Here is a 115,343-nt window from a genome sequence, read left to right as displayed (position 1 = left end):
TACTGGCTCGTTATTTGCTCGCGGATTTCGGCTATGGGTTGCTGCAGACGAAAGAAGAAGCAGCTACCAAGCCGGCGCTTCTCTTCATCGGGCGCAAGGACAACGCGTTCCTCTTCACGGGTTGCCGACAGGATACATCGGTCGCGCTTCGGATGGGCTTCCCGGAAGGGTCGCCGATCATCATCGGACAGACGACGAAAGTCGGCCCGGACGTCTCGACTTATTCGCTGGATCGTACTTTCCATGACGAATGCCGCGTATTCGCTAGGCAACGTCATTCCAGTTCGGTCGCTTGCCGGGAGATGTCGCCTATGCCGACGCCGAACAGGGGCACGCAACGCGTCATTGCCGTTACAGGTTTTCACGAAGCGGACGTGACGATCTACCCGCCGCTCGATTCTTTGCTAGCGGGAGAAGTCGAAGTGAAGCTGGGCAACGCGTACCTGGACCTCGACGGCTGCGTATACGACAACGATCGCATTCGGCTTGGGAATATTAGCGGTTCTCTAGAGATTTCCTGGTAAAAGGGGGCCTTGAAATGAAGCATAAATTCGCCATCCAGCTCTTTACGCTGCGCCAACAATGCGAGAAGGACATGCCGGGCACGCTCCGGGAATTGAAGCGGATGGGCTGGGCGGGAGTAGAGACCGCCGGGCTGCATGGCTATTCGGCGGAAGAGATTGCCGAGACGCTGCGGGAGACGGGGCTGAAGACCGCAGGAATGCACGTGTCGCTGGAGCGGTTGCGGGACGAGACGGACAGCGTCATGAAGGAAGCCAAGCTGCTGAATACGAACTACTTGATCTGTCCGTCGGTTCCGCACGAGTGGCGCAACGAGTGGGGTTACGAACGGCTGCGTGCGGAACTGAACGCGATTGCCGCCAAAGTACAGCCCGAAGGTTTCGCGGTCGGCTTCCATAATCATGCCTTCGAATTCGATACGCGAGTGTCTGATACGGACGCGTTAACGTATGTGCTCGAGCCATCGCCGGACAACGCAGTGCTTGCGGAAATTGATGTATACTGGATTACGAAAGCCGGCAAGGATCCGACAACGTTTTTACATCCCTACTCCGGTCGGGCGCCGACGCTGCATCTGAAGGATATGACGCGCGACGAGAGAAGAACGTATGCCGAGATCGGTACGGGTGCTATTGATTTCGTCCCGATCTTGCGCTGGGGAGAGAGCAACGGCGTCGAGTGGTACGTCGTGGAACAAGATCAATGCGAAGGCGACGCGCTGGATAGCGCGAGAATCAGCCTGGCGAATTTATATGAATTGGCCGACCGCGAACGCGACCTGAGCGATTAAGGGGGCGCGAGTTCGGCGAGGGGCCGGCGGATGCCGGTCCCTTAAGCTTTTTGTTGCAAGCCAGTCAGCCAGCGAAGGTACTCTCTCTCGGATCTGACTCGGAAGAGGAGGACAACTGCTTGAACATACGCCCGTTTTTCGGCGCCAAATCCTATTTCGTCCGAACGGTTCTATGGATCAGCGTGGCGATTCTATTCATCATCGGCGTTCTGTCCACCGTGGTTTTTCTAAAGACGCAAAGTCTATTCGTGAAAAATCAATACGCGTCCAATCAGAAGATTCTGTATCAGGTGAAATACAATATGGGATTCATGGACCAGACGATCGGCAATCTATGCAAAACCCTTTACCTAAACAACGATGTAAGCGCTATTATGTATGCGAAGCAAGAGGATATGGTCGACGTGGCGAATCGGCTTAACAAAGTCGTCAGCTCGATCACCTCGGCCAATCCGTATATACACTCCATCAGTATTTATAACCGCAATCTAGATCAAGCTTACAACGCGGGCAGTCCGCTTTTTTTCGAAGACAAGCTGCTTCTCGATATTTATAACAACGATCAATCGGTTCCGAAAATGAAGCCAATCTTCCGGGATATCAAGAAGCTGGTCAACGGCAAAGAAGAGCCCGATCCCGTATTCTCCTATGTCATCTACGAGACTTCGGCGGGCGATCTGAAGCCGGACGGCGTCGTCATTATCAACGTCAGATCCAAGTGGTTGATCGACAACATTCAACAGATCAATATGGTCGATAAGCGTAATGGGGATAATGTATTTATGATGGACCAGTCCGGACAATATCTGGATGACGGAACAGGCGATCAAGCGATCATGAAGTGGTTGAGGGCGGATTGGGTCTCCTATCGGAATGATCATCCGGAAGCCGAGCCCGATGGCTTCTTCCAAAGCAAGCACGACGGAACTTCCTATTTGATCACCTATTCGAATGTCGATAGCGCAGGGATGACGCTTCTGAAGACGCAGCCCGTCTTCGAGGTGTATAAGTACATCAAGAGTTTGAAGACAAGCATCGCACTCATTACGCTGGTCGTCGTTCTTCTGGCGCTTGCTCTATCCATCGCGATCTCGCGGCGCATTTACCGGCCGGTAGGGAAGCTTGTCAGCTCGGTGAAGTCGGATCGCGTGCGCAGATCGGATCATGATGTGGTCATCGATGAATTTTCTTACTTGAACACCGTTTATCGGCAATCTATGGAACAGCTCGATCTGTTCGATAAGGAGAAGTATCAATACAAGGACGTCATGAAGCATTATTGGCTGAGCCGCTTGCTGACGGAAGGCCCGTCGATTCCTCAGCCCGAGCTGCGAACGATTTTCAAAGAAATGAAGTTCGCGTTGCCTGTGGAGGGCGAGTACGCCGTTTGTATATTGAAGCTCGATAACTACAAGGAGCTTCAGCATACGTTTACCTCGAAGGATAGGGAGACGATCCGCTTCGCAATGATCAATATCGCTTCGGAGATCGTCGCCCGCAAATATCCGAATGAGGGCCTGGATATGAAGGACGACCACGTGCTACTCCTCGTCAACGTTCCGGAAGGGGACGATATGTTCCCGAGCGATATGATCGCCCTGCTGAAGGACGCCCAGGAAACGGTTTCACGTTATTTTAAGGTTTCTTTTACGGCATCGATAAGCGACAGCGTGAATCGATTAGGCGGGTTGCACGACTCGTACAACCATGCATTGGACCAGTCGATGTACCGATTGCTTCTTGGGCATAGTTCCGTCATCACGTCCGAGACGGTCAAGAAAAAAGCGGAAAGCAAAAAGACGGGTTATTCCAAGGAACTTGAGGAATGGCTCGTAGAGACGATTAAGTCCGGGAACGTACCCGCTATGAAGAAAGTGCTGGCGACCCTATTCGAAGAGACATCGACGCTTAACTATCACAACGCTCTTGTAACGATTATCCGCTTGGCGGACGCGGTTTTCGGAGCTATGGAGCACGCGAAGGGATCATCCTCGATTGCTTTGCCTCTCTCCTCGATCACCCGTAGTCTTCTGGAGAAGGAAACGATCGGCGAGATTCATCGTACTTTATGGGGCGTCCTGCAAGATTCGTTCAGTAACGAGCAGTTGGAGGCGCCGAATACGATGAACCATTTCGTCGTCGACGCGGTTACCGAATACATTCATAAAAATTATCAGGATGCTTCCTTAAGTTTGTCGTCCGTCGCCGCGATGATGAAGCTCTCCACGAGAAACTTGAGCAAAATCTACAAGGAAGCTACGCAAATCTCGATTCCCGATTATATTAACGAGTTTCGATTGGCTAAGGCGGCGGAACTGCTCATCCATCACGACCTGAGCGTAATCGAAGTCTCGAAGCGGGTCGGCATTCTTAACGAAACGTACTTCTTCAGCTTATTTAAGAAGAAATATAAGGTTACGCCCAAGGAATACGCCCTTCAGCGCAACGTCAATCGAGTCATTGCGGAGTAAGTGTAAGCAACAATGAATTCCCTATACGATCCCCTGGCACTTGGGTCATTCATGACCCTCGATTGCCGGGGGATTTTTCGTTAGGAAAGCGAATTTCGGGCCTTTCGAAGCCTGTTCCGGGAGAGAAAACGAGATGTGGAACATATGCCCTAATTTGAAGCCGTTCAGCCGCAGAAATACAGCATTCAGAGCCTTTGATTAGAGGAAAATACCGAATTTGAAATATACAATCGTGGGGCGTGTCGCCTAAAGTTGGGGTATCGAAGCGGGCAAACAAAAAAAGGAAGTGTGGACCGGATGCTAAAGGTTTTCAAACGTAACATGGGATTGTCGGCGCTGGCGCTGCCGGGCTTCCTTCTGATCGTTCTTTTTAATTACGTGCCGCTCTACGGATTGTTGCTCCCGTTCAAGAGCTACAGATACAACCTGGGCATATGGAACAGCCCTTGGGTCGGATGGTCCAACTTCGGCTTCCTGTTCCACGGGAACGTGCTCTATCGGGTGCTGCGCAATACGATTGTGTATAACATGACCTTTATCGTGCTCGGGACGCTGCTCTCCGTCACGATCGCGCTGCTGCTATACGAGCTTAGCCGGAAATTCGTGAGAGCTTATCAGACGATGCTGTTCATTCCTTACTTTATTTCCTGGGTCGTTGCGGGATTCGCGTTTCGATCGCTGTTCGATATGGATTACGGCGTCATTAACCGCTTACTGGTCTGGCTGGGCGAAGAGCCGATTCTGTGGTACAGCGAACCGAAGTATTGGCCTTACATCTTGGTAGCGGCAGCAGTGTGGAAAGGCATCGGCTATGGCTCCGTCATCTATTACGCAGCGCTAATGGGGATTGATGCGGAGTATTACGATGCGGCCAGAATCGACGGAGCCAGCAAAATAAGGCAAGCGCTCTCCATCTCCGTGCCGATGATCAAATCCATCATCATTATGATCGTCATCCTTCAGATCGGAAGCATCTGCTACAGCGATTTCGGGTTGTTCTACAATGTGACCTTAAATTCCTCGTTGCTCTATCCGACGACGGACGTCATCGATACTTTCGTCTATCGCTCGCTGATTGATATGGGCGATATCGGCATGGCATCCGCCGCAGGTTTCTTCCAATCGATCGTCGGCTTCCTGCTCGTGCTCATCACGAATACGATCGTCCGCAAAATCAATCCGGAAAATTCTCTCTTCTAAGGAGCGGGACCATGAACGCATTCAAGATGACCCCATCGCGGCGGCCTGCGTCCTGGGGCAAGTCGATCATCCATCTCGTATTTATCGCACTGTGCATCGCGTGTCTTTTTCCTTTCCTGGTCATCATAGGGACTTCCTTTCAAAGCGAGAACGACATCGTCAAATTCGGTTATTCCGTCATCCCGAAGAACTTTACTTTCGATGCCTATCGGGTGATCCTGCACGACCCCGGGGTGCTTCTGCAATCCTATCTCGTCACGATCGTTACGACGGTCGGAGGCTCCCTGATCGGCATGTGGGTCACGACCACGTACGCCTACGCGATCTCGCGCAAAGATTATCGCTACCGTTCCTTTCTTGCCTTCTTTATTTTCTTCACGATGCTTTTCCACGGGGGAATGGTTCCTTCTTATATTCTGATGGTCAAATGGCTGGGGCTCAAAGATAACATTCTGGCTCTCATCCTTCCCTACCTGATCAGCGGCTGGTTCGTGCTGCTGATGAAAGGTTTCCTGCAGACGATACCGGATGCGATCATCGAATCGGCCAAAATCGACGGGGCGGGCGAGCTGCGGATTTTCGCCCGAATCGTGCTGCCGATCTCGAAGCCGGCGCTCGCGACATTAGGTTTGTTCTTCGCGTTGCAGTATTGGAACGATTGGTGGCTCACCTTGCTGTACGTGGAGAACGATCACCTGATGAAGCTGCAATATTTGCTCATTCGCGTCTTGAAGAACATGGAGCATTTGAATTCCGCGGAGGCGTTGCAATACGGGCTCGTCAAACCCGGCATGCTCGTGCCTTCGTTAAGCGCGCGCATGGCGATGTGCATACTGGCCGCAGGGCCGATGCTTCTTGTCTTCCCGCTGTTCCAGAAATATTTCGTCCAAGGGTTGACGGTAGGCTCGGTCAAAGGCTGATAATTACAGCATCGGGACGAGAGTCCCGCGGCTGCCAATTATAAATGAAGGACCAATATAAGGGAGGCAATCCAAGTGAGATCTGCGCAGACAAAAGGTTCGAAGCAGTTTGGAAAGGGAACGGCGGTTTTGCTCGCGGCGATGCTAATCGCCAGCGGGTGCGGCAACGGCAATAATGGCGGCAAAAATGAGAGCGCTTCAAGCGGAAGTCCGACGGCGAGCCCAAGCGGCAGCGCCGGAGCGTCGCCAGCCGCGTCGCAGCAACCGGATGGGGGCAGCGAGACGAAGGACTTCGTCAAACTCAGCTGGTACATGCCGAAACCGATCGACAACATGAAGGATCAGGATGCGGTCGAGGCGGAAGCGAACAAAATGATCAAGGAGAAATTGAATGCGGAGCTTCATTTCAACTTGATCGACACTGCGGGCTGGGAAGATAAGATGAAGCTGATCTCGGCCGCCGGCGAGCCTTACGACCTCGTATTTACGACCTATTCGATGAACCGGATTAACGATAACGTGCAGAAGGGGGCTTTCCTGCCGCTTGACGACCTTCTTCAGAAGTACGGGCAGGACATCTTGAAGAAGGTAGACCCTCGCGCTTGGAAAGCGGTGACCTACAAAGGCAAGATTATGGCGATTCCGGCTCAGACGCCTTATTCGCCCGGCAGCGCTCACGTCTTCAAAAAGGACTTGGTCGAGAAATACAACTTCGACTACAAGAACGTCAAGAGCATTAAAGACCTTGAGCCTTACTTGGCGATGATCAAGAAGAACGAACCGAATATGATTCCGCTCCTCGCCACCGCGAACGGAACGGCGTCCGGCATTACTTTGTACGATTATACGACGCTCTCGCCCGGTATCTCGTACAGCGAGAAGGACGGCAAAATCGTGAAAATTCTGGATGTGGAGCAGAACAAAGAAAACTACAGGACGATTAACGACTTTTACAAGAAAGGCTACATTGCCAAGGACGCGGCGATCAAGACCGATTACTTGGCGGAAGCGAAGTCCGGCAAGTATGCGGTCATGCGCGATTCGGGCGGCTACACGGAAGACGGTTCGAAGTCGACGGCGACTTACGGTTTCCCGACAGTGGAGACGCTCACCGGCTATCCGACGATCTCGACCAATTCGATGACGGCTGCCGCGACGGCGATTAGCGCAACCTCGAAAAACCCCGAGAGAGCGATGATGCTGTTGAACGAGATCTGGAAAGATAAGTACCTGCTTAACACGCTGGCATACGGCGTCGAAGGCAAGAACTACACGGTCAAGGCCGGCAAGGTGACAGACGATAACCCGACGATCGAAGCGAAGAGCGGCGCCGAACAGACGTGGGCAATCTGGCACAACTGGCTTGGGCCGTTGTGGGATCAGTGGGATTCGAACTGGAACTCGACAGCCGCGCTCGAAGCAATGCGGAAAAATAACGAGAACGGCAAGGCGTCCGGCGCGCTCGGCTTCATCTTTAACCCCGAGCCGGTCAAGACGGAGATTGCGCAAGTGAGCGCCATTCAGAAGGAATCGAATCCGATTCTGACGACGGGGTCGATGACCGACTTCGACAAGTATTATACCGATCTGCAAAAGAAACTGGTCGATGCCGGAATCGACAAAATTTTGGCCGAGGTCCAGAAACAGTTCGACGCTTGGAAAGCGGAAAACCAATAAATAGCGTTCCCTGACAACGGCGTCCCTGCTTCAATGGAAGTGGGGGCGTCTTTTTTAATAAAAGTCGAAGAAATGACAATCAGCGCGGGAGATCGAATGGCTCTCGACACCGGCAAACGTATAGATCATCGTGAAAATTTTACCGAACGTCGTGTGGGGGGGGGGGTGAGATCCGGCGTCCCGACGGTCGTCAGCGTCATCACGCAGAAGTAGAGCGAGATCATGGGGTTCCTCCTTGGCGTTGGCAGGGATGAGCGTACGTTTATTGTGGGCAATTCCCTTGGAAATAGTCGGGAGCGATAAAGGGATTACGATTGGCGGGTTGGCCTTCCGATAAGGTAGAATAAGGTATAAGACCTTCAGAGGAGAGTTCAGATGGCCAACAGGAAAAAAATGCTGTACAAGCTCGGGCTCGGCTTCATTATCGCATCGTTTATGTTGTGGGTCGCACCCTTCGTCGTGCCGTTCATGCCGCTCAGCGCCGGAGCGAAGGCGGGTATCATTACAGTGGCGCTCATTGTTGCGGAAGCGTTGTTCTGGGTCGGCGTACTATTCGTCGGGAAAGAAGTCGCGAAGAAGATCAGAGGTTATGTTAACCCGAGTAACTGGCGCAAGAAACCAAAGCCGGGGCCGGATAAGGACGGGCAAGGGAACTGAAACAGTTCCGGGCTCACAATAAATAGAAACCAATTCGTCTCTCCCTCCGTAGTTAGAAAGAGAGCATAGATGACGCCAAAGGAGAGAATTGCATTGTTCTTGCATTTTCTAGTGGAACCCGCACATAAGATAGCATTTCTAGAGCTTGCCAGCCGAGTGGCGGCTTGCGACGGCTACGTCAATCTTAACGAGCACAATTATATTCTCGGCTGGAAGCAGGAACTCGGACTCGGCGATTGGGAGCCTGACCCGGCGTTGTCGACGACTCCGCTTGCCGAATTGCTTCGCGATGTGAAGGACGAAGCGGTGAAAAACGTATTCCTCGCGGAAATCGTGCTGCTGTCTTACGCAGACGGCAACTTTGACGAAGATGAGCAGCGAATCGTCGGCGAGATGAAACAAATATTCGGTTATTCCGACGAAGCATTCAAATGCTTCAAAGATTGGGCGATTCGCTACGACCAACTTAAAATTGAAGGCATGCAATTGATTTTGCAGACGTCCGCCGCATCACATCGGACAAAAACATGAAATCGATTGGCGGTATCATTCTCGTCTTATTTTTCCTGTTGGAATTAGGCGCAATTGTTGCGTTCGGCTACTGGGGATATCATGTCGAAGGTGGAACGGCGATTAAAGTGCTGTTGGCGATCGTTGCCCCATTGGCGGTCGCTATTGCATGGGGGATGTTCCTGTCCCCGAAGGCTTCTGTTCCCATTTTCTCTTTCCCTGCGCGAACGGCTCTTAAGCTGGTCGTATTCATTGGGGCTTCGGAAGCGTTATATGCAGTTGGGCAAAGCTCGCTTGGAGCGGCTTTCCTGGCAGTATCCATCGTGATCGTGGCGACGGTGTTCCTGTTGAAGCTACATGAAGTGAAGATGTGAGGGCCGCGTAGGGGCGGACAACGAGGATAATTCAACGACAGGATAATTCAATGCCCGTTGACCAACCGCCGAACGATCACTATAATAACTCTCAAGGCAATGACCGGAGACATGGTTTCCTTCAAGGCCCGCTCAGAGAATGGGGTGAAAGGTGCGAGCCCCTGCGGAGACCGGATGGGAATTACCCCTTCGCAGCCGCGACGATGAACTCTCGCCAGGCCGTATGCGCGAGACAGTAACCGCTGCCGACCGATCCCCGTTAACGGATTCCGAAATGAGGATTTGCCATGGCGTCGCTCCAAGCGCAGGGCAGATCGAATGAGGGTGGAACCACGAGCTGAACGCACTCGTCCCTTCGCGGGATAGAGGCGTTTTTTTGCGTTCACCATTCATTGTCCCAGGCGCGGAAAGCGTCGGGGAACACATTTCGAGGAGGTTGTTGTCGTGGCGATTCAAGTGGGATTGGCGGACGGAAGCGTAAGGGAGTTCGAGCAAGGGACGACAGTCGGAGAAGTGGCGGCGGCGATCAGCACAGGGCTTAAGAAAAATGCGGTCGCAGGGAAAATCGACGGCAAACCGGTCGATCTCGGCTATCCGCTCGAGAGGGACTGCGCGGTCGAGATTGTGACGCTCGACGGCAAAGACGGGCTCGGCGTATATCGGCACAGTACGGCGCACTTGATGGCGCAGGCGATCAAAAGAATTTACGGCGACAAAGCGGTGAAGCTCGGCATCGGTCCGGTCATCGAGGATGGATTCTACTACGATATCGATATCGAGAAGCCGCTGTCGGTTGATGACTTGTCCGCGATCGAGGAAGAGATGCGCCGAATCGCGCGCGAAGATTTGCCGATCGTCCGGCGGGCGGTCAGTCGCGCCGAAGCGGAGAAGATTTTCGCGGAGCTGGAAGATCCGTATAAGCTGGAGTTGATCCGGGATTTGCCGGCATCGGCGGAGATTACGGTGTACGAGCAAGGCGAGTTCATCGACTTGTGCCGGGGGCCCCACTTGCCATCGACGGGGCGGATCAAGGCGTTTAAGCTGACGAGCGTTGCGGGCGCATACTGGCGCGGGGATGCCAAGAACAAAGTGCTTCAGCGGATTTACGGAACGGCTTTTCCGAAGGAAGCGCAGCTTGAAGAGCATCTTCGCCTGCTAGAGGAAGCAAAGCTGCGGGATCACCGGAAGCTGGGCAAGGAGCTCGGGCTGTTCATGTTCTCGGAAGAAGCGCCGGGCATGCCGTTCTACTTACCGAAGGGGATGACGATCCGCACGGAATTGGAAAATTTCTCGCGGGAGACGCAGATCGGCCAAGGGTATGAAGAGGTACGCACGCCGCTGATGATGAACAATCGTATTTGGGAGCAGTCGGGCCACTGGGACCATTACAAGGACAATATGTATTTTACGGAAGTGGACGAGACGAAGTTCGCGCTGAAGCCGATGAACTGTCCGGGCCATATGATTATTTACAAAAACGAGCTGCATTCTTACCGGGACTTGCCGATCCGTTTGTCAGAGTTCGGTCAGGTGCACCGTCATGAATATTCCGGGGCGCTGAGCGGGATGATGCGGGTGCGGACGTTCTGCCAGGATGACGCGCATATTTTCGCCCGGCCGGATCAGATCGAAGCTGAAGTCGGACGCGCGATCGACCTCATCGACAAGATGTACAAGGAATTTGGGTTTGCGTACAAAATCGAACTGTCGACAAGGCCGGAAGATTACATGGGAGCAGAGGAACTGTGGGACGTCGCGGAAGCTTCGTTGCAAAGCGTGCTCGACAAACGGGGAGTCGCGTATCAGATCAATGAAGGGGACGGGGCGTTCTACGGACCGAAAATCGATTTCCACATTCTAGACGCGCTCAAGCGAAGCTGGCAATGCGGCACGGTACAGCTCGATTTCCAGATGCCGGAGAAATTCGAGCTGTCGTATGTCGCGGAAGACGGGCAGAAGCGGCGACCGGTCGTGCTTCACCGCGCTATCTTTGGCTCCATCGACCGTTTCATGGGCATTCTGACGGAACATTATGCCGGAGCATTTCCGCTTTGGTTGTCTCCGGTACAGGTAAAGTTGATTCCGGTATCGGATCGGTACGCGGACTTTGCATACGAAGTCAAGCGTGCGCTGGCGGACGCGGGCATTCGTGCCGAAGTGGACGGCCGCAATGAGAAGCTGGGCTACAAAATTCGCGAAGCCCAGCTTGAGAAGGTTCCTTATATGGCTGTGTTAGGCGAGAAAGAGAAGGAATCCGGCACGGTGTCCGTACGCAAGCGCGGCGAAGGCGAACTCGGAGCGATGGAGGTCGGCGCGTTCGCTTCGCATCTGCGCGAAGAGATTCGGGCGAAAGCGTAAGAGCGCGTTCGGGTTAGGGGCTATGGGAGGCTACTTCAGTTCCCGGGCACGGATGGCATTCACACATTCCCGGACCGCTTGGACGACGATCTCAGGCTCGGAAAATTGCGGGAAATGGCCGCTGTTCGCAGCGACGATGTGCTTACTTTGGGGGCTGAGGCGAACGTAAGCGAGTTGATTGCTGCGGCGGAGATCGAGCGCTGCTCTCGACGTCAGCCAGGAGGGAGGTTGCTTGCCTCCGGTGACGACAACGAGCGGGACGTCGGGGAAAGCGCCGGCCAGTTCGATCTGGTCGGCAGTTCGTCGTACGAACTTCGTCTCCTTGAACTCGTTGGGGCGAGAAAGCGCGCCGAGTAGACGATTAACTCCCCGTACGAGTCGGCTTTGAAGCTGCTCGATGTCGAGATCGCCGGGATGGCTTGCTTCAAGAAGAACGACGCCGGCGACTTCACCCGGGTGCAGCCTGGCGAACAGGTTTGCATACAACCCTCCGAATGAATGACCGACGAGTAAGTAAGGGGGAACGGCGCCTGCGGCGACAAGTAGTTCGCGGAGATCGGCGACTACCGTTTCCCCGTCCTGCGGGCGGCGGGGCCTGTCGCTTCCGCCGATACCGAAGCGGTTGTAAGCGAACACGGCACTTTCGGCGGATAAGCCTTCGAGCACTTTGTACCAGCCCTCAAGCGGGCCATCGCTCCCGTTAATGAGTACGATCTTCGGCGTACCCTCTCCGATGACGATGTATTTCATTGTCCCTTGCGAGATCGATGAGATACGGCGAGGCGGAAGCTTCATATGCAATCGACTCCTCTTCGCGATAGTAGTAAAGTATACGGCAAGGTTAGATCACCGTTTCGCCGGGAAGAACCGAATAGGCGTTCCTTTCATAATATAGGCGCATACATGCGTGTATACGAGAAAGGAACGTGCAGTATGCATTATTATGACCACTACGCTGCCGAAGCGGGAATTCCCGTGCGCGGTTACTTCGCCGGCTACTATGTTTCCGGTCATCCGCTCGCGCCTGTAGGGTACCGGCCTTGGACAGACCATTTGTCGGCTAGCTCTCTTTATCCGTCGACACAGACGCAACCTCTGACTTTCGTGCTCGTCCATGGCTCTTGGGCGGACGCGAGCTTCTGGAACGGAGTCGCGGGCGAGTTGCGGAAGATGGGTCACAAGGTGTTCGTTCCGGAATATCCCGGGCATGGGGCCGATACGAATACAAACGTCACGCACGGAATGATCTCGAAAGCGGTCGCGGATTACATCATCGCGAACGACCTGCGCGATGTAATTCTTGTCGGGCATAGCTTCGGCGGCTCGGTTATCCAGAAGGTGGCCGAGCTTGTCCCGGACCGGCTGAAAAGAATCGTGTTCATCGATGGCTTCGTCATTCCCGACGGACAATCGGTGGCGGATCAATTTCCCGATTCGATGCGCCAAGGGTTCGAGCAGCTTCGCCGGATGTCGAAGGACGACACGATTATGCTTCCGTTCGACGTGTTCAGGGATACATTCGTGAACACGGCCGATCTGGCGACCGCACGCAAGCTGTATTCGGAGATCAGGCCGGAACCCGCGAAACCGCTGTTCGAGAAGCTGGATACGAAGAAGTTTTTCAGCTTGAACGTCCCGAAGAGTTATGTGTTTTTAATGGAGGATGCCGCGGTGCCGCAGGCCGAAGGCTTCGGCTGGCATCCGCACATGTCCAGCCGGCTCGGCCAATTTCGGCTGATCAAGTCGCATGGAGACCATATGACGCAGTTCCGGACGGAACCGGCGTTGCTGGCACGCAAGCTTTACGAGGCTTCGAGGGATTAAAGGAGCAAAGAGTTCGCATGACAGGCGAACGTCTCTATTCACACGTGAAAGGACCTCAATTTCCACCACTTCAATGTGGGGGCTGAGGTCCTTTCTACGACGGTACAATCGACGATAGCTTCGAATAAGCGTTGAACGATTAACAACCGGACGAGCGTATGTGTATGAAAATTCGTATAAAATCGGGTAGGTTGGCAACCGGACTAGAGTGTGTGTATGAAAATTCACACAAAATCGGGTAGGTCGGCAACCGGACTAGAGTGTGTGTATGAAAATTCACACAAAATCGGGAGGATCCGCAACTGGACGAGCGTATGTGTATGAAAATTCGTACAAATTCGGGCAGAACGGCAACAAAACGGGGTATGTGGACGAGAAACACGCGGGGCACAAAAGATCGCAAAATGGCTTTTGGGACAGTCCCTGCTCGCGAAAGCGGCCAGCGTGACTGAGTAGCCAGTAGCCCGGTATTTATTTGCGGGCTCAATTCATTTTCTTGCGTTTACCCCGCTTGCGCTGCAGACGCTTCTTTCTTAACGACAGCCGCCGATTTGCGGTTCGTCAGGAACAGCGTCGCCACAAGCGCCAGAGCGGCCAGACCGACGACGAACAAGTAGGCGTCGCTCGTGCCTTGAATGGAAGCTTCGACGACAAGCTGCTGTTTCGACAGCGAAGCTCCGGACGCCATAAGATCTTCTGCATGGCCCTTCGTACGGGTGGAGAGAATCGTGACGAGCAGCGCCGTACCGATCGCGCCGGCCACTTGCCTTGTCGTATTGCTCGCGGCGGTGCCGTGGGCGTTCAAGTTCCCGGGCAATGCGTTTAAGCCAGCCGTCGTGACCGGCATCATCAGGAACGACATGCCGAGACGGACGAGAACGTTCATCATCATAATGTAGCCGTACGACGTGTCATCACCTAGAGAAGACATGCCCACGATGCCCCCGATCGTGATCAACAGACCGAACACGGCAAGCAATTTGGCGCCGAATCTGTCGTAGAGCTTGCCGGCTACTGGAGACATCAGTCCCATTAACAATGCGCCGGGCAGCATCAGTTCGCCGGATTCAAGCACCGTGTATCCTCGGGAAGTCTGCAAATAGAGCGGAAGCAGAATCATGTCCGCGTACATCACCATCGTGACCATCACGTTAACGATCGCTGTAACGGAGAAAGCCCGGTAACGGAAGACGCGCAAATCCAACAGAGGCTCTTTCGAAGAGAGCTGTCTAAGACAGAAGACAACAAGAAGGACGAGGCCGATCGCGATGCTGCCGAGCACTTCCGCATCGTCCCAGCCTTTGCCGCCAGCGCTGCTTAAGCCGTAGAGCAGACCGCCGAAGCCCAGCGTCGAGAGCAGGACGGAGAAGAGATCGACTCGCGGTCTCGACGTCTCCGAGATGTTGACCAAATACTTGAACGACAAGACGATGACGAGGGCGACCAACGGCAACATACCGTAGAACATCCAGCGCCAAGAGAAATGCTCGATGACGAGTCCGGCCAGCGTCGGTCCGATAGCGGGCGCGAATATCATCGCGAGTCCGATCAAACCCATGGCGCCCCCTCGATTTTCCGGAGGGAATACTTCGAGAATGACGTTCATCAGCAGCGGCATAATGATGCCGGCCCCGGCAGCTTGAATCAAACGGCCGGTCAGCAGCACTTCGAAGCCGGGAGCGACGGAGCAGATGACCGTTCCGACCAACAAGAGCACCATGGAACTGATGAACAATTGCCGCGTCGTGAATCTTTTCATCAGATAGGCGGTAATCGGAATCAGAATACCGTTGACGAGCATGAAACCCGTCGTCAGCCATTGGGCCGAAGAGGCGGCGATATGGAACTGTTTCATCATTTCCGGCAAGGCGACACCCATGACCGTCTGGTTGAGCAACGACAGAAAAGCTCCGACGATAAGGACGAACAGCAACGGTCCTTTCTGGATGCGCCTTTCGGCGGTCGGAGCGGAGTGAGCGGATAATGCGGCTTTCATGGCGATTCAACTTCCCCTTTCCGGAGTGCGAGTCCGTTCGACTTTAAGTCGCATAGTTGACACGATGTCTATAAAAATCTAGCATGAATGACAGTAAGAAATCCATTTACACATTAAGCCGACTTATCGATTACTCGACGCGAATCCGTTTACATGTTGAGAAAAGCTCGAAAGTTAGTCACGGAGGCGAGTAAATGCCTAATGGAACGAAGAAAGTAGATCCTCGCGTCAAACGTACGAAACAGATGTTTAAGGATGCTCTCGTTTCCTTGCTCCGGGAAGGGGATAGCAGCAAAATTACCGTTCAAAGCGTCGCGGATCGGGCCGAACTGAATCGTGCGACGTTTTATTTGCATTACCGCGACCTCGAGGACTTGACGGAGCGGATGCTGGACGACATTCTCGCGGAACTGTTTGAATCGATGATGGGGCAGACCAACGCCACTCCGTTGCCGGCAAAATTGGACGAGCCCCCGCAACAGTTGCTCTCGTTGCTGGAGCATGTGTACCGGAACGCCGCTTTGTACAATGTGATGCTGGAGAACAGCGTCGTTTTTCGCAAACGTATGCACGGCGTTTTTATGAATATCACAGCGCTCGGGGAGAAACGCCGCCAGGAGGAAGGCCGGGAACTGGCAGTGTCGAAGGAGATCATTGCATCGTCGCTGCTGGGCATCGTGACGTGGTGGCTGCAGGAGGGTCTTCCTTATAGTCCGGCTTACTTGGCGAAACAAATGATGCTGATGGGAAAAATGAAAAAATAACGACCTGACGGGAGGGGATAGAGAATGGAACTGGGAAACGTGGACAAAGAGGTCGGGGAGCGAGCGCTTTGCTGGGTGGCGGAAGCCGTTCATCCGGGAGCAGAAGTGATAAAAGCGGACAGGCTGCTGGGAGGCATATCCACGCCGATCTATCGATTAAAGCTGAGAGCTGAAGGCAATGAGCGCGATGTCGTCCTGCGTTTATTCAAGGACGAAGATTGGCTTAAGCAGGAGCCGGATCTTGTCAGTCGGGAAGCCGTAAGCCTGCGCCGCGCCGCGCTGAACGGCGAAGTGCCGACACCGCAGGTGATCGCAGTGGACGAAACCGGCGCAACATGCGGTGTGCCGGCTACGCTCATGTCTCGGCTGAAAGGGAGCGTTGTGCTGGAGCCGGCAGACAGGGGAGGCTGGTTGGATGGTTTGGCACGGGCGCTCGTCGCCGTGCATCGCGTGGAGCCAGGCGACTTGCCGTGGGGTTATCGTCCCTATTCCAACATAGCCGATCTGGATGCGCCTTCCTGGTCGAGCATCCCGGAACAATGGAAGCGGGCGGTTGCCATCATAGAGGCGACGCGTCCTGCATTCGTCCCGCAATTTATCCATCGGGATTACCATCCGGCGAACGTGCTGTGGTCAACGGATGGCGAGGTGAGCGGAATCGTCGATTGGGTGAACGGCTGTATTGGCCCGGCTGGCGTCGACGTCGGCCACTGCCGCGTTAATCTAGCTCAACTGCATGGCGTAGATGCGGCAGACGAGTTTCTGGAACGCTACCGCGAGCTTGCGGGAGATCGATTCGATTACGACCCCTACTGGGACTTCGTCACGTTGTTCGATTTCGGCGACGAGGAGCCGGACGTGTACCAGGGATGGACAGCACTTGGCATGACCGGACTGACCAAGGAACTGATCATCGAGCGTCTGGATACGTATTTGCTGAGTTTGCTGGAACGAATCTCGAATGCAGGAAAAAACGGCCATTAAATTCCGATTGACACGCTTGGTATTATATCTTACGATCTATACATATTTAGATCGGATCGACATTCATCTGTCTCGTCCGATAACCCGTCGAGGAGGATTCCCATGAGCATCGTCTCCGCTAGCAACACGAACCCGCTTTCAATCCGCAATACGGTCGCCATCGGTATCGGTTCCGCATTATTCGCCATTCTGGGCAGATTCGGCTCCATCCCGTCCGGCCTTCCGGATACGAACATCGAGACGACTTACGCCCTGTTGGCGCTATTCGCCATTTTGTATGGGCCGCTTGTCGGGCTGCTCGTCGGATTTATCGGACATACGCTGAAAGACGCTATTTTCTATGGATCGCCCTGGTTTAGCTGGATTATCGCTTCGGCGGTTGTCGGCCTGATCATCGGATTTGCGGCAAGCCGCATCCGAGCGCGGGACGGAGAGTTCGGCCGCAAGGAGATCATTACCTTCAACATCATGCAGGTTGCGGCGAACGCGTTCGCATGGTTCGTGGTCGCCCCGACGCTGGATATTCTCATCTACGCGGAGCCGTCCGGCAAATCGTATACGCAAGGCTTGGTAGCCGGCGCTTCCAACATCGTGACGGTAGCTATTCTCGGCACGTTGCTGTTGTCCGCCTATGCAAAGACGCGAACGAAGCAAGGAAGCTTGACGAAAGAAGCTTAATGAAGGAAGCTTAAAGCAAGCGAACCCCGACTCCGAAAGCCGGCAGCGAATGCCGGCTTTTTACTTGATATTTAAGAATGTAGAGAATCCGCGGAGAACTCGTTCGGCCGGTTGGATGTTTGATGGAAAAATAACAACGATAAGCAGTTAAAATGCGACACAGAGCGGCGAGCGGCTTAAATAACGACGATTGCCAGTTATTTTCGCAGAAATGCTGCAATTGGGGCGTAGAAGAGACAATTAGTTGGAGTATCGCAGTTATTTGTGCAATCGAATGACTTTTCAAAAGAATGAAGTGGAGTTTAGTTATTATTTTGCAGCCAGAGGAAGTGCAACGTTATGGACAACCGGCTCCGCGAGCCGATTATCGAGTTCGACGGGTTCAGCTACCAATACAGGGTGCAAACAAGCCCTTCCCTCGTCGATATCGATTTGAAAATATACGAGGGAGAAAAAGTGCTTATCCTCGGGCCGTCCGGCTCGGGCAAAAGCACGCTGGCGCACTGCCTTAACGGCATGGCGCCGTATTTCTACCCCGGCACCGCGACCGGCTCGCTGAAGATCGGCGGCGCGGAGACGAAGGGACTCGACTTGTTCCGTTTATCAGACCGGGTCGGCACCGTCTTGCAGGACCCGGACGGCCAGTTCGTCGGCTTGTCAGTTGCCGAGGATATTGCTTTCCGGATGGAGAACGACGCAGTTCCGCAGTCGGAGATGATTGCACGCGTCAAGGAAGCCGCAGCCGAAGCAGGCATGCTCGAGCATCTGGAAGCTTCCCCTCATTCGCTCTCCGGCGGGCAGAAACAACGCGTAACGGTAGCCGGCGTCATCTCCAGCGGCGCCCCCGTTCTTCTTTTCGACGAACCGCTTGCCAATCTTGATCCCGACGCGGGACGAAGGGCGATCGAACGGATCGACCGTATTCATAAAGAGACGGGCAAAACGATTCTGATCATCGAGCATCGCCTCGAGGAAGTGCTTCACCGTGACGTCGATCGGATTATCGTCATTTCGGACGGAAGGATCGTCGCGGATCTGAACCCTGACGAACTGCTGACTTCGTCGCTGCTCGGCGAGACGGGCATCCGCGAGCCGCTTTATTTGACTGCGTTGCGCTACGCGGGCGGCGAGTTCGAGGCGTGCCATCGACCGAGTCGTTTGGATGCGATGGAGCTTGAGCCGTTCGCCGATAAGCTTCGGCAATGGAACGAAGTGCGGCCGGCGCTTGCGCCGGAATCGGAAGTCGGCGCTGCCGCCGAGCGATCAACGGAATCGCTCCCGCCGCTGCTGGAACTGGAGGGCATCGGCTTCGGCTACGAGCCGGGTAAGCCGATTTTGCGCGACGTCTCCCTCCGCATCCGCAAAGGCGAGAGAGTCGGCATCGTCGGCAAGAACGGCGCTGGAAAGTCGACGCTGTCTAAGCTGATCTGCGGCTTTCATAAGCCGACCGCTGGCCGCATTCGGTACGAAGGCCGGGACATCGGCGCCGATACGATCAAGGAACGGGCGCAGCGGGTCGGCTTCGTCCTGCAGAATCCGAACCATATGATCTCGAAGACGCTCGTTCACGAAGAAGTAGCGCTCGGGCTGATGACTCGAGGGTTCGACGGGGAGGAGACGGCGAAGCGCGTACAAGAAGCGCTTCGCGTGTGCGGGTTGGCCCCGTACCGCAACTGGCCGATCTCTGCGCTCAGCTTCGGCCAGCGAAAGCGGGTCACGATCGCCTCCGTGCTCGTGCTGCAACCTGAAGTGCTTATCCTCGACGAGCCGACGGCAGGGCAGGACTACCGGCATTACAACGAGATGATGGAGTTTATTTTGCGGCTGAGCGAAGAGGGACTTACCGTCCTGTTTATTACGCATGACATGCACTTGCTGCTTGAATATACCGATCGGGCCGTCGTGCTCGCAGACGGGGTGCTTCTGGCTGATGAACGTCCGGAAGAGGTGCTGACCGATCCGGCGCTTGTCCAGGCGGCGTCGCTGAAAGAGACGTCGTTGATGGGGCTGGCACGCAGGGCAGGCTTGCCCGATCCGAGCGGGTTCGTGAGGACGTTTATTGCCGAAGATAGAGGAAAGCGGGTGCGTTCCAGATGAAAATGCTCGCATACACCAAGCTGGACTCACCGGTACATCGGCTGACCGGGGCGACGAAGCTGCTGTTTTTCGCCTTATGGTCGGCGGCTGCGATGATGACGTTCGACACTCGTTTTTTGATCGGTTTTGCCGTATTCGGACTTATTATGCTTCGCATCTCCCGGGTTCGGCTGCGCGAATATTCGTTCCTGCTCTATGTCATCGGCGTCTTTTTCCTGCTGAACCACGTGGCGATCTACCTGTTTTCTCCACAGGAGGGGGTGGGCATCTACGGAACGAAGCACGTGCTGCTGGAGCTTCCGGGGCGCTACAACGTGACATTGGAGCAGTTGTTCTATCAGCTTAACATCGCGCTGAAATACGGTGCGGTTATTCCAGTCGCGTTCTTATTCGTCCTTACGACGGACCCCGGCGAGTTCGCCGCGTCGATGAACCGGTTGAAGATCAGCTACAAAGTGTCCTACGCCGTGTCGATCGCGCTGCGCTACATCCCCGACATTCAGAGGGACTTCCAGAACATCTCGTTCTCTGCCCAGGCGAGAGGGATCGACATTTCGGCGAAAGAGAAGTTGGGCAAAAGGCTGCGCAATGTCATCGGCATTCTCATGCCTCTTATTCTATCGAGCATCGAGAGAATCGAGACGATCAGCGCGGCGATGGAACTAAGAGGGTTCGGACGGCACAAGCGCCGGACCTGGTACAAAGATCGGCCGTTCGTCGCCGGGGACTACCTGACGATTGCATTTATGGCGGTCGTGCTGGCTGCGCTTGTCTGGATGACAATTGCACGCGGCTCGCGGTTCTACAATGTATTTGTTTAGCTCCTGCGGTGGCGGGGACTTAGATACAAATTCTCACCGCCGTGTCTTTCGAATTTAACTATTAAAAGTCTGGTGGGAACATCCATATGTTCACCAGACTTTTAACGAAACTTTTGTAGTTTATTGAATTCAGTTTGTGCGAAAATCCACAAAATAACGGAGAAAATAAACCATTTTCCCAGATGGTTTATTTGTTCGTTTAAAGGAATTAACGAATGATTGAACCAATAAACATTGATCACGGAAAACAATTCGCCGCCGGTTAAGATTTGAGTGCTTGCATATATCGCCACTAGCACCAATGCCCAACCTGTATTACGACACAGAACCATAGTTAAAAAACCAAGGGAGGAAAAAAATAGTGATTCCAGCCCTATTTGAGTAAAAAGAGAAATAAATAACGATTCATCATAAAATGGATCTATCGCGATCAAAAGGAGGCATATCAATATGAGATAAAGTAAAGAATAGACAGATATACGATATGTTCCCCACATATATTTGGAGACGGAATAACTGAACAGAGTTTCTCCTCCCGGCTCTTCAATGATGTCTTTAAGCAGAAATATCGGCCACCAGGCGCCAAATATAGGAATGCAAGTTTCTATCCCTGGAATAAATGATGCAACAGAATGGTTTTTGAATAGCCCGTAAACAAAAAGCAGCATGATAACCCCCAAAGGTATATATGCATTGCCGCCCATTGCTTTCCAATCAAATAAAACAGTCATTTTTCCCTTCATGATTTTTCCCTCTTCATTAAGTATAGATAACCATCCTCAAGCGAAGGGGATAGCATTTTCCCATTCTCAGGTTGGATTTCTGAAAGTGTTTTTACACGGTAACTATCCTCTTCGCGATAACTCGATATGACATTCCAGTCGTACGGAATGTTGTGAAATTGCTCAGGAGTTACTGTTGTTTCCCAGACCTTCCCTGCTGCAGCTTGTGAAATATCTCGTATATTACCCTGGATCAGTACATTCCCGTTAAACATGATAGCTGCCTGGTCGCAAGTTGTCTCGATATCCTCGACGATATGGGTAGATATTATAACAATCGATTGATTTCCAACTTGTCTCAATATTTTCCGAAATCGTATCCTTTCCTCCGGATCGAGACCTGACGTGGGTTCATCTACGATCAGAATCTGCGGTTCGCCCAGCAATGCCTGAGCAATGCCTACTCTGCGAATCATTCCCCCCGATAGCTGGGCGATCTTTTTATGTTGATGCTCCAATAAATTTACTTGCTCCAACACCTCATTAACTTTTTGTCTGATGTTGTGCTTCAACCCTTTTAAGACTGCAATATGCTGCAAAGCTTCGTCTACTTTTATTTGCTTGTATATAGAGAAACTTTGGGGCAAATACCCTACAATCGACTTGAATTCATTTTCTTGTTTGATTGAATAACGCCCGAATGTGATTTCACCTTTATTGGCAGGTATAATAGTTGTCAATATTCGCATCAAGGTTGTTTTTCCAGCACCATTTGGGCCGAGCAATCCAAACATACCTCGTTGAATATTCAAATGAATATTATTCAGCGCGGGATTTTTACCATAGGTTTTAGAAACCCCTTTAATCTGTAACGATTCCACGTGATTAGTCCGCCTCCTTTGATCCTACTAGAGAAAAAATGTACTCCCAGTCCAACTGTTCGGGTTGCTTAAGATGGCTATACCATTCTCTGAAAAATGATTTCATCTTATCGTTTTCTTCCCAATTTTCATCTGTGTACTGAAGGATTTGCTGGACTGCTTTTTTCTGTCGAGACATATTGTTGTATTCATAATAGTTTAAATCGAGCTTTAATAACGGAGTTCTGTCGATATCGTATTTCTGTGTAGAGGGGAATCGCTTGGAATACCAGTAACTGTAGGCCTCGACAAACATCGTATTCATTTCTTCTCTTTGATTGATCGTGTTAATATCACGAGTTAAAGCTGATATTACTGCAGGTACTAAAGCTGTCTCGGAAACCAATAACTCTCCGTCGTTATATTGCTGATTTATTCCGATAATAGCATGGTCTTTCATTATCCAAATATTTGCTGGATACTGTCTTGATTCGGGTGGAATTGTTGCAAAAAACAATTTTTGAGGAAGTTCGTGAGCGCTTAACCCCAAATCTTCTTGGATTTGGTTCGTAATGTTCCGTAATTCGCTCAAAAATGTTTTAAATGTATTTGTCATTTTATACAACGAGATTGGAGAGTAGATGGATGCTCCACCTACTGAATGGGAAGAAATCGGGCCGGCAAAAATCGAAATTCCCGCCGAAGAACTTCCCTTCCAGACACTATCGCCAGCTGCTTGCAAGTTAGTATAAATTGATTTAAATCCGTCAATTGTTAATGTGTACTGCACATCATAACGCGGAAAAGAGGGGTATCGAACAATTTGAATTTCTTTCGCCTTCATGGCCGGATAAGTGCTTGGTACAGGGTACCAAGCAAAGTAACTAGGGAGCATAACGGCTTGACTATTTGCAAAAAAATAAGGCGAACTTAATCCTTCGTACACCATGTTCAATACTAACGTGTGGTTTGCTTTATAACGGTTTGGGAATTCGAGTTCTAAACGATCTTGATCTTGTGAGAATTTGATAAAGCGACCTTCGCCATCGATTATTTTCTTCACTTTTAAGTCATGGTAAAGAGTAAATATAATTTTGTTGCCGTCTTGTGAGGGGATTAACTTCATTTGAACATCGGCAGAGATTTGACTTTTTAATTTAAGATGGATGTCATACGAATCAACCTTAAAGGCTGTTGTTTGCTCGGAGTTCTTCGCGGGCCTATAGTTGCTGTAATATGTATAATCATACTTCATAACAGAATTAATCTCGTGTGCGGTCGCTCGTACTACATCAAATTTGCTTGTTAGCCCAAAAGCCGAACTAGCCAAAAACATGATTGCCAAGGAATAATACACAGCTTTTTTTAATTTACTCAATTGTAAATAACGTGTACTCATCACAAAGATGGCTACAACAACCCACCAACCTTTTTGGATCCATCTCAATCCTTCTAAAGGCAATCCATAGGATGAATCGTAAAGAGCATGAGGATCTGTTTGCCCCAGGTTTAACCACTCTGAAACTTTCATGAGATCTACTTGAGTAAGAAGCGAAATGCTTTCAAATATCCCGATATTAAGAGGACCAAGAGCGATCCAAACGAAGCCAAGAAAAACATAAATGCCCCGGAAATTTAAAAAGGATCCTAAATATGCGCCAAATGAGGCTGCAATAAAAAACGGGATAGACCAGTATAAAATGATGTATTTTACTGAAACACCACGAAAATATGCAGGAACCTGATAAACTGAATAAAATACAAACAAAATAATGAAAGAAAGCACTGTAAACACAATAATTCCGAGGGTGATGGAAATCAGTTTTCCCCATAGCTTGGCCGATTTAGCACCCGGCATCGCTGTAATAACTTCATCACAATTTGAGTTTTTTTCCCTTCGTACCAGCTCAAATCCCAACATCAAGAATAAAAAAATACCCGCTTGAACAATGTAGGCTGAAGAAATTAACGCTCCTCCGGGATCAAACATATTGAGTTTATCATTTAAGATCAAACCAAATATAAGGCAGGGGACAATCATTGCGGCCCAGAACCAGATTCTTCTAATAATCAGGATGATTTCAATCTTCATTGAGTTGAGAATCTTCAACAAAATCTTCCCCCTCGATATCTAAAATGGGGAGCGAAGGAAACTTCACTCCCCACTGGAAATTAATTTACTGCAGAACCATTGCCACTGCAACCTGTATGATTAGGGCCATCAGGATCTAACCAGACATAGTAATTATAAGATGAAACTGAAGATTTGTAGGACGCCGTAGAATTAACTGGCAACAAAGCCCCGTCAATTCTAGTGTCGTAACTCCAAAATGTCGAATCGTCCTTATACAGTTCAACCCAGAGACGCTCGGTGGATACCGCATTGTTTTTACCGGATACAGCTATAGTGCCATTCATTTGGACAATACTTCCCGTTGCATAGGTGTCATTAACACCGATCGTCGCACTACTGGTTGCAGCGAAAGCGGTGTTAGTAAGCATTAGGGCGGCAAATACGCCCAGCAATATTAGTTTCTTCTTCACGAAGGATTCCTCCTAAATTTTTTTGGATGCTGGCCAGCATTTCCAAGAAAACCATAACATATAATTGATGTCGAATTGTTGCTAAAAATAGCAACTCATTCGACATAAAGGCTATTAAATCTCCTTGTCGGGGAGAAATACGTACCCCACACCTCTTACTGACAGTAAGTATGTTGTATTTATTTCGCCAATCTTTTTTCTAAGTCTGCTTATAAATATTTGTAGTTCCCGCTGGCTAAATGTTGAATCGTACTGGTCGGATAAATAATCCGTGAGTTCCTTGTATGTTGCAATAGACCCTGCCTTTGCATTCATTCGCTTAAGAAGTCGAATTTCTTGTTGGGTTAATGCACAAGGTAAATTCTTGTTCACAAAAACGGATCTTTCAAAGTCAATATAGCAATCGTCTTGAAGATATACTCGATTTTCTTCGTTTAAGGCCACTATTCGCCCCCCTCCACCTGTAGAGTAATCAGATTTCATTGATGGTTTTGCAAAACTAGAGCTGTCCAGTGAGTCCTTAAATCTCACTTTTTCTGGAAGAAATATAACAAACATAGCATAAAATGCGATAAAACATCAAGGGAATTTCCCTCAATTTCCCTTAATTGAATGAATGGTGGTGAATCGTCGATAAAAATAGATACTCCTGTCGTCGCAAAATACGATATGCTGTTTCTAAGTAGAACATCCATTGTTGACCAGATATATACAATCGATTTTCTTTTAGGGAGGCGACCATGTCCGCGATAGTGATCACGAAGCAACAGGCGAGAAAATATTTGCTGAAGTACCACGGGTTAAGCGGCGATTTCCAATTCCGGGGCAAAGAGGGGGTTATGGCGTACATTCGCCGCGTCGGATGTATCCAGTACGACCCGCTCGACGTCGTCGGGATGAATCCGGAGCTTGTGCTGCAGTCCAAGGTGGAAGATTTCGACCGCAACATGCTGCCCGAACTGCTGTACTCCGATAGACGGCTCGTCGATTACTGGGACAAGTGCATGTCGATTTTTCCGGTGGAGGATTGGCCGCATTTTGCTCGGCTACGACATTATTATGGGGCGTGGTCTCGTGCCAACAAAGAGACCGTCACGCGGGTACGGGGCGAAGTCGAGAGCCGGGGCGTGCTTTGCTCGAGCGATCTGGAAGACGATGAGAAAGTCAATTGGGCTTGGGGGCCGACGAGATTATCCCGGGCTGCGCTCGAAGCTATGTATCATGCCGGGCAACTCCTCATTCATCATAGAGCGCACACGCGCAAATATTACGATCTGGCAGAGCGGCTGCTGCCGACAGAACTGCACGCCGCCGAAGATCCTTTCGAATCCGAGAGCGATCATTACGCCTGGTTTGTGCTTCGCCGGATCGGCAGCATCGGGCTGCTGTGGAATCGTCCGAGCGACGCGTGGCTCGGCATTCGCGGGATGAAAAGCAAGGAAAGAAACGAGGCGTTCGCGCGACTTGCGGCGGAAGGGCTGATCGCGGAAGTTCGCGTCGAAGACGTGAAGCACCCGCTCTATATTCGAAGTGCTGACATTCCGCTGTTGGAGATGACATTGTCGGACGATCTCCCCAACGAACGGGCAAGCGTGTTGGCGCCGCTCGACAATCTGATGTGGGACAGGCCGCTCGTGAAAGAATTGTTCGGGTTCGAATACCGCTGGGAAGTGTACAAGCCGGCCGCCGAGCGAAAGTACGGCTATTACGTGCTGCCGGTCGTATACGGCGATCGGATCGTCGGTCGATTCGATCCGGTGAAGCAGCGCAAGAAGTTGCCGCTGGAGATTCGCGCCTGGTGGTGGGAGGACGGCGTCGATGCCGGGGACGAGCGAATGCGGGAGAGCGTGACCGCTTGTCTGGAACGTTTTGCCGCGAAGCGGGGCACGGTATTCCAAATGGCGGACCACGAGGAAGTGTTGCGGTAACATCGCGTTGGCGTAGATTGACGGGGAGGATTCCATGAGCGAAGAGACGTCCTACACGGCCGAAGAAGTCGCGGCGCTGCTCAAAATATCAAAGTTAAAAGTGTATGATCTATTGAACAAAGGCGAGCTGCCGTCGTACCGCGTCGGCAAACAAAAACGCATCGACTCGTCGGACCTCGAGGCCTACAAGCAGCGCTCCAAGGGCGCTAGCTTTGCGCCGGCCAAGCAACCTCTGAGTGCCCCTGACGCACAGCCGATCATGTATACGTCGCCTGATGCGGGCGCGGTCAGGGACCGAACGCTAATCATCACCGGGCAGGACGTCAGCCTCGATATTCTCGCCCGTCATCTGGAAAGGCGCGTGCCGGACAGACGGCCGCTGCGCTCGTACGCGAGCAGCATGGACAGCCTCGTGTCGATGTACCGGGGCGAAGCGGATATCGTCAGCGTGCATCTGCTCGACGGGGATAGCGGTACTTACAATACGCCGTACGTGCGCAAGCTGTTCGTCGGTCAGTCTTATGTCGTCGTACACCTGCTGAAGCGATCTGCCGGACTGTACGTGAAGAAAGGCAATCCCCGCAAGCTGACGTCGTGGGCGGACTTGGCGCAAGCCGACCTTCGGTTCGCCAACCGGGAGAAAGGGTCTGGCGCGCGCGTTCTGCTCGACGAGCAATTGAGGCTCCACGGCGTGAAAACCGCCGGCTTGCCGGGTTACGAGGAAGAGATGAGCAACCATCTGGCCGTGGCGAGCAAAGTCGCATCGGGAGAAGCGGACATAGGCGTCGGCAGCGAGAAAGCGGCGCGTCTTGTCGGGGGGGTCGACTTCGTTCCGCTCATTCAGGAGCAGGTCGACTTGGTCATGCTGAAGAAAGCGGACAATCGGCCATGGATCGACGGCGTCATCGGCATCCTGCGTTCGGAAACGTTTCGCAACGAATTGCTCCATATGGAAGGTTACGACTTGAGCCGGACCGGCGACATCTTATACGAATCGTAAAAGCGATACGCCCCTTCCGCCGCGATCGTTCGTTGGCGGGAGGGGCGTATTTGTGCTCCGCGTGCGGCGGTATGATCTTATTCTTTCGTAAACCGATTGGCGACCATCAGCATGAGGAACGACAGGGCGATCATCGCGCCCGCCCATGCCCACGCCATCTTCATGCTGCCTCCGTCCGTCGCCACATAGATGGCGGTCGGAATCGTCTGGGTGCGGCCGGGAATATTGCCGGCGATCATAAGCGTCGCCCCGAACTCGCCGAGCCCGCGGCAGAAGCCGAGAATGTAGCCGGCCGTCAGCGAACGGGCGGCTAGCGGCACGGAAATGTAGCGGAACACTTGCCATTCGCTCGCGCCAAGCGCCCGCGCCGAAGCTTCGAGCTCGGTGTCGACGCCCTCGAAGCCGGCTCTCATCGTCCGGTAAGCGAGCGGGAAAGCGACGACCGCCGCCGCGATGACCGCAGCTTCCCACGTAAAGACAATGGGCTGGCCGAATAACGACTCGTACCATTTGCCGAGCGTGCTTCTGCGGCCGAGGCCGACGAGCAGAACGAAACCGATGACCGACGGCGGCAACACGAGAGGCAGCAGAATTATCGTCTCAACGATGCTTTTGCCGATGAAACGCGCTCTTGCCATTTTCCAGGCGAGCAGTACAGAGAAGACAAGCACGATTACGCTGGCAATCAGCGAAATACGCGCCGAAAGCCCGATCGGCTGCCAGAAATCCGAAGCGTTTATCGTGATCACCAACCGTCGTTTCGTTTATTTGATTTGTTTATTTGGAGAGGTTAAACCCGTACTTCTGGAACACGGCCCCCGCATCCGCGGTTTGCAAGTAGGCGTAGAAAGCTTGCGCTTCTTGGAGATGTTTGGACTCGCTGACGACACCGGCCGGATAGACGATCGGCGCGTGCACTGTCGGCGAGATTTTCAAAGCGACTTTCGCTTTTTTCGAGATGAGCGCATCGGTCTTGTACACAAAACCGGCTTCGACATTGCCCGTCTCGACGTAGGTCAGCACTTGCCGCACGTCTTTGGCATAGACGAGTTTGTCTTTAAGAGGGTCCCACACTTTGCGAGCTTCGAGTGTTTCCTTGGCGTATTGTCCCGCCGGCACCGACTCGGGCTGCCCGATCGCGATTTTCTTGATGTCTTTGCCTGTTAATTCCTTAACCGTCGAGAACCTCAGCTTGGAATTCGCGGGGACGACCATAACGAGATCGTTCTCGAGCAACGTCTTCTGTTCTTTAATCAAATCTTGATCGACGAGGGCTTCCATCTGTTTCTTGCCAGCGGAGAAAAATAAGTCGGCCGGAGCGCCTTGCTCGATCTGCTTCTGCAACGTACCGGAAGAACCATAGTTAAAAGTGAGATCGATATCGGGGTGGGTTTTCTCATACTGTTTCTCGATAGCGTCCAGACTGTCTTTCAGACTTGCCGCCGCGGAGACGAGCAATTCCGTCTTCTTCGGTGCAGCGACGGCCGGCTGAAGCGGTGCAGATGATACGGCAAATAGTGATAGCGCAACGAATAGAGAACCAAGCCGGAAACGCCTTGATTTTTGCATAAAAAATCCTCCATCTGCTCTTTTAATGTTAAATATTTTAACACAACACAAATCTATTTGGTATGTTTTCGTTATGTTTAGATATAAATAGAATATGATTTTGCCAAATAAAAAAGAATCGGCAGCAGCCGATTCTATAGATCCGTGGGATCGGCGATATCCATCAACAGGATGACGGTTGGGCCGAGCGGGATGGAGACGGTACGGATCCAGGCATGCGTCTCGAGATCGGAATAGCGAAGAGAAAGCCTCGCCTCGACGCGGGAATGCTCGTGTGACAAGTGGGGAACGAAATACGGTCTCCAGCTCCAGTCCGCGTTGCGATATTGTGTCTCGACACGCCATCCTTCCCGATCCGTCCGCATGTAGTTGGAGGAGAGTTGAACGCCGTCGTTGTCGCACACGTAGACGCGTAAGCAAGAGATATCCAGAGCCGGAAGCAGTCGTTCGATAGCGCGGTCTGCCAGATCGGGCTCAGTGAGTTCGGATGTGTGGCCAATGTCATTAAGCCGGAGGGTGTCGATGAGCGCGCTACCGACGTCGTCCCAGTGGCTGATCGATTCACGAAGCCTTCTCCTGTTATTGCTTAACTCAGATTCGATCAAGGAAGTAAAAGCATCCGCGGAATAGAATTCCGGTACCGCCGGAGAGAAGAGATAGCCCTGCACGTAACGCGCTCCGATCTGAACGGCACGCTTCAGGTCTTGCTCGCTCTCGACGCCTTCAATCAGCAATGAAGCGCCGATCTGTTCAGCGAGCGAAGAGAAAGATCGTAAAGTACCCAAATACCCGTTGTGATTTGCGCTTTTTTTCATCAGGAGAACATCGACCTTCAGCAGGTTGGGTTGGATTTCGGCGATTCGGTCGAAGTTGCTGAAGCCTGTTCCGATATCGTCGATCGCGATCTGGCAGCCGGCCTCCCGGTACAGATTGATGATTTCCCCCAGTTCGGACATCGAACCTTTGAATTCCCCTTCCGTGATCTCGATGCAGATCCGGTTCGGTGGAATCTCGTATTTCTCCAGCAATTGTAAAGTATGAAGCTCGCCGATCAGCTTATATTGCTCGTAGATCCAGGAGGGCTTCAAGTTGACGAATAACATGGGCGGATTCTTGATCGTGCTCAACTTGGCCAATGCCTGCTCGCGGAGCAGTCGATCGACCCGCACGTGCTCTTTAACCGATATGGAGTCGTCCGTGAAGAACGGTCCGAGACTGCGGACTGCGCCCTCGACCACTTGCCTGCCGAGCGTCTCGTATCCGACGATGCTCCGGGTTTCCAAGGCGATGATCGGTTGAAAGTAGGTGAGAAGCTGGCCTGTTGGCGCTTCCGCAGGGAGTGATTTGCGGTTGGAAAAGTTACTCATAGGAACCCCTTATCCGATACGTGTCAGAAAATCTGACATTCTAACAGCTAGGTTGATTGTATCGGATAATTGCGGCTATGCATATACCGGATTTGTCGAACTTATTAATAATTTGTCGAAAATATATTAAGCAGCAGCCGCATTCGAGGGCGCCATTGCCTTGGAGCGCAGCGATTGACGGCTTTTGCTTTGGAGGAATGAAATCATATAAGACGTCGCGGCGATGGATAAAATCGAGAAGAAGCCTTTGTCGACCGATAGCGTGGAGAAACCCGCGAAGACGGTCAGTCCGTCGATTGCGAAATTCGTTTTGCCCGGATTCCATCCTTTGAATTGCTGAAAATATTTGACGAGCACAGTTGTCCCGCCCATCGAAGTGTCGTTCCTGAACAAGACATGAACACCGAAGCCGATAATTGCTCCGCCTACGAGCGCACCGCCGATTGCAGGCAGCTCGAATCGCGGCAGCCATTGATCGAGCGAACTGAAGGCAGTGAGCAGAATGATCGCGATCAAGGAACGAAGCGTAAAGTCCCGGCCAAGCTTCATGTAGGAGAAGGCGACAAGCGGAAGGTTAATCAGGAGAAAAGCATAATAGAACTTGACGCCGAGCAAGTAGGAAAGTTCGAGCGCAATGCCCGCCGTTCCGCCGGTGATGATTCCGGAATGTTGGAGAATGATCAATCCGATAGCCGTGACGAAGCATCCAAGTGCAATTTGCAGCCATAGCCCGCCGATTTCTTTCGTTCGTGCGCTCATTGCGTCCCATTCTCCCGTCGCTTTATCTCGCTTCCGTACGCTCATTTCATGATATAATACGCTGTGCAGGTTCTACATAATAAAATGAATGCAATATTGCAAAATAGCGATCGATATGAATTGAAAATAAATCATTCACCTTCGAAATGAAATGGAGCGGTTTCAATGGATCAACTGGATATCGCCTTATTGCGCGCATTGCAGGAGGACGGCCGGATGACGGTCAGCGAGCTTTCCAAGAGATTGGCGCTTAGCCGTCCGAGCGTCTCCGAACGGTTGCTTCGTCTGCAGGAACGGGGAATTATTCTCGGCTATTATGCCCGTGTGTCTCCGGCGGCGATCGGCCGAAACATTCAACTGATCATCCAGATGAGCGATCTGAAAATATCCCCGCAAGAATTCGAGCATCGGATCGCGGACGATGCAGATATTCTGGAATGTCATCGCGTGACAGGACTCGCCAGCCATGTGCTGAAAGCCGCCGTCACCGGGATGGACGCACTGACGAAACTCGTGGAACGGTTGATGCCGTACGGGACCGTGAACACGTCCGTTATTCTCGCATCGCCGGTGAACAATCGTATGATTCTTCCGGGGGAATGAGCGGGATTGACGGCTAGAAGGAATGATGGTAATTTTGTGTTTAGTTAAATATTTAACTAAATGGAGCGCGAATGATGGATATTCGGGAATACGTCGACAATCAGCCGCCGAAAGTACGCGCGTTCTTCGCCATGGTCGACGCGACGGCGCATTTGATCGGATTGTCGGAGAAATATTGGGCGTCGCAGGGGCTGAACGGAGCGAGAATCCGTATTCTCGTCGAGATCGCCAAAGCCGGAGGAACGATTCTTCCGTCTGTTCTAGCCGGACGGATTGGCGTGACGAAAGCGAATATTAGCGTCCTGCTCGTTCCGCTGGAACAGCTCGGCTTCATTCGTATATCCGAGCATCCGGAGGACGGGAGGAAACGCAGAGTCGAGCTGACGGGGGAAGGCGAGGCCATTCTGCTCGAGAAGCTGCCGGGTAATCGAGACACGATTTCCACTGGGATGAGCAGCCTGAACGAAGCGGAGACCGAACAATTATGGCATCTGCTTAGCAAGTTGCACCGCTCTCGGGAGTAGTGCGACTTGTCGCGTTCATATAGTTAAACATTTAACTAAATCGACAAAAAAGGAGAGATCGACATGAAGATTGCGCTAACGGGAGCGACGGGAAATCTGGGGAAGGGGGTTTTACGAAATCTTGTCCTTCGGCATGCGCCGGGGGATGTGATCGCGTGCGTTCGGAATCCGGATGCTGCCCCGGAGACATGGAGGGAATGGGGGGTGACGTGTAGGAAATGCGATTACGACGATCCGATGTCTATGGCGACGGCTTTTCGGGACGTCTCGAAGCTATTGTTAATCTCGTCTCCGCACCCCGACGATGATGTTCGCTACCGTCATCATGTCGCCGCAATCGAAGCAGCCAAAGAGGCCGGGGTGGAATGCCTTGTCTATACGAGTATCGCCCGTGCCGAACGGGGGCGGCTTCCGCTGCATCGACTTCATCTGGATACCGAACAAGCGCTCCGCGAATCCGGATTATCTTATGTTATTCTTCGCAACGCTTACTACATGGACATCGTGAAGTTTCTCGGCGTTCGCGAGGCGGCGACGAGCGGGGAGCTTTGGAGCCCCCCGGGCGATTGGGCGTTCAACACCGTGGCGAGGGATGATTTGGCTCTTGCAACCGCGACAGTTCTAACGGAGGAAGGTCACGAGGGCCGGACTTACGAACTGGTCGCATCGAAATTATGGACTTTGCGCGATCTTGCGGCGGCACTGACCGCCGCGACCGGCCGGCAAGTACGTTACCGGACGAATGCGGATATGAAGTCTCCCTTGTTCGATATGCTTGCGATGGCGGACATGAAGTTTACTTCTACCGATCTGGAGCGGTTGACGGGAGGGGCGCTCCGAACGGTCGCGGACGAAGTGCGGGATTTGTTCCGATAGGTATGTGCGCTATTTTCTAAGCAGCAGATATACGAAATACGGAGCGCCGATGAAGGCGACCATGATGCCCGCCGGGATGCCGTCGGGATCGACGATGTTCCGCCCGATCGTGTCGGCCAGCAGTAGCAGCCAACCGCCGAGCAGCACGGCGACGGGGACGTACATCTGGTGGCGCGGCCCGACGATCGCTTTGGCGATGTGGGGGGCCATCAGCCCAATGAAGGCGATGCCGCCGGTTACGGATACGGCGGACGCGGCCAAGGCAACCGCCGTGCCGAGCAGCACAAGGCGTTCGCGCAGGACGTTAACGCCCGCGCCGACGGCGACGGATTCGTGCAGGCTAAGCATATTCATCGTGTTGGCTTTGTATAGCGCGAATGGAATAAGCACGATAAGCCACGGCAGCAGGGCGACGACGAATGGCCAATCGGTGCCCCAGATGTTGCCGGCGAGCCATTTGGCGATAAAATCGACTTTGGCACGGTCTGCCGCGGATATAATGATAACCATCAGCCCGGACAGCGCGAGCGAGAAACCGACGCCGACAAGGACGAGTCGAGTCGGGTTCAGGCCTTCATTTTTGCTATAGGAGAACAGGTAGATCAAAGCGGCGGTCAGCATCGCTCCGCAGAATCCGACGAGCGGGAGCGAGTAGACGAACGAGCCTGGATCGATCGGGACGAACAGGAAAAACACGGCGATTGCGACGCCGGCGCCGGAGTTGATGCCGATGACGCCGGGGTCCGCCAAATCGTTTCTCGTGATACCTTGCAGGATAGAGCCGGATAACGCCAGCGCCATTCCGGCGAGTAAAGTAATCGCGATGCGCGGTAACCTAATATCGAAGAGGACGAAATGTTCCTTAAACGTCCCCCCTCCGAACAACGTCGGGAGAAGCCGGTCATAAGAGAGCGAAGCGTAGCCGAGCCCCATGCCGACGACGATCGTCAGCAAGGTGAGCAGCAACAGCGCGAGAACAGTCATCCTCTGCTTTCTGGCAAGTGAGCTGTGATTCATGATGTACCCTTCACTCCTTTACGCACGATCAATAGGAAGAAAGGCAATCCCATCATCGCAATGATCGCCACGACCGGCGTTTCGTAAGGTGCATTGATTGTGCGAGCAAGCGTGTCTGCCATGAGCATGAACACCGCTCCCCAGAGAGCCGACATCGGAACGATGGACCGGTAATCTGTACCGAACAAATACCGGACGATGTGGGGAACCATCAATCCGATAAAAGCCATATTCCCAACGAGTGCAACTGCAGCGCCCGCTAGCAAAATAACGAGTATGTTTAACGCGACTTTGACGTAAACTGTTCGCAGTCCAAGCCCGACAGCCGCTTCCTCGTTTAGGCTAAGGATGGTCAATTGCCTGGACAAGGCCACGGCGATGAGTACGCCGATCAGCACGATTGGAGCGATGGCCTGCACCTGGCTCCATGACGTGCCGATCAAACCGCCCGCAGTCCACATCGTTACGTCTTTCGACACTTTGAACAATAGGCCGGAACCGTCCGCGACGGCATAGAGTAAAGCCGATACAGCGGAGCCCGCCAGCACGAGCCGGAGCGGAGACAGTCCCCCCTTCTTGATGGCGCCGATGCCAAGCACGAGCAAGCTGCCGCAGGCCGCGCCGACGAAGCAGGCGATCATCGTGCCGAAATAGCCGGCCGTGGGGATCATAATAATCGTCAGGGCGAGAGCGGCATTGGCGCCAGCCGTCAAGCCGAGCAAGCCGGGATCGGCAAGCGGGTTGCGGGTGAGGCCCTGCATGATCGATCCGGCGACCGCAAGGGCCGAGCCGACGAGGATCGCAGCGACTTCGCGCGGGTAGCGAATCTCGCGAAGCATCGTTAATGTATCGTTTTTCTGCCCCGTGGTCAGAACGAGCCACACGTCTTTCATCGTGACATCCGCAGCGCCGAAGCTCATGGCGACGACGAACATAGCGACCAATGCAAGGGCGCTCGCGACCAGCTTCGCGGTATAGGTGTAGGGCGTTCGTTTCCTTATATTCATCGTATCAGTCCAGTCCTTGCATAAGAATAGAGGGAGGATTCATGGTCATCATGAACGCCTCCCGTTGAATGCTTTTAGCCAAGAAATTGCTTCTTAAAGGTTTCCAGCTGGAAATCCAGCGTCAGCGCATCGTTGAAATAAAATTCTTTCGCATTCACTTCGAAAACGTGACCCGCTTTCGCCGCAGGCGTATTTTTGTACGTGTCCGTTTTTTGGAACGAGTTATCCGCATCGGGGTTTTTGCTGAAAATAACGTAGTCGCCCATATAGTCGGCGACCACTTCGGCCGAGATCGCGTAGTAGCCGTCTTTGGTCGTCATTTCGGCTACTTTGGCCGGCATGGGAAGTCCCATCGCCTGGTACAAAATTTCCGTTCCGCGTCCCCAGTGATCGCCGAACACGTACAGCTGCTTGTCGAAGCTTTCGATGACGGACACCGTCTTGCCTTCGCCGATCTTCGCTTTGATGTCCTCGCCGATCTTAGCGGCGCGGCTCTTGAAGTCGTCGACCCAGGCCTGGGCTTCCTTTTCCTTATTTAACGCTTTACCGATCTCGAGATGCTGCGTCAAGTAGTCTACCTTGCCGTAGGTGTACACAACGGTTGGTGCGATCTCCTTCAGCTTTTCGATGTTCTTTACATTGTCGAGGCCGATGATCAGGTCGGGTTTCAGCTCGATAATTTTCTCGAGATTCTGGTCGGATACTTCTGCGACGTCTTTCAATTTTTCTTCGAAGCGAGGGTTCATCTTGGACCAGGAATCTACGCCGACGAGGTTGACGCCAAGCGACAAAACATCGCCGGCATAAGAGGAAAGGACGACGACGCGCTGCGGATCGGCAGGCACTTCAACAGGGCCGGTTTGCGATTCGTATGTAATGGTTTTGACTCCGCCGTCTGCGTTGTTGTTCTTGCTTCCGCAAGCGCCGAGCACGATAGCGAGCGAAAGAACCATGAGGATAGGGAATAAACGGGATCTCATAAAATAGTCTCCTTTGGATGCGCGTGAAAAGAGCAGATTTATGGCACATCTTTATTGATAATGATTATCATTGTCACAGTTATTCACTTTAAGCGTGTTTTGAATATTTGTCAACTGGTTTGGCTGCTGGCTGAAATTTCTGCGGAAATTTCGGTTGACAAATTCCGAGTGGAAATCTATGATTAATCCCAATTTTAATGGATGACCGGGGGGAGGCAATCATTCATGACACAGCAACACTCGCCGGATCTCTTGATTCGTAACGACCGTGAAGCCGCTATCGCCGGAAGAGCCGAGCGACTTGCCGCGTCATTCGCAAAGAGAGCGCCGCAGCACGATCGGGAGGGCAGTTTTCCTTTTGCTAACTTTGCGGAACTAAAGGAAGCCGGATATTTGAAGCTGACGATTCCTCTGGCATTCGGGGGAGAAGAAGCTTCGCTGTACGAGTTTGTGCTGTCCCAGGACCGACTGGCAAGGGGAGACGGCTCGACCGCTCTTGCCGTAGGCTGGCACCTCGGGCAATTAATGCAATTACGCTTGTCACGGTTATGGCCGGAGAAACTATTCGAGAAGCTGTGCGAGGAGGTCGTGAGTGAAGGGGCGCTGTTTAACCACTATGCGAGCGAGAGAGCGACGGGAAGTCCGACGCGCGGCGGCAAGCCGGAGACGAAAGCCGTTCGCGTCAACGGTGGATGGCTCTTAAGCGGTCGCAAAACATACAGCACGTTAAGTCCGATTGCCAGTGCATTTACCGTTTCCGCAACGCTAGAGGGTGAAGATGTCGTCGGCGAGTTTCTCGTACGTCGCAGCCCGGCCGTTACGGTCGAAGAGACGTGGGATACGCTCGGTATGCGGGCGACGGGCAGTCACGACTTGCTGCTCAACGAGGTATTCGTGCCCGATGAGGAGACGGTATTCGCAGGCGGAGCTCCTCGGAAGCCGAAGCAGCCGGACGAAGCGGGCGCATTGCTACACGTTCCCGCTTGTTACATCGGTATCGCTTACGCCGCTCGGGATTTCGCAATTGACTTCGCGCGCAATCATAAGCCGAACTCTATCGGCAAACCGATTGCGGAGCTCCCTCATATTGAACGGCAGATTGGCGAAATGGAAGCGAAGCTGATTGCGGCGAGAGGTTATTTGTACTTCGTGGCGGACCGCTGGGACCGTTCGCCGGATCAACGCGAAGCGCTGAAGCCGGAGCTCGGACTGGCGAAGCACATCGCCACGAACGGAGCGATCGATGTAGTGGATCGGGCGATGCGAATCGTCGGTGGCGCGGGTCTCGCCAAGAGCTTGCCTCTAGAACGGATGTACCGGGACGTCAGAGCGGGTTTGCACAACCCGCCGATGGATGACGCGGTCATCCAGACATTGGCGCTCCGCGCGCTACAAGGGGAATGAGCAAACCGCACCCCGCAACGCGCTGCGGGCGATATAGGGGTAATGAGCACCCTGCAATACGCAACGCGCTACATGGCTAACTTAGTGTACAGACGGCATCTAATTTCGGCGTTAAGCCGACTTAAGGCGGATGAGTTGTAAAAAAGTCATTTGTTTCAGCGAGTATTGTCTTGAAACCGACAAAGTAGCAAAAACAAATGCCATTTGCGCAACTAGTCAGCGGAATCCCGGAGAAACGCCTTGAAGCAGATGCCCTTTCTACAGTCCCGTGGCGGTGTGCTACGTGCGGCTATTCGCTCTGTTCGGATTCGGACGGCATCGTCAGCTTCGGAAAAAATCAAAAGCGGCCTAAATGGTGGATGAAGGTCAGTCGGCTTCCGGAGCGATTCCGGTACGATCGGACAGGAGAACGACGCGCCATTCGGACACCCGTCTCGCACCTTCGAGAAGGACGATCAAGCCAGCCAGTGAGACAAACACGGATGCGGGCATAGCCCACAGGTTATTTTGCGGAACGAAGAACGGAATGATGGATACGGCGAGAATCGGCGGAGCTTTCCATTTGAATCTCTGAATGAGCCAGATGACGAGCAACGTATCGATGAGCAAGCCCGCAACTCCGGGAAGCATAGCATGCAATGCCGTACCGATAGTGGATGCGATCGTCGCGCCGAGCAGCACGCGGCCGGTTTCCTTGAATTCGAATTTTCTCGATGCGAGAAGGAAGCTGAACGCCCCTAACGTCGGATAGAATAAGGCGTGAAATTCAGGAAATTGTTCCGAGACCCAATATACGAGTACGATATAGAGACTGATCAGCACAAGCTTCGAATTCATTTTCTGCGATTCCTACCTTAACCGATATGAATTAATTCCAATAGCTAGTTTAGTGAACCGAACCATGTACTTGTGCGTACTGCCGCGTCGTGCGACAATTCGGTTAAAGAGGATTCTTTTCTGGAATAGGCGGGGAACGGAATGAAGCTGGAGCGTTTAATATCCATGATTTACATGCTGCTGAATAACGAAGTCGTATCGGCTTCCGAGCTCGCGGACAAATACAAAGTGTCCCAACGGACGATCTATCGCGATATCGACGCGATCTGCGCGGCGGGTATTCCGATCGTGTCCTATCAAGGGGTGCACGGCGGTTACGGCATCGTCGAAGAATATAAAATGGACAGAAGCTTGCTCGGTTCCTACGACGTCGGTTCACTGATTACTGTTCTCCAGGGCATGTCTTCCGTGTTCCGGGATGATAAGGCGATGGAGACGGTCCGAAAGCTGCAGACGATTCAGCAGGGAGGCGGCATGCCGAGCCTGTCGCTCGATATCGAGAACAGGCGGTTGAACAACAAGGAGCTTCGTTCTATACGTTCCGCGATTACAACGAAGCATATCGTTCGATTTGACTATATCGATGCGAAAAACGAACGTACGAGCAGGAAGGTCGAGCCGGCTAGCCTGATGTACAAAAACCAAAGCTGGTACGTCTACGGCTTCTGTCTCGCGAGACAGGATTACCGGGAGTTCAAGCTGTCGAGGATCGTCGAGTTGACAGTTCTTCCGGAAACGTTCAGCCGCTTCCACGAAGTTCGCCCGGCGGACGAAAGACCGGATTGGCTCTCTCGCGACAAGCCGGCGATAGTGGTCGTGCACATCGCGCCGAATTCTCTGGCTAAAGCTCTCGACGTGTTTATGGGCGCGGACAAAACTTTTAACGACGACGGATCCCTAACTTTGACGCTGGACATCGGCAACGCAAGCAACCCGGAATGGCTCTTTTCGCTTGTCCTCGGTTTCGGAGACCGCGCTGTCATCGTCGAGCCGCCCGAGCTGCGGGAGATGTTTGAGGCGAAGCTGAGAAGCATGCTGGATCGATACGCGGCCCTGCGCAAGTAACGGCTGGGCGACGGGGGGCTGCTGATTTAGTCTCCTTCGGGACTAATTTGCAGCGGAGCGTCGGCGTCCGCGGGGAGTTACTTGCTTAAGCGCTTATGCCAACTAATTCGCTGCCTGACGCCGCTCACCGTTCGGAGCTACTCGCTCAAGTGCGAACTCACTCGCCGCCTGGAGTCGCTCCCCGCGCGGATTTACTCGCTCATGCTTACTAATTCGCCGCCTGAAGTCGCTCCCCGCGCGGATTTACTCGCTCATGCGAACTAAATCGCCGCCTGAAGTCGCTCTCCGCACGGATTTACTCGCTCATGCTTACTAACTCGTTGCCTGATGCCGCACACCGCAAGAAGTTACTCGCTCATGCGAACTAAATCGCTCCTTAAAGCAAAAGGAAGCAACCCGCCTTTTCGCAGGTTGCTTCCCATAAACGCACTTTGCCGGGCATCGCCCGTATCACCACGCATTCCACTTTCGCCATCTCAGAGGCATCTCACGCCCGGCTCGGTACAATTCGGTACAAGCCTGGCGCTTCAGCTGCCTCCAAGCTCCAGCCGTGCGACAACACACCTTCCAAACGGTTGCGTTGTGCGTCGGACAGTGGCGCCGTCGCATACTCGTTGCCTTCGTCGAGCGATAGTTCGGCGGTTACGCCGAGCGCGACGAGAATCCAACTGCGGATGCCGCGGATCGTGTTGTATTTGATCTGGTAGCCATTCTTGACCGCCGATTCGTAAATCTCAGGCTCTTGACGGGCGAAAGAAGCCAGCGCCTCGTAATCGAATTCGAAGTCGCTTTCGTCCTTTGGCAGATTGTCCCCGGCGGGAACGCGACGCAGCAGTTCCTCGTCTGACCACCCGAGCGATCGCAACGACTCCAGCAGCAAAGCCTCCCATTGCGACAATTTCACTTTCGTATCGTTAACCGATGTCATATTCGTCCACCCCTTCTCCTTTTATTCTGCAATAGCTGCATAATGTCCAGGCGACACTTCCCGCAACGGAACCGAATCCCAAGCCGGATGGTCGTCACCCGACCAGACGATCCGCTCGGCTGTAGCGCGAGGGTCCGGCACCGGTATGGCCGACAGCAGCGCTTGCGTGTAAGGGTGCAGCGGATTGTCGTATAGTTCATCGCTGTCTGCTACTTCCACGAGGCGTCCTTTGTACATCACGCCGATCCGATCGGAAATGTGCCTTACCATCGACAGGTCGTGGGCAATGAACAAATAAGTGAGTCCGAACTCGGATTGCAAATCTTCGAGCATGTTGACGACTTGAGCTTGCACGGATACGTCCAGCGCCGAGATCGGCTCATCGCAGACGACGAATTCCGGCCGTACGGCCAGCGCCCTCGCGATGGAAATCCGCTGCCGCTGCCCGCCGCTGAATTCGTGAGGGTAACGATACAGATGCTCTCGCTTCAAGCCGACTCTGTCGAGCAGTGCTGCGATCGCGTCTTCTCGTTCGACGCCAGGCAGCATGCCGTGAATGTTCATCGGTTCGCCGATCAATTCCAGCACGTTCATACCCGGATTCAAAGAGGAATACGGGTCCTGGAAAATCGATTGAATCCGCCTGCGGAATGGCTTTAACTGCTTCTCCCCAAGCGTTGAAATCGGCTGCCCGTCAAAAAGCACTTCTCCGGCCGTATAATCGTAAAGCCGCAACAAGCAACGTCCGACGGTCGATTTGCCGCTACCGGATTCCCCGACAAGTCCGAACGTCTCGCCCCGCCGAATCTGGAAGCTGACACCGTCGACGGCTTTCAGCACGCCGGTTGTCCGTCCCCATATATCTTTACTTTTGACAAAATGCTTTTTCAAATCTTTCACGTCCACAAGCACGTTCGTTTCGCGAATATCGCTCATTGCACGGCCTCCTTATGGACGACATCGCCGCTGTGGTCCGGTACCGGCGCATGATCGTCTTCCGCCAGCCAGCACAGCGAACGGTGTCCAGGTCCGATCTGGAACATCGGAGGCAGCTTCGCGCATTTATCCATCGCATGGGGGCAACGCGCCATGAACGGGCAACCCGGCGGCGGATCGAGCAAGTCCGGAGGAGTGCCCTCGATAGCTACGAGGCGTTCCCGGCTGCCGCCCCCGCGTTTCGGCACGGATCGTAACAAGCCTTGCGTGTACGGATGTTGGGCGCGGTAGAAGATGTCCTCCACCGTGCCTTCCTCCATGATCATCCCGCCGTACATGACGATGACTCGTGTGCATACTTGGGCGACGACGCCGAGGTCGTGGGTGATAAGAGCGACAGCGGTGTCCGGGTTGTTTTTTAATTGTTTGAAAAGCTCAAGAATTTGCGCCTGAATCGTCACATCCAGCGCTGTGGTCGGTTCGTCTGCAATGAGCAGCTCCGGGTTGCAGCTGAGCGCCATCGCGATCATGACGCGCTGCCGCATCCCGCCGCTGAATTCGTGCGGGTATTGGCGAACGCGCCGCTCCGGTTCCGAGATGCCGACTTCGCGCAACAAGCGAATCGCTTCCGCGAGCGCTTCGTCCGCTTTAAGGCCGCGATGACGGCGAATGACTTCCGTCATCTGGTCGCCGACCCGTTTGACCGGATTGAGGGATGTCATCGGGTCCTGGAACACCATTGCAATCCGGTTGCCCCGTATTTTGCGCAAAGCTTTTTCCGGCATGTCGGTCAGCCGTTCGCCTCGAAACGAGACGCTGCCGGAGACGATCTCCCCGGGCGGCTGAACAATGGAGAGTATTGCTTTGGCGGTGACGCTCTTGCCGCTTCCGGATTCGCCGACGATGCCGACGGTTTCTCCCGCATCGATGTGGAAGGTGACGCCGCGAACCGCTTGGTTGTCCCCGTGCCGCGTACGGAACGAGACGCGCAAGTCGTCGACGGTGAGTAGACGTTCTGTCATGATGTATCGCTCCTTCGCTTACTTGCGGCCAAGCTTCGGTTCGAAGCCGACGCGAAGTATATCGCCGAGAATATTGAAGCTGAGCACGGTCAGCAAAATAAGCAAGCCTGGGAAAACCGCGAGAGACGGCGATTGGATCACGTAGCTCTGCGCGTTGTTCAGCATGCTGCCCCACGTCGCATTCGGCGGCTGAACGCCGAAGCCGAGGAAGCTCAGCGAAGATTCCATCAGAATGGCGAATGCGATGTTGTTCGTCGCGCCGACGATGATGACGGGGACGAGATTCGGCAAAATGTGTTTGGCGATAATGCCGAAGGAATTTTGCCCGGACGCACGTGCGTACAGGACGTATTCGCGCGTCTTGAGCGATAAAGTCTCCGCGCGGACGATCCGCGCGATGTTCATCCACATCAGCAGGGCAATGATGACAATAATATTGCCGACACTTGGGCTCAGGAACACGCTGAGCAGCAGCATGACAAGGAACGAGGGGATCGATTGGAACACCTCGAGCAAACGCATTAGCAAGTTGTCGATCCAGCCGCCAAAATATCCGCTGACGAGGCCGATGACAGTACCCAGGCCGGTCGTCAGAATCATGGATGCGAAACCGACCATCAGCGACACCCGGCCGCCGTACAACGCCCGCGTGAAGTAATCGCGCCCGTAATCGTCGGTGCCGAACCAATGGCTCGCGCTCGGAGGCAGCAGCTTGGCGGTGACGTCCAGCTTGTTCGGATCCATCGGGGACAAGAACGCCAGCGTTGATGCGATCGTGAGCAGAACGAGAATACAAACGGCGATGATGCCGAATACGTTGGAGAAAAGTTCGCTTCTTACGCTGTGCCATCTGTTGCGATTCATGACGTCACCTCTCCCGATTTGATTCTAGGGTCGGCGATGCCGTATAGGATGTCCGCCAAGAGATTGCCGAGAATGAGCAGCAGTGCGGACATGAGCGTAATGCCCATAATGACGGGGTAGTCCATGCCCCGAACGGCGGTCATGCCGAGGGAGCCGATGCCCGGCCAGGAAAATACGGTTTCCGTGACAAGCGCGCCCGTAACAAGTTCGCCCATCGACAGCCCGAGCAGCGTAATAATCGGAAGTAGCACGTGTTTCATAACATGGCGGAACAAGACGGTCGATTTCTTGGAGCCGAAAGCGTATTGGATTTGCACATATTCCTCTTTCAGTTGCCCGATTGTTCCGGACCGGATGTAGCGCAAATAGCCGGCGAGGAAGCCGAACGTCAACACGGTGCAGGGCAAGATTCCGTGCTTGATGACGTCTCCCGCCGAGTTTTTGCCGATTGTCCGCATGCCCATGCTCGGCAGCCAGTGCAGCTTGATCGCGAAATAATAAATCAACAGAATCGCCAGCCAGAAAAGCGGTATGGAGATGCCGATATACGCGACCAGGTTGATCAGTTTGTCCAACCAGCGGTTCCGGTTCGCGCCCGCGATCAAACCAAGCGGAATCGCGAGCAGCACTGCGAGGGCAATCGAGATGCCCATGAGGCCGGCCGTGGCGGGGAGTCGGTCGACAATTTGGTCCAATACGGGCTGATGGTTCACGAGCGAATATCCGAGGTTGCCGGACAGGCACTCCTGAAGCCAGCGCCAGTATTGAACGTATGCCGGCTGGTCCAGCCCGAGGTTATGGCGAATGCGTTCGATATCTTCCGCGTGCATGTTCGGCGTTATGAAGCTGAGCACCGGATCGCCTGGCGCAAGCTTGATCAGACCGAAGCAGACGATGGAGACGAAGAACAACAACGGAATCGCCTGCAGTAGTCTCTTGATGATGAGTTGTCTCATAAGATGCGTTCTCCCGTTCCCGCTAAGTGTTTAATTGTGCAAAAAAATAAGCTGAGCTTTCCAGCTTATTTTTTCACGGGTCGGAGCATTATTTCAAGTAAAGTTTGGACACGTCTTCGAATATAACGACCGGCTTCAGTACCGCTTCTTCCAAGCCGCCGAAGCGCTTGTCGATGGCGACGATCGTTTTCGTATATGCTGCAGGGTAGACGGCAGCGTCGTCGGCGATCAGATTTTGCAGCTCGGTATAAGCTTGGCCGCGTTTCGTCGCATCCGCTTCGCCGGCGCCTTTCTCGAACAATTCGTCGACTTTAGGGTTGCTGTAATGCGTGTAGTTGGAACCGCCGTTCGTCTGGTACAACGAGCGGTATGCGTCCGGGTCGTAACCCATAATGTAGCCCGCGTAAGCGAGCTCGAAATCTTTGGCATTCGGATCGGTGAATTTCTGACCGTAAGCGGAAGCGTCCATGTTCTTCAATTCAACGGTTACGCCGATGTCTTTCAGTTTCTGCTGCACGTACAGCGAAGCAGCTTCTTGCGCTTTGTTGCCGCTGGAGACGATAAAGCGCAGTTTCAAGTTGCTGAAGCCGGCGTCGGCAAGCAATTTTTTCGCTTTCTCAGCGTCGTTGTCGAAGGACGGCACGTCGTTCGTGTGGAACAGACCGTCCGGCGTGACGAACGATTTAGCCGGATCTGCATAATCCGCGGAGCTATATACGGCTTGGATCAACTCTTCGCGATTCAGGGCGTAGGACAATGCTTGGCGAACTTCTTTCTTTTTCAAGGCGCCGGTGTCGCTGTTCTCGTTAAAGAGCAGGTAAGCCAGGCGGCCTTCGCTGTATGGCTGAATGTCGAAGTTGTTCGTTCCTTGAATCGTTGGTACGTCTTGCGGGTCTAGATATTTGACGTTGATCTCGCCGTTCTGTAGCGCAAGGTTCGCTGCGTTCGTGTCTTTGGCGATACGGTACGTGATCGAGTCAAGGTGAGGCTTGCCCGCGAAGTAATCGTCGAAACGCTCGAGCGTTACATATTCGCCAGTTTTGTATTCCTTGAATTTGAAAGCGCCGGAGCCGATCGGAGCGGCGTTTTTCGTGCTTTTCTCAATATCGGTTTCGTTCTCGAAAATGTGCTTCGGAATCGGCGTCAATTGCACGAGCGTTGCTTCGAAAGCAGGACTCACTTGCGGCAGTTTGAAATCGACCGTCGTATCGTCGACTTTCACGACTTGCACCGGCTTGCCGTTAAAAACGAGGCTTTCGCGGAAGAAGCTGTTTTGTTTTTCGTCGAGAATTTTCTCGAACGTGAACACGACGTCGTCCGCGGTGAGCGGTTGGCCGTCATGCCATTTCAGGCCGCTCTTAAGCTTCAGCGTATAGGTCAAGTTGTCGGCGGAAGGCGTCAGGCTGTCTGCCAAGTAGAACGTCTTCTTGCCGTTGTTGACTTGGAAAAGGGGTGCATAAAGCGCTTGATCAATCGTCAAGCTGACACGGTCGCCCGCATAGTTCGGGTTCAATATGACAGGGTCGGCGCCGACGGCGATAATCAGGTTGCCGCCCTCTTTCGCAGTGCCGCCGCTGGCAGCAGGCGAAGAAGCCGGAGCGGAGCTGGCGCCGCCATTGTTCGAGTTGTTGTTGGAGCAAGCGCTGACCATCAAAGCCAGCAAAATTAGAGCGACGATTCCATAGGTGTGTTTACGCATGTGTTTCTCATCCTCCACGATTAATTGTCTCTATTACTTTGTTTAATTCCTGAATTGTACATCGGATTACTAGGAATTGCAATGCCCACCTTAAAAATAATTCGTTTGCTTACTTTTTGCCTAAATGTGGCTTGATATACTGAGCGTGCGGCGTGAAAAATTAAGTTTACAACATTGACTTGCCTCGTTCAAGGCCTTATACGGCTGGCTGCAGTCCTGCTTTCAGGGCAAATCGCTTACGAATAGAGATAGGCTGAACACAGCAGACTGCATGACCACAGCACGGGTCATGAAAAGTAGAAGATGAGCCTATAGTCGAGAAATCATACACAGTCAGCCGAACGGATAACGCAACGCAGATGTTTGGATGAATAATCATACAATCGAGCAAACTGCGGCACCACGCGCCCCGCCTTGTACGAAATTTCGTACAAACGCCCGCTGACGGACTACCTCGCGCCCCGCCTTGTACGAAATTTCATACAAACGCCCGCTGACTGACTACCTCGAGCCCGGCTTTATACGAAATTTCGTACAAACGCCCACTGACGGACTACCTCTCGCCCCGTCTGCACGAAATTTCGTACAAACGCCCGCTGACGGACTACCTCGAGCCCGGCTTTATACGAAATTTCGTACAAACGTCCGCTGACGGACTACCTCGAGCCCGGCTTTATACGAAATTTCGTACAAACGTCCGCTGACGGACTGCCTCGCGCCCTGCCTTGTACGAAATTTCGTACAAATGTCCGCTGGCGGACTACCTCGCGCCCCGCCTTGTACGAAATTTCGTACAAACGTCCGCTGACGGACTACCTCGCGAATGTTTGGATGAAAATCATACACAATCGAGCTAATCAGCATGCGACACTGCCCGAGAAAGCAAAGTTTTTCGTAAGCGAATGCCTGGCCCTGCTGTTGCTAGTGAGGAACCGTTTTTAAGAAGCAAACAACCTTGAGCCGTCGAATAGTTGTCCGAAAAGCAACTGCAGCCCTGCGAAGGGAGTGCGAAACGTCGAATAGCCGCAGAAATTGCATTCATTTAACGACCGGCAGACGAAATCTTTTAAAAAGATTTGTATAATAGTAGACAACCTCAATAGGATTATTTGGCATAAGGGAAGGGGCTTTTGTCATTATGACTTACAAAATTGCTTTTTTCGATCTCGATGGCACGCTGCTGGACGAGGAGAAAACGATTCCGGAAGACACGATCCAAGCGATCCGACAATTGAAGTCCAGCGGCATCGAACCGGTCATCGCGACAGGGCGGGCGCCTTACTTTTTTCAACCCATCGCAGAGAAGCTGGGTATCGACTCTTGGGTTAGCCTGAACGGCGCCTATGTGGTGTACAAGGGCGAAGAAGTGTATCAACGAACGATTCCGCTAACCGACCTGGAGAAGCTTGTTGCCCTGTCCGAAGAGCTTGGACATCCGCTCGTTTTCGAAGGGAAGGCGAACTTCTACGCGAATCGGGAGGAACATGCTCACGTATTCGATGCGGTCGCATCGCTTAAAGTCAAGCAGCCGGACGTTGATGCCGACTTCTGGAGAACCGGGGAAGTCTATCAGGTGTTCCTCCATTGTGAAAGTCATGAGGAGCATGCGTATCCGGGAGGACTGCCGAATCTTCGTTTCGTTCGATGGCACACGAAGGCGATGGACGTACTGACTTCGACGGGCTCGAAGGCGGAAGGAATCGACGTGTTGTTATCAGCGCTCGGAATAAAGAAAGAGGAGGCAGTCGCGTTCGGAGACGGCCTCAACGACAAGGAGATGCTGCAACTGGTCGGGCTCGGCATCGCCATGGGCAATTCGCATGAGGAGCTGCTTCCTTTCGCGGATCACGTCACCACTCGCGTCGATGAAGGCGGAATTCGCAACGGGCTGGCGTACGCAGGTTTGCTTTAAATCTTTTCGCCCAGAATTCGGCTGTCGCGTTTTTACAATACATGTCCCATCGTCGGCCCTATAATGGTTAAAAGATGTTAATAGACGAAGTGGAGGGTGTTTGATGAAACCGGATTTGAAGTATGTCGTGTATATCGGCGGAACGCCGGAAGACGTATGGAACGTATTTTTGAAGCCGGAGGCGACGAAGGCGATTTTCTTCGGATGTGAACTGCGTACGACATTCGAAGTAGGAGCTCCGTACCAATACGTCGGTCCTGGCACTGACGGGGAAGAGACGGTACACGTTTACGGGGAAGTATTGGCCTACGAACCTAATAAATTGATGAGCTTCACTGAGCATGCTGGTCCTTCTTACCGGGCTAATCACGCGGAGTTTCAGACAAGAATGACGTTGACGTTCGAGACGGTCGGCAAATGCACGAAGCTGACGCTTGTGAATGACCAATGGCCGGACGACCATCCTTCCTACGAGTCGACACAGGAAAGCTGGCCGATGATTCTCAGCAGTATCAAATCGTACGTCGAGACGGGCAAGACGCTCGACTTTGGCTGGTAAGTTGAATATGCAATGACCGGACATTTTCCTTTGAGGAAAGTCGTCCGGTCTTTTTCTTATCGCAGCACTCCGTGATAAATTTTTCATTGACGACATCTATACATTTGTGCAGAAATTTGTAAACTATAGAGAGGTGTTTTATAGCTGATTCGTCCCCAGAAAAGAGTGGTCCATTTGGCAAGTCCATCCGCAACCGCATCAGTATCCATATCTTCATCCGATTCCTCAGCCCGACAAGCGAACGTCACCGGCAAAATCCAATATTTGGACGTATATCGGGCCTTCGCTATTCTCGCCGTCATTCTCATTCATGCAACCGCTTATGCAATCGGCACGCTGCCGCAGGACGATCCTTGGTATCCGGCGTATTTAATTGTAAACGCGGCTTCTTATTTTGCCGTACCGTCGTTCTTATTTCTAAGCGCGCTCGTGCATTTCTATAATTACGACGGCCGCTCCGGCATCCATTGGGGAACTTACTACAGAAAACGGTTGTTGTCGATCGTGCTTCCCTATGTCGCGTGGTCGATTTTTTATTACTTGTTTGTATCCCGTATACAGGGCGTTTCGCCGATGGACCGGATTCCGGATTTTTTCGAAGGATTGCTATACGGTAATAACTATCCGCACTTGTATTTCATCGCGATTATGATCCAGTTTTTCATCGTTTTCCCGCTGTTTCTTGCGCTGGTACGCCTGCGATGGGTCAGAGCTAATTTGATATGGATCGGGATTGCGCTGCAGATCGCGTTCTATCTCAGTAATTATTATGTGTTCCATATGACACGCACCGGCGTCTTTATCGGTTCGTACATGTTGTACTTGTTCTTGGGCGCTTACGCGGGTATTCGGCTCAAGTCGGGCAAGTCGATTTCTGTCCCCGGGCGGAAAATAGTGCTGTCGTCCGCGCTTCTGCTCGGCGTTGCCTACGTCGGTCAAGTCGCCATGCTGAAGTATGAGCCGAGTTATCTGGAGCAGCCTTACCGCTCTTGGGTCAATTTTGCGCTGACTTATGGCTACTGCTCGCTGTGCTGCTTTGCATTGATCTGTGTCTCTATGTGGGTTCACGGCCGAGGAGGCCTACTTACGAAGGCGCTGACGAGCATCGGCGTCGCATCGTTCGGCATTTACTTTTTCCATCCGTTCGTGCTGTATTTGTGGAGGGACAAAGTGATGCAGAACTTCCCGTCTTATTTCGAATTGCTTCTGTGGGCCAGTGCCGTAGTGGCTCTTGTCGCATCCTGGTTGTTCGTGGCGATGGTCAAAAAATCTCGGATGGCGAGTATTGTTCTCGTAGGCGAGAGATAACAAAAATACGAGGGATTGTCTCCGACTCGCCAGCGCGAACGAGGCAGTCCCTTATTCGCCGAATGGAACCTCTTATCCCGGTATGATAGAATGTGGAAAAGGACGCAGAGGGAGAGCGCTCATGGTCTTATTAAAATTTGCAAAAGAGTGGATCGGAACGATTGCGATTGCGTTTGTTCTTTCGATGATTATCGGTATCTTTGTCATTCAGCCGTACAAAGTGGATGGACACTCGATGGACCCTACATTGCGCGATGGGCAACGGTTGTTCGTCTCCAAGCTGTCGCACACGTTCTCTTATTATCCGAATTACGGCGACATTGTCATTATCGACAGTCGGGTAGACCGGAATCGGTCCTTCATGGACGATGTGAAAGACAATCCGATTTTTCAACTTTTCCATAACACGACGGATCGCGTGTTTTATGTGAAGCGGGTCATTGGTAAGCCGGGCGACGTGCTGGAGCTGAGAGACCATGAGGTGTACCGGAACGGAGAGAAACTCGACGAGCCCTATATACAGGAAGCGATGGAATTAAGTACGGAAGAGAGCTGGACTGTGCCGGACGGACATATTTTCGTGATGGGAGATAACCGCAATCACAGTGAGGACAGCCGGGCGATCGGATTTATTCCGCTTGATCACGTGATAGGCAAGAAAGTGATGTAGGCGGCGCCGAGCGTTCGGTCAGCAGACAATAAACCGCGGTTCTTCCATGCGAAGGGCAGGTATGAAAGGGGGGACAAGCCATGTGCAGGAACATTAAAACGTTGTTTAATTTCGAACCGCCGGCCACTTCCAATGAAGTTCGGGCGGCTTCTCTGCAATTTGTCAGGAAGCTGTCGGGTTTTAACGCACCTTCCAAGACGAACGAGGCCGCGTTTATGTTGGCCGTGGAAGAAGTAACGGCGGCCGCGCAGAAGCTGCTGGATTCTCTCGTGACCCAGGCGCCTTCCAAAAATCGCGAGATTGAAGCTCAGCGGGCCCGGGTGAGATCTATCAAACGGTTCGGCGAGAAGAAGTAAACTTGAACCTAGAAAAGGCCGAAGGGTGATCCGTCGTAACCGGCGTATTGACAGCGCCTGCACGACCGGGGAGGCCGACTCGCGCAGGCGCGCTGCCGCTAATCGATGGTCAGTTCCAGCACGATAGGGCAGTGATCGCTCCCAAGGATGTCGCAATCCGCTTCCGCAACTGTGATAAGCGGGGCGAGTCGCTCCGAAGCGATAAAATAATCGATGCGCCACCCGACGTTCTTGGCGCGTACTCCCGGCATGTTCGACCACCATGTGTACACGTCCGTACGATCCGGGTGCATAAACCGGAACGTATCGATGAAACCGGCTTCGAGCAACGTCGTCATTTTACCGCGTTCCTCGTCGGTGAAGCCGGAGTTGCCGCGGTTGGATTTGGCGTTCTTGATGTCGATCTCCTGATGAGCGACGTTCAGATCGCCGCAGGCGAGAACAGGCTTCTGCTTGTCCAGCGAAACCAAATAATCGCGGAAGCGATCCTCCCACTCTACCCGGTAGTCGAGCCGGGATAAATCTCTTTTCGCGTTGGGTGTGTATACGGTGACGAGAAAAAATTTCTCGAACTCCAGCGTGATGATGCGTCCCTCGGGCTCCTCATTTTCCTCAATGCCGTAGCGAACCGAGAGTGGCTTCATTTTCGTGAATGCGGCCGTGCCGGAGTAGCCTTTCTTGATTGCGTAATTCCAATAGGTTTCGTACTCGTCGCCGAGATCGAGTTCGATTTGCCCTTCTTGCAGCTTCGTCTCCTGAACGCAGAAGATATCGGCACCGACTGCACGGAAGTAATCGCCGAACCCTTTGTTCGCAACAGACCTTAAACCGTTGACGTTCCATGAAACGAGTTTCATCGCGTCTATCTCCTTGTTCTTCTTCTAAATTCCTCTAGTCAAGTGTATCATAATCAAGCTGCGAATCCAGCCGGAACGATGGCAGAGAATTAACATTGCGAAGGTGCCTCAGTCGCGCTATGCTAGGAATATCTTTCATGACTGACGATAGGAACAGATGACGATGACGATAGGTTTCTTCGATTCGGGAATCGGCGGTTTGACGGTGTTGGATGAAGCGCTGCGCAGGTTGCCCGATCAGGATTATTTATATATGGCGGATACGCTTCACGTGCCTTACGGTTCGAAAACGGAAGAGCAAGTGAGAGAGTACGTGCTGGAAGCCGTCGAGACGATGATCGGCGAAGGTATCGAGGCGCTTGTCGTGGCGTGCAATACGGCGACTAGCATTGCGGTCGGCGATCTGCGCGAACGGTATTCATTGCCGATCATCGGCATGGAGCCCGCCGTGAAACCGGCCGTTGAAATGAACCGGGCGACGGGCAAACGCGTACTCGTCTTCGCTACGGCGCTGACGCTGAGCATGCCCAAATATTATGCGCTTGTCCACCGCGTCGACGAGGGCGGTATCGTCGATTCGTTGCCGCTGCCCGAGCTTGTGCCGTATTGCGAGGCACTGCAGTTCGACCGAAAGATCATCGGCGATTATTTCCGCGAGAAGCTGGCCGGTTACGATCTGGATGCTTACGGGATCGTCGTTCTGGGGTGCACGCACTATCCTTTTTACACGAATGTGCTGCGTGAAGTGCTGCCTCCGCATATCGAGATCGTGAACGGCCATGCCGGAACGATCAGAAGACTGTCTTCCCTGCTTAATCGGTACGGCGTGGCGGCAGGGCGGGGAAGCGGCAACGTTCGTCTGATGTGCACAGGAAACCAGCCGGAATACATCGATAAAATGCGTACGGCGCTCGAGTTGCTGCGAACGGATGCGTTGTAAGTAGTTGGTGGAGATGCTGGCGCTGTCGGAGCTGTTAGCTTTCGCGCAGCGCTATTTTTGGTTTCGGTGGGTGCCGAACGACTGGAGCTGTGGGAGCGTAGTTGTGCAAAAAGATAACTGCAGGTGGGCGGGGAGCCCAGTGGATGGGTCGCAGTTGTGCTAGAGGCAACTACAAGCCCGACCGAGGCGTTCGGCATCGACGACTTGCTTGCAAAATAAAATAAACGGGACGGACGAGGTGCCGAAGCACCCCAGCCGTCCCGTTTTGTTAGATGACGTTCGGCACGTCCACGCTAGGATCGATGTCGGCTTCATAGTCGACGCCGTCGGTCTCGAAGCCGAACAGTTGGAAAAACTCGCGGCGGTAGCCTTCCAGGTCGCTCAACTCGTAAATATTGTCGCTTGTGAGCGCATCCCAGATGCGGGCGACCTCTTGCTGTACGTCGTCCCGGAGCTCCCAGTCGTCGATCCGGATGCGGCTTTCGCTGTCGACCGGCACTTTGCCGTCCGCGCGGTACAGCCGATCGGAGAAGAGGCGGTACGTCTGCTCGATGCAGCCTTCGTGGATGCCTTTTTCCTTCATCACTTTGTACAGGGCGGAAATATAGAGCGGCACGACCGGAATCGCCGAACTCGATTGGGTGACGAGCGCTTTGCTGACCGTGACGAATGCGCGGCCGCCGGTGGCGCCGAGCTCTTCGTTCAGCTTGCGGGCCGTCGCTTCGAGATGGTCCTTTGCTTGACCGATGGAGCCATCGCGATAGATTGCCTGCGTAATCGTGGAACCGATGTAAGAGTAAGAGATCGTTGTCGCATTGTCGGCGAGCACGCCGCCCTCCCGGAGCGCGTCGATCCATAGCTGCCAGTCGTCGCCGCCCATAACGTCTACGGTTTGACGGACTTCATCTTCCGTCGCCGGCTCGAGCGTAATGTCGGAGATCACGCCGTCGTGGAAGTTAACCGTTTTGTTTGTATACGGCTTGCCGATCGGTTTAAGCACCGAATTGGACGTCTCGCCCGTTATCGGATTCGTGCGGCGCGCGGAAGCGACGCTGTAGACGACGAAGTCTACTTGGCCCAGTTCCTTGCGGATCAGTTCGATCGCTTTCTGTTTTGTCTCGGCAGTGAAAGCATCGCCGGTGACGCTATAAGAGCGAAGGCCGGCTTCTTGAGCGGCTTTCTCGAAAGCGGCGGAATTATACCAGCCCGCAGATGCGGTCCGTCCGCCGGAGCGCTCGCCCTGGCGGTAGATGCCGACAGTAGCTGCTCCCGCGCCGAAAGCTGCGACAATCCGTGCTGCAAGGCCGTACCCGGCCGAAGAGCCGATGACGAGCACTTTGCTCGGGCCGCCGACGATCGGCGGGTTCGATTTGACGTAGTCGATCTGTTCCTGCACTTGTTTGGCGCAGCCTTCCGGGTGCGCGGTCGTGCAAATAAAGCCGCGTGTTCTCGGTTTGATGATCATCTTCTTCAATTTCCCTTTCTGAGCTGGAAAGCTGTTGTGTGATGGTCGTCCGGTTGCAGACAATATGTCTATCATACAGATTTTTCGTTAAAACGGAAACCGTCCGGGTGAACGCTCCCAGGCAACTCCTTACGAATACGTGCATTCCCAAGTTAATATGATAGCAGGCAGAATGAGACGGTCGATTATTGGTTTACACAAACTACGGCGCACCATGGGAATTTTGAGCTGGAAATTAGTTCGACGAAACCTACTTGCAGCCTCGCAAACTCCGCCATTCTCGTCTGTAGTTCGGCCAAACCCACTTGCAGCCTCGCAAACTCCGCCATTTTCGTCAGTAGTCCGACGAGACCCACTTGCAGCCTCACAAACTCCGCCATTCTCGTCAGTAGTTCGGCTAAACCCACTTGCAGCCTCGCAAACTCCGCCATTCTCGTCTGTAGTCCGGCCAAACCCACTTGCAGCCTCGCAAACTCCGCCATTCTCGTCTGTAGTTCGGCCAAACCTACTTGGAGCCTCGCAAACTCCGCCATTTTCGTCAGTAGTCCGACCAAACCCACTTGCAGCCTCGCAAACTCCGCCATTCTCGTCTGTAGTTCGGCCAAACCCACTTGTAGCCCTCATATCGCTTCCCATCTATTTTCGCAAGCGAATACTTAGGGAAGGCTCTATATTATAATTAAACGAAGAATGGGAACTCTAGTAAGAGATTCGCTAGAGTCGACAGTTCTCCGCAAGGCGGAAGAAAGGCAAGGCATAAGCCGAAAATGAATACGAACAATCAAGCTGGCGTCGTCGCCAGAAAGAGGCCTGGAACGAGGGCGGCGGTCGCGCGCCGAGGTATGCCGGGTTGGGCTGCGCTGGCTGCACTGGCAGGGTTCGTCGTCGCTGCGGCGGTCGCGCAGAACGTCCATCCGTTGCAACGTAATGTACCGCTGGATTGGTTTAAGGAAGTGCCCCCCGTAACCGGACTTCATCCGGTCGTCGCCGCGGGACGGGACAAGCTTGTCGCGCAGGCAGCCAAGCTCGGTATTCAAGTCGTCATCACGGATGGGTTTCGAAGTTCACAAGAGCAAGACGCGTTATACCGCAAAGGTCGAGGGGACGGTGGAACCATTGTTACGAAAGCGAAAGGCGGGGAGTCGTATCATAATTACGGGCTCGCCATCGACTTCGCTTTGCGAACGCCCGCCGGCAAAGTGATCTGGGATATGAAATACGACGGCAACGGCAACGGCCGTGCCGATTGGTTGGAAGTGGTTGCTATCGCCAAGAAGCTTGGTTTTGCCTGGGGTGGGGATTGGAAAAGCTTCAAAGACTACCCGCATCTGCAGATGGATTTCGGCTACTCGATTCGCGATCTGCAGAACGGCTGGCGTCCACCCGTGCAAGGGTAAGTTGAGATGGAAGGTGCTTGGTTCGGTCACATGATCACATGCCGCACCAGGCACCATTTTGCTGCGCCTGCGCTCCGTTTGAAGCACCGCTATTTCCGCGCCACCGATCCGTCGAATTCCCGCCACAGCTTCGCCATTTTTAAATCAAATCAGGCTCCGCGAATCCCTTATACTGGAAGTGAACACTTCGGATAAAGGGGATGAAAACATTGGTCCTACGTCAGCCTAAATTGCAGCGTTCGACTTTTTGGTCTCTCGGCATCATTTTGTTCATTTTGGCGGCGGATATCGCCGCGATTCGCTCGTTCCCGGCGGACGAGCAAGATTCCATTCTCGCTTACGGCGTTATGCTCGACTTTATGCTCGTCATTCCGTTTCTTTATTGGCTGTTGATTATGCGCAGACAAGGCAAGCCGATCAAGAAAGCTTTTGTATTGCCGCTGCTAGGCGCAGTGGCGGCGTGGCTCATTCTTCCCGCACAATCCAGGCATCTCGTCAAGGACGTCGCTTGGCCGATCGAACTGGCGGTTCTCGCCTTGGAACTTACCGTGGTTTACGTGGAAGTTCGGCTTGTTATTCGGCTCGTCCGCGCCTTCCGGCAAACGAAGCGCGAGCATCCCGACACTGCCGAAGCGATGCGGATTGCGATGCACAAAGGGATCGGCCAAGGCAAGATGCCTTCGTTGATGCTGCATGATGTAACTTTATTTTACTATTTGCTGTTTTCCTGGCGGAGGAAGAAAACGGCCGCGGACGGGACGACGGCTTTTGCTTACCACAAACAATCGAATCAAGCGCTGTACTGCGGCATTTTTACGAAGATTATCGTATTAGAAGGGGTGTTCACGCATCTGCTCCTAGCAGACATGGCGTCGGGGTGGCTTGCGTGGATCATTACGGCGGGGGATCTGTGGCTGCTGGCGCTTATCTGGGGCGATTATCGCGCTTCCGTGCTGCAGCCGATAGTCATTGAGAGCGGTATGTTGAAAATCCGGTACGGTCTGCGCATTCAAGCCGATATTCCGTTGTCGCGCATCGCCGAAGTGGAGGTCGCTAGAGAGATACAAGTGAGCGACGAAGACAGGCGCACGGCGGCTACGCCGTTACTCGGCGCGGCTAATGTTCGTATCCGGCTGACGGAGCCGACGCGTGCGGAAGGACTCCTCTTCCTGCCGCGCAACGTCGACGTCGTCTATTTGACGCTGGACGATCCGCATGCTTTCAAGAAAGCGGTTGAAACCGAGAGGCATGACGAGAATAAGCTATAAAGACGCTCCGATTTTCTCCAGCTCGGATTCGTAGTAAGCTTTCAGCTCCGTGCTTTTCCTCTCGTCTGACAGATCGACTTTGGAGGCGAGGAACGTCGCAACGAACGTTTCCCAAGTCTGGTATTTCTTCTGGTTGCGCATCATCCGGACGGCGTTCTTGACGAAGCGGCGCTCCTTGGAGTTGGAAAATTGGTCTTTGAACTGCTGTTTCAGCTCGAGGTCGAGATGTTCGGCCACTTTGCGGAACACTTCCGCGGTCATGCGGGCGTCGTCCAAAGCACGATGCGCGGAACCTTCGGCTGGAATGCCGAGATCGGCGACCGCTGCCTCCACGCTGACGTCGTTGGTGACGTTTTTGTAACGCAAATACCCTTTCAGCAGATCGTAGTAATACGCGCCGGTCCAGAAGGAATCGTCGAGCTTATGCATGCGCGTATCGAAAATGATGCGTTTCAGGTCCTCGCCGCCCCAAGTAAACAGCAGAAACTCGTCGCTGCGGCGGAGCCAACGCTCGAACTCGCCGATCACCTGCGGAAAGCCGGGAGCGACGTCGATGTCCTCTTGCGGAATGCCTGTTTTTTTCTTAATAAAAGAGTTAAGCTTGGAGAAGTAGACCGGTTTCACAAGAGTGGAAAATTCGTCTACCTGTTCGAAGGCCGGATTCAGCCTTACCGCTCCGATCTCGATCACTTCCATCGGCAGTTCGCTGGCGAACTTCCGTCCGTTGAACTCGATATCGAGAATAATGTAATCCATACGATGGCCCCCCTTGCGGCGAATGCGTCTCTGATTATAACAGTTGCGCTCGCGCGATGCACGAAACACACGATGATCATGACGAGGAGCACACGGATGAAATTCGGATTTGATATCGACGATACGCTGTTGAATTTAAGAGAACGCGCTTTTACGATATTTAATGCCAAGCTGAACCGCAACGTTGACATTGAGACGTTCCGTTCGCTTCGGACCATTCCTGTTCACGACGCATTCGGACTGTCGCCGGAAGAAGGGCGCAAGCTGTGGAACCTCCATAGGGAAGAGGTTTTCTACTCGGCGTCTCCATTCGAAGAAGCGGTCGAGACGCTTGTGGAGCTGGATCGACAAGGACATGAGGTCTATTACGTCACGGCTAGAGAAGCCGAACATTGCGGGAAGACGCGCGACATGCTGATCCGTAACGGGTTTCCCGTGCGGGAAGGTCGTTTCTATTGCGGCATGGCCGACCTGGAGAAAGCGCGTATCATCGACGAACTCGGCCTCGATTATTTTTTTGACGATAAGCCAGTCGTTCTGGAATCGCTTGCGGGCATGAAGCTGAAAGTGTACGTCAGGGATAATTCGTACAATCGACATCTCGATTTGCCGCGCATTGTGAACTGGAGCGAATTGCTGGACATCGTAAGCAAGGAAAAGTGAAGCAGGCAGACTGCGGTTGTAGAGGAGGCGTATCGTATGGAGTGGAACTATTATAACACCTTCATAGAGGTTGCGGCGGATTGTCCGGCGGAGCGGGGAACCGTCCCGCCCGGGAAGAAAAACGGGAAAACGAAGCCGGAAATCGAGTTCGAGATGCTTTACGATCAACCGTATGTATATACGCAGGAAGATGTGCTGTTCGAGACGCACTTGAGGCACAAGGGCATTCCGGCAGACGAACTGGCCGCACAGAGGGAAGAACTGCGCGCCGCATTCTGCGGGAAATCGCAAGCGTGCATGCGGGCGTCCATGCTGCCGAAGAAGTATGGCTGGGGGCTGCATTTCAACGACGAAGGGCGGGTCGCGCTCATCGCTAAGGAGTCGCCCGAATACGATGCATATGTAAGCGGAACGAAGGACGGCGTTCACGTGGTGAAGGCGATGCGCAACAGTCGGGCGAAGTGAATAGGTGATATTTTCAATGAAAAATTATTTATATGGTGAAATTCTATATACGGGATTTGTTATCGAGAAAAATAGGCACTCTAATAAATTATTGAGACATGGTTATCTAAAGTCTCTAAGATATCATTCTTTGCTATGGAAACGTATTATTAATAGAATGATGGAACGAAAAGAGCCTGATCAAGATCGGATTCTAATAACTGATTTCTTGCAATTATTAGGAACTGATCATCTAATCGGGAGGTACTATCCAACACCAATTCATTCACTAGCCGAAATAGAAAGAGTAATGAATACAGATGACGGAAAAGAAGAAAGCCTAAAATATTAATAGATAGAAATAAAATACATTCGACAATAAGAGCCCTGCATAATCTTCCGAGGTATTTTCTGAATCCCTCGAAATCGTTCGTTTTTGGAAAAGAAAAACCGCCCGAAAGCGGACGGTTAAGGTTCCAATAATTAAAGCCACTTGCAACCCCGGGAGCTACACCTTATTCGCTAGGCCTCTTATCCAACGACAACCCCGTTGTGACGGCAGACTCAGACTCCGTTGCGGCAACCTGATCTTCCGAGGCCGTTTCGATCTCCTCTATGGTATCTCCCGCAGATTCATCCCCAACCGCCAATGCAGCAGCTTCCGTGGTTGCTATGCGCGAGCTTAAAGCCTGCCGCAGCCCTAGCGCGACTTGCAAGCAAATCGTGAGATAGACGGTGAAGAGAACGATATCGAGTATGCCGGAGAGCAGAAGCACATATTCGTTGGGAGAATCCTGCCGTTGTACAGATCGTTCGACTGCATTGGTTACCCAGATGATAATCGTAAGCGGTATGGCGAGAACGCCGATGATCCTTCCTGGAGTGCTTGCGGCAGGCAGCGACTGCATGGATTTCCCAATTCGGAGAAACGTGGAAGAGATACCGTAGAAGAGGTTATAGATCGGAATCATCACGCAGGCAAGCGCCCCGCCCGGTCCGCGAGAGTGGTTGGGAAACAGCGACTTCATATCGACATGAACCCGGTAAATCCATACGAGGAACACAATCAGATTGATGTAAAAAATAACGAGTTGCATAATTCCCGCGAAATTGTCGACATCATAGGCGTAGTCGATGTAGAAGTCGATATCGATGATGTACGCGAGCGTGGCCAGCGTGCTGACTGCGGCGACGGCGATCAGAATGATGAGCATCAGCTTCATGATGTTTGTTGTAAGTTCGGAATAAAGTTTCATTTGGGACCCGATCCTCTCGACGATATATTATAAATGTTCCAGAAAATCCAACGCCTCTTCCATCGTGCCGACGGGCACGACCTTCAACGCCAATTGCAGTTCCTTCGCAGTTTGTTCGGCTTCTTCCTCATTGCTTGGCCCTACGTACTCCCAGCTTTCTTTGTCCTTTGGCACGAAGAAATAATCCGCGCCGAACTTCTCCGCTGTCCGCAGCTTGTCCCGAATACTGCCAACCGAGCCGACCGTGTGATCGGATTCGATCGTTCCCGTGCCAGCGATAATGTATCGCCCGCCTTGGGAGAAGTCTTCTCCTCGAGTCTCTTCGACGAGGCCGAGAGAAACCATTAGACCAAGGGAGTCTCCGTAATACCCGGAAGCCTGCTCGACGAGATCGTCCAGGCGGGACTGGAACGCATCATTTTCCGCGTAGTTCTCTGTCTCGTCCTCGACCGAGGTAAGTGCGTTCATAATCGTGTCATCGCGGGCTTCCTCGCCGTAAGCCAGCATGTCTTTCAGGTCCTCTATGGAGGAAGCGTCAGTCTGTTCGAACACGGCATCCGGATACTCTCTCTCTGCTTGCCAGCGTTCAATCCAGTTGCGCGTGACGCCTTCATTGACGTACACGAATCTTACGCTGCCTTCGATACCGAGATCCCGGACGGAGACGAGCTTGCCCATGGCAGAGAACGAGTAGTAACGAGGAATAAACAACAGCGTTGCGATACCGATGGCGAGTGCAAGGAAAGCACCTACGATCACGTATTCGGGTCTTAACCGTTTCGGTTTGTTCGAGGCAACTGAGGTCGGGTTCAAAGGGGTTCAGTCCATTCTTGGGAAAAATTTCATGTGCTAAGGCTACTGAAATTCGACGGCAGATACTGGAATTCCTTCTTTACGGACGTTTATCGGCCGATTATCGACAAAATTAACATCAAGCGCATGTTAAGTTGATCTCCGGTTAAAATGACCCATCTACAGTTAGGCTATGGCAGTCTGACTCTTGGGAGGAAATCCGCATGGCCTTAATGACAAAAGCGTTCGGCAGACTCGGCAAAATCGCCTGGCTTCGTTCGATCCATCATCAATATTTGCTTGTATTTATGACGGCGATTGTCGCGATTCTGGTCGTGATGACCGCAGTAAGCTATTCGTTCTCCCGCGGTTTGATCGGGGACGGCGTACAGGACAAGCTGCGCGGAGAGACGTTTCGATACGTGAACGATATCCATAGCCGCCTGTTGTCGGCTGCGCTGACGCCTGCTGCACTTGCCCCCGTGACAGAAGCGAAAGGCGTATTAGGGTCGAAAATATCGTTCGCTGCGCCTTACGCGGATGAGGCGTCGGGTACGGCGATGACACAGGCAACGTTGCCCTATTTCAATGAAGCTGGCGAATCGCTTGGCATCGCGAAGACGACAATTTCGCTGGAAGGCCTGCAGCAGTATGTCGCGAGTTTGCATGTCGGCCGCAACGGCACGGCCTTCCTGATCGGCGGGGATGGCCTTATCGTGTCGATCAAAGATTACGAGAAAAATATGAAAGCGAAGCTTACGGAGGATGAGAACGCATCTTTGGCCCGGTTGGCGGAACGTATGCTCGAATCGGCCGCAGCTTCGGCCGGGGTTACGGGTGGCGGCGCTGAAGGAAGCGAAGGTTCCGCATCGACCGAGGCGGGCGAGACGGCCGAATCCGCTGCGTCGAATGACGCGGAAGGCGGGGGGGACGAGAGTGTTGGAGCGGATGAGGGTGCCGATAGCGCTGATTCGGTTGGTGGGGCAACGCAGGCGGAGGGAACCGGAGAGGATACGGAGGTAGCGCTCGACAACCTCGGCTTGGACATCGATCTCGGCGCCGAAGAGGGGGCTCCGGCTTCGGAAGCTCCGGCAGATTCCGGCGCTTCTGTGGATACTGGCGTGAATGAGGATGCACAGCCGGCAAAATCGGACGTTGTCATGTCTTCTTTCCAGGCGGGAACGGGAGATGACTCCCAACTTGTCGAAGGGGAAGGGACGTACCGGAAATCCGGCAGGACGATGCGTGTCTATTATGCGGCTATTCCGGACACCGATTGGCTGCTCGCGCTCTCGATTCCAGAGAGCGAACTGTACGGGCCGCTGTTTAAGCTGCTAGAAGAACTTGGTTTGATCATCATCGCGGCATGCGTAGCCATCGCTTTGCTGGCGCATCTGTTTAACCGTTTTATTCTGAACGGCGTGAACGAGATCGACCGGCTGGCCGTCGCCATGTCGGAAGGGGATTTCACGAAGCGGTCCAATCTTCGCTCAGGCAACGAGCTCGAACGGCTAGGGGACCGGTTTAACCATTCACTGGACGGGATAGCCGTAGCGCTCGAAGGCATAGGCCGTTCGGCCAAAGCGATGGATGTCCAGGCGAGTCAGATGCAGCAAAGCGCAGATGAAACGACTAAAGCGGCGGAGGAAATTGCGAGCGCCATCCAGAGCGTCTCCACCAGTGCAGAACGGGAAGCTTCGATCGTGCAAAGCTTTCAAGATGTCGCACAGGACGTGCTGGAACAGACGAAACACGTGCATGCCGGGACGAAGAGCATGAAGGAACTCGTCGCAGGCGCGGGCAAGGCGACTGAAGGCGGAAATAAGTCGCTTGCCGATGTCGTTGGGCAGATGGACGTCATTCATCATTCCGTGCAGGCTTCTGCAGACCACGTGATCAAGCTGAAGGAGCACTCCGCAGCCATCGACGAGATCGTAACGTTCATCACGTCGATCGCTTCTCAGACGAGTCTGCTGTCGCTGAACGCTGCAGTGGAGGCGGCAAGGGCCGGAGAAGCGGGCCGAGGATTCTCGGTTGTATCTTCGGAGATTCGCAAGCTGGCAGAGCAATCTTCTCGTGCGGCGGGGGAGATCAGCGGCTTACTGGCGACTATTCAAGAAGCGATCTCTTCGGCGGCACTGGCGATGGAAGCCGGAACGGCATCGACGGAAACGGGTATGGGACTCGTTCGCGGCGCTCGAAGTACGTTCGGCGATATCGGTGAACGTATCGGCAAAGTTTCGGATCAGGCCGAAGCTGTCGATTCCTCGGCGGAACGGATCGGGCAGAGTGCAAAAGCGATGAGAGCGGCAGTGCAGGACTTATTGCAGTTTGCCTCGCGAAATGCAGCCGATTCGAGCACGATCGCGGCAGCAGCCCAGCAGCAGAACGCGTCGATGCAGCAAGTAGCCGCAGCGGCCGCGGAGCTTGCGGGTTTGACGAATGCGCTTCGCGAGCAAGTCAGGCCGTTCCGCCATTAAGCGAATTGGCCGATATAGCAGGCTTCGGCGTCCTTCGCGGGATGCCGGAGCCTTTTTAGAGTGATTTGGAGGAAATTCCCCGTCCGGTGGGTGCCCCACCGGAGGAAGAGTTACAGCGGATTTGAAAGCAATTCCTCGCTCGGAGCCCCGCCGGAGGGAGAGCTACAGCGGATTTGAAAGCAATTCCTCGCACGGTGCCCGCCGAAGAGAGAGTTACAGCGGATTTGAAAGCAATTCCCCGTACAGAGCCACTCCGGAGGGAGAGTTACAGCGGATTTGAAAGTAATTCCCCGTACAGAGCCACTCCGGAGGGAGAGTTACAACGGATTTGAAAGCAGTTCCTTGCACGGAGCCTCGCCGGAGAGAGAGTTACAGCGGATTTGAAAGCAACTCCCCGCTCGAAGTCCCGCCGAAGGGAGAGTTACAACGGATTTGAACGCAATTCCTCGCACGGAGTCCCGCCGGAGGGAGAGTTACAGCGGATTTGAAAGTAATTCCCCATACGGAGCCACTCCGGAGGGAGAGTTACTGCGGATTTGATTCGATAGCAATTCCCTGCTCGGAGCCACATCCGCAGGGACTCATTGTAGGCCGTTGCTCGAAAAATTCGAACATCTCGCTCCCGGATGGGGCTCGTTACAGGCCGTTGCTCGAAAAATTCGAACATCTCGCTCCCGGAAGGGGGTCGTTACAGGCCGTTGCTCGAAAAATTCGAACATCTCGCTCCCGGAAGGGGCTCGTTACAGGCCGTTGCTCGAAAAATTCGAACATCTCGCTCCCGGAAGGGGCTCGCTGCAGGCCGTTGCTCGAAAAATTCGAACATCTCGCTCCCGGAAGGGGGTCGTTACAGGCCGATGCTCGAAAAATTCGAACATCTCGCTCTCGAATGGGGCTCGCTGCAGGCCGTTGCTCGAAAAGTTCGAACATCTCGCTCCCGGAAGAGACTCATTGCAGGCCGTTACTCAAATTAAGTCGTAGGCTTTAAATTAATCGACAGTCACGATTTGAAAGCAATCCCCCCTCGGAGGCACGTCGGAGAGCACTCCGTTTGGCTGCATGTATAACGTTAAAACGGATGAAATGGCGTGTTTTCGTAAGCAATTTCCCTGTACGCACCGCTGCCGACTGAGCCCGGCCTGCGCCGTTCGTGATACAATAGGCCTACTAGTCCTTACCAGTCTTCTTGCAGAAACGGAGAAGAGATATGCAGCCGATTGAAGATCGTTCGACGAAAGGGATTTTGCGCGCGCAGGCGGGGGATGGGCTGTTCCGGCTGTCTCGATACGAGGCCGCGGAGCCGCTGCGATCATACGTTCAACATTATTGGACGGTGGAATGGGATTTACGGAGCAGGGAGCCTTACACCCAGAAGGTGCTCTCACATCCGAACGTGAATTTTGTGCTGGAAAAAGGAAAAACGAGAATTTACGGGATATGGGACAAAACGGCGGTACAAGTGTTGGAAGGAGTAGGCAGAGTGTTCGGGGTGAAATTCAACCCCGGCGGCTTTCACCCGTTCTGGGGGCAGCCTCTGTCGACGCTGACGGAGCGCAGCATTGGGGCCGAGGACGTGTTTGGCGCAGCGGTGCTCGAACTGGAGAAGGAAGTGCTGTCCGCAGACGATCTGTCCGAACAAGTCGGCCGTATGGACCGTTTCTTGCTGGACAGACTTCCCGAGGCGGACGCCAATGTCGAGCTTGTGAACCGGATCGTTGCGAAGATGGCGGAAGAACGGGATATCGTGAAAGTAGATCAGCTCTCCGACCGGTTCGCGCTCGGGGCGAGGACATTGCAAAGGCTGTTCGACCGATATGTCGGCGTAAGTCCGAAAGGGGTCATTCAGCGATTTCGGATGCACGAAGTCGCCGAAAGAATCGAAAAGGACAAGGAAATCGATTGGGCTGACCTATCCGCGGAAATGGGTTATTACGATCAGGCGCATCTGATCCGGGATTTCAAAGCATTGCTTGGCAAAACGCCGGAAGAATACGCCCGCGATCTTTAGCTCGTTGAACCGTTATGGCTGTACGGAGATCCGAATGTCGCGCTCTGTGCAGTCGGCGGCAGCGAAATCGAGCAGCCGGTTGCCTTCGAGCGCAAGTTCGTCTTGCTCCTGCCCAGTTGCCGGGCGGAACAACTCGATGTTCAATGTTGCCGATCCTTTGACTCTCTCGATCTTCCACATGCCGGCGACGAAGCCGTTCAGCAGCACCGATGAGCGAATGATGCCGTTTATCGTAAAAATCTTTTTGCGATATTCCTCTGCAATGATTCTGGAGCGCTGGGCATGAGAGAGCAGCAAGTTGTCGAACTCGGCAATGAAGCGAACTGGAGCGGGAACGTCCTCGCCCGGCAGCGAAGCATCGGCCAGATCGAAGAGTTCGACGCCTTCCTCGCTCTTATAGATAGTCAGGCGAGGCCTCATGCGACGGAAGACTTCGCTCATCCTCGTCAGCCCGGACCAGGTTTGAAAGTCATTAATGGACGCCGGACCGTACGCGGCCAAATAGCGTTCAACAAGCCACTCCTCGTCGCGGCTGCGGTCAAGCGCAGTGCCGAACCAGGCTTCCGCGCTCGTGTGAGTCGCTTGGCCGCTTTCTCCCCAGAGTCCGCGAGGCGGCACTTGGACGAGCGGAACGTAAGTCCGCACGGCATAGGAGAGCGCATGCTTGTCCTCTTCGGCCCAATGCGCCATCCCAGTGAGCGCCGATTCGAGTTCCGCGAACGTGAGAGGACGTTCCTCCACGAGAGCTCGTCCGGCCTCGGCGAGCTCCGCGAAATCAATACCAGGCATTTTTCGGCCGTAGTTGCCTTGGTACTGTCGTTCAAGCACGGGCTGAATGAGCGGACGCAGCGCCAAGCAGTCCCGGGCCGAGACGAGGTGAATCGTCGACCTCATAAGCGCAATTCTCGTTGCTTGGCGGGAACGGATCAAGTCCGACAGATCGGTTTGCGAGAAACGCTCCAAGCGGCTGTGCAAGCCGTAATAGGGAGGAGTAGGCGCTTGCGCTTGCAAGCCGATAAGATGTTCCGTCGCTTCGAGGGGGGACATCGGGCTGCGTCGAAGCAGCAACTGCCGTTCGAGCAAGGCGCGATTCAGCGACCGATTGCCGAGCACGGGAATAGAGGCGTTCGTGGACGGAGTCATGAGATCACCTATTCGTTCGTTAATGGAATCATTTTTTTAATCATAACAAAAAAAGGACCGCGATACGACGCGATCCTTTCGTGCGAATGCCGAATTACTTGATGATCATAACCGGCACGGAGGAGTGGAGAATGACGTTGTGGCTGACGCTGCCGACCATGAACTCCCGAAGCGAGCTTAAACCGCGATTACCCATCACGATCAGGTCGACGCCTCCGTCGTTCGCGTAGTCGACGATTGCTTCCGCTGGCGAACCAGCCAGAATGACCACGTTGACATCGGGGAGATCGCCTGTTTTTTCCTTGATTTTGTCGATAATGACGTCTCCATGTTTCTTGACTTGCTCTTGGTACGTCTCTGGCGGAACAAAAGTCATGTCCGCGATAACGACTGGTTGCAAGTTCACGACATGTGCGACGGACAGACGCCCTGCTGCGCCACTGCGCACAAGCTGGATCGCTTTGTCCAAAGCATGGGCGGCAGGTTCGGAACCGTCGTAAGGAACGAGAATATGATTGAAGATCATCTTAATCAGCCTCCCAAATGTACGATATCTATTATTATAATCCTTTCGGAGACGCAAATAAACCTGACTGGCCCACGAGCTTGTCGAATCGGAGGAATGTATGATGCAAAGCTGGCAATCGCCGCGCCCGAAAATAGAAATCGCCAGGAGCGCCTTGGAGAAGGCGCTGCAGCTGGCGGGTTGGCTTGTGCTTATCGCGATGATCGTATTTATCAGCGTCAAATGGGGCGGACTGCCCCAGCGCATGCCGACGCATTTTAATTTGCGAGGAGAGCCCGATGGTTGGGGGAGCCGATGGACGCTGTGGATTCTTCCGGCGATTTCCGCGCTGCTGTTTATTGGGTTAAACCAACTGTCGAGAGTGCCGCATGTCTTCAATTATCCGGTGGCGATTACAGAGCAAAATGCGGCCTTTCAATATACGGTTGCGAGGCAATTGCTTGCCTGGATTAATTTTGAGATCACGGTCATGTTCGCTTACATCTCGTGGACGATCGTGAATGCGGCCAAAAGCGGCGGGGTAGGCGGCGCATGGGACATTCTGATCATCGTAGGAGTATTGTTCGTCACAATAGGCATTTATTTGACCCGAGCGATTCGGGGGCGCTAAGCGCTGACGGCCGCACTTAGTTCCATTTGATCTTTGTAGGCGGCGTCGCGGTTTCGTTCGCAGGGAACGTAAATACTTGCTCTATTGTGTCTGTTGCGACATTGTAAATGCCGTAACCTTCGAATGGAGTAAAACTTTCGTCGGCGAAAGAGTATTTGAACAGAAATTTGTTGCTGTCTGGACTCCATTCGACGAGGTCCTCGTAGGGATCTAGGCGCGCTGCCTTGGCTAGGTCGACTTGATAACCGTTGGTCGGTTCAGAGACGATTCGATTAACGAGATTGAGTTGATCATGGATCGTGTTGGTTCGCAGGTCGACGAGCGCGATCCATCGGGCTTGTTGTATGGCGGCAGCGACGTTCAGCCACTTGCCGTCCGGCGACCAGCCGAATCCGAGAACGCCTCCGATTCCGGCGGAATAGACCAGTTGCGGCCGCTCGCCTTTCTTCGTGATCCAGACCCTGCCGTCGTTCCATTTGGATTCGCGATACTTGGCGAATCCGTACGATTGGCCGTCCGGGGAAGGAGTAAACCATTCCCGATTCGAGAAGTCGCCTTGAAGCACAGCGAGAGCGAAGCGAGCGGCGTTCGCAACGTAATCTCGCTTGTCGTCAAGCGCTGTCGTTAACGCGTCCGTGATGGCGGCATGGTGCTTCTCATCGTCGAATTCGACGATCCGGTAAGCGGCATACCAACGTACGGGGGCATTATCGTTCCGCAGCCCCTCGAGCGTCTGCTCATATGTCAGCTGGTCGAGAGTTTCGCTGCGTGGGTATTGAGGCAGCATGTCGCCTCCCATTGCGATATCTGCCCATATTTGCTGCTTAAGGTCGAGCACTTGGCTCGGCGAAGGCGATTCGCTCGGATCGGGAGTTGCCGATGGCGGTTGTAAGCTATCCGGATTAAACTTAAAGCTATGAGCAACCCGAGTAGCGGTCGCTTCGTCAATGTAGTCGGTGTCGAAGGACATTTCGTAAGCAAGCAGCGGAGCGGGAGGCTCCACAAGTAAGTAGAGTGTTTGGTGCTGGTTGACGTCTATCCCTTGGACCTTGAGTGCCGGCTTCAAAATGAATACTTGAGCGATGATACCGGCGCCGACATCCCAGCTTTCGACCTTGGCCATCTTTTTGGGAAAGAACGAGCTTTTAATCGCATGCAAAACCACATCCCCGACCTGCTGCTCCCCCTTGAAAAAAACCGTCCGAACCGTGTTGATATTCGCTGTCCAGTCATAAGGGATAACCATGGAATAAGCCTCGTTGGAGATCGTTCGTCCTTGCATTGGAGCAGGGCCGGTGGTTCGGTTGTAGAGAGGGTTCCCCGAGTATAAAGCAAAAGCACCCCCGACGACGATCAAGCAGAGTACGGCCGCAAGCAAGCGCCAACGCCAAACCGGACGCGGCTGCTTCGCTGTGCCTTCATCCTTCGAGTTGCCCGTTTGGGGCCACTCCCGAATATCCCGCTCGACCGCGTCCATGTGCGCAGCCGTGAATTGCCGCTCCCGGAAAGGGCGCTCCGCCAGACGATCCGTCATATCCGATTCATATAGCGCCATCCTTCTCACTCCTTTCCATCGCTTCCGCAAGCCTGGCTCTTGCTCTGTGCAGCCTTGACTTGACCGTTCCGATCGCGACGTCCAGATGGAGCGCGATCTCTTCTGTCTGCATCCCGTAGTGGGCGCTCAGGACAAGCGTTTCCCGATATTTGTCGGGCAGCTTCATCACGTGGCTCCAAATATCGTCGGCGTAACTCTGCGTGAGGTACTCATTTTCGGCCGAAGGCCGGGTGTCCCGCAGTTTGCCAAGCTCGAGTCCGACCGTTCGGCGGAAGAAAGCGAGTTTACGGTATGAATAGGCGGTGTTTCGCGTGATGCGAAGCAGCCATGTCTTAATCGAGCTTTGCCCGCGAAAGGAATCGATGCCTCGATACGCCTTCACGAATACGTCTTGCGCGATATCGTCCGCCCAATCATGTCTGCGTGTCAGGAAAAACGCGTAGTGCCACACGTCTTCGCCGTACTTCTCCATTAAATCTCTTATATCGAATTGCTCGATGGCGGTTACGTATTTCAAGTGCTCGTCGCTCATCCGGTCAACCTCTCTCCGTCCCGATAACAAACAGACTCCGAGTAACCCCGCTTGGTTCCCGGATTCCGAGAAAAATTTATGATATGATACGAAGGATCGATCTTTTGTCCGAAAGAAGGTTATTTCCTGTGCATTTATTATCCGTTGAAAATATATCCAAAAGCTATAGCGACAAAATGCTGTTCGAGAATGTGACGTTCGGCGTCGAAACGGGAGACAAAATCGGGATCATCGGCGTGAACGGAACCGGAAAGTCCACGCTGCTCAAGGTGATCGCCGGCATCGAACCGGCCGACGCCGGGCAAGTGTCGATCGGTCGCTCCGTCGTGTTGCGCATGTTGGCGCAAGACCCTGCTTTCGCGCCGGGTGAGACGGCGCTCGAGCATGTGCTCGGCGGGGATTCGCCCGCGCTTCGCGCCGTTCGCGAGCATGCGGAGGTGCTGGCGGCACTGACGATGCGGCCGGAAGACGAGAAGCTGCAAGAGCGATTGATTAAGGCGAACCAGCGGATGGACGAGCTCGACGCATGGACGCTTGAAAGCGAAGCGAAGACGGCGCTCGGTAAGCTCGGCATCGCCGACTTCGATGGCAAAGTCGAGACGTTCTCGGGCGGTCAGCGCAAGCGGGTAGCGATGGCAGCGGCGCTGCTGCAGCCGTCGGACGTGCTTATTCTCGACGAGCCGACGAACCATATCGACAACGATTCGGTGGCATGGCTCGAAGGGATGCTGCAGAAACGCAAAGGCGCGTTGCTTATGATCACGCACGACCGTTACTTCCTCGACCGGGTTAGCAACCGCGTCATCGAGCTGGACCGGGGGCGGGCGTATTTCTACGAGGCGAACTATAGCCGTTTTCTCGAGTTGAAATTGGAGCGGGAGGAGCGGGAGGCGGCGTCCGAAGCGAAGCGGCAAAACCTGCTCCGGAACGAGTTGGCGTGGATTCGCCGCGGCGCTCAGGCGCGCTCGACGAAACAGAAAGCACGTATCGACCGGTTCGAGGCGCTGAAGGAACAAGGGCCGAAGGCGTCCGCCGGCAAGATGGACGTATCGATCGCGTCGTCGCGGCTCGGCAAGAAGATTCTCGAGATCGAGCATCTAAAGAAAAGCATGGACGGCCGGGCACTGATAAACGACTTGAGCTTTATCGCCGTTCCGGAAGATCGCGTCGGCATCGTTGGGCGCAACGGAAGCGGGAAGTCGACGCTGCTGAAGATGATCGCGGGCAAGCTGGCACCCGACGCGGGACGTGTCGAGCTCGGCCCGACCGTGAAGATCGGCTGGTTCAGCCAGGAGCATGAAGAGATGGACGAGTCGTTGCGCGTCATCGAATACATCCGCGAAGGCGCCGATCAGGTGAAGACGTCGGACGGCTCAGTCGTGTCCGCCGGACAGATGCTCGAACGTTTCTTGTTCGAGCCCGCGGCCCAGTGGGGTGTCATCTCCAAGCTGTCGGGCGGAGAGAAACGCAGACTGCAATTGCTCCGCGTGCTCATGAACGCGCCGAACGTCCTGCTGCTCGACGAACCGACGAACGACCTCGATATCGCGACGCTGACGGTGCTTGAGGATTACTTGGACGATTTTCCCGGCGTCGTCATAACGGTGTCCCATGATCGCTATTTCCTCGATCGGACGGCGGACCGCATATTGGCGTTCGAGGGCGACGGTGTCGTGACGCATCATGTCGGCAACTACACGGAGTATCGCGAGTTTGCGGAAAAACAGGAAGCCCAGCAGCGTGCAGCAGAGACGGCGGGATCATCCGGTGGCGGTGCTGCGACGAATGCGGCAATGCCAGCCAGGTCGGAGCGGGAACGACCGCTCAAGATGTCGTACAAAGATCAGAAAGATTATGAGCAGATCGACAACTGGATAGCAGATGCGGAAGATGCGCTGAAGGCGGTCGCCGAGAAGATGGAAGCGGCCGCCAGCGATTCGGCGCGGCTCCAAGAACTGATGGCGGAACAAGCGCAGCTTGAGACGAAGCTGGAGGAACTGCTCGAGCGTTGGACCGAGCTGAACGAGCTCGCCGAGCAGATTGCTGCCAACAAGGGCGGGAAGTGAGTCGAAAGGCTCGCCGTATACACATAAATAAACAAGCCCTTGGCATCTTCCGGACGCCGAGGGCTTGTTCGTCATTTCAATTCCCCTTCTTATAACTCCCGGGCGTAAGCCCCGTAATTTTCTTGAATGTCCGAAAGAAATGCTTCTCGTCGTTAATGCCGACCATTCGCGACACCTCTTGGGCGGTGTAAGCCCCGGATTTCAACAATTCCTTCGCTTTGTTAATCCGGAATTGAATCAGGAATTCGATAAAATTCTGGTTGTACTTTAATTTGAACTGCTTGCTGAAATATGCCGGACTCATATGGACATGTTCGGACACCGACGCGAGTCCGATATCCTGGTCGTAATGCTCCACGATGTAAGCCAGCGCCTTCGCCATGGACGTATCCGGGTTAAGCTTCCTGCCCGCCTGGATCTCGTCGATGCAGACGTCGGTCATGTTCTCGCAGTACGAGAGCAGGGACGAGAGGTCGGCGCATTGATTCATTTGCCGATACACTTTAAGCTCGCTGCCAAGAAATCGCTCAGGGGGCGTATCGAGCTGGTGCATCAGCTTAAACAAAGTAAAAGCGACGCTGAAATTAAGCTTCATCAACGAGCCGATAAACTCGTTGGAGCGGGAAAAGTAAGGGGAATACAATTCCCGAATCAACCCGCGTACCGCTTCCTTGCTGCCCTGTTCCAGACCGTGAAGCAGTTTCTGCTCGGTTAAATAATCGATAGCGATCGTTGCCTCGATCCGTTTCTCTTCCGAACTTCCGGCGAAGTATACCCGATTCCCGCCTCCCATTATCCTTGACATCGCCGCTTTGGAGGCTTGCGTATAAGAGTCGTTAACGTCGGCGATATTGTCGGTCAACGAGCCGACGCCTATCGTTAAAGTCAATTTCAGATGGCTGCGTACTTGAGCTGCGACATGACTCCATAACGTTTCCAGTCTCTCGGTGGCGGAGCTTGCATATTCGACCGGAACATTCAACAAAAATACGATGCTGTCGTCCTGGGTGAACGGGTACGTATCAATGCCGCCATGCAGCATGAGCTCGCTCGCGATGTTCGCGATGCCGAATGCATAGAGAGACTGATCTACGACGGATAGGTGCGATTCCGGGTCGGCATAGCCGTCAATCTTCGCTTTGGCGACGAGGTATAACGGATGTTCGAAACGAATATCCGCTTCCCGTAACGCCGTCCAACGTTCTTCCTCGTTTAAGTGCTCCTCCTCCACGAATTTCTGAATCGCTTGTCTTTGCGCGAGATTCCGATATTTGCGCGCGAGCAATCCAGTATCCGCATTCTCGTTGCGTTGTTCTTGTTCACGCCTGATGCTCGTTTCGGCGCGTTCAAGCTGGTCCTCCAATTCCCGGTCGTCAATCGGCTTGAGCATATAAGAGAAAGCGCCGAGACGGACCGCCTTCTGGGCGAACTCGAACGAGTCGTAGCTACTGATAATGATGAATACGCCGTGAATTCCTTTGTCGCGAATATGGCCTAATAATTGCAAGCCATCCATTCCGGGCATACGGATGTCGGACAAAATGAGATCCGGCTTGAAGCGGTCTAGCGTCTGAAGCGCGTCGTTGCCGTCCGTCGCCGTTTCGATGTCGCTGTACCCGCGCAGTCGCAGGCTGTCGACGAGCGATTCCCTCGTCAGCCGCTCGTCCTCGACGATCAATATTTTCATGCGGGTTCACCGGCTTTTCTAGGGATTGTCACTCTTACGGTCGTTCCTTCCGGAGAAGAATCGAGCACTTTCACGCCGTACTCGGTGCCGAAGTAGAGCTTGATTCTGGAATTCACGTTGTAAATGCCGACATAGTTTCTCGACTCGCTGTGAGGGGCGACTTCCGGATTCTCGCTCAGTAGCGCGTTCATTGCGGCGAGTTTGCCAGGTTCGATGCCGGCCCCGTTATCTTCGATATAAATATGAATGAGCGCGTCGGCGTTGATAACGGAGATCGTTATTTTCCCTCGGCCGCTCGCCCCTTCCAGTCCGTGAACGATCGCATTCTCGACCAGCGGTTGAATCGTCAATCGCAGAATGCTGCAATCGAGCATGTCGGAATCGATATCGAAGCTTGTTTCGAGCGAATCGCCGAAGCGGTGCTTCTGCAGGGCAAGGTACTTGCGGATGTGTTGCAATTCCTCGTTCAGCGTGACGACGAATCGTCCTTTATTCAGCGTGTAGCGGAACACATCGGACAAGTCCTGCACCATCTGACGCGCTTTGTCCGCATCCTGCTTCTGAATCACCGCCTTAATGGAGGAGAGCGTGTTATACAGAAAATGCGGGTTGATTTTGCTTTGCAGCGCTTCAAGCTCCGATTGGCGTCGCAGAAGCTCAAGCTCGAACTTCTCGGTCACTAGAGCTTTCACGCTTCCGACCATGCGATTGTAGCTCCGGCATATTTCGGCGAATTCGTCTTCGCCTTTGGACGACACTCTGGAATCGAAATCCCCGGTTTCGAATTGCTTAAAAGACTTTTTCAGCTTTTTGAGCGGTAGCGTGATCAGGTTGGACAGGAAAAAGGATAAGATCAAGATGGCGACGGCCAGAATGACGATCAGCGTGACGTTCAGCTTCTGAACGACCGATAGCTTGTCGGTAATAACGTTCTCGGGAACGAACGATAACACCTTGAATCCGAACGCGGAAGACTGATTATAGAAAACGACATTGTCCCCGAACGTAAGGCTGTAAGCCGGAGAGTTTTTTCGCGCGTCGTTTTCTATTTTCCTTAAAGCGTCTGTCAGCCGTGCGGGAATTTCGCCGCTCGAGTAGACGACCCGATTATCATTGGAGAGGAATAGAAGCGTTTCGTTGTCGGAGCTTTTCCCTTTCGCCGCGATTTCGCCGAACTTGGTCAACCCTTGCGTGAAGAAGCTTAACCCGATCGGTTTATCGCCTTCGTTGTAGTCGTAGAGCACTCTTAAGACGGCAATGGCGCTGCCGTTCCGCCGATCGAGAATCGTGTACTTCATGCTCTGATCCAGATCGAGCAGCGTCACCGAGGAGTCGCCTTGCTTGCCGGTCGCTTGCTGTACAACGGATGCCGGAAGGCGGCTGCCCTCCACCGTAGCCAATCCATCGAAATTGACGTATTTCATCATGCTGCCGTCCATCTTGGCCAGCCCGATCCCGTCGAACCGATCATTGTTGGACAGAATGCTGATCAGAAACAGATTCATCCGCCCTTCGGCGACAAAATAGTTTTCGTCTATCGTCTCGGGTTTGTAAGAGAGGAACGTTTTGATGTCGGCGATATTGTAGTTTAACGCAAGCGATTCTTTCTGCATGCTGTTCAAGTTGTCGTCGATGCTTTTGGCGATTTGGGCGTTCAGCGCTTTTTTGTTGGCGATAAACTCCGATTTAATGAGTTTTTTCGTATTATCATACGAGATCTTCGTCAGAACGAAAGCGGGAATAGAGATCGCCAGCAAGAAGAGAAGAAATATTTTGAAAAACACTTTTTTGCGAACAGGGGATTGAATCCGCTTCCACAGCTGCATGACGATCACCGGCTTTCACGGAATGTGAAGTCTTCCCCATCATAAGGGAACACCTTCTTCGCAGGCAACAGAGTAGAGCGGCAATGAGATGAGGTCGACAAAAAAACTCACTATATCAAAAAAACGCCCACTATCGACGCATACAATCGGAATCTATAATTAGGCTATCAGGGCGCTCTGATGAGAGGGAACGGTTAAAGATCACTTATAACGGAAAATGCGAGGGGAAAACATTGGCGAAAAGATTAGCGGCATTGGCGTTAACGGCCATTCTTACTGCGACCATGCTTGCGGCATGCGGCTCCAACAAAGATAACGCTTCGGAAGCACCGGCTTCGAATGCGAGCGGAAGCGCCGAGGGCACCAATTCGAAAGACCCGAACAGTGAAGCGTTCGAAATCAGCGTATCCAGCTGGATTCTCGGAAGCGCGAACGCTTATGCGAAAGGATACATGGAAGGCGTCGAGAAGCTGTACAAAACCAAGTATCCGAACGCCAAAATCATCTGGAACCCGATCCAAGGCGAGAAGTACCACGAACTATTAAAGGCGCAGCTTGCTGCCAAGAGCGCTCCGGATATTTTCTTCCATCAGAATTCGTTGGTGCCGTTCGCCAGAGCGGGCTACTTGGCCGATCTTTCCGATCAGCCGTGGGCGAACGACATTCTGCCGAGCACGTGGGTAGAGAACAAATACGATGGCAAAGTGCTTGCGGCGCCTGTGGATGTATCTGGCTGGGGCGTGTTTTATAACAAGAAAATATTCGACAACTTGGGCCTGAGCATTCCGACGACGTACCAGGAGTTTCTCGACCTGTGCGAGAAAATCAAAGCAAGCGGCGTGACGCCGATGACTTCAGGGTATAAGGACGGCTGGCCGGCGGCAGGCACTTGGATTTCGTTCTCCTCGTTCCTCTACGGCATGAATAAGAACATCGCCCAGGATCTGTACGACGGCAAAACGAAAATCAACGGACCTGAGTTCAAGGCACTGTTTAACGCGTACGAGCAAATGGTGCAAAAAGGCTATCTCTCCAAAAGCATTCTCAGCACGACGAACGATCTGGCCATTCAGGAGCTCGCCGAAGGCAAAGCCGCTATGGGCTTTAACGGTCCATGGGTGAACAGCGTCGTCGCGGACAAATACAAGACGGATCTCGGCTTCTTCCCGATTCCCGACGACAAGGGCAACAACTTCATGACAACCTCGACCAATCAGTCGCTGTCGCTGAACGCGAATTATCCGAACCGCCAGCGTGGCATCGATCTGATCAATGTGTTGATCGACAAGAGCACGCTTCCCGGCTTGCTTCAGAACAGTGCGTTCACGGGCCTGAAAGGAATCGAAATCCCGCAGAACACGACGGGCGGCAAGGCATTCGCGGACGCGATCGCCAAATACGAAAGCGCCGTGCAGATCACGACGTGGCTCCCTGCATCGACTTACGACAAGCTGACGCAGATCATAACGAAAATCACCGCAGGCAAAGGCTACACCGAAGCCGATCTGAACGACGTAGATGCCGCATACCAGAAAGATAAAGGATTGCTCAACATCATCAAGTAAGGCGCGCGAACAAGTAAATAAACGCTGTAGGTCGGATTGAGCTGCTGCAGCGTTTATTTGCCGTGCCGCAAATTACGATGGGATAGGATTGGTTTCGATATGAAAAGCCATACGATAGATTACTTGCAGCGCATCGTTTTTCTTCTGCCCGTTGCCTTCCTGATCGGCGTATTCGTCGCATATCCGTTTATGTCGAGCATCTATTATTCGTTTACCGATTGGGACGGCTTGTCTCAGGCCAAGTTTATCGGACTCGACAACTATAAGTATTTATTTCATGATCTATCGTTCTTGCACTCATTGAAAAATATCGCTTTTTTTACGCTTGGCGCCGTTTTTCTGCTGAACCCGCTGTCGCTGGCGCTCGGCATGGCGTTGAACTCTTCGATCAGAGGGAAGTCGTTGCTGCGCACCGTCTTTTATTTGCCATCCATCATTAGTCTTATTGTCATCTCGAATATTTGGGTGATTATCCTCGCCTATGACGGCATTCTCAATAAAGTGATGGAAGAAATCGGCCTGGGGACACTGACGCTGGACTGGTTGGGAGACTACGATAGAACCCCCTGGGTCATTTTGTTCATCATTTTATGGCAAGGGCTAGGGAACTCGGCCGTCTTCTATATTGCGGGCTTGCAGAGCATTCCGACGGAGATTTACGAAGCGGCGGATATCGACGGCGCAACCCCGCTGTCGCGATTCTGGAACATTACGGTTCCGCTGCTCATGCCGACGGTAACGATCGTCACTTTTTTCCAACTGTCCGGCATGCTGAAGCTGTTCGATCTTCCGCTCATTATGACGAAGGGCGGGCCAGGGGACGTTACATTGACGCCTACGATGCTCATTTACAATCAGGTGTATCAGGCGAGCACGGCCGGCTACGCCACGACAACAGGGGTTGTCGTCATGATTATTATCGTCGCTGTATCCGCCGTACAGCTTAAGCTTACGCGATCAAGGGAGGTCGAGCTGTGAGAGGGGCGATTGTCTCCCGTCAGTCGAAGCTGGGGATGAGCCTGCTTACGGCGATTATGTTCGTTGCGGCGCTCGTGTTTGTGATTCCGTTTGCCATCTTGATTGTGACGTCTTTCAAAGAAGAGAAGGATATTTTCGATCCGTTCACCGTTCCGGACTTTACTAGATTCGATAACTATCGAATGGTATTCGCCTCTCCATCGTTCCTCTCGTCGCTACTCACGACAGTCGGCATCTGTGCGGTGACGCTGCTGCTGGCGATTGTCTTCTCTTCGATGGCTGGTTACGTCGTCAGCAGGTCGACGGAGCGCGTCTTCAAGGCGATGTATTTCGTTTTCGTGTTCTCTCTGATCATCCCCGCCCAGACGAACATGGTGATGCTGTACAAGATGGGGACGGCGATGCATCTGATCAACACGGTTCCTTATTTGATTGTGCTCTACTTATCGGGCAACGTGGCGTATACATCGCTGATTTACGCCGGATTTACGAAGACGATCCCACGGCAATTGGAAGAAGCCGCGGCGATCGACGGGTGCGGCAAATTCGCGATTTTCGCGAGAATCATATTTCCGCTGCTGATGCCGGCGACGGCCACTGTCTTCGTCGTCGAAGTGTTCTGGTATTGGAACGATTTCCAAGGGCCGCTGATTTATTTGAACAACGGCAAAGTTCAGACCTTGATGCTGGAGATTTACAATTTCAAAGCCATTATCGGCACGTCGACGTACCGGATGACGAGTTGGGGACCCGTGTCGGCCATTTGCGTCGTGGCGACGATTCCGATCCTCGTATTTTTCCTCTTCACCCAGAAGCATTTGCTTAAAGGTCTTGCCGTCGGCGCCGTTAAAGGATAAAGCAGGAACGAACGATTACGTTTGCGGTTTTTCCACACTCTACGAGGAGGTATTCGTATGTACAACGCTCAACCGTTCGGATTCAATCGCAAAGCCGTACTGCTGTTGCTCGTCTGCTTGTTGCTTATCCCCGCTATCTGGCTTCGCCCGTCCGTCGCATCCGCTGCGACGAACGTGTCCGCCGATTTCACCGTGAACAATGGAACCGGTCACCCGTATGTGTTCGGAGCCGCGATCGGCGGCGTGAAGACGACGATGCTCGATTCGCTGCAGCAATCGGGCATGAATCTGGTTCGGCGGGATGCCTACTTGTCTGAAATCGTCCCTAAGACGACGATCGAGGATTACAAGAACAACGTCGGCAACGTGGCAGACCCGGCGAATTGGGATTGGAGCAAGTACGGTTGGGTGGACGAATACCATAACCGTGGAATCAAGATTATGTTGATTATCAGCTATGTACCTGATTGGTTGACCTTCGTAAAAAAAGTAGAGAAAGACAATCATTATCCGCCTAAAGATTTGACTGTCTATCGGGATATCGTGACGAAAATATACGCGCATTTCCAAGGCAAAGTCGATTACGTGGAAATATGGAACGAGCCGGATACCGATTGGTTTATGAATTTGACCGATAGCCCTTATGCGACCGATATCGCAAATCATCCGAAAGGTACCCCCGGCGAGTGTCTAACGGCGTATAAAGACATATACGAAGCGGCCTCTCTCGGCGTTCGCTCCGTAGACGCGACGATACCGATCGGCGGCCCGGCTGTGTTCGATGCGACCCTCACGAACTGGGCGACAAGCATGCTGTCGGACAATCGGATCAAAAATAACGTGGATTTCCTGACGTACCATGACTATCAAACGAACTACAATCCGGTCGAAACGGTCACCGCCTGGCAGAGCGTCGCGGCAAGTAGCGGGAAGCCGAATATACCTGTTTTCGTGACCGAGTGGAATTACGGCGGGGATCCTCATCCGATGAACGGCGCTTCCGTCGAAGCGATCTCCTACGTAGGCAACCGATTAACGAACATGTACAAGCAACACGCGGCAGGTTCTACCATCTTTGCGAACGATGATTTCGTGACCTGGCCCGATTATTTCGGTGTGTACGACAACGGAGACCTGACGCCGAGGGCATCCGCCTATCGTTTGATGTCGGTCGATCTTGGACTGGGGAGCGGCGACAGCGTCATTAACAGCGTTTCGTTCGGCAGTCCGATCAAGAACGCCGGGGCCGCAACGAACGCGAACGGGGATAAAGTCGTCTGGCTCGTGAACGACGGAACTTCGCAGACGACGGTGAACTTGAACGTCGCCGGACTCGGTTCGATATCGTCGGCCTATGCCAACATCTATGAAGCGAGCGAAAGGAGCGACGCGACTTCCACTGCCCAGACCGTCCCGGTCGCGGTCAGCGGCGGCAATACGAGCGTTGCGTTTAACGTGCCGGCCAAATCGATCGTAGGCGTGTTGTTCTCCTCCGCTCCCTATCAGAACGATTTCAACCTGGCGACGACAGCGGCCGCTTCCGCGTCTTCGCAATCGAGCGCGAATTATGCCCCTTCTAAAGTGGCAGACGGCATCATCGGCATCCAGGATACGGGGGAATGGGCATCGAATGGAGAGACGAATCCTTGGATCAAGCTGACTTGGGCTTCCAGTCAGGCGATCGGCAAAATCGTCCTCTACGACCGGAATAATTCCGTGGATAACGTGAACGGGGGAATGTTGACGTTCAGCGACGGCAGTTCCATTAACGTGACGAATATTCCGCAGGATGGATCGGCGCGTCCGGTTTATTTTCCGACGAAAAATGTCACCTGGGTCAAATTCCAGGCTGTCGGAGGCGTTGGGCTGAACGGCGGTTTGTCGGAGTTCCAGGCGATGAGGGGGGACAACGTCGCGCCGCAAGCAACGGTGAACGTGTCGTCCCATTCGGGGAACGGTCTGAAAGGAAAACGGGCGATCGACGGGAATGTCGGTCAAGCTTCGGGCGAGTGGACATCGAACGGGGAGACGAACCCGTGGATTCGCCTGGACTGGGTGTTCGGGAAAGATGTTAACCAAGTTGTGCTCTTCGACCGCGTCAGCGCGTCGGACAACGTTAACGGAGGGACATTGACGTTCAGCGATGGCAGCTCGGTCGTCGTCAGCGGCATTCCGACCGACGGATCGGCGAAAGTCGTCACTTTCCCGACGAAGACGGTGAATTGGATCAAGTTTCAGGCGAGCGGCGGAGCGGGGGCGAACGTTGGCTTGTCGGAAATTCAGGTGATGGCCGCCGACCAGCCCGACTCGAATGTGCTTTACAAAATAACGAACAAGAACAGCGGCAAGGTGCTCGCGATTAGCGCTTCCTCGCTTGCCGACGGCGCCAACGCCATCCAATGGTCATACTTGTCGATCGCGGACCAGAAGTGGAAGCTCATCCCCCTTTCCAGCTCGACTTATGCCATCGTGAACTGGAACAGCAATTACGTACTATCTACCGATGGGTCGTATACGAAAGGCGTCTCGGTCGTCCAGAAGCCGAATTGGTCCGCAGGCGATCAGCGCTGGGTTGTCTATCCGGTAGGCGGAGGTTATTACAAGATTACGAATGCGCGAAGCCGCCAAGTGCTCGCGATTTCGCAAGCGTCGACGGCAAACGGCACGAACGCGGTTCAATGGCCGGACAGTAACGACAACGAGCAAATTTGGAAAATCGAGCCGGCGAATTAACGCTTAAGATAAATAGAGGGATGTTCCCAGAAGGTCATCATGACCTAGGGAGCATCCCCTTAGCATGCAGAGATTTATTTTCGAAGCAGCAGCGATTGGAAATGGGGGACGTCATCGCCGAGAAACTCGATGTGGAAGTCTTCGATGCCGAATTTGTCGCGGACGACCGCGAGCAATTCCTCGTCTTCGTACAGCGTGAAATGGCGCTTCGGCTCGAAACGATCTCCCTCCCAGACGCCGTCGCTGCTCTTTCCGCCGTACACGCCGAAGAAGAACAGCCCGCCCGGCTTTAGTACGCGCCGGACTTCATCCAGCACGATGCCGAGATCCGCCTTCGGCACGTGGAGCAGCGAATTCATCGCATAAACGCTGTCAAAGCTTTCCGGCTCGAAGTCGAGCTTGTAGAAGTCCATTCGATGCGCATCAAGCCCTTTCTCATTACATAGCCGTACATGCTCATCCGACAGGTCTACGCAGACGACGTCGAACCGATTTTCCTGGAAGTACAATGCGTCCCTTCCCGTGCCGGCTCCGAGTTCAAGAATCGAATTCAGATCCTCTTCGAGGATAGACTGCAGGAACGATTGCCGCTCCCGGAACTTCCACGACTCCATCCCAGCCGCGTCGCGCTCTTCCGCATAGTTGTTATAGGTTGTCCGCAAATTTTCCTTTATTCCGCTCATGCTGCTACGTACTTCCTTTCGCCTGATCTGCTCTTCTGCCCATTATAGGCTTCGCACCATGCCGCCGTCCACGAGCAGCGTCTGGCCGGTCACGTATGTATTGGCGAACGAGCCGTAGAACAAGGCGTACCGCCCGAATTCGTCAGGGTCGCCCAACCTTCCGAGCGGAATTTGCGATGTTGCTTGTGCCTGAACATCGGCTAGAGCAACACCCAGATCGGTGGCGCGTTTGCTGTCCAGCTCGAAAATGCGATCGGTAGCGATGCGTCCGGGCGCTACCGTATTAATCAAGACGCCGTCCGGTGCAAGCTCTGACGCCAGCGTCTTCGTGAGCGCCTGCACGCCTGCGCGGAACACGTTAGATAAAATAAGGCCGTCGATCGGCTGCTTCACCGATGTGGACGCGAGATTGACGATACGCCCGCCGCCGGCTGCGCGGAGTGCGGGCAACGCTTCGCGAATGAGCCGAATGACGCTGAGCAGATTTAATTCGAAGCCGGCTTGCCAATCGGCATCCGCCATGTTCGCGAAACCTCCCGCAGGCGGCCCGCCAGCGTTCGTGACGAGCACGTCCAGTCCGCCTTGTGCGGCGACAGCATCTGTGATCGCCTCACGGATGTCGTCGTTGCTCCGCACATCCAACCGAGCCATTCTCGCTTCGTGTCCGGTCGCGGCACGGATATCGTCGCGCGCTTGCTCAAGCTGCCCGAGATCGCGGCTTGCGATTGTAAGCAGCGCGCCTTCTCGCGCGAATGCCAAAGCGGTCGCTTTGCCCAAGCCTTTGCTCGAAGCGGCGACGAATACCGATTTGCCGTGCAATCCAAGTTCCATGATCGTTATAGCTCCCTATGTTCATTTTTATTTTGTGGTCAATTGCTATTTCCAATGAGAACAGTATAACGATATTATTAATATTCGAAAATGGCTTTGCAGACGAATCTACGGCTGGAGCGATGGAGAAGCCCATGCGCAACGGCAACCGGATATTCCGCTTTTTACGGAAAAATGGCTTTTCCTATCCTGGAAAAGCTTTTTCCGAGGAAAAGAAAGGAGATTTCCCTCTTGGAGGAGAATCAGTAGGGCAGAGAACGATATTTCGAAATGGCGGTGGATGGAGAATGATTCAAGTTGGAAACGGCACGCATGTATATGAAGTAGCGGAGGGCTGGGCAAAGCTTCCGGAGACGATGCAGTGGGGGTATACGCACGGCGTTGACGTCGATTCGAAGGGTAACGTGTACGTCTTCCATACCGGGAAGCCGTCGGTCGTCAAATTCGACGCCGAGGGCAATTACCTCTCCTCTTGGGGAGAAGACTTCCAGGAAGCGCACGGCTTCTACTTGCACAAGGAAGGGGAGGGCGAGTTCCTGTACGTGACCGATACGGCGGGCGGCAAGGTGGTCAAGACGACGCTGGAAGGCGAAACGATTCTGACGATCGGAACGCCGGACTTGCCGGACATTTATGACGGGGAGAGAAGGTTCGTCCCAACCGACGTCGCGGTTGCTCCGAACGGGGACATCTATATTGCCGACGGTTACGGCCAGAGCTGGATCCATCAATATTCGGCCAACGGCGGATATATCCGATCCTGGGGCGGCAAAGGCTCCGAGCCGGGACTGCTGAACTGCCCGCACGGCGTATCCGTCGACCTGCGCGGCGGGGAGCCGGAAATCTACGTGGCTGACAGAGGGAACCACCGTATTCAGGTTTTCACCCCGGACGGCGGGTTCAAGCGGGTCATTGACGAGAACATGGACATGCCGTGTAGCTTCTATTACTATGGAGACGAAGTTTACTTCCCGGATCTGCACAGCCGCATCACGATTTTCGACCGCAACGACAAGTTGATCACTCATCTGGGCGAAGACCAGCAGGCATACAAGCAGCCCGGTTGGCCGAATCTGGACGCCGGATACTACCGGCAGAACCGCTTTTCTTCCCCCCACGGAGTGTGCGTGGATTCGGACGGCAACGTCTTCGTCGCGGAATGGATTCACAACGGTCGCGTCACGAAGCTGATTCGCCGCCGCTAAGCTTGATCGGCAATACATTCGTCAAAAGCCCTTTCTGACGTTTATGACTGCTCCGACGAGTCGGTTCTTCCTATAATGGAGGGACCGACTATTCGTGTCTGTCAGTCATCGAGCCGGTTCCCGATGCCGAGTCGGTTACTCTCCTTCAAATAATGCGCCGCTACGGCGATGTCGAAAGCTGCCATTCCCATCGGGTTAAAGAATACTGGCGCTGAGGCGGGGCAATGCCGCAGGGCGCCATCCAGGACGGCTTCTCGCAGCGTCAACGCATCCCCTTCGCTCAGTCCGGATTCCCGGTGCAGCAGCTCGATGTCGGTGTTTTCCCGACACACTTCCTGCCAGTTGTCTACAACGGTCGTCTTATTCCCGCAGACGGCGATCGGCATATAGTCGCGAAGCGACACGTTTAACAATATCGCTCCGGGAGTCGGCGGCTCATCGATATATCGCTCGGTCGCAGCGGTACACGTGATGACGATATCGGCGCCCCGATAAGCCTCGCGCCAATCGCTCGCCACGATCGTTCGGTTGCGCCAGGCGGCGTTGATCGTCGACGGGTCGATACCGCGACTGTCGAACAGGCGGATCGTCTCGATGACATCGCCGTGCAACGAGGTCAGCATCTCGAATTGCCTGCGGCCGATCAGTCCCCACCCCACGATCCCGACGCGATATCGTTCTCGGCGACCAAGGACCATATAGGAGCGCAGCATCGCCGCACTCACCGCCGCCGTACGCAACTGGCTGACGAGCGCGCCGTTAATGACGGCGACGGGAACGCCGGTGTCCGGTTCGTTCAGGATGATGACGCTGTGGGCCCGAGGTATGCCCGCCGACAGATTGCCTGGGAAGCTTGCGATCCATTTGATGCCGCTCGATGCTGTTGCGCCTCCGACGTAGGCGGGCATGGCGATAATGCGGTTGCTCGGATCGCCGTAGCGTAAATAAGGTTTAAGCGGCTGAACGATCTCAGGTGTGCCGGCCAACTGAAGGGTCTGCTCGATCAAGTCCCGCAATGCCGTCCAGTCGATGCCGATCTCACGGATATTTCCGTCGTTAAGATAATACATGCTGCTGCACCCACTCTTCGTTGTATACCGTATCGAGATAACGTTCGCCCCTGTCGGGCAAAATCACTGCGCATACCGAACCAGGCGGAATGTCGTTTTTCATCGCCCGGATCGCCGCGACAACGCCGCCGGATGAGGCGCCGGCTACAATCGATTCTTTAGCGGAGAGTGCCAGGCAACCTTCGATGCAGTCCCTATCGGACACGTAGACGATTCGGTCGATTAACTCGTGTTTGCTAAGCGAGGGTGTCAACGCCGCGCCAAGTCCCGGGAACTGCCGCTTACCCCGATCCCCTCCGAAAATAACACTGCCGACCGCATCCACTGCAACGATTTTCGTATCCAGTCCGCTGTCTTTGATTTTTTCCGCACAGCCGCGGATCGTACCGCACGAACTGACCCCGCAGAACAAATAGTCGATGCGCGGCAAAGCCGCAATCAGCTCGGGCATCGTCGTCTCGTAATGCGACAAGAAGTTGTTCGGATTGCCGTATTGGTTCGTCCAGAAGCTGTTCGGCGTCGTGTCGCACAGTTCCCGAACGCGCCGAATGCGCGCGGGCAAGTAGTCGCCGCTTACTGGGTCGGGCTCGTCGACGAGGTCGATCTCTCCGCCGAGGCTGCGAATGAGTCGGAGATGGGAAATCGTCGTTCGAGGATCGACGACGCAGACGAACCGAAAGCCCATATAGCGGCATAGCTGCGCCAGGCTGACGGCCATGTTGCCCGAGCTTGATTCGATGACGGTCGATCCCCTTCCGACTTGGCCCGAACGAATCGCTTCCCGAAGGATTGAAAGGGCAGGCCGATCCTTGGAGCTGCCCCCGGGATTAAACATTTCCAGCTTCGCGTATACGTTGAACGGCTCGTCTGCGAATAGGCGAGCGAGCGGGACGGCAGGCGTGCGCCCGATCGTCCCTCCGATGCCCCGCATCAGTTCGGCTTCGTCGAGTCGATGGTCGCTCATGCATTCGTCCCCCGGTCGTAATGGATCTTTTTGTGTTTCAACGCTGTGCCTTCATAAGAGATATTCGCGGGGACGACCCGTAGCGCATCCAGAAGACCGCCCCGGATCATCGTACCGATGTCCGGTATGCGATCCGCCAGGTCGGCTTCGATAGCGGCATAGACTTGCGGGTCGCGTTCCTTGTCGTCGACCTGGACGGTCAGTTTGTTGCCGCCGGCTAGCACGCGTATGTTTGCTCCCGGCAAATGACGATAAACGACTTCTTCAATGTCGTAGAGGCTGATTTTCTCTCCGTGCTTCAACTCAGGTCCGATACGACCGACGATCGCCTCAAAACTCATCGTCCATCGCTCATTGATGAGAATGGGACGCAGATCGCGTACGATATCATAGGTGACATATCGAATCGACGGAAATAGATCGCGCGTATACGAAGTCAACACGAGCACTTGGTCCTGCGGATGAGGCGGGGCGACTTTAGACGATTCGTCGTGTTCTCCAGTCGATACGTCAGACACCGCCGATATCGGAATAGCCTCCGCTTCGATCCCCTCGACGAACAAATACCGGTTCACTTCGTGCGAATAATAAGCGATCGTGCCGATCTCAATCGAGCCAAGCGTGTCCGTGACGTCAGTCGGCGAGAGCCCGAAGCGGGCCGCAATGCCCGCGCGCCAAGCCGGTGAGGCGATCTCCCCAACGAGCAAGACGTGGCGGATGCCGTAAGTTGCCGGGTCGGCGGTCGAGGCGGCAAGCAAACGGTCGACGATCGAAGGCATCGTGTACAGGACGTCGGGACGAAGCGAGTCTAGCTTGGCCAGGTGCTCCGTGACTGGCTTCTCGAACGAGATCAATTGTGCAAAGACGCCAGCCCCGGCGAAGACGTCGACCGCTGTGGCGGCGGCGTGCCCGGTGCCCATGTCGGAAAGCGCGGTTCTGGCCCTGAGCGGTTCGAGCAGCTTCGCGAACAGTTCCGATTTAATTCTCACATAGTGGTGTTCATCTTCTCTGGAATAATAGATGGTTTTGCGGCGACCGGTGCTTGTACCGGACGTTCGATAAGAGCTGATGCCATCGCGCGTGGCGAACGGCGGCGGTTCCCCGCCGTAATAGTGTCGCTCCAACACTTCCTCAGTCAGAAGGGGAAGCTGTTCCAGGGAGATGTCGCCCGAGAGGTTGATGCCCTCAGCCGAGAGTCGTTCGCCGTACCAGGGAAAGTCGTCGATTGTCCGCTCTATTTTGCGGCGCAGCCGGTCATGTGCCACCAAGATTCCCCCGCTCTGATCAATGGATTATTCATGTATATGAGCAGTTTGTTCATCCAGCGTAGACACGCGCCCTTCCTCTCTGCGGGAAAACCCATATGGTGTGGGAAAGGTATTCGGCGATTGCGCCGACTCGCGGAGAAAAGGAGTTGGAGACGCATTGAGCACAACGCAGAGGATATCCAGCAAATGGGTGAAAACAAAGCTGATGGTCAGATCGCCGTTTCTGTCCGCGCACATTCCGACGACTCGGCGAATGACACGGAAGTCGCTTGCACGGCTGCTTGAGAAGCATGGCATGGCATACGTCAAGCCGGAAAGAGGATCGCTTGGCATCGGCGTCATGCGAGTGGACAGATGGAGCGTACAGCAGGGTATGCGGAAACGGACTTTCGCCTCCTATGACGAGATGTACTCGTGGATCGGGGCACAGACGGCGGGTAGATCGTATTTGGCGCAAAGAGGCGTGCGGATGCTGAAGCTGAGAGGACGGCCGATTGATTTTCGCGTGATGATTCAGAAGGGGAGAGTCAGGTGGAAAGTAACCGGCATAGCTGCGCGTGTCGCCCATCCGGGCAAGGCAGTGACGAACGGAAGCCAGGGCGGCAGCATCCATGATGCAGGGGCGTTGTTGAGCAGGTTGACGGACGCGGGGACGGCGGATCGGTTGCAAAAGAAATTCAAACGTCTTGCGAAAGCGACGGCAAGCCAATTCCAGGCGTCGCATCCGAGGATGAAGGAGCTGGGGCTCGACATCGCGGTCGACGGGAAGCGCCGGGCGTGGATTCTCGAAGTGAACACGCGGCCGGACCCTTGTCCTTTTGCGAAGCTGTCCGACCTTTCCATGTTAAATGAAATGATCCGCTACGCACGCGGTTACGGCAGAACGTACGCGTTGAATTGTACGAAAGCGCGCAGAGGGTAAATGAAGGCCGAAACCTTGGGAGATGCTGTCCGTAATAAAGAGGGCAATGAATCGAACGAGGGGGATTGGCTGATGAATTGTCCGGTATGCGAAAACTCCCGTATGCGGGAAGTGGAGAAGAATGGGATCATGATAGACGTGTGCCCGTCTTGCAAAGGGGTTTGGCTTGATCGGGGGGAACTGGACAAGCTGATGCAAGACGTCCGCGAAGTGAAACAGGAATATAACGAATGGTACTACGGCGACCCGCGTAATGCACAGGAACCTCAGCGCCAACAGTATAGTCAGCCACCGCAGCAATCGTATCCGCAGCAGCAACAAGGACATGGACATGGACATTCGTCATATCCGCCATACAAGAAAAAGAAAAAAAGCGTCATGGACGTCTTCGGAGATTTGTTCGACTGACCTGCACGTACAATCGCACCGCCTCGGCCGCCCGCCGGGGCGTTTTTTGTTGTGGGATGGCGGGGCGATGTGGGAGTGGGGACGAGATACGGCTATCGAGAGGAAATAACAACGATATCCAACTATTTCGTTCAATTGACGCGGTGTCGGCAAAAATAGCAACGATATGCAGTTAATTAGCGGAAAGCGGCGTGGTTTTGCGGGTTTAGCATGAAATAGGTGGAGTTTTCGTCTTATTTTCACCATTTGCGCGCGGTTCTCTGAAATAAGTGGAGTTGTGCAGCTAATACTCTGCTGAATTCCCGCCAGCGCATTGACATCGTTGGTGAGAACCATTATCATTCAATAAGCAGCGTAATATTGAGAACGATTATCATTGTTCCTATCCATAATTGCATCACATGATCACCATCACTACCATCAAAGGAGAGTTACGCCATGTCGCGGTTAAACACAAATCAGTTGTCTCTTGCATACGGCAGCAGGCAAATCGTGCAGGAGCTGAATTTGAATGTGCCGGATGGCATCATTACGGCGCTCGTCGGAGCGAACGGTTCCGGCAAATCGACGATTCTGAAGTCGATGGCTCGTATTCTGATGCCGACAGGCGGCGGGGTCTACCTTGATGGCAAAATGATTCATCGCCAGCCAACCAAAGAAGTGGCGAAGCAATTGGCGATTTTGCCGCAAAATCCATCTGCGCCTGAAGGATTGACGGTGCGTGAGCTCGTTGCTTTCGGCCGGTATCCGCACCAGAAAGGTTTCGGCAACCTCTCCGCCGAAGATCGCCGCATGATCGATTGGGCGCTCGAAGCGACGGGCATGTCCGCGTTCGCCGATCGATCCGTCGATCACCTGTCCGGCGGTCAACGGCAGCGGGGCTGGATTGCGATGGCTCTTGCGCAAGGCACGGAGGTGTTGCTGCTCGACGAACCGACAACGTTCCTCGACATGGCGCACCAGATGGAAGTCATGAACTTGCTCGAGAAGCTGAACAAAGAACAGAAGCGTACGATCGTTATGGTTGTGCACGACTTGAACCATGCGGCCAGGTTCTCGCAGCATCTCGTCGCCCTGAAAGCGGGCACGGTGTTGTACGAAGGACCGCCTGAAGAGGTCATGACGTGCGAAATGCTGCGCGAAGTGTTTAATATCGATGCAGACATCGTACCCGACCCTCGGACGGGAGCGCCGCTTTGTCTGTCGTATGGTCTTGCCGATGATCCATCCCATGCAGGAGCGGCGAATGCAGGGCTTAATAACAACCCCATGCTGGAACAACATGACCTCAGACAGGCTGAACGCGTACAGGCGCTGGCATAGTCGCAGCTGCATTTAATAAACCATAAAATAAGTTTTGCTATTCTCACCCTTCTCCGTTACAGGTAAACTGTAGAAAACGGAGAAGGGTGTTGTTGTCTTGGATCACGCTCTTATTAACCAGCAGCTTATGGATATCGCCAATAATGTCGGTTCGGTTATCGTCGGCAAAGAGCAGGTGGTGGAGCAGTTGCTCATCGCTTTGCTGGCATCGGGACACGTCATTCTCGAAGACGTGCCGGGCACAGGCAAGACGCTTCTTGCCAAATCGCTGGCGCAGTCGCTGGATTGCGAAATGCGTCGCATTCAATTCACGGCCGATCTGCTGCCGTCGGACGTTACAGGCATCAACTTCTACAATCAAAAAAGCGGCGAGTTCGAAATGCGCAAAGGTCCGATATTCGCGAACATCGTACTGGCGGACGAGCTAAATCGTGCGACTCCGCGCACGCAGTCCAGCTTGCTCGAGTGCATGGAGGAACGGCAAGTGACGATTGACGGCGTTACGTACCCGCTCGAACAGCCTTTTATCGTCATCGCTACGCAAAATCCGATCGACAACCATGGAACGTTTCCGCTTCCGGAAGCGCAGCTTGACCGCTTTATGATGCGTATATCGATGGGTTATCCGACAGCGGACGAGGAACTGGAAATTATGCGCCGCTTCATTCCTGGTAATCCGCTTGCGGAGTTGAAGACGCGGTTGGGCCGTGCGGAAGTGGCGGAATTGCAGCAGGCACTGCGTCGCGTCCACGTCTCCGACGATACATACGCCTATGCGATCGCGATTGTTTCGGCGACGCGGAGCCACTCCGACCTGTCGTTCGGGGCAAGTCCGCGGGGAGCCTTGCAACTTGTGAGAGCATCGCAAGCCCGCGCGCTGCTGAAGGGGCGCGACTTCGTCGTGCCGGACGACATCAAGGCACTCGTCAAGCCGGTGCTGGCGCATCGCATCATTCTTCGGGACGCGATGCGTGCGGAAGCGAGGCGCGCTGAAGCCTTGCTGGATGCCATTATTGCAGGGATCCCGGTACCGACGGAATCGGCGTTGGAGACGAGGCGGGCATGACGGTTGTCCTGTGGATCGTGCTGGTGATGGCTGCACTTTATATGCTTCAATGGGCGGTTTTCAGGATCGTTGGATTAAAATCAGTGTCGTATGATCGGTCGTTCAGCGCTTCCCGGGTGCATGCCGGCGAATCGTTGTGGATGAGGGAGACGATCGCGAATCGCGCACGGCTGCCGCGTCCCTGGGTACGAGTAGAGTCGCTGCTCCCGGCGCAAATCGTTTTTAAGCACGCGCAGGCGGACATGTCGATCCATAGCGGCGATCGGCTGCAAAACCATGCGAGCCTGTTCAGCATACCGGGCAACACCGAAATCGTGCGTAAACACGAGATCGTCTGCCCGTCGCGGGGCAAATATCGCATCGATAGCTATACGCTGACATCGGGCGACTTCGTCGGTTTCTCCGGCCGTTCGGTTCGTCAGCCCGCGGACTTGGAAATCGTCGTCTATCCGAAAGTGAGACCGATCAGCGATCTCCCCCTCGAGGCGCGCAAGTATGTGCAAAGCATTCGCAGCATGGCGAGCCCGATCCGCGAGGATGCGCCGTTCGTATCCGGCATACGGCCATACCGCCCGGGCGACCCCTTTCGCATGGTGAATTGGAGCGCGACGGCGAAGACGGGGCAAATGCTCGTCCATCGGCGGGAGGCGATGCAGGATAATGATCTGACTGTGATCGTGAATGCGGAACTGCTGGACCATGCGAACAATGTGCGAATTTCGGCGGAAACGTTCGAAGAAGCGCTGAGTTACGCGGCCTCCGTAGCCCAGTACATGATCGGTGGCGGGGGGAGGACGGGCTTGATTTTTAACGGGGCGACGGACGAAAGCGATACTTCCGTCTTTCGCGTTTCCGAAAAAAGCGGTGCCGCACATATGGATGCCATGCTAGAGGCGATGGCAGGCTTTAAACCGGTGACAAAGCTCGGATTGTCGTTTTTGCTCAAGCAATTGATCGATGAAAAGCGGCGAGGCAAACATTATTTGCTCTTGTCGGGGTTCATCGGCGAGAAGGAAAGCCAGTTTGTCCGCCAATTGCGGGAACAGGGCAATGCGGTGGAGCTTCTGTTGCTGGGGAAAGGAGAGGTCGCGTCATGAGCCGGTTCGCAATGAAGGCGGGCGCTTCTCCGCTCGGCAGGATAATCGGCCGCATTTTGCTAGAGGGGTTGATATGGATACCCGTGTGGCTGCTGCTCTCGGCAAGCTCCGGTTCGAGGGTATCGGGTAGCGGTGCTTTCAGTCTAGCGCTTGTTCTGTTTGCCGTTGGTTTAGTCTTGCATGTCACGCTGCCGACGGTATGGAGACGGGTGGCCATGATTGTGTTGCTCGCTATCATAGCCGTGTATGCATTCAGTAGCATGGACAACGCTGTCGTCGTGTTCATATGGTGGGGGATTGCGTTGTGGCGTGGCCGCTACGCCCACTTCGGCCATCTGCAAGCTGCGCTCGGATTCGGAATTGCCACTGGGGCGTTAGCGTTAATCGCTGCGGACGAGGTCTGGAGAAATTACCGTCCGGAAATGATCGTGCTGACCGTCGGCTGGATGCTCGCGTGGTTCCTCTTGCTCAACAAACGTCTAATGGATGAAGCGGCTTTGCTCCAGGGCATCGCGACCGGCTCGATTAGGAAAGCTAGCCGAACATATATGCACGCTTTTCTGGCGATAGGAGTCCTGGTCGTGGCGCTGACGGTAAGTTTCGGCTCGCGATGGCTGACACCACCGAACTCTTTGAAGCCGGATACGGGATGGATCGACTCGGAGAAATTTCTGCAGCCTCCAGACGATACGGGATCCATGAACCTGACGGAGCAATTGGGCCCCGGTTCGACATGGAAAGGCTGGAACGTGCTGACCTGGGTGATATCGGTGTTCTGCATCATTCTCGTGTTGTTGTTCATAAGAATGATGTGGCGTAACAAAACATGGACGTGGCGGAGCATCTGGCAGTCGCTCCTTGCCTTGTTCCGTCGGGAGCGGCCGGAGGAAACGCTGCCTTATGTGGAAGAGAGGCGTTCGCTCGCGAAACGGCGCGGCTTCGTTCCGGCGTTTGGAGGTTTGTTTCATAAGAAGATGAGAAAAGCGGACTGGGATAAGCTCGACGAAACGGAGCAAATCAGGCTCATGTACGAGGAAGCGGTTCTGTCCGGCATCGTTGAAGGGTTCGAATTTCGCCCCTCCGATACGCCGGCGGAGACGCTGGCACGGCTTGAACGACATCGCACTGATCGCCGCGCACCCGATTCCAAGAAACTTATCGCTTACTGGGCATGGTTCGCCGGAGCCAAACCGCTGTTGCAACGTCTGTACGAGCAAGCGAAGTATAGTTCACGTAAGATTGGCACGGAAGAAGCTGACCGCTTGAAGCGCGATCGTCCGAATTGACGGCGCGTTTCATCTCGCCTTCACCAACGTCATAACAAAAGGCCATCCTAGCAATCATCTAACGATGATTCCGGGATGGCCTTCTGTCCTATGACACTCGCTTATTCCGCGCTTTCGTCAGCTGCATTAGCCGCATCGTCCGCGTCCGCAGGATCGGTTGCGAGTTCTTGATACGTGTCCGTGTCCATGACCCGACGAGCGGTTACATAGCGCGATGCGTAGTATTTGTCATTGATGCTTACGATCGACACGCTCTTACCCGTGGAAGGGGAGTGAACCATTTTGCCGTCGCCTACATAAATGCCTACGTGCGAAATGCTTTTTCCGTTCGTGTTGAAGAACACGAGGTCTCCCGGACGCAAGTTGTCGCGGAGGACTTTCTTGCCTTGCTTCGCCTGATCTCTCGAAGAACGGCTGAGGTTGATACCAAGTTGCTTAAAGACATACTGCGTGAATCCGGAGCAGTCAAAGCCGCTTTTGGTATTTCCACCGTACTTGTAGTCGATGCCAAGCAGGGGCTTATACGTCTCTTCCATTTTGGAATCGGCGAAAGCGCTTCCTACCTGAAAGGCCAGTGCGAAACATAAAGCGATAAGCATGACAGAAACCTTACGCAAAACTGGTTGACTCCTTCCAATGCCTACGAGGTTAGCTGGAGGGTTCGGTAGAAGGTTCCCCTATGGCTCCTGTGAAGCGAAGCCAATTCACCCGTGAAGACTGGTTCCCCCGTTTCCCGCTTTCGCGAGAACTCGGCAGCTTTTGTTTTCTTCGTCATACATATTCGGTTTTTATGACGAATTTCCTGCATGTGCTAAATGAGAATTCACTCATCTACATGGGATAACTAGGAAATACGCCCCCCCTTTCGTGTAAAAAATAGCCGCCGATAATAACGTCAAACCCCGGTTGCGCCCGCAAAAAGGCGCCAACCGGGGAATGTCCCTATGAAATATTGTCGATAAGGGGACAGGATGCTTAGGGGCTGTTGCGAAATAACGAGAAGGATATCCCGTAGGATTTTGTCGGAGTACAAGGAAGCGAAACCGCCGCGTAGCAGAGCTACGCAAGGTTGAAGATGACGCAGTAATCCGGCAAAAGACAAGGGATAGACGAACGGTTATTTCGTAACAGTCACTTACGACTCCGTTCCGGACCACACCTGATATTGAGACGCGGACGCCCACAGTGTCAGAAGGGAACGAACAAAGTAGAAAGCCTGATGCAGCGCGACGGCGATAAATCCGGACCAAAGCATGGAGACGGTCCATGCAGTCGCGGACACCGCCAAACCGATGCCGAGCAACGCGAGCGTGGTGCCAAGCAGAGGAAACGCCCGGCGGAACGCCAAGCCAAGCCCGTTCAGGATGCCTTCGCCGGATGCGGCGCCGAACTGCATGAACTGAAACAGCATATGCAGCAGGAAGCCGATGGTCAACCAGGCAAGCGCATAAGGCGCCAGATCTTTAAGCCAATCGGACAAGGTGGGTTCCGAGAAAAACCGGTCTTTCGCGAACGGCACCAACCAGACGGCGGGCAATAGCAGCAAGGCATTCTCCGCCCAATACAGCAGCGTGACCGGCTTCCATGCCCGGCGAATCCCGAACAATACGCGTGTGCCTGCGTCCTCCGTCGCGTGATGGAAGGAGTAGAATACGCCTGCGTTCAGGAGAGGCGTCAGCAGCATCCGCAGTAGAAGCAGGCCTCCGATCAGCCAAAGCGACTCGTTGACGAGGTCGGTCTTCAGCAGGCGGAATTGGGCTTCGACGAGGAAAAGCTGCGCCGCGTCGGAATTCGGATGTTCTTCCGGATAGCGTGCCAGTATCGGCGTCGCGATGGAATCAACGAACCGGTACAGGAAAAACCCCCACAGCAACCGGTACAGGAACAGGAGAACCACTACAACTTTATGACGGACGGTCATGTCCCATCCCTTTTTTATCGAGCTACGTATCATTGCGGCTTCACTCTCCTTACCACGCCATTGTCCCGAACAGGCCTTCCAGCAGTTGCGTAATCCCGGTCGTCAGGCGGGAACGCTTCTCGTGCGGTACTTCGGCGAGCAGATAATTGTTAAATCTTCGGTTGTCCAGCACGACGCTGTTACTCGGATCGATGACGGCGAACGTCAGCGGCGACCCGGAGCGAAGTTTGAGTTGAACGTGGTTCTGGACGCCGTCCCATTGCTTGCGAACCGATTGTCCGTCTCCGAACTGGAAAAGGACGGACACCGGTTGCGCGCTTCCACCGTACCTTCTTAGCAGCACCGTGCTCTCGTAACCTTCTTTCGTTTTTTTCGAGTCGATCGATTCGACAGCGTAGTCCGCCATCTCCCCGCGTTGCACGTAGGACAGGAAGAAGTCGTTCCATTTCGTCTTGGTGACCGTTTCCACGACCCGTTGGAAGTCTCCCGAAGAAGGATGCTTAAATTTGTATTTCTGAAAATAAGTTCGCATAATCTTGCTCATCGTTTTGTCTCCGACTTGCTTCTCGAGGGCGGTCAGGACGAGCTTGGCGCGCATGTAGACGTTCTCGGCGTAACCGTCGGAGGAACTGAACCGCCACGAAAATTGATTCAGCGGCTCGGGGTTGGTCAAGTAGCTGGCTTCGACCGTCAAGTTCGGCAACACGCCGTAAATGCTCGACATGAGCTTATCTTCGGTATAAGAGGTAAAGCCCTCGTCGAGCCACGCTTCTTCGAATTCATTCGAGGCGACAAGGCCGTACCAGTATTGGTGCGCGATCTCGTGGACGAGCGTTCGCTCGAGATCGTAACCTGGACTTGCCGACTTCGCGGAGGCGCCGGTCACAAGCGTCGGATACTCCATGCCTGCCGCACCGTTGGCGTTGCCTGGCGGGATGACGACGGACAGAGTCGAATACGGGTACTCCCCATACCATTGACCTAGCTTCGCGAGAGCGGACTTGGCGGCATGCATGTAGCGATCTTTCAAATCCTTCTGCAAGGGGTCGAGATACAACTTGATGCGAACGCCGGGAACGCCCAGGGAGGAAAAGGAATCTTCTACATATTCGAAGTTCGGAGAGGCGGACCAGGCGAAGTCGTGAACGTCGTCGGCGTAAAACTGGAATGTTTTGCGCCCTGCATTAACGACGGCGGGTTTCGTCTGAAATCCTGTCGCGGCTACGACGTACGTCTCGGGCACCTCGATGCGAACGCTGTAGATGCCGAAGTCCGCATAAAATTCCGAGTCGCCATGGTACTGGTGGAGGTTCCAGCCTTCTCCGGTTCTGCCTCTTGTGCCCGTCGTCTCATAGACGGCGATTTTCGGAAACCATTGGCCGGCCATGACGAAGTCGCCGGCTTTGCCCATACGAGCAAAGACATCGGGCAGCTTGACGGTGTAAGCCATACGCAGGGTAACGGTGGCGCCTGGCTTGACGGGCTCGGGCAAGCGAAAAGTGACCAGCGTGCGATCGCTCTTGTTGCCGTCGTCGGGCTGAACGTACTGCAGACGCGGCAGCAGCGTCTCGCCTTGGTCCGTCGTCAGGGCGGTCAGCGTCATACCGCCTCCGCTGCCAGGCTTCATTTTGTCGCCGCGCAATTGGCCGCCCGATTCTTTCAGGAACGTGCTGCCCGATGCGAACGCATTCGGATAGAGGTGGAAGTACAGCTCCCCGACGGGTTTACGGCCGGGATTTTTCCAAGTGACGGTCTGTTCGCCGTTAAGCGTTCCGAGTCTTTCGTCGAGCTTGACGGAGATATGGTACTCCACTACCCGATTGCTGAGCACGGAGGGAGTCGACTTCGTCGGCGCATCCGGCATCGGGTCCGCTTTAGGTTCGGCGGCTGCGGGAGCGGTAGAAGCGGATGCTAGTCCGTTCTCCAACTCGACCGACGCCGAAGCCGGCCAGGCATATTGGTCCACCCAAGCGTCGGCGAACCCGAACCGGAATGATAACACAAGTACAGCGGCGGCGGCGACGAAAAGCAGCATTCGCAGCGAACGGCGCTTAGGCATACGGATAACCCCCCGTTGACAAGCATGTACGAGATATATATGTGGGTTGTCCGCGGAATATTTCCGATGCTTGTCAAGAAATTGGGTTGCGAAGGCGGAATTACTGCTTGAGGCACACTAACTCGTCCTCGAAAGTAGCTCCCTGGACGGAATTACTGATCGAGGCACACTAATTCGCCCACGTAGGCAGCTCTCTGCAGGGAATTACTGCTCGAGAGGCACTAAATCGCTCCAGAAGGTAGCTTGCTGCACGGAATTACTGATCGAGGCACACTAACTCGCCCACGTAGGCAGCTCTCTGCAGGAAATTACTGCTCGAGAGGCACTAAATCGCTCCCGAAGGTAGCTTGCTGCATGGAATTACTGATCGAGGCACACTAATTCGCTCACGTAGGCAGCTCTCTGCAGGGAATTACTGCTCGAGAGGCACTAAATCGCCCACGTAGGTAGCTCCTTGCAGGGAATTATAGCTCAAGAGGCACTAAATCGCTCCAGACTTGAAGTTTAATGAGATCGGCGAGCGGTTCGGATTCGGCAATCCGTTCGGGATAAGCCAAACAAGCCTCCGACCGCGCCGCGTTTGCGGAGAGCCGGAGGCTTGCCATCGTTATAATCGTCTAAATGTAAAAAGATCAACTCATTTCAGCGTTTCTCCGACTTTTGGCAGACCAGTTGTAGAAAGGTCGCTTGTTTCGGCCAATTGCTCAAAAAACCGGTGAAATGAAGAAAACAAATGCCCTTTATACAACCAACGACCCTCGCAACGGAAAACACTATGAATCAGTTGCCATTTTTACAACTAAGACAAAGTCGCAAACTTCCTCCTAACCCAGAAGAACCGTCAGAGCACCTAACGATTCTTTTGGCGAGAGGGGAAGCAGGCCAGCGGAAAGAAGCAACGGCAGCAAGAGCGGCAAAACCGGCAAGACCAGCAAGACCGGCAAAACCGACAAGACCGGCAAAACCGCCAAAACCGACAAGACCGGCAAGACCTGCAAGTACGGCAAGACAGACGCCGAAGCGCCCGGCCCCTATCGAACGAGAGGCGTCACTTCGCCGTAAGCGTACAGCGCCAGTTGATGGAGCGCGCGCGTGCAGCCGACGTATAGCAATTTCGCGTCTTGCGGATTGCTGGAATAGTGGCGATCGTTCGCGTCGGCGACGAGTACGGCATCGAACTCTAGCCCTTTGGATAAGTAGACAGGCACGATCGTGACGCCGCCGCGATATTGCGTCTGGCCTTCGGAGATGAGGTTCGCTTCGATGCCTCCCGCCGACAGTTCTGCGTGAAGTTTCTCGCACGCTTCGTCCGTTCGGCCGATGATAGCGATCGTGTGCATGCCTCGTTCCCGGTTGCTCTCAACGAATCCGCGAATGAACGGAAGCCGCTCTTCCTCGCGCTCCAGCCGAACGATCTCGACCGGATCGCCGCTTCGGAAGACGGGCGTAGCCGCCGGAAGTCCGGTGTTCGTATGCGGGAGTATTCGGTTGGCGAATTCGATAATTTCCAGCGTCGAGCGGTAACTTTGTTGAAGCGCATGATAAGAGTTGTGCTCATCGTCGAAGACGGCAGCCAACTCCTCCCAGCGCTGCACGCCGCGATAGGCATGAATGCCTTGCGCCAAGTCTCCGAGAATCGTGAACGAAGGCTCGTTCATGAAGGCGTTCAGCACTGCGATCTGTAGCGGTGACACATCCTGCGCCTCGTCGACGACAACATGGTCGAACGAGAGATTTTCGCGCCCGTTCAGCGCGACGTGGATCCAGACGAGGGCAGGCAAATCCTCGGGCTGAACGAACCCTTTTTTCAGATAGGCATGCGTCTCCTTGACGACTTTCGCGGGCATCCAGGCAGCCGCATCCGGAGCCGAGAACAAGCTTTTGTACAATTCCAGAGCGTCTGCCTTCTGCAGCTTGTTCGCGTAGGTGCGCAATTTGCTCTTGGCGGTTTTGCTCCGTTCCTTGCGAATTTTCGGATCGCCGATCGCAGTCAATTGCATTTCCAGCCAGCGATTGATCCTCGCAACAAGCCTTTCCCGGCGCGGCGCGAGCGCGTAGTGGCGATATTCCACTTCGAACCATTCGCGCACCATGCTGCCCGGCAATATTTTGCCGTCCCACGCTTCGAAAGCCGGAGGCTCGTCGCCGAGGAACGATTGCTCCATGTCGCGCAGTTTCTCATCCAGTTTCTCCTTAAACGCGAGCGAGCCTTTGAACCTTCCCGGCGTCTCGTCGTCGATCGGCGGTCTGTCCGCCACGAGGGAGAACCAAACGTTGCCCTCGGCGGTATCTTTCACGAGTCTTACATTCGCGTTCAGTCTGTCGAGCGCCCATGCCGCGAACGTCGTCTGCTCGACATTGCCGACGCCGAGCTCCGGCAGCACGCCCGAGATGTAATCGAGGAACATCGTATTCGGCGCGAAAATAATCATCCGCTCCGCTTTCATCTGCTGCTGGTACTGGTACAGAAGGAAGGCGAGTCGGTGCAGTGCGACCGTCGTTTTCCCGGAACCGGCCGCCCCTTGAATAATGAGTGCCTTATAGCGAGTCGCCCGGATAATCGCGTCCTGCTCCGCTTGAATAGTCGATACGATATCGCGCAGCTTGTTGTCCTTCTTGTCGCCGAGCTTATACAGAAGAAACTCGTCGTTCAGACCGATATTATCTCCGCCGCGCTCATAGCTGTCGACGATTCGCTGAAGCGCCTTGTCGCGAATGGATAAGTTGCGCTTCAGATAGACGGAGCCGCCGATCGTCCCTTCCGGAGCTTCGTATTCAACCGGCGATTCCCCTCCGATGAATGAATAAAACAAGCTTGCGACAGGAGCCCGCCAATCGATGACGTAGGCCTCGTTCGTGTCCGCGCGGTCCATACCTCGCTTGCCGATGTAAAGCGGAACCGCCGCCGCTTTCCCGTCTTCGTGGAAGTCGATCCGGCCGAAATAAGGTTCATTGCCAAGCAGAGCTAGCCGGCGGCGGTATTCTTCCCTTTTCTCCTCGAGCAGCTGCTCGGTAAAATCCTGTCCGCGATAGACAGGGCCGATCGCCGCCCGCTGCCGTTCGATCTCTTCGAACGTTTCCTGCAGTCTTTGCGTTTCTTCCCGGTAGGTCGGATTTGATGTTTCCATCGTTTGTGAAACCTCCTTGCGTCGTTCGCTTATTTCGCTTCCCTATTGTGACGCATTTTTCGATAAAACAATAGACTTATCTTTTACGTTTTGTTATGATGTTGAGTATAGGATTACCTAAAATAATACGAACAAACGTTCGCGTATTTGTTCGACGATAACGGGGCTCGAAATCTCTCCATTGCGGAGTCGTTTCGGGCCTTATTTGGCGTTTAGCGCGGGTCAGTGTTTATTCGGCGGGATACCTTGCAGATTAGCAACGATTTGCAGTTAAAAGGTAACATGAAGCGGAGAACGGCACAAATAGCGACGAGTTCCACCTATTTTCTCAGAAATGCTGCAAATGAGGTGCGGTTGGGAGAAATAGTTGGAGTATGGCAGTTACTTCGGCGTATGGGAGGTTTTTCGGAGGAATAGGTGGATTATTGCTCTTATTTCGGCATGTAGGAGAGTTTGCGGAGAAATAGTTGCGGATTTGCTTGGGGAAGTTACCCGAATGAGATAAACTGAAGTAAACTGCAGGGAAGATTGGAACCTCCGTGCAATTTACTGCAGTTAGGAGGGGGACAAGCTATGGCCGCGTGGACCAAGTGGCGATTTACGGCTATAGTCGTGGCGTTAGGCGCTGCGGGATATTTTGTTCTTTTGCAAAAGGCGCGGAGCATGAACATCTTTGTACCGTTGAGCGCGTTCAATAGTTACTTCATCAGCACCTTTGCTGTCTACGCCGTAATTGTCGGTGTGCTGTCTCTCTGGCTGTTCGTAAAATTCAAAACGGGTGTTGCCCGTGTTTCTTTAATTGCGGTCTTTTACATCGTGTTTTACTTCTTCTTCCTTGCGATGAACATCGACAAAATAAATGGGTTCGCACCTTGAGCATGTAGAACTCCGGAGGGAGCGCCTCTGCGCTATCCTGCACCTATCCCACCTACTCCCGCGGCTACCTGATCGCCCCGCCGACTTTCCTCAGAATATCCTGAGAAGGGCCGGGAATCCTTCCGAGGTAGTCCGGTCCGACATTTAGCAGGTAGTTAATTCCTCTGGTATTCAAATGATGCTTCAACCGGAGCACCTCTTCAGCGCTTTTCCAATTCTGATCGAAGCTCTTGTAACCCCAAGTGTCATTGAGCGTCGCGGGCGTTTCAAATAAGCCATCCGACATATACTCGTCCGGAATTTCGTTGTCGCCCCAGGAATGATAATCGCCGACATCGTTGCCGATACGTGAATTGATCAGGCAGTCAGGTTGATATTGCTTAACAAGCCGGTACAATTCGTCGCTTTGTTCCCGCGAGATGGTAAATGGAGTATCGAACCAGATCAAGAGAAGATCGCCGTAATTGCGCATGAGCTCTTCGACTTGCGGTTTGATTTTGTTCTCGAAGCATTGCGAATAATCTTTTGTATCGTTATCGGGAAAATCCCAATCGTTCGTCCAACTCATGCCGAAGTTATCTTCTTCAGCTGTATACCCGCCGCCATTCGGCTCCCGCCAGTCCAATTCTTGTGAATAATATAGCCCGAGCTTCACGCCGTATTTATAGCAAGCTTCCGCCAATTCGGCAATGACGTCCCGTTTAAAAGGAGTGGCATCGACGATATTGAACTTGTCGACTTTCGAGTGGTACATGGCAAAGCCGTCATGATGTTTGCTGGTGACGACCAAATATTTCATGCCGCTGTCCCGGACAAGCTTCACCCATTCCTCAGCATCGAAGGCAATCGGATTAAAAGCCTGCGCGAGTTGTCCGTATTCCGCGTTGTTGATTCTGTATCGGGATTGGATCCATTCGCCGATATAAGACATACGCCGGCCTTTCCATTCCCCTGCGGGTAGGGCGTATAATCCCCAGTGAACCATCATGCCGAACTGTGCTTGCTTGAACCATTCTTTGTTTTGCATCGTACGCCTCCTGCCAAGATGAGATGATAAGTGAATCCTTATATCCTTATCTTAAAGAAGCGGACAGACGAATGATGTATGCAAGAGCGACGTTTTATCGCATCAAAAGCGACATGTGAAAAGGAGGTAGGCATGTGGCTGCCGAGTCCATGATCAAGTTTATTTGTTATGGTAAAGGGGTTGCACCCAGCCACTGGACGTTCGATCACTTTCCTTATGTAAACCGGCTTTATTATGTATTCGGCGGCACAGCCTATTTTACAGGTGGTCAAATGAGGCATCAGTTAAAACCGGGACACCTTTATTTATTTCCTTACGGCATTGAATTTTCGGCGGTCCATGACGGTGCAGATTGCCTGGATCATTTGTATTTCGATTTTGTAACGGTTCCGCCTTTGCAGATGGATCGTTTCGCGGAATATCGGGTGGAGCCGAATACGGTTGTTGATCATTTGACGAGAGCTCTTACGCTTTATTTGTCGGATGATCATACTGCCCGCGATGAAGTGACAGTCAGGACCCTCTTTCAAGGGCTGTTGGCGGTGTTCTGCGAAACGTACGGCATCGAGCGGTTGAACGATAGTCGAATTAACCGGGTGCTCGAGCTCATCCATGAGAAATACGGCGACAACTTGTGCAACCGCTATTTCGCCGACTTGCTTCATCTGGACTTGAGGCACTTTTTACGAATCTTCAAACAGGCGCTGAAAATGACGCCGAACAAATATATTCGGGAATATCGGATGACCCAAGCCGAGGCTATGCTGAGAAAAAGGGAGTCGATACAAGACGTGGCGACGCGGACGGGGTATGAGAGTGCAGCTTCTTTCTGCCATGCGTTCAAGAGAAGCCGAGGAATGTCTCCGTCGGCTTTCATAAAGCAAAACAGCCCAGTCGAGTGAACTCGCTGGGCTGTTTTTGGTCGCTTAATGTCCCTCGACCTGATCGACATGCTTCAGATGTTTATGGCTCAAGGCAATGACGATGACAGCGAGAACGACGAAGCCTCCGCCGATGTAGAACGGTGCATGAAAGTCGAACCATTCGGCGAACTTAACTGCATAGTAGGGAGCGAGTGCTCCGCCGATGAAACGCAAGAAGCTGTATGCCGCCGAAGCCGTCGGGCGCTCGACCGGGGCGGCGTTCATGACCGCCGTCGTAATGAGCGTATTGTTGTTGCCGAGGAACGCGCCGGCCAGAATGACCATGGCGATGACGGTCGTTTTGTCCGTCGTCCAGTACCCCATGACGAACAAGGTCGCTGCAAACAGCAACAATTGTACGCACATCGCTTTGATCGTGCCTTGGCGTCTCTGCAGCACGGGAGCGGTGAACACGGAAGTGATGGCGAGCAGCAGTCCCCAACCGAGGAAAACATAGCCGAGTCCGTGAACGTCGACATGGTGCAAATGTCCGAGCACGAGGGCGGCGTACACGAGCAGGGTGAAGAAACCGAAGTTGTACAGCATTGCCGCGATGCCGAATGTGAGAAGCGAGCGATGCTTCAGCGCGCGGAACGGGTCGAGGATGGAAGCTTTCCGCTTCGAACTCGCGGCAGTTGCGACGGTTGATGCCTTCGGCATCATGAAGAAGATCAGCGCGAACGCGATGACCATCAGACCGGCGACGCCGAAGAACGGTCCGCGCCACGAAATCGCGCCTAGTTCGCCTCCAAGAAGAGGTCCAACTGAAATGCCCAGGCCAACGGCAACTTCGAATAAAATAATCGACTTCGCGACTCCGACATGGGACATGGAGACGATGGCGGACAGCGCCGTTGCGACGAAGAATGCGTTGCCTAGTCCCCATCCGGCACGCAGCCAGACGATGGCCATCACGTCGTTCACGCAGCCGGCTAGACCGGAGAATACAGCGATGATGACGATTCCGGTGAGCAGCATTTTTTTGACGCCGAGCTTGGAAGAGATTAGGCCCGTAATGAGCATGGCTACGGCCATAACTGCGTTGTAGCTTGTAAATAATAACGTAAGCTGGCTGTCGGAAGCGCCTAATTTGTCCTTCATCATCGGCAAGATCGGGTCGACAAGTCCGAGTCCCATGAAGGCGATTATGCTGGCGAAGGCGACCGCCCATACGGCGATCGGTTGATCAAACATCGAGTTTTTCTTATGTGTCGCTTGTCCTTGAGTTGACTGCATGCTTGTAGCAATTCCCTTCTTTTGATGTAGTTATGATTCCAGCGCCTTGCAGACGCGTTGATAAATCTCGTCGATCTCTTTGCGGAACTCGGTCATCGTCTGCAGCTTCTGATCGATCATCTCGAGTTGCTTGGCGACGACACGCTTGATCTCGATCAGCTCGAGCTTCTTCGCCGCTTCGTCTCCCGTTTCCTTATACACGTTTCGGCGTCCGTACATTTCCTCCCGGATGGCGACGAAATCTTGAATTTCTTGCAGCGTATAGCCAAGCACGTCGCGGGCTTTAATGATCTGATTCAGTCTGTCGATATGCTGCTGCGTATACAGCCGCATCCCGCCTTCGCTTCGCTCGGGCGGCATGAGAATACCGATTTCCTCGTAATATCGAATGGTGCGCTTCGTGAGCCCGCAAGCTTTGGCCACATCGTCGATCTTGTATTGCTCCATCTCCGTCACTCCTTCTTGTTCGCAGAACTAATCATAATCCTGTGTAACGTTAACGTCAACGTTAACTTTTACATGGAGTAGGCCCAACAACAGGGCAATCGCTTACGAATAGAGATAGGTTGAACTCAGCAGACTGCATACTCACAGCACGGGTCATGAAAAGTAGAAGCAGAGTCTATGGACGAAAAATCATACACAGTCAGCCAAACGGATACCGCAATGCAGATGTTTGATGAAAAAGCATACACAATCGAGTAAAAAGCGGGAACAACACGCCCCGCCTTGTACGAAATTTCGCACAAACGCCCGCTGGCGGACTACCTCGCACCCCGCTTTGTACGAAATTTCGCACAAATGCCCGTTATCGGACTACCTCGCGCCCCGCTTTGTACGAAATTTCGCACAAACGCCCGCTGACGGACTACCTCACGCACCGCCTTGTACGAAATTTCGCACAAATGCCCGCTGACGGATGCCTCGCGAATGTTTGGATGAAAACATACTCAATCGGGCTAATCAGCATCGGACACCGACCAAGCAAGCACTGCCCGATTTTCGTAAGCGATTGCCCTGGACCCAACAACACAATGATCGCTTTTTTTCATAGAAATCGCTAAAATAAGGGGATACGAACAATGAGTAGGTTGGAGGGTTACGAATGGACACGAGCGCGCAGCCGCCTGAGAAGAAGAAATTATCTTTGAACGTCGTCAGCAACAAGGAACATAGAGGATTCGGAGCGGGGTCTATCGACCTTAGCCAAGTCGCTTGCGTCATTATCGACGAAGGCGAGGCGTACATCGACGTAGGTGCGATGCATGCCAAGAGCAAGATCGAGAAAGGAATCAAATTTTCGCCGGATAAGTCGCTCGTCCCGAACGGTCGTCAAGCATGGGTCGTCTGGGTCGCCGTCGACCGCAACGAGAATGGTTCGTACTATGCGGGCGCGGCATCGTGCGAGATGCTGATCGATACGGAAGCGCGCAAAGGCTGGAAGCTGCTGCCCGACCACGTGAACAGGCTCGACGCGTCAATCAAACGGAAATACATGCTCGACAACATCGGCCCAGACGAGAAAGCGGCGCTGGTGAAGCTGCTCATTGCCCATAACGCCGAGTGGTGGGACAACTCTCCGCAAACGTTGAAAGATCTGCTCGCGTAGAGGTCAGAGATAGGATTGAGATGACAGGGAGCCAGAATAGCGGCAGCAGTTGCCGTTATTCTGGCTTTTTCGCTCTCATCTGATCTCGCCAATGAATGGGGCTGTCCCCGTACATTTTTTTGAACAACCGCGAGAAGTAATGAATACTGTTGAATCCGGTTTTCTCGACGATGGATTTGAGAGGCAAGTCGCTTCTTGTCAAATAACTTACGGCAGCCTTCATCCTAAGCGTCTGCAAATACTCGAACGGCGTGCAGTGAGTATGCTCTTTGAATACGCGGATGAGGTAAGAAGGATTGAGGTGCACCAAGTCGGAGAGCATTTCAAGGGTAATCTCGTCGCTATATCTCCACTCCATATAGTTGATCAGAATTTCGACGGTTTCAAGCGAGGTCCATTTCTTCTTCTGGCCGTCCATGTTCCCTTGATTAGATGTGGAAAGAAGGATGTGGGCAATCAATTTGAATATTTTCTGTACCTCGAGCACGCATACTTGTTCGAGTTCTTCGTGCTGCTTAGCCATCTTGGTAAAGAAAAGCTGGTAGATCAAATCAAAGGATTGCTGGATCGAGGAAATAAAGAGCGGATGGGAAGCGTTAACTTTCTGACTCTGCATCAGGTTCCAACGGTCGACGTTATAGGTTGTAAAAAAAGGATCGTTCAATTCGCTCAGCTCCAAGAAGCAGCAGCTCATCTCTGCCCCGGCACTATCCAGCGAATGAGGCGTAGAGGGAGAAATAAGAAAAATAGCCGGAGCTTCTACCTCGCTGCTATTATGAGCCCACTGAAATCTGGCGCGTCCTTTCGTTATGTACAAAATTTCGAAGCTATCTACATGGATACCTCCCAAGGCGGTATTCGACTTATTTATCGTAACCGTATTGCACGTACGTATTTTCAAATCATCCACCCCGCTGTTCGAGAGAATGTTGATAAAGTGCAATGATTTCGAGGGAAAGTGAGTCCTTTCGCTTGTAATTAAAGGGTGTTGCGCAAGAAGAGTAATATCCAGTGCAAATACTGAATGCGCTTTCTATTGTACACTTAATACTATAAAGACTAAAGCTTTCCAGAAAAAAAGGAGGTGGATGCAAGTCGCACATTTGGCAATCGGCAAGAATGACGAGGGGATTGTTCATTTATTCAATGTAAAACTTGAGGGGAGTTGCTGAAGTGAGAACGAAAAAAACAATATTTACTGGTCTGGCTTCTGTGCTTGTGCTATCCGCTGCTCTTGCAGGCTGCGGAAATTCCAATAACTCGGCGAAAGAATCGGAGAGGTCGTCGCCAACGGCGTCCTCATCGGCATCCTCTTCGGACAATGCGTCGCCTAGCGCGAGCGCAAGTTCGAATGCGCCGAAGGTTGCAGGGGATTTCGAAGTCCAGTACTGCGTAGGCGGTTACGGCGATGCTTGGCAGAAAGCGGTCCTGTCCGAATTCAAACAGAAATATCCAGACGTGAACATTAAAGAGTCGGCCGGTCCGAAAATTAACGATCAAATGAAACCGCGCTGGATTCAGGGCGATCCGCCGGATCTTGTATTCATCGACTGCGCAGGCGGACTGGATGTGCCGCAAGCGATTAAAGACGGTCAATTGATGGATTTAACGGATTGGTACAAAACGGCCGAGAACAGCGACGGGGAGCTCATCTCCGCCAACCTGATCGCACAGCCGCAACAGTATGACGGTAAAATCTACTCGATCCCATACGTATTCGGTTCGTGGGGAACGTTCTACGATCAAGCGCTGTTCCGCAAAAACAACTGGGAAGTGCCGACCGACTTCGACAGCTTCCTGGCAGTCAGCCAGAAAATTAAAGATTCGGGCATGACGCCGTACATCCATGCGGGCGTGTATCCGGGCTATTTCAATGGCGGCTTCCTGTTCCCCGCAATCGTATCGAACAACGGGGACGATCCTTCGATCATAAACGATATCGCCTCTTTGAAACCGGGCGTGTTCAAGAGCGAGCCAGTCATGAAAGCGCTGCAGCAAGTCGTCACGATGCGCGACAAAGGCTTCATCGACAAAGCCGCGATCGCGCTCAACCATACCGATTCGCAAATCCAATTCGTTCAGCACAAAGACGCATTCGTTCCGAACGGACTGTGGGTCGAGAACGAAATGAAGAAAGACACGCCGGCCGGATTCGAGTTCGGCATGATCCCTTCGATCACGCAGAAGCCAGGCGGCAAATACATCGCTAATCCGTACTCAAGCCCGGTCGCAATCGCGGCGAAGGCGAAAAATCCGGAAGCGGCTAAAGCTTTCATCCAATTTATGTACACGAAGAAATCGGCTACCGAGTTCGCCGAACTCGCAGGAGCGCTGTTGAACTACAAAATCGACTTGAACGGCACGAAAGCAAGCGGACTTTCGGTTAGCGCGAGCAAGTACTATAGCAGCCCGGATCTGATCGTCCTGCCGGCGGTTTCGATCAACGCCGACGTCACGAAAGAGATGGAAAATGCGATCATCGCACTGACCGCGGGTAAGATCACGCCGGAAGAGTGGGCGGATCGCGTCGAGAAAGCGGCGGAGAAAGCAAGAGCTAAAGGTTAATAGCAGGATATCGACGATGAGGGTAAGGATGCTTGCTTCCTTATCCTCATCCCAAATGACGAAAAAGAAGGGGTAACAGATGACGAGAAAAGGGAAGCGCTTTCTATTTATTGCCTCTTTTATTTTGCCGACGTTTGTTCTTTATTGTATTTTTACGCTTTACCCGATTATTAGAGCTCTCTATATCAGTTTTTACGATTGGTCAGGCGCTTCGGAAAACATGGATTTCATCGGGTTCGACAATTTCCGCGAACTGTTTACGGATCCGATTATTTTGAAAGCGATTTGGAACGATTATTTCTTGGTGTTCTGGAAAGTCATCGGCATTTTGCTGTTGGCGACTTTTTTCGCCGTCGCTTTGACTCGCTTCAAGCTGAGAGGGTCCAAGTTTTTCAGAGTAGCGTTTTTCTTCCCGAACGTGCTATCAATCGTCGTAATCGCAGTATTATGGCGGTTTATATACAATCCGTCTTTCGGTTTATTAAACGGAATTTTGTCGCTTGTGCTGAATCGTAACGTGGACATTCCATGGTTGGGCGATTCATCCTATTCTTTGTGGGCGCTTCTCCCTCCGGCAATCTGGGCAGGCGTCGGATTTTTCATGATTTTGCTGATCGCGGCGATCAAGAGCATTCCCGCGAGCTTATTCGAGGCGGCAGAGATGGAGGGGGCCACGCAGTGGAAGCAATTCCGTCACGTTTCGTTTCCCCTTATTTGGGAACAGATCCGGGTTTCCGTGGTGTTAATCGTCATTACGTCCTTGAACGGTTCCTTCGGGATCGTGAACGTCATGACTGAAGGCGGTCCCGATAACTCCACGCAAGTGCTAGGTTACTATTTGTACCAGATGGGATTCAAGCAATTCCATATGGGTTACGCGTCCGCGATCGGCGTATTGATTCTGGCGCTTTCTCTCTTGACCACCGTCATTTTGCAGCGGTTGATGAAGAGCGAATCCATTGAAGTTTCGTAGGGGGGATCAATATGAAAGCGAATGGAATTAGCCCGCTTGCCCGGTTGCTTTCCGGGTTGTTATTGGCTTTTTGGACCGTATGCTGCGTTTATCCGTTGTTATTCTCGATACTTGAGTCATTTAAGGATAACCAGCAAGTGTACTCGGGCAAAGCCTGGGATTTACCGAAGCTGCCTCTCTTATGGTCGAACTTCTCTTATACATGGGAGAAGTACCACTTCGGTTCGTATTTCGTGAATACGATTATCGTAACGACGGGAAGTTTGATCCTTGCCTTGATTCTGACAGCGACGACTTCGTATGTGCTGGCCAGGTACGCTTTCAAGGGCAGCAGCCTTCTCTACTACTTGTACATTTCAGCTATGACGATTCCGACGCTTATGCTTATCGTGCCGATGTTTTTTCTGTTTGATGCCCTGCATGTGAGCAATTCGTTTACGGGGCTTATCCTTCTCTACTCCATTTCGGCCATGCCGATGGGCATGTTCATGCTAGTGGGATTCTTCAAATCTTTGCCGCACGAATTGGAAGAGTCGGCCGTCATCGACGGCGCGTCGCTATATGGGGTGTTTTTCAAGATTATGCTCCCGTTAGCTGCGCCAGGGCTTGTTACGGTAAGCATCGTGAACGCGTTGTCGTTCTGGAATGAATATCAATACGCGCTTGTGCTGATTAGCGACGCGCTCAAATACACCCTGCCCGTAGGGCTTGGCGTCATGCAAGGCGAGATGCAGTACAGGATCGAATTCGGCCCGTTATTCGCGGGGTTATTGATATCCACGATTCCGATTCTGATCGTCTATATTATTTTTCAAAGGAAAATCAACGAGGGGATTGTAGCCGGAGCGGTCAAGTAAAACGAAGGATATGCGCAAGAGCGTAGCGAAGGGGAGGCCTTACGGTGTCTTCTCTTTGTGATCCTTAAAGGGGGTGATAGGAGCTTGTTTGTATAAGCTGGCAGTCAAGTGCATGACCAGATCTGACAAACGAATGGAGGAGAAAAGATGAGATTTAGACGGAAAAAGACAGTTGTGTCGTTCATGGCTTTAAGCGGCTTATTGGCGCTCGTTAATGCTGTACCTGCGTTCGCTTCCGGGACGGGAACGTTTCAAATCGGAGGATACGTTCAACCGCCCGCGAAGCCGGTAGATTATAACACGAACGCGATTTGGGCCGATATTGCGGCTTCCGGCATCGATACGATGATGGTTCAAGGAATCGAGCCGGGAAATACGCTGAATAAAGCGGATAACGAAACCGGGATCGCGAACAGCTATGCCAACAACGTCAAACTTCTCGTAACCGATTCCAGCCTGTACGGTTTCAGAAGCTATACGGCAGCGGATTATACGAACCTTAACACGATCCTGACCCCCTATGTGAACGACTCCAGAGTGAAAGGTCTCGTGCTGCAAGACGAGCCCCAGCAATATGAGTTCGAAGGCGTGGCGAACACGTACAAATATATTCAGTCATTGAAGCCTGGCTTGCAAACTTACGTCAACTTCTACGATATCTGGTATTCCGTTCCCGGGAAATTGGCGTTATCCAACTCGGGGTCGCAGGGCAACGGCTCGTATGTGACCTCGACCAATTCGCTCGGACAGACATTCAAAGTCCCGGCGGGAGTCAACTATATCGACGGCATCGACATGCTGATCGATTCGAGCCAATGGTCATCCAGCGAAACGTTGACGCTGAAAGTATGGAACAGCACGGCAAAAACGACGCTCCTTGGGCAAGCGGCGATCACGGGCAACGGAAATGCCGGCGAGGCGTATAACTACCCGTACTTTCCGGTACACGCGAGCGTCACGCCGGGTTCGACCTATTACATGGAACTTACGCACAATGGCGGCGGGAATAACAGCGTCGGCTGGGTAGTCCGATCGACATCCAACGTTTACGCGGATGGAAGCGCTTATGAAGCCGGCGTGGCCAAAACGTACGATTTTTTCTTCAGACTCTATACGAAGCGAGACAATGCGGGATTCCCCTTCGAGAACCAGTTGGACGATTGGATACAATTAAGCGGCGCGGACCATATCCTTCATGACAGTTATCCATTCTTAGCGGGAGGCGACAATGGCAGTTTCTTCGGGACGTCTGAGCTTGTGCGCGGCAGGGGGCTGGCCAACGACGTCCCTTACGGCGCGTTTCTCCAAAGCATTCGAATTAACAGTACTTCGGATGGCAGCTTGAGATATCGCGACCCGAACATGAACATGATGCGTTGGAACGTCTATGCGTATTTGACTTATGGGTACAAGATTTTGAATTGGTTTACGTACTGGAGACCGCAACCTAACGTTGGCGAAACCTACTACGATACGCCTGTCGATTTCGATGGCACCAAGCTGACGAAGTACGCGCAGATTCAAACCTTAAGCTCGGAAATGAAAAATTTGAGCGGAACATTAAAGAACCTCACCTCCAGAAGAGTTTTCCACACAGGTAATACGATTCCATCCGGCACCAACGGCGTTCCTTCCACCTTCTTCGTCAAGCCGACGGATTTGACCCAGCCGATGATCATCGGATATTTCACGAATGCAAGCGGGCGCTCGTACGTCATGCTGACGAACCGGGATTACAACAACAGCCGGACATTGGATTTCAATTTTAGTTCCAAACCGTCGGCCATCACCGAAATTTCCAAGACGACAGGGGCAGAAGGCGCGCTTGTCCAAGGTACGTACAATTCGACGACCGGCATCCTGAATATTACGCTTCTCCCCGGCGAGGGCCGCCTGTTTGCGTTACCGTCCGGCTTCCAGCCGTATGCGAATTTGGCGGCGAACGCCTCGGTGACGGCGACAAGCTCGCTTGAAAGCACGTCGACCGGCTTTGCGAAAAATCGGATCAACGACGATTTGAGAACTTCAGCCGGTATGTCGTACGGCTGGTCGAGCGATAGCAACACGGGAGCCAACCATACGGAATCCGTTACTTTCGATCTCGGTTCGAGCCAGACAGTGAGCGAAGTCGATCTATATCCGCGCAGCGAGTCGCAGGCGAATCTGGGCAAAGGCTTCCCGCTCGACTTTACGATCCAGGTAGCGGCGAATGCCTCAGGTCCATGGACGACGGTCTCGACAAATACGAACTATGCGCTAAGAGGCAACTATGTCCAGCCGTTTACATTCAGCCCGCAGACGGCACGGTATGTCAAGATCGAAGGGACGAACTTGAGGCAGATGAATTCCGAATATCGGATGCAGTTGTCTGAAGTCGAGATCTACTCCGCTGCGAACGTCAACCCGGCGAACTTGATCGGCAATCCTGATTTCCAAGCCGGGGACATCGGAGCTTGGTATAAGGAATGGCATCCGGCGAACACGGCGGTCGAAGCCAATTATCCGCACGACACGATGTATGACGGGGCGTTGTGGCCCGCAACGGGAGCGGATGTCGCGCTCGCACAGAACTTGACCGCGCCGACGACGAAGAGCTATACGCTTACGGCCTATATCGCCACCAATATTACGAGCAGTAATGCGGTTCGGCTAGGTGTCGATGTCGGGGGCGTTCAGGCCACTCAGGCGATTATTTCCCCGTACGCCGGTTATACGAAGTACACGCTGACGTTTAACGCGACGGCCGGGCAAACGATCAAAGTGTGGTACTATGCCAACGCTTCCGGCGGCTGGGCTACGATCGATGATGTCGTATTAAATTAACGAATAAGGAGCGATGGGTAATGGGAAAGCGACTGAGTAAGCGCGTATTGACCGCGATCGCGGTATGTGCATTGTCGGTGCCTTATCTTCTCGGAGTTCCGCAGGCGCACGCCGCGGGAGAGGAATTTCAACTCGGCGTCTTCTATATGCCGACGCAAGGGGCAACCAACGCGACGCAATACGATTACATGAAAGACGCGAGTATTAATTTTATCCAATCCTTCTATCCGAACGACTATCAAATGAGCACGATCGCCCAGATGAATACGGTGCTCAATCTAGCCGCCGCTCGCGGCATGAAGGTGCAAGTATCCGATACGAGAAGCGAGAACTTGATGACGACCGCGACGGATGCGGACATCGATGCTATCGCCAATACGTATAAGAATCATCCGGCAACGGGCGGGTATTACATCAAGGATGAGCCCGGAGATTCGAGTTTTCCGAGAGCCGCGTACGTGTACAATCGCTTCTTGCTGGCCGATCCGGACTCCAATCCAAACGTGAATATGCTTCCGGGTGGCGTCGAGCATTACAACAATTGGGTTCGCACGGTGGGAGCGGGTAATCTGAAATGGTTGACGATGGACTATTACCCGTTCGGCAGCGGCGGCTTTAACTCGGATTTCTATTTGTACATGGATCTTTTCCGATCGTCGGGTATATCGAATAATGTAAAGACGGCCGTCTACTTGCAATCCGTTGGGCTCAAGAACTCGTTAAGCCGTCCTACTGCGGACCAACTGAGGTGGCACGTCTATAATAGCCTGGCCTACGGAGTGAAGGGGCTGTACTGGTTCACCTGGTTTCAGCCGCTAATTCCGGCTACGAATACCGATTTCACTACCGCTATATTTGACGGAGTCGGTAACAAGACGGACTTGTATAACCCGGCCAAAACGCTAGGCTCCGAAATCAAACAGCTAGGGCCGACTTTGATGAAATTAACGCCGCGCGATATTTATTACAAAGGGCCTGCGTACCCTGGAACGACGCCTATACCAGCGAATTATTTCTGGCAGCCGACGACAAGTAACGCCCAGATCGTATCGCACTTCTTGGACGCCAATAGCAGAAGCTATATCATGGTCGTGAACCAGGATTACGCGAACAGCAAAACGCTCAGTTTTAACCTTCCGTCCAAGCCTGCGAGCGTTACCGAGATTTCCAAGACGAACGGGACGGAGATCGGTACGAACTACAGCAATGCGACAGGTAATATTTCTGCGGCTTTCCTACCTGGGGAAGGAAAGCTTTACGCGATATCGACGGATTTTGCAGTGCCGCCGTTAACCGTAGACGACAAAGATTTGTCGATCACGTATTCCGGCAGCAGTTGGTATCGCAGCGATCGGCGCGGAGTGGGGGATTACGGCGACGACTTGCATGTCGCAACCGCCAACAATGACTCCTTCGAGATGACATTTACGGGCACGGGCATCGACTTCCAGACGGAGAAGGACCCGTCCGGGGGCAACATCGATATTTATATCGATAACGTTTTCCAGCAGACGGTAAGCGCGTATGGCACGATAAGCAATCAGCCTCAACAAACGGTGTACAGCAAAACCGGTCTCTCGAACGGTCCTCATACGATCAAGGGCGTGAAAAAGTCCGGCACGTACATGGTTGTCGACACGTTTAAGATTGCGCCGGGGAATGTTGTTCGGGCGGCATCGAAGACGAACGACACGTATTCCGGCATCGCCTATTCGGGCACGGGCTGGGGCTACAGCAACAGCCGAGGCGTTGGGAATTACTTGAACGACCTGCACTACACGACGGTCAATAACGATTACTTCCAGTATACGTTTACCGGAACGGGGATCGATTTTATTTCGGAAACGGATCCCGGTGGTGGGGACGTCGATATTTACATTGACAACGTACTCCAAGGGACGATCAGC

103 protein-coding genes and 1 riboswitch (2 of these 104 cut by a window edge) are annotated in these 115,343 nt (G+C 53.4%); of the genes, 57 read left to right on the top strand and 46 right to left on the bottom strand.

Features of this window, described 5'->3' with window-relative positions:
* From ACFPOF_RS07695 to thrS, 10 genes are all read left to right on the top strand, one after another.
* Nucleotides 1-524, top strand: partial view of a hypothetical protein gene (locus ACFPOF_RS07695; RefSeq protein WP_378131231.1) — the final stretch only. The gene continues 1,954 nt to the left of window position 1, outside the view; 524 of the gene's 2,478 nt are visible here — the last part of the coding sequence; the start codon falls outside the window, past its left edge; it ends in the stop codon at nucleotides 522-524.
* 14 nt (nucleotides 525-538) lie between these two features.
* On the top strand, nucleotides 539-1,312 hold the full coding sequence (locus ACFPOF_RS07690; protein WP_378131229.1) for a sugar phosphate isomerase/epimerase family protein: 774 nt from the start codon (nucleotides 539-541) through the stop codon (nucleotides 1,310-1,312).
* Between the two features lie 119 nt (nucleotides 1,313-1,431).
* Nucleotides 1,432-3,783 carry a helix-turn-helix domain-containing protein gene (locus ACFPOF_RS07685; RefSeq protein WP_378131227.1) on the top strand — a complete coding sequence of 784 codons (2,352 nt, stop codon included), beginning with the start codon at nucleotides 1,432-1,434 and terminating at the stop codon, nucleotides 3,781-3,783.
* Between the two features lie 297 nt (nucleotides 3,784-4,080).
* The gene (locus ACFPOF_RS07680) at nucleotides 4,081-4,983 is read left to right on the top strand and encodes an ABC transporter permease (RefSeq protein ID WP_378131225.1); all 903 of its coding nucleotides are present in this window, start codon (nucleotides 4,081-4,083) and stop codon (nucleotides 4,981-4,983) included.
* Nucleotides 4,984-4,994: 11 nt separating this feature from the next.
* Nucleotides 4,995-5,903 (top strand): carbohydrate ABC transporter permease, encoded by a 909-nt coding sequence (locus tag ACFPOF_RS07675; RefSeq protein ID WP_378131223.1) that lies wholly within the window; start codon nucleotides 4,995-4,997, stop codon nucleotides 5,901-5,903.
* A gap of 75 nt (nucleotides 5,904-5,978) precedes the next feature.
* A complete protein-coding gene (locus tag ACFPOF_RS07670) occupies nucleotides 5,979-7,580 on the top strand; it encodes an ABC transporter substrate-binding protein (RefSeq protein WP_378131221.1) in 1,602 nt (533 codons plus the stop codon).
* Between the two features lie 375 nt (nucleotides 7,581-7,955).
* On the top strand, nucleotides 7,956-8,237 hold the full coding sequence (locus tag ACFPOF_RS07665) for a transporter suffix domain-containing protein (RefSeq protein WP_378131219.1): 282 nt from the start codon (nucleotides 7,956-7,958) through the stop codon (nucleotides 8,235-8,237).
* 93 nt (nucleotides 8,238-8,330) lie between these two features.
* Nucleotides 8,331-8,768 carry a tellurite resistance TerB family protein gene (locus ACFPOF_RS07660; RefSeq protein ID WP_378131217.1) on the top strand — a complete coding sequence of 146 codons (438 nt, stop codon included), beginning with the start codon at nucleotides 8,331-8,333 and terminating at the stop codon, nucleotides 8,766-8,768.
* Complete coding sequence (locus ACFPOF_RS07655; protein WP_378131215.1) at nucleotides 8,765-9,121, top strand: YrdB family protein; 357 nt, start codon at nucleotides 8,765-8,767, stop codon at nucleotides 9,119-9,121. Before ACFPOF_RS07660 ends, ACFPOF_RS07655 begins: the two co-directional genes overlap by 4 nt.
* A 444-nt stretch (nucleotides 9,122-9,565) precedes the next feature.
* A complete protein-coding gene (gene thrS / locus ACFPOF_RS07650; RefSeq protein WP_378131213.1) occupies nucleotides 9,566-11,479 on the top strand; it encodes a threonine--tRNA ligase in 1,914 nt (637 codons plus the stop codon).
* 30 nt (nucleotides 11,480-11,509) lie between these two features.
* Here the strand turns inward: thrS and ACFPOF_RS07645 are convergent, their stop codons facing one another.
* Nucleotides 11,510-12,274 (bottom strand): alpha/beta fold hydrolase, encoded by a 765-nt coding sequence (locus ACFPOF_RS07645; protein ID WP_378131211.1) that lies wholly within the window; start codon nucleotides 12,272-12,274, stop codon nucleotides 11,510-11,512.
* 138 nt (nucleotides 12,275-12,412) lie between these two features.
* Between ACFPOF_RS07645 and ACFPOF_RS07640 the strand changes: the two genes are divergently transcribed.
* Entirely contained in the window at nucleotides 12,413-13,303 is an 891-nt protein-coding gene (locus ACFPOF_RS07640) for an alpha/beta fold hydrolase (RefSeq protein ID WP_378131210.1), read from the top strand.
* 502 nt (nucleotides 13,304-13,805) lie between these two features.
* Here the strand turns inward: ACFPOF_RS07640 and ACFPOF_RS07635 are convergent.
* On the bottom strand, nucleotides 13,806-15,299 hold the full coding sequence (locus ACFPOF_RS07635; RefSeq protein WP_378131208.1) for a DHA2 family efflux MFS transporter permease subunit: 1,494 nt from the start codon (nucleotides 15,297-15,299) through the stop codon (nucleotides 13,806-13,808).
* A gap of 194 nt (nucleotides 15,300-15,493) precedes the next feature.
* On the opposite strand from ACFPOF_RS07635, the gene ACFPOF_RS07630 reads away from it, so the two are divergent.
* From ACFPOF_RS07630 to ACFPOF_RS07610, 5 genes are all read left to right on the top strand, one after another.
* Complete coding sequence (locus ACFPOF_RS07630) at nucleotides 15,494-16,063, top strand: TetR/AcrR family transcriptional regulator (protein ID WP_378131206.1); 570 nt, start codon at nucleotides 15,494-15,496, stop codon at nucleotides 16,061-16,063.
* Nucleotides 16,064-16,087: 24 nt separating this feature from the next.
* Complete coding sequence (locus tag ACFPOF_RS07625) at nucleotides 16,088-17,047, top strand: phosphotransferase family protein (RefSeq protein WP_378131204.1); 960 nt, start codon at nucleotides 16,088-16,090, stop codon at nucleotides 17,045-17,047.
* A gap of 102 nt (nucleotides 17,048-17,149) precedes the next feature.
* The gene (locus ACFPOF_RS07620; protein ID WP_378131203.1) at nucleotides 17,150-17,725 is read left to right on the top strand and encodes an ECF-type riboflavin transporter substrate-binding protein; all 576 of its coding nucleotides are present in this window, start codon (nucleotides 17,150-17,152) and stop codon (nucleotides 17,723-17,725) included.
* Between the two features lie 339 nt (nucleotides 17,726-18,064).
* Nucleotides 18,065-19,822 (top strand): ABC transporter ATP-binding protein, encoded by a 1,758-nt coding sequence (locus tag ACFPOF_RS07615; protein WP_378131201.1) that lies wholly within the window; start codon nucleotides 18,065-18,067, stop codon nucleotides 19,820-19,822.
* Nucleotides 19,819-20,643, top strand: a complete 825-nt coding sequence (locus ACFPOF_RS07610; RefSeq protein ID WP_378131199.1) for an energy-coupling factor transporter transmembrane component T family protein — start codon at nucleotides 19,819-19,821, stop codon at nucleotides 20,641-20,643. The genes ACFPOF_RS07615 and ACFPOF_RS07610 overlap by 4 nt, the downstream gene beginning before the upstream one ends.
* Nucleotides 20,644-20,744: 101 nt before the next feature.
* Here the strand turns inward: ACFPOF_RS07610 and ACFPOF_RS07605 are convergent, their stop codons facing one another.
* The 5 genes from ACFPOF_RS07605 to ACFPOF_RS07585 all read right to left on the bottom strand — a co-directional run bounded on the left by ACFPOF_RS07605 (nucleotide 20,745) and on the right by ACFPOF_RS07585 (nucleotide 25,213).
* Nucleotides 20,745-21,386: a hypothetical protein gene (locus tag ACFPOF_RS07605; RefSeq protein ID WP_378131197.1), complete on the bottom strand. Its 642-nt coding sequence runs from the start codon at nucleotides 21,384-21,386 to the stop codon at nucleotides 20,745-20,747.
* Entirely contained in the window at nucleotides 21,383-22,246 is an 864-nt protein-coding gene (locus ACFPOF_RS07600; RefSeq protein ID WP_378131195.1) for an ABC transporter ATP-binding protein, read from the bottom strand. Before ACFPOF_RS07600 ends, ACFPOF_RS07605 begins: the two co-directional genes overlap by 4 nt.
* A 4-nt stretch (nucleotides 22,247-22,250) precedes the next feature.
* Nucleotides 22,251-24,335, bottom strand: a complete 2,085-nt coding sequence (locus ACFPOF_RS07595) for an ABC transporter permease (RefSeq protein ID WP_378131193.1) — start codon at nucleotides 24,333-24,335, stop codon at nucleotides 22,251-22,253.
* A gap of 62 nt (nucleotides 24,336-24,397) precedes the next feature.
* The gene (locus ACFPOF_RS07590) at nucleotides 24,398-24,769 is read right to left on the bottom strand and encodes a hypothetical protein (protein ID WP_378131192.1); all 372 of its coding nucleotides are present in this window, start codon (nucleotides 24,767-24,769) and stop codon (nucleotides 24,398-24,400) included.
* A 114-nt stretch (nucleotides 24,770-24,883) separates the two neighbouring features.
* Nucleotides 24,884-25,213, bottom strand: a complete 330-nt coding sequence (locus tag ACFPOF_RS07585) for a helix-turn-helix domain-containing protein (RefSeq protein WP_378131190.1) — start codon at nucleotides 25,211-25,213, stop codon at nucleotides 24,884-24,886.
* A gap of 296 nt (nucleotides 25,214-25,509) precedes the next feature.
* Between ACFPOF_RS07585 and ACFPOF_RS07580 the strand changes: the two genes are divergently transcribed.
* Both ACFPOF_RS07580 and ACFPOF_RS07575 read left to right on the top strand, forming a co-directional pair.
* Nucleotides 25,510-26,697 (top strand): winged helix-turn-helix domain-containing protein, encoded by a 1,188-nt coding sequence (locus tag ACFPOF_RS07580; RefSeq protein ID WP_378131188.1) that lies wholly within the window; start codon nucleotides 25,510-25,512, stop codon nucleotides 26,695-26,697.
* Between the two features lie 34 nt (nucleotides 26,698-26,731).
* Nucleotides 26,732-27,697: a substrate-binding domain-containing protein gene (locus tag ACFPOF_RS07575; RefSeq protein WP_378131187.1), complete on the top strand. Its 966-nt coding sequence runs from the start codon at nucleotides 26,732-26,734 to the stop codon at nucleotides 27,695-27,697.
* 77 nt (nucleotides 27,698-27,774) lie between these two features.
* Here the strand turns inward: ACFPOF_RS07575 and modB are convergent, their stop codons facing one another.
* From modB to ACFPOF_RS07555, 4 genes are all read right to left on the bottom strand, one after another.
* The gene (gene modB / locus ACFPOF_RS07570) at nucleotides 27,775-28,446 is read right to left on the bottom strand and encodes a molybdate ABC transporter permease subunit (protein ID WP_378131185.1); all 672 of its coding nucleotides are present in this window, start codon (nucleotides 28,444-28,446) and stop codon (nucleotides 27,775-27,777) included.
* A 28-nt stretch (nucleotides 28,447-28,474) separates the two neighbouring features.
* Complete coding sequence (gene modA / locus ACFPOF_RS07565; RefSeq protein ID WP_378131183.1) at nucleotides 28,475-29,266, bottom strand: molybdate ABC transporter substrate-binding protein; 792 nt, start codon at nucleotides 29,264-29,266, stop codon at nucleotides 28,475-28,477.
* A 134-nt stretch (nucleotides 29,267-29,400) separates the two neighbouring features.
* Nucleotides 29,401-30,633 carry an EAL domain-containing protein gene (locus ACFPOF_RS07560; protein WP_378131181.1) on the bottom strand — a complete coding sequence of 411 codons (1,233 nt, stop codon included), beginning with the start codon at nucleotides 30,631-30,633 and terminating at the stop codon, nucleotides 29,401-29,403.
* A gap of 126 nt (nucleotides 30,634-30,759) precedes the next feature.
* Nucleotides 30,760-31,392 carry a YitT family protein gene (locus tag ACFPOF_RS07555; protein ID WP_378131179.1) on the bottom strand — a complete coding sequence of 211 codons (633 nt, stop codon included), beginning with the start codon at nucleotides 31,390-31,392 and terminating at the stop codon, nucleotides 30,760-30,762.
* A gap of 165 nt (nucleotides 31,393-31,557) precedes the next feature.
* Between ACFPOF_RS07555 and ACFPOF_RS07550 the strand changes: the two genes are divergently transcribed.
* The 3 genes from ACFPOF_RS07550 (at nucleotide 31,558) to ACFPOF_RS07540 (ending at nucleotide 33,395) form a co-directional block, all read left to right on the top strand.
* Nucleotides 31,558-31,995: an Lrp/AsnC family transcriptional regulator gene (locus ACFPOF_RS07550; protein WP_378131177.1), complete on the top strand. Its 438-nt coding sequence runs from the start codon at nucleotides 31,558-31,560 to the stop codon at nucleotides 31,993-31,995.
* 71 nt (nucleotides 31,996-32,066) lie between these two features.
* Entirely contained in the window at nucleotides 32,067-32,519 is a 453-nt protein-coding gene (locus ACFPOF_RS07545) for a MarR family winged helix-turn-helix transcriptional regulator (protein WP_378131175.1), read from the top strand.
* 63 nt (nucleotides 32,520-32,582) lie between these two features.
* Nucleotides 32,583-33,395 carry an NmrA family NAD(P)-binding protein gene (locus ACFPOF_RS07540; protein WP_378131173.1) on the top strand — a complete coding sequence of 271 codons (813 nt, stop codon included), beginning with the start codon at nucleotides 32,583-32,585 and terminating at the stop codon, nucleotides 33,393-33,395.
* A 9-nt stretch (nucleotides 33,396-33,404) separates the two neighbouring features.
* Here the strand turns inward: ACFPOF_RS07540 and ACFPOF_RS07535 are convergent, their stop codons facing one another.
* The 3 genes from ACFPOF_RS07535 to ACFPOF_RS07525 all read right to left on the bottom strand — a co-directional run bounded on the left by ACFPOF_RS07535 (nucleotide 33,405) and on the right by ACFPOF_RS07525 (nucleotide 36,399).
* A complete protein-coding gene (locus tag ACFPOF_RS07535) occupies nucleotides 33,405-34,412 on the bottom strand; it encodes a FecCD family ABC transporter permease (protein WP_378131171.1) in 1,008 nt (335 codons plus the stop codon).
* Nucleotides 34,409-35,419, bottom strand: coding sequence for a FecCD family ABC transporter permease (locus tag ACFPOF_RS07530; RefSeq protein WP_378131169.1), 1,011 nt, complete (start codon nucleotides 35,417-35,419; stop codon nucleotides 34,409-34,411). Before ACFPOF_RS07530 ends, ACFPOF_RS07535 begins: the two co-directional genes overlap by 4 nt.
* Before the next feature lie 74 nt (nucleotides 35,420-35,493).
* Complete coding sequence (locus ACFPOF_RS07525; RefSeq protein WP_378131167.1) at nucleotides 35,494-36,399, bottom strand: iron-hydroxamate ABC transporter substrate-binding protein; 906 nt, start codon at nucleotides 36,397-36,399, stop codon at nucleotides 35,494-35,496.
* A gap of 225 nt (nucleotides 36,400-36,624) precedes the next feature.
* On the opposite strand from ACFPOF_RS07525, the gene ACFPOF_RS07520 reads away from it, so the two are divergent.
* Entirely contained in the window at nucleotides 36,625-37,803 is a 1,179-nt protein-coding gene (locus ACFPOF_RS07520) for an acyl-CoA dehydrogenase family protein (RefSeq protein WP_378131166.1), read from the top strand.
* Nucleotides 37,804-38,169: 366 nt separating this feature from the next.
* Here ACFPOF_RS07520 and ACFPOF_RS07515 read toward each other — a convergent pair whose 3' ends face one another.
* Complete coding sequence (locus tag ACFPOF_RS07515) at nucleotides 38,170-38,640, bottom strand: hypothetical protein (protein ID WP_378131164.1); 471 nt, start codon at nucleotides 38,638-38,640, stop codon at nucleotides 38,170-38,172.
* A gap of 141 nt (nucleotides 38,641-38,781) precedes the next feature.
* Between ACFPOF_RS07515 and ACFPOF_RS07510 the strand changes: the two genes are divergently transcribed.
* Nucleotides 38,782-39,705, top strand: a complete 924-nt coding sequence (locus ACFPOF_RS07510) for a helix-turn-helix transcriptional regulator (protein WP_378131162.1) — start codon at nucleotides 38,782-38,784, stop codon at nucleotides 39,703-39,705.
* Between the two features lie 487 nt (nucleotides 39,706-40,192).
* Here the strand turns inward: ACFPOF_RS07510 and ACFPOF_RS07505 are convergent, their stop codons facing one another.
* The 6 genes from ACFPOF_RS07505 to ACFPOF_RS07480 form a co-directional block, all read right to left on the bottom strand.
* Nucleotides 40,193-40,633 (bottom strand): hypothetical protein, encoded by a 441-nt coding sequence (locus ACFPOF_RS07505; protein ID WP_378131160.1) that lies wholly within the window; start codon nucleotides 40,631-40,633, stop codon nucleotides 40,193-40,195.
* Between the two features lie 21 nt (nucleotides 40,634-40,654).
* Nucleotides 40,655-41,569, bottom strand: coding sequence for an ABC transporter ATP-binding protein (locus tag ACFPOF_RS07500; RefSeq protein WP_378131158.1), 915 nt, complete (start codon nucleotides 41,567-41,569; stop codon nucleotides 40,655-40,657).
* A complete protein-coding gene (locus ACFPOF_RS07495) occupies nucleotides 41,566-42,591 on the bottom strand; it encodes an ABC transporter ATP-binding protein (protein WP_378131156.1) in 1,026 nt (341 codons plus the stop codon). The genes ACFPOF_RS07500 and ACFPOF_RS07495 overlap by 4 nt, the downstream gene beginning before the upstream one ends.
* A gap of 18 nt (nucleotides 42,592-42,609) precedes the next feature.
* The gene (locus ACFPOF_RS07490; protein ID WP_378131154.1) at nucleotides 42,610-43,455 is read right to left on the bottom strand and encodes an ABC transporter permease; all 846 of its coding nucleotides are present in this window, start codon (nucleotides 43,453-43,455) and stop codon (nucleotides 42,610-42,612) included.
* Nucleotides 43,452-44,411 (bottom strand): ABC transporter permease, encoded by a 960-nt coding sequence (locus ACFPOF_RS07485; RefSeq protein WP_378131152.1) that lies wholly within the window; start codon nucleotides 44,409-44,411, stop codon nucleotides 43,452-43,454. Before ACFPOF_RS07485 ends, ACFPOF_RS07490 begins: the two co-directional genes overlap by 4 nt.
* Nucleotides 44,412-44,499: 88 nt before the next feature.
* Complete coding sequence (locus ACFPOF_RS07480; protein ID WP_378131150.1) at nucleotides 44,500-46,110, bottom strand: ABC transporter substrate-binding protein; 1,611 nt, start codon at nucleotides 46,108-46,110, stop codon at nucleotides 44,500-44,502.
* A gap of 1,138 nt (nucleotides 46,111-47,248) precedes the next feature.
* Here ACFPOF_RS07480 and ACFPOF_RS07475 point away from each other — a divergent pair.
* From ACFPOF_RS07475 to ACFPOF_RS07455, 5 genes are all read left to right on the top strand, one after another.
* Nucleotides 47,249-48,022, top strand: coding sequence for a Cof-type HAD-IIB family hydrolase (locus ACFPOF_RS07475; RefSeq protein WP_378131148.1), 774 nt, complete (start codon nucleotides 47,249-47,251; stop codon nucleotides 48,020-48,022).
* A 103-nt stretch (nucleotides 48,023-48,125) separates the two neighbouring features.
* The gene (locus ACFPOF_RS07470) at nucleotides 48,126-48,581 is read left to right on the top strand and encodes an SRPBCC domain-containing protein (RefSeq protein ID WP_378131146.1); all 456 of its coding nucleotides are present in this window, start codon (nucleotides 48,126-48,128) and stop codon (nucleotides 48,579-48,581) included.
* Nucleotides 48,582-48,755: 174 nt separating this feature from the next.
* The gene (locus tag ACFPOF_RS07465; protein WP_378131144.1) at nucleotides 48,756-49,889 is read left to right on the top strand and encodes an acyltransferase; all 1,134 of its coding nucleotides are present in this window, start codon (nucleotides 48,756-48,758) and stop codon (nucleotides 49,887-49,889) included.
* 121 nt (nucleotides 49,890-50,010) lie between these two features.
* Nucleotides 50,011-50,559 (top strand): signal peptidase I, encoded by a 549-nt coding sequence (gene lepB, locus ACFPOF_RS07460; RefSeq protein ID WP_378131142.1) that lies wholly within the window; start codon nucleotides 50,011-50,013, stop codon nucleotides 50,557-50,559.
* Nucleotides 50,560-50,639: 80 nt separating this feature from the next.
* Nucleotides 50,640-50,915: a DUF2277 domain-containing protein gene (locus ACFPOF_RS07455; RefSeq protein ID WP_378131140.1), complete on the top strand. Its 276-nt coding sequence runs from the start codon at nucleotides 50,640-50,642 to the stop codon at nucleotides 50,913-50,915.
* 98 nt (nucleotides 50,916-51,013) lie between these two features.
* Here the strand turns inward: ACFPOF_RS07455 and ACFPOF_RS07450 are convergent, their stop codons facing one another.
* A complete protein-coding gene (locus tag ACFPOF_RS07450) occupies nucleotides 51,014-51,772 on the bottom strand; it encodes an exodeoxyribonuclease III (protein WP_378131138.1) in 759 nt (252 codons plus the stop codon).
* 163 nt (nucleotides 51,773-51,935) lie between these two features.
* On the opposite strand from ACFPOF_RS07450, the gene murI reads away from it, so the two are divergent.
* Nucleotides 51,936-52,712, top strand: a complete 777-nt coding sequence (gene murI, locus ACFPOF_RS07445; RefSeq protein ID WP_378131136.1) for a glutamate racemase — start codon at nucleotides 51,936-51,938, stop codon at nucleotides 52,710-52,712.
* A gap of 268 nt (nucleotides 52,713-52,980) precedes the next feature.
* Here the strand turns inward: murI and fabV are convergent, their stop codons facing one another.
* Together fabV and ACFPOF_RS07435 are read right to left on the bottom strand one after the other, a co-directional pair.
* Nucleotides 52,981-54,177 (bottom strand): enoyl-ACP reductase FabV, encoded by a 1,197-nt coding sequence (gene fabV, locus ACFPOF_RS07440; RefSeq protein WP_378131134.1) that lies wholly within the window; start codon nucleotides 54,175-54,177, stop codon nucleotides 52,981-52,983.
* A 185-nt stretch (nucleotides 54,178-54,362) separates the two neighbouring features.
* Complete coding sequence (locus ACFPOF_RS07435) at nucleotides 54,363-54,788, bottom strand: hypothetical protein (RefSeq protein ID WP_378131132.1); 426 nt, start codon at nucleotides 54,786-54,788, stop codon at nucleotides 54,363-54,365.
* A gap of 156 nt (nucleotides 54,789-54,944) precedes the next feature.
* On the opposite strand from ACFPOF_RS07435, the gene ACFPOF_RS07430 reads away from it, so the two are divergent.
* Both ACFPOF_RS07430 and ACFPOF_RS07425 read left to right on the top strand, forming a co-directional pair.
* Nucleotides 54,945-55,574, top strand: a complete 630-nt coding sequence (locus tag ACFPOF_RS07430) for a M15 family metallopeptidase (RefSeq protein WP_378131130.1) — start codon at nucleotides 54,945-54,947, stop codon at nucleotides 55,572-55,574.
* A gap of 200 nt (nucleotides 55,575-55,774) precedes the next feature.
* A complete protein-coding gene (locus tag ACFPOF_RS07425; protein WP_378131128.1) occupies nucleotides 55,775-56,842 on the top strand; it encodes a hypothetical protein in 1,068 nt (355 codons plus the stop codon).
* Here the strand turns inward: ACFPOF_RS07425 and ACFPOF_RS07420 are convergent.
* Nucleotides 56,837-57,598, bottom strand: a complete 762-nt coding sequence (locus ACFPOF_RS07420) for a 3'-5' exonuclease (protein ID WP_378131126.1) — start codon at nucleotides 57,596-57,598, stop codon at nucleotides 56,837-56,839. The two genes, ACFPOF_RS07425 and ACFPOF_RS07420, sit on opposite strands and share 6 nt — an antisense overlap.
* Nucleotides 57,599-57,694: 96 nt before the next feature.
* Here ACFPOF_RS07420 and ACFPOF_RS07415 point away from each other — a divergent pair, with 96 nt between their 5' ends.
* The 3 genes from ACFPOF_RS07415 to ACFPOF_RS07405 are packed head-to-tail and all read left to right on the top strand — an operon-like array spanning nucleotide 57,695 to nucleotide 59,057.
* Nucleotides 57,695-58,261 (top strand): 5' nucleotidase, NT5C type, encoded by a 567-nt coding sequence (locus tag ACFPOF_RS07415; RefSeq protein ID WP_378131124.1) that lies wholly within the window; start codon nucleotides 57,695-57,697, stop codon nucleotides 58,259-58,261.
* Nucleotides 58,262-58,297: 36 nt separating this feature from the next.
* Complete coding sequence (locus tag ACFPOF_RS07410) at nucleotides 58,298-58,726, top strand: DUF6157 family protein (RefSeq protein WP_378131122.1); 429 nt, start codon at nucleotides 58,298-58,300, stop codon at nucleotides 58,724-58,726.
* A gap of 16 nt (nucleotides 58,727-58,742) precedes the next feature.
* Entirely contained in the window at nucleotides 58,743-59,057 is a 315-nt protein-coding gene (locus ACFPOF_RS07405) for a hypothetical protein (protein ID WP_378131120.1), read from the top strand.
* Between the two features lie 163 nt (nucleotides 59,058-59,220).
* Here ACFPOF_RS07405 and ACFPOF_RS07400 read toward each other — a convergent pair whose 3' ends face one another.
* Nucleotides 59,221-59,961 carry a DUF4328 domain-containing protein gene (locus tag ACFPOF_RS07400; RefSeq protein ID WP_378131118.1) on the bottom strand — a complete coding sequence of 247 codons (741 nt, stop codon included), beginning with the start codon at nucleotides 59,959-59,961 and terminating at the stop codon, nucleotides 59,221-59,223.
* Between the two features lie 27 nt (nucleotides 59,962-59,988).
* Nucleotides 59,989-60,774: a hypothetical protein gene (locus tag ACFPOF_RS07395; RefSeq protein WP_378131116.1), complete on the bottom strand. Its 786-nt coding sequence runs from the start codon at nucleotides 60,772-60,774 to the stop codon at nucleotides 59,989-59,991.
* Between the two features lie 203 nt (nucleotides 60,775-60,977).
* On the opposite strand from ACFPOF_RS07395, the gene ACFPOF_RS07390 reads away from it, so the two are divergent.
* Both ACFPOF_RS07390 and ACFPOF_RS07385 read left to right on the top strand, forming a co-directional pair.
* Nucleotides 60,978-63,233: a methyl-accepting chemotaxis protein gene (locus ACFPOF_RS07390; protein ID WP_378131114.1), complete on the top strand. Its 2,256-nt coding sequence runs from the start codon at nucleotides 60,978-60,980 to the stop codon at nucleotides 63,231-63,233.
* 1,204 nt (nucleotides 63,234-64,437) lie between these two features.
* Nucleotides 64,438-65,238, top strand: coding sequence for a DUF6597 domain-containing transcriptional factor (locus ACFPOF_RS07385; RefSeq protein WP_378131112.1), 801 nt, complete (start codon nucleotides 64,438-64,440; stop codon nucleotides 65,236-65,238).
* A gap of 12 nt (nucleotides 65,239-65,250) precedes the next feature.
* Here ACFPOF_RS07385 and ACFPOF_RS07380 read toward each other — a convergent pair whose 3' ends face one another.
* Nucleotides 65,251-66,381, bottom strand: coding sequence for a winged helix DNA-binding domain-containing protein (locus tag ACFPOF_RS07380; protein ID WP_378131110.1), 1,131 nt, complete (start codon nucleotides 66,379-66,381; stop codon nucleotides 65,251-65,253).
* A gap of 94 nt (nucleotides 66,382-66,475) precedes the next feature.
* Nucleotides 66,476-66,907, bottom strand: a complete 432-nt coding sequence (locus ACFPOF_RS07375; RefSeq protein WP_378131108.1) for a universal stress protein — start codon at nucleotides 66,905-66,907, stop codon at nucleotides 66,476-66,478.
* Between the two features lie 100 nt (nucleotides 66,908-67,007).
* Between ACFPOF_RS07375 and ACFPOF_RS07370 the strand changes: the two genes are divergently transcribed.
* Nucleotides 67,008-67,517 carry a DUF1648 domain-containing protein gene (locus tag ACFPOF_RS07370; protein ID WP_378131106.1) on the top strand — a complete coding sequence of 170 codons (510 nt, stop codon included), beginning with the start codon at nucleotides 67,008-67,010 and terminating at the stop codon, nucleotides 67,515-67,517.
* Between the two features lie 16 nt (nucleotides 67,518-67,533).
* On the opposite strand, the gene ACFPOF_RS07365 is transcribed toward ACFPOF_RS07370, so the two are convergent.
* Nucleotides 67,534-69,072, bottom strand: a complete 1,539-nt coding sequence (locus ACFPOF_RS07365; protein ID WP_378131104.1) for a hypothetical protein — start codon at nucleotides 69,070-69,072, stop codon at nucleotides 67,534-67,536.
* Nucleotides 69,059-69,604 (bottom strand): RNA polymerase sigma factor, encoded by a 546-nt coding sequence (locus ACFPOF_RS07360; protein ID WP_378131102.1) that lies wholly within the window; start codon nucleotides 69,602-69,604, stop codon nucleotides 69,059-69,061. The genes ACFPOF_RS07365 and ACFPOF_RS07360 overlap by 14 nt, the downstream gene beginning before the upstream one ends.
* 128 nt (nucleotides 69,605-69,732) lie before the next feature.
* Here ACFPOF_RS07360 and ACFPOF_RS07355 point away from each other — a divergent pair, with 128 nt between their 5' ends.
* Nucleotides 69,733-71,670 carry an ABC-F family ATP-binding cassette domain-containing protein gene (locus tag ACFPOF_RS07355; RefSeq protein ID WP_378131100.1) on the top strand — a complete coding sequence of 646 codons (1,938 nt, stop codon included), beginning with the start codon at nucleotides 69,733-69,735 and terminating at the stop codon, nucleotides 71,668-71,670.
* 76 nt (nucleotides 71,671-71,746) lie between these two features.
* On the opposite strand, the gene ACFPOF_RS07350 is transcribed toward ACFPOF_RS07355, so the two are convergent.
* Both ACFPOF_RS07350 and ACFPOF_RS07345 read right to left on the bottom strand, forming a co-directional pair.
* Nucleotides 71,747-73,357 (bottom strand): response regulator, encoded by a 1,611-nt coding sequence (locus ACFPOF_RS07350; protein WP_378131098.1) that lies wholly within the window; start codon nucleotides 73,355-73,357, stop codon nucleotides 71,747-71,749.
* Nucleotides 73,354-75,183 (bottom strand): sensor histidine kinase, encoded by a 1,830-nt coding sequence (locus ACFPOF_RS07345; RefSeq protein ID WP_378131097.1) that lies wholly within the window; start codon nucleotides 75,181-75,183, stop codon nucleotides 73,354-73,356. The genes ACFPOF_RS07350 and ACFPOF_RS07345 overlap by 4 nt, the downstream gene beginning before the upstream one ends.
* Before the next feature lie 233 nt (nucleotides 75,184-75,416).
* On the opposite strand from ACFPOF_RS07345, the gene ACFPOF_RS07340 reads away from it, so the two are divergent.
* The 4 genes from ACFPOF_RS07340 to ACFPOF_RS07325 all read left to right on the top strand — a co-directional run bounded on the left by ACFPOF_RS07340 (nucleotide 75,417) and on the right by ACFPOF_RS07325 (nucleotide 81,316).
* Nucleotides 75,417-76,748, top strand: a complete 1,332-nt coding sequence (locus ACFPOF_RS07340) for an ABC transporter substrate-binding protein (protein ID WP_378131095.1) — start codon at nucleotides 75,417-75,419, stop codon at nucleotides 76,746-76,748.
* A 99-nt stretch (nucleotides 76,749-76,847) separates the two neighbouring features.
* A complete protein-coding gene (locus tag ACFPOF_RS07335; RefSeq protein ID WP_378131093.1) occupies nucleotides 76,848-77,726 on the top strand; it encodes a carbohydrate ABC transporter permease in 879 nt (292 codons plus the stop codon).
* On the top strand, nucleotides 77,723-78,583 hold the full coding sequence (locus tag ACFPOF_RS07330; protein WP_378131091.1) for a carbohydrate ABC transporter permease: 861 nt from the start codon (nucleotides 77,723-77,725) through the stop codon (nucleotides 78,581-78,583). The genes ACFPOF_RS07335 and ACFPOF_RS07330 overlap by 4 nt, the downstream gene beginning before the upstream one ends.
* Nucleotides 78,584-78,640: 57 nt before the next feature.
* Entirely contained in the window at nucleotides 78,641-81,316 is a 2,676-nt protein-coding gene (locus tag ACFPOF_RS07325; protein WP_378131089.1) for a DUF7402 domain-containing protein, read from the top strand.
* Nucleotides 81,317-81,390: 74 nt separating this feature from the next.
* Here ACFPOF_RS07325 and ACFPOF_RS07320 read toward each other — a convergent pair whose 3' ends face one another.
* The gene (locus ACFPOF_RS07320) at nucleotides 81,391-81,999 is read right to left on the bottom strand and encodes a class I SAM-dependent methyltransferase (RefSeq protein WP_378131087.1); all 609 of its coding nucleotides are present in this window, start codon (nucleotides 81,997-81,999) and stop codon (nucleotides 81,391-81,393) included.
* 42 nt (nucleotides 82,000-82,041) lie between these two features.
* Nucleotides 82,042-82,830 carry an SDR family oxidoreductase gene (locus ACFPOF_RS07315; RefSeq protein WP_378131085.1) on the bottom strand — a complete coding sequence of 263 codons (789 nt, stop codon included), beginning with the start codon at nucleotides 82,828-82,830 and terminating at the stop codon, nucleotides 82,042-82,044.
* 287 nt (nucleotides 82,831-83,117) lie between these two features.
* Between ACFPOF_RS07315 and ACFPOF_RS07310 the strand changes: the two genes are divergently transcribed.
* The gene (locus ACFPOF_RS07310) at nucleotides 83,118-84,035 is read left to right on the top strand and encodes an NHL repeat-containing protein (protein WP_378131083.1); all 918 of its coding nucleotides are present in this window, start codon (nucleotides 83,118-83,120) and stop codon (nucleotides 84,033-84,035) included.
* A gap of 101 nt (nucleotides 84,036-84,136) precedes the next feature.
* On the opposite strand, the gene ACFPOF_RS07305 is transcribed toward ACFPOF_RS07310, so the two are convergent.
* From ACFPOF_RS07305 to ACFPOF_RS07295, 3 genes are read right to left on the bottom strand one after another with little or no spacing between them, the layout of a single operon-like run.
* Complete coding sequence (locus ACFPOF_RS07305; RefSeq protein WP_378131081.1) at nucleotides 84,137-85,105, bottom strand: 2,3-diaminopropionate biosynthesis protein SbnB; 969 nt, start codon at nucleotides 85,103-85,105, stop codon at nucleotides 84,137-84,139.
* The gene (gene sbnA, locus ACFPOF_RS07300) at nucleotides 85,092-86,069 is read right to left on the bottom strand and encodes a 2,3-diaminopropionate biosynthesis protein SbnA (protein WP_378131079.1); all 978 of its coding nucleotides are present in this window, start codon (nucleotides 86,067-86,069) and stop codon (nucleotides 85,092-85,094) included. Before sbnA ends, ACFPOF_RS07305 begins: the two co-directional genes overlap by 14 nt.
* On the bottom strand, nucleotides 86,066-87,334 hold the full coding sequence (locus tag ACFPOF_RS07295) for a phenylacetate--CoA ligase family protein (protein WP_378131077.1): 1,269 nt from the start codon (nucleotides 87,332-87,334) through the stop codon (nucleotides 86,066-86,068). Before ACFPOF_RS07295 ends, sbnA begins: the two co-directional genes overlap by 4 nt.
* A 160-nt stretch (nucleotides 87,335-87,494) precedes the next feature.
* Between ACFPOF_RS07295 and ACFPOF_RS07290 the strand changes: the two genes are divergently transcribed.
* From ACFPOF_RS07290 to ACFPOF_RS07265, 6 genes are all read left to right on the top strand, one after another.
* Entirely contained in the window at nucleotides 87,495-88,259 is a 765-nt protein-coding gene (locus ACFPOF_RS07290; RefSeq protein WP_378131075.1) for a YheC/YheD family protein, read from the top strand.
* A 72-nt stretch (nucleotides 88,260-88,331) separates the two neighbouring features.
* Nucleotides 88,332-88,667, top strand: coding sequence for a TFIIB-type zinc ribbon-containing protein (locus tag ACFPOF_RS07285; RefSeq protein ID WP_378131353.1), 336 nt, complete (start codon nucleotides 88,332-88,334; stop codon nucleotides 88,665-88,667).
* 438 nt (nucleotides 88,668-89,105) lie between these two features.
* Entirely contained in the window at nucleotides 89,106-89,990 is an 885-nt protein-coding gene (locus tag ACFPOF_RS07280; protein ID WP_378131073.1) for an ABC transporter ATP-binding protein, read from the top strand.
* Between the two features lie 127 nt (nucleotides 89,991-90,117).
* A complete protein-coding gene (locus ACFPOF_RS07275; RefSeq protein ID WP_378131351.1) occupies nucleotides 90,118-91,056 on the top strand; it encodes an AAA family ATPase in 939 nt (312 codons plus the stop codon).
* Nucleotides 91,053-92,153: a DUF58 domain-containing protein gene (locus ACFPOF_RS07270; protein WP_378131071.1), complete on the top strand. Its 1,101-nt coding sequence runs from the start codon at nucleotides 91,053-91,055 to the stop codon at nucleotides 92,151-92,153. Before ACFPOF_RS07275 ends, ACFPOF_RS07270 begins: the two co-directional genes overlap by 4 nt.
* On the top strand, nucleotides 92,150-93,439 hold the full coding sequence (locus ACFPOF_RS07265) for a hypothetical protein (protein ID WP_378131070.1): 1,290 nt from the start codon (nucleotides 92,150-92,152) through the stop codon (nucleotides 93,437-93,439). Before ACFPOF_RS07270 ends, ACFPOF_RS07265 begins: the two co-directional genes overlap by 4 nt.
* A gap of 101 nt (nucleotides 93,440-93,540) precedes the next feature.
* Here the strand turns inward: ACFPOF_RS07265 and ACFPOF_RS07260 are convergent, their stop codons facing one another.
* From ACFPOF_RS07260 to ACFPOF_RS07245, 4 genes are all read right to left on the bottom strand, one after another.
* Entirely contained in the window at nucleotides 93,541-94,056 is a 516-nt protein-coding gene (locus ACFPOF_RS07260) for a C40 family peptidase (RefSeq protein WP_378131068.1), read from the bottom strand.
* A gap of 5 nt (nucleotides 94,057-94,061) precedes the next feature.
* Nucleotides 94,062-94,204, bottom strand: a riboswitch (cyclic di-AMP (ydaO/yuaA leader).
* A gap of 370 nt (nucleotides 94,205-94,574) precedes the next feature.
* Nucleotides 94,575-95,360 (bottom strand): hypothetical protein, encoded by a 786-nt coding sequence (locus ACFPOF_RS07255; RefSeq protein ID WP_378131066.1) that lies wholly within the window; start codon nucleotides 95,358-95,360, stop codon nucleotides 94,575-94,577.
* Nucleotides 95,361-95,409: 49 nt separating this feature from the next.
* Nucleotides 95,410-97,419 (bottom strand): M1 family metallopeptidase, encoded by a 2,010-nt coding sequence (locus tag ACFPOF_RS07250; RefSeq protein ID WP_378131064.1) that lies wholly within the window; start codon nucleotides 97,417-97,419, stop codon nucleotides 95,410-95,412.
* Between the two features lie 1,031 nt (nucleotides 97,420-98,450).
* Nucleotides 98,451-100,547: a HelD family protein gene (locus ACFPOF_RS07245; RefSeq protein WP_378131062.1), complete on the bottom strand. Its 2,097-nt coding sequence runs from the start codon at nucleotides 100,545-100,547 to the stop codon at nucleotides 98,451-98,453.
* Nucleotides 100,548-101,120: 573 nt separating this feature from the next.
* On the opposite strand from ACFPOF_RS07245, the gene ACFPOF_RS07240 reads away from it, so the two are divergent.
* Nucleotides 101,121-101,423 carry a hypothetical protein gene (locus ACFPOF_RS07240; protein WP_378131060.1) on the top strand — a complete coding sequence of 101 codons (303 nt, stop codon included), beginning with the start codon at nucleotides 101,121-101,123 and terminating at the stop codon, nucleotides 101,421-101,423.
* A gap of 64 nt (nucleotides 101,424-101,487) precedes the next feature.
* On the opposite strand, the gene ACFPOF_RS07235 is transcribed toward ACFPOF_RS07240, so the two are convergent.
* The gene (locus tag ACFPOF_RS07235; protein WP_378131058.1) at nucleotides 101,488-102,450 is read right to left on the bottom strand and encodes an alpha-L-fucosidase; all 963 of its coding nucleotides are present in this window, start codon (nucleotides 102,448-102,450) and stop codon (nucleotides 101,488-101,490) included.
* Nucleotides 102,451-102,584: 134 nt separating this feature from the next.
* Here ACFPOF_RS07235 and ACFPOF_RS07230 point away from each other — a divergent pair, with 134 nt between their 5' ends.
* Nucleotides 102,585-103,352, top strand: a complete 768-nt coding sequence (locus ACFPOF_RS07230) for an AraC family transcriptional regulator (protein ID WP_378131056.1) — start codon at nucleotides 102,585-102,587, stop codon at nucleotides 103,350-103,352.
* 24 nt (nucleotides 103,353-103,376) lie between these two features.
* Here ACFPOF_RS07230 and ACFPOF_RS07225 read toward each other — a convergent pair whose 3' ends face one another.
* Nucleotides 103,377-104,609, bottom strand: coding sequence for an MFS transporter (locus ACFPOF_RS07225; protein WP_378131054.1), 1,233 nt, complete (start codon nucleotides 104,607-104,609; stop codon nucleotides 103,377-103,379).
* 30 nt (nucleotides 104,610-104,639) lie between these two features.
* On the bottom strand, nucleotides 104,640-105,056 hold the full coding sequence (locus ACFPOF_RS07220) for a MerR family transcriptional regulator (RefSeq protein WP_378131052.1): 417 nt from the start codon (nucleotides 105,054-105,056) through the stop codon (nucleotides 104,640-104,642).
* Nucleotides 105,057-105,714: 658 nt separating this feature from the next.
* Between ACFPOF_RS07220 and ACFPOF_RS07215 the strand changes: the two genes are divergently transcribed.
* Nucleotides 105,715-106,218: a YwhD family protein gene (locus ACFPOF_RS07215; RefSeq protein ID WP_378131050.1), complete on the top strand. Its 504-nt coding sequence runs from the start codon at nucleotides 105,715-105,717 to the stop codon at nucleotides 106,216-106,218.
* 55 nt (nucleotides 106,219-106,273) lie between these two features.
* Here ACFPOF_RS07215 and ACFPOF_RS07210 read toward each other — a convergent pair whose 3' ends face one another.
* Nucleotides 106,274-107,119, bottom strand: coding sequence for an AraC family transcriptional regulator (locus ACFPOF_RS07210; RefSeq protein ID WP_378131049.1), 846 nt, complete (start codon nucleotides 107,117-107,119; stop codon nucleotides 106,274-106,276).
* Nucleotides 107,120-107,391: 272 nt separating this feature from the next.
* On the opposite strand from ACFPOF_RS07210, the gene ACFPOF_RS07205 reads away from it, so the two are divergent.
* The 5 genes from ACFPOF_RS07205 to ACFPOF_RS07185 all read left to right on the top strand — a co-directional run.
* Entirely contained in the window at nucleotides 107,392-108,783 is a 1,392-nt protein-coding gene (locus ACFPOF_RS07205; protein WP_378131047.1) for an ABC transporter substrate-binding protein, read from the top strand.
* A 79-nt stretch (nucleotides 108,784-108,862) separates the two neighbouring features.
* Nucleotides 108,863-109,756 carry a carbohydrate ABC transporter permease gene (locus tag ACFPOF_RS07200; RefSeq protein ID WP_378131045.1) on the top strand — a complete coding sequence of 298 codons (894 nt, stop codon included), beginning with the start codon at nucleotides 108,863-108,865 and terminating at the stop codon, nucleotides 109,754-109,756.
* An 11-nt stretch (nucleotides 109,757-109,767) separates the two neighbouring features.
* Nucleotides 109,768-110,613 carry a carbohydrate ABC transporter permease gene (locus ACFPOF_RS07195; RefSeq protein ID WP_378131043.1) on the top strand — a complete coding sequence of 282 codons (846 nt, stop codon included), beginning with the start codon at nucleotides 109,768-109,770 and terminating at the stop codon, nucleotides 110,611-110,613.
* 147 nt (nucleotides 110,614-110,760) lie between these two features.
* Entirely contained in the window at nucleotides 110,761-113,436 is a 2,676-nt protein-coding gene (locus ACFPOF_RS07190) for a discoidin domain-containing protein (protein WP_378131041.1), read from the top strand.
* Between the two features lie 20 nt (nucleotides 113,437-113,456).
* Nucleotides 113,457-115,343: the 5' portion of a hypothetical protein gene (locus tag ACFPOF_RS07185; RefSeq protein ID WP_378131039.1), read on the top strand. 588 nt of this gene lie beyond the right edge of the window; the window shows 1,887 of its 2,475 coding nt (coding positions 1-1,887); the start codon lies at nucleotides 113,457-113,459; the stop codon falls past the right edge of the window.

It is taken from the genome of Cohnella soli, assembly GCF_042655525.1.
Classification (GTDB): domain Bacteria; phylum Bacillota; class Bacilli; order Paenibacillales; family Paenibacillaceae; genus Cohnella; species Cohnella soli.
The sequence above is the reverse complement of the archived record's forward strand: the minus strand, read 5'-3'. Positions and strand labels throughout refer to the sequence as shown.

Coding starts and splice junctions, on each gene's coding strand:
- ACFPOF_RS07690 (WP_378131229.1), top strand. CDS start 539: ATGAAGCATAAATTCGCCATCCAGCTCTTTACGCTGCGCCAACAATGC.
- ACFPOF_RS07680 (WP_378131225.1), top strand. CDS start 4,081: ATGCTAAAGGTTTTCAAACGTAACATGGGATTGTCGGCGCTGGCGCTG.
- ACFPOF_RS07675 (WP_378131223.1), top strand. CDS start 4,995: ATGAACGCATTCAAGATGACCCCATCGCGGCGGCCTGCGTCCTGGGGC.
- ACFPOF_RS07665 (WP_378131219.1), top strand. CDS start 7,956: ATGGCCAACAGGAAAAAAATGCTGTACAAGCTCGGGCTCGGCTTCATT.
- ACFPOF_RS07655 (WP_378131215.1), top strand. CDS start 8,765: ATGAAATCGATTGGCGGTATCATTCTCGTCTTATTTTTCCTGTTGGAA.
- ACFPOF_RS07645 (WP_378131211.1), bottom strand. CDS start 12,274: ATGAAGCTTCCGCCTCGCCGTATCTCATCGATCTCGCAAGGGACAATG.
- ACFPOF_RS07640 (WP_378131210.1), top strand. CDS start 12,413: ATGCATTATTATGACCACTACGCTGCCGAAGCGGGAATTCCCGTGCGC.
- ACFPOF_RS07635 (WP_378131208.1), bottom strand. CDS start 15,299: ATGAAAGCCGCATTATCCGCTCACTCCGCTCCGACCGCCGAAAGGCGC.
- ACFPOF_RS07630 (WP_378131206.1), top strand. CDS start 15,494: ATGCCTAATGGAACGAAGAAAGTAGATCCTCGCGTCAAACGTACGAAA.
- ACFPOF_RS07625 (WP_378131204.1), top strand. CDS start 16,088: ATGGAACTGGGAAACGTGGACAAAGAGGTCGGGGAGCGAGCGCTTTGC.
- ACFPOF_RS07620 (WP_378131203.1), top strand. CDS start 17,150: ATGAGCATCGTCTCCGCTAGCAACACGAACCCGCTTTCAATCCGCAAT.
- ACFPOF_RS07615 (WP_378131201.1), top strand. CDS start 18,065: ATGGACAACCGGCTCCGCGAGCCGATTATCGAGTTCGACGGGTTCAGC.
- ACFPOF_RS07610 (WP_378131199.1), top strand. CDS start 19,819: ATGAAAATGCTCGCATACACCAAGCTGGACTCACCGGTACATCGGCTG.
- ACFPOF_RS07605 (WP_378131197.1), bottom strand. CDS start 21,386: ATGAAGGGAAAAATGACTGTTTTATTTGATTGGAAAGCAATGGGCGGC.
- ACFPOF_RS07580 (WP_378131188.1), top strand. CDS start 25,510: ATGTCCGCGATAGTGATCACGAAGCAACAGGCGAGAAAATATTTGCTG.
- ACFPOF_RS07575 (WP_378131187.1), top strand. CDS start 26,732: ATGAGCGAAGAGACGTCCTACACGGCCGAAGAAGTCGCGGCGCTGCTC.
- modA (WP_378131183.1), bottom strand. CDS start 29,266: ATGCAAAAATCAAGGCGTTTCCGGCTTGGTTCTCTATTCGTTGCGCTA.
- ACFPOF_RS07560 (WP_378131181.1), bottom strand. CDS start 30,633: ATGAGTAACTTTTCCAACCGCAAATCACTCCCTGCGGAAGCGCCAACA.
- ACFPOF_RS07555 (WP_378131179.1), bottom strand. CDS start 31,392: ATGAGCGCACGAACGAAAGAAATCGGCGGGCTATGGCTGCAAATTGCA.
- ACFPOF_RS07550 (WP_378131177.1), top strand. CDS start 31,558: ATGGATCAACTGGATATCGCCTTATTGCGCGCATTGCAGGAGGACGGC.
- ACFPOF_RS07545 (WP_378131175.1), top strand. CDS start 32,067: ATGATGGATATTCGGGAATACGTCGACAATCAGCCGCCGAAAGTACGC.
- ACFPOF_RS07540 (WP_378131173.1), top strand. CDS start 32,583: ATGAAGATTGCGCTAACGGGAGCGACGGGAAATCTGGGGAAGGGGGTT.
- ACFPOF_RS07535 (WP_378131171.1), bottom strand. CDS start 34,412: ATGAATCACAGCTCACTTGCCAGAAAGCAGAGGATGACTGTTCTCGCG.
- ACFPOF_RS07530 (WP_378131169.1), bottom strand. CDS start 35,419: ATGAATATAAGGAAACGAACGCCCTACACCTATACCGCGAAGCTGGTC.
- ACFPOF_RS07525 (WP_378131167.1), bottom strand. CDS start 36,399: ATGAGATCCCGTTTATTCCCTATCCTCATGGTTCTTTCGCTCGCTATC.
- ACFPOF_RS07520 (WP_378131166.1), top strand. CDS start 36,625: ATGACACAGCAACACTCGCCGGATCTCTTGATTCGTAACGACCGTGAA.
- ACFPOF_RS07515 (WP_378131164.1), bottom strand. CDS start 38,640: ATGAATTCGAAGCTTGTGCTGATCAGTCTCTATATCGTACTCGTATAT.
- ACFPOF_RS07510 (WP_378131162.1), top strand. CDS start 38,782: ATGAAGCTGGAGCGTTTAATATCCATGATTTACATGCTGCTGAATAAC.
- ACFPOF_RS07505 (WP_378131160.1), bottom strand. CDS start 40,633: ATGACATCGGTTAACGATACGAAAGTGAAATTGTCGCAATGGGAGGCT.
- ACFPOF_RS07500 (WP_378131158.1), bottom strand. CDS start 41,569: ATGAGCGATATTCGCGAAACGAACGTGCTTGTGGACGTGAAAGATTTG.
- ACFPOF_RS07495 (WP_378131156.1), bottom strand. CDS start 42,591: ATGACAGAACGTCTACTCACCGTCGACGACTTGCGCGTCTCGTTCCGT.
- ACFPOF_RS07490 (WP_378131154.1), bottom strand. CDS start 43,455: ATGAATCGCAACAGATGGCACAGCGTAAGAAGCGAACTTTTCTCCAAC.
- ACFPOF_RS07485 (WP_378131152.1), bottom strand. CDS start 44,411: ATGAGACAACTCATCATCAAGAGACTACTGCAGGCGATTCCGTTGTTG.
- ACFPOF_RS07480 (WP_378131150.1), bottom strand. CDS start 46,110: ATGCGTAAACACACCTATGGAATCGTCGCTCTAATTTTGCTGGCTTTG.
- ACFPOF_RS07475 (WP_378131148.1), top strand. CDS start 47,249: ATGACTTACAAAATTGCTTTTTTCGATCTCGATGGCACGCTGCTGGAC.
- ACFPOF_RS07470 (WP_378131146.1), top strand. CDS start 48,126: ATGAAACCGGATTTGAAGTATGTCGTGTATATCGGCGGAACGCCGGAA.
- lepB (WP_378131142.1), top strand. CDS start 50,011: ATGGTCTTATTAAAATTTGCAAAAGAGTGGATCGGAACGATTGCGATT.
- ACFPOF_RS07455 (WP_378131140.1), top strand. CDS start 50,640: ATGTGCAGGAACATTAAAACGTTGTTTAATTTCGAACCGCCGGCCACT.
- ACFPOF_RS07450 (WP_378131138.1), bottom strand. CDS start 51,772: ATGAAACTCGTTTCATGGAACGTCAACGGTTTAAGGTCTGTTGCGAAC.
- murI (WP_378131136.1), top strand. CDS start 51,936: ATGACGATAGGTTTCTTCGATTCGGGAATCGGCGGTTTGACGGTGTTG.
- fabV (WP_378131134.1), bottom strand. CDS start 54,177: ATGATCATCAAACCGAGAACACGCGGCTTTATTTGCACGACCGCGCAC.
- ACFPOF_RS07430 (WP_378131130.1), top strand. CDS start 54,945: ATGAATACGAACAATCAAGCTGGCGTCGTCGCCAGAAAGAGGCCTGGA.
- ACFPOF_RS07425 (WP_378131128.1), top strand. CDS start 55,775: ATGAAAACATTGGTCCTACGTCAGCCTAAATTGCAGCGTTCGACTTTT.
- ACFPOF_RS07420 (WP_378131126.1), bottom strand. CDS start 57,598: ATGGATTACATTATTCTCGATATCGAGTTCAACGGACGGAAGTTCGCC.
- ACFPOF_RS07415 (WP_378131124.1), top strand. CDS start 57,695: ATGAAATTCGGATTTGATATCGACGATACGCTGTTGAATTTAAGAGAA.
- ACFPOF_RS07410 (WP_378131122.1), top strand. CDS start 58,298: ATGGAGTGGAACTATTATAACACCTTCATAGAGGTTGCGGCGGATTGT.
- ACFPOF_RS07405 (WP_378131120.1), top strand. CDS start 58,743: ATGAAAAATTATTTATATGGTGAAATTCTATATACGGGATTTGTTATC.
- ACFPOF_RS07400 (WP_378131118.1), bottom strand. CDS start 59,961: ATGAAACTTTATTCCGAACTTACAACAAACATCATGAAGCTGATGCTC.
- ACFPOF_RS07390 (WP_378131114.1), top strand. CDS start 60,978: ATGGCCTTAATGACAAAAGCGTTCGGCAGACTCGGCAAAATCGCCTGG.
- ACFPOF_RS07385 (WP_378131112.1), top strand. CDS start 64,438: ATGCAGCCGATTGAAGATCGTTCGACGAAAGGGATTTTGCGCGCGCAG.
- ACFPOF_RS07380 (WP_378131110.1), bottom strand. CDS start 66,381: ATGACTCCGTCCACGAACGCCTCTATTCCCGTGCTCGGCAATCGGTCG.
- ACFPOF_RS07375 (WP_378131108.1), bottom strand. CDS start 66,907: ATGATCTTCAATCATATTCTCGTTCCTTACGACGGTTCCGAACCTGCC.
- ACFPOF_RS07370 (WP_378131106.1), top strand. CDS start 67,008: ATGATGCAAAGCTGGCAATCGCCGCGCCCGAAAATAGAAATCGCCAGG.
- ACFPOF_RS07365 (WP_378131104.1), bottom strand. CDS start 69,072: ATGGCGCTATATGAATCGGATATGACGGATCGTCTGGCGGAGCGCCCT.
- ACFPOF_RS07360 (WP_378131102.1), bottom strand. CDS start 69,604: ATGAGCGACGAGCACTTGAAATACGTAACCGCCATCGAGCAATTCGAT.
- ACFPOF_RS07350 (WP_378131098.1), bottom strand. CDS start 73,357: ATGAAAATATTGATCGTCGAGGACGAGCGGCTGACGAGGGAATCGCTC.
- ACFPOF_RS07345 (WP_378131097.1), bottom strand. CDS start 75,183: ATGCAGCTGTGGAAGCGGATTCAATCCCCTGTTCGCAAAAAAGTGTTT.
- ACFPOF_RS07335 (WP_378131093.1), top strand. CDS start 76,848: ATGAAAAGCCATACGATAGATTACTTGCAGCGCATCGTTTTTCTTCTG.
- ACFPOF_RS07325 (WP_378131089.1), top strand. CDS start 78,641: ATGTACAACGCTCAACCGTTCGGATTCAATCGCAAAGCCGTACTGCTG.
- ACFPOF_RS07320 (WP_378131087.1), bottom strand. CDS start 81,999: ATGAGCGGAATAAAGGAAAATTTGCGGACAACCTATAACAACTATGCG.
- ACFPOF_RS07315 (WP_378131085.1), bottom strand. CDS start 82,830: ATGGAACTTGGATTGCACGGCAAATCGGTATTCGTCGCCGCTTCGAGC.
- ACFPOF_RS07310 (WP_378131083.1), top strand. CDS start 83,118: ATGATTCAAGTTGGAAACGGCACGCATGTATATGAAGTAGCGGAGGGC.
- ACFPOF_RS07305 (WP_378131081.1), bottom strand. CDS start 85,105: ATGTATTATCTTAACGACGGAAATATCCGTGAGATCGGCATCGACTGG.
- sbnA (WP_378131079.1), bottom strand. CDS start 86,069: ATGAGCGACCATCGACTCGACGAAGCCGAACTGATGCGGGGCATCGGA.
- ACFPOF_RS07285 (WP_378131353.1), top strand. CDS start 88,332: ATGAATTGTCCGGTATGCGAAAACTCCCGTATGCGGGAAGTGGAGAAG.
- ACFPOF_RS07280 (WP_378131073.1), top strand. CDS start 89,106: ATGTCGCGGTTAAACACAAATCAGTTGTCTCTTGCATACGGCAGCAGG.
- ACFPOF_RS07275 (WP_378131351.1), top strand. CDS start 90,118: ATGGATATCGCCAATAATGTCGGTTCGGTTATCGTCGGCAAAGAGCAG.
- ACFPOF_RS07270 (WP_378131071.1), top strand. CDS start 91,053: ATGACGGTTGTCCTGTGGATCGTGCTGGTGATGGCTGCACTTTATATG.
- ACFPOF_RS07265 (WP_378131070.1), top strand. CDS start 92,150: ATGAGCCGGTTCGCAATGAAGGCGGGCGCTTCTCCGCTCGGCAGGATA.
- ACFPOF_RS07255 (WP_378131066.1), bottom strand. CDS start 95,360: ATGACCGTCCGTCATAAAGTTGTAGTGGTTCTCCTGTTCCTGTACCGG.
- ACFPOF_RS07250 (WP_378131064.1), bottom strand. CDS start 97,419: ATGCCTAAGCGCCGTTCGCTGCGAATGCTGCTTTTCGTCGCCGCCGCC.
- ACFPOF_RS07245 (WP_378131062.1), bottom strand. CDS start 100,547: ATGGAAACATCAAATCCGACCTACCGGGAAGAAACGCAAAGACTGCAG.
- ACFPOF_RS07240 (WP_378131060.1), top strand. CDS start 101,121: ATGGCCGCGTGGACCAAGTGGCGATTTACGGCTATAGTCGTGGCGTTA.
- ACFPOF_RS07235 (WP_378131058.1), bottom strand. CDS start 102,450: ATGCAAAACAAAGAATGGTTCAAGCAAGCACAGTTCGGCATGATGGTT.
- ACFPOF_RS07225 (WP_378131054.1), bottom strand. CDS start 104,609: ATGCAGTCAACTCAAGGACAAGCGACACATAAGAAAAACTCGATGTTT.
- ACFPOF_RS07220 (WP_378131052.1), bottom strand. CDS start 105,056: ATGGAGCAATACAAGATCGACGATGTGGCCAAAGCTTGCGGGCTCACG.
- ACFPOF_RS07215 (WP_378131050.1), top strand. CDS start 105,715: ATGGACACGAGCGCGCAGCCGCCTGAGAAGAAGAAATTATCTTTGAAC.
- ACFPOF_RS07200 (WP_378131045.1), top strand. CDS start 108,863: ATGACGAGAAAAGGGAAGCGCTTTCTATTTATTGCCTCTTTTATTTTG.
- ACFPOF_RS07195 (WP_378131043.1), top strand. CDS start 109,768: ATGAAAGCGAATGGAATTAGCCCGCTTGCCCGGTTGCTTTCCGGGTTG.
- ACFPOF_RS07190 (WP_378131041.1), top strand. CDS start 110,761: ATGAGATTTAGACGGAAAAAGACAGTTGTGTCGTTCATGGCTTTAAGC.